The organism is Pontixanthobacter aestiaquae (assembly GCF_009827455.1).
Classification (GTDB): domain Bacteria; phylum Pseudomonadota; class Alphaproteobacteria; order Sphingomonadales; family Sphingomonadaceae; genus Pontixanthobacter; species Pontixanthobacter aestiaquae.
The window spans coordinates 798,610-912,076 of the sequence record NZ_WTYZ01000001.1 but is presented as its reverse complement, the minus strand read 5'-3'; the positions used below and the strand labels follow the sequence as shown (position 1 = coordinate 912,076).

The following is a 113,467-nucleotide window of genomic DNA, read 5'->3' as shown; positions in this document are numbered from 1 at the left end:
CACCACCGAGTCCCCGACCTACGCCCTCCACCGCTGGGAAAATGGCGAGTTGGTCACCCACTACGAACGCGTATGGGACTGGCAAGTACTCGCTAAGTATGATGCGAACCTGCAAGGTATGATCAAAGAGATGTTTGCCGAGCGGGAGTAGATACCTCTTAGTAACCAATAGCAGTCATGCTCCGTCTGAAATCGACGAGGTGCATATGATTGTTGTTCGTATTGTTTTTTCTTCCGCGCTCCTGATCGCTGCTCCACTTGCCGCCACTGAGCAAGTAACTCAAGGGCTTGCAAATGCAGTCGATGGTGACAGCTTGGACTTCTCTGGCACAAAGATCCACCTTTTCGGAATTGATGCGCCCGAAAATTCGCAAACATGCTCAGATGCAGGAGCCGATTGGAAATGCGGTGAGGAAGCCAAAAAACTTCTGGATGAATTGACCCAAGGGCATCGAGTTAAATGTCGCGCACTACAGTTCGGCAGTAATGGTGAAGCAATCGCGACATGTAGCCGTGATGGTCTGGATCTAGGCCTGGCTATGATTGAGGCCGGGCTTGCGGTTACCGTTAAGGACAGTCCCGCGACATATGTCGAAGCGGAAGCACTGAGGAAAAAGCATAAGATGGGTCTGTGGGCATCAGAATTCCAGTCGCCGGCAGATTGGCGAACAGCCAATATTCAAACTACCGAGCCGACTGCCACAGCACCCTCGCCCGCCACTCGGCCGCAAAACCCGCCTGTCGAGCAGATCTACCGGAACAAGTTCGGCTGTGCGATCAAAGGCAACAGAAATCGAAGGGGACAATGGATTTACCACCTTCCTGGCCGCCCCTATTATGATCAGACGAGACCCGAAGAATTGTTCTGCACCGAGTCTGAAGCCCAAAGAGCGGGCTATCGCAGATCAAAGGCTTGATCCGGGAGGAGAGCAAACCTTCGCATCAAGCCTTCACAAAATGACGCAGCGTTACTGCCCCATCACCGGCGCATTCGGACTCAACCGCCCACCAACCCAAGCGCTCATATCGGGCTCGTCCCGCACCTTCCACGGCACGCCGCCGCCGGTCAGGAACAGGCGTTCCATTTCTTCGCGGGTGAAGGGGCGTGAGCCTAAGCGGCCGAACACCGCCATCTGTCCGCCGGTCTCATCGACTGCGCGGTCGCGGTCCAGCCCTTTGGAAAGCGATATCGCAGGCGACTTGGTCTTTGCCCATGCGACCAGTTCCGGCATCGGTGCTGGGCTGAACCCGTAGAAATTGGGCTGGCTGTCGGGCGATGTCAGTTGCAGCACTTTCATCCCGTTCACGCCATCCGCGACATAGGCAAACAGAGACGCATTGGTTGATCCGACGATCACATCCTCGGCATCATTCAGCGTACCGCCCAGCGTTTCCTTCTTATAGATTTTCGGTGCCATCGGCCTCGTAATATCGACGATCACCAGACCGTCCTGCTTCGCCGCGACATAGGCATAGGTCCGCGCGAGATAGACCCGCTGCGCATTGGCGAGCAGCACCGTGCCTTCTGGTCGCAGTACAGGATTACGCAGATTAGTCACATCGAACAGCTTCACGCCCTCTGCATCGGTGACCCACAGATAACGGAACTGGATCGCGGAGGCGCGTGCATCGTTCATCTCGCGAACTGCCGCAATTTGCGGGTTCTTGGGATCGGCCAGATCCACCGCAACCAAGCCGCGATCAGAGGTGATATAGGCAATCTCGCCCGCGAGATGCACATGCCGCGCTCCGGTCAGCACGCCGCCCTCGTTCCATGCTTTCGAACCATCGGCGAATGTCAGACGGCTCAGCTTGTTATTGCGAAACTCGCCATCGGCCATAGTGTTGACGTTAACGAGGATCAGACCCTCGACCGCGTCGGTCACAACCGCATATTCGTAGATCGGCAGGAACGGCTGCTCCTCATTCATCTCACGCATTTGCGGTGTGTTGCGCAGCGGATTGATCGGCTGATTGGTGGCGAGCGCCATGCAAGTCGCGTTCTTGGAACTCACATGCGTGTCATGGCCAAGACTGCTGAACGGCGCAGTGATGATCCGCTCCGATATGCCTTTGTTGCCGATGGAGGCGATATCGTAGACGCGGAAACCGCCCTTGCCCTCTGCCACGAACATATATTCGCCGCGCATTTGCAAGCAACCGACACGGTCGCTCGTGCCCTCATGCACATTGGCGAACTCTTCGAACGGTTTGGTCTCGCCGGAAAGGTCCGCATCGAAAGCTTCCCCGCGCACCCAATCTTTGAGCTCGCGCCCATTATCGTCGACGAATTGCTTGTAATAATCGGGGTAGGCATATTTGTGCAGATAGGATCCGAGCACAGCTTGCGGCTCGTCCCACTCGGTGACGCGCACGGCCTCGAACCCGCCTTCCAGGCCAGTCCACGCATTCATCCCGACGAAGTTCACATAATTCGTGCCGAGCAGCAGCAGCTGCGACATGATCGCATTGTTATCGTCCGCCTCGGACAAATGACAATCGGAGCACTGCTTGGTTTCTGTCATCCGCACCGTATGCGGGAAATGCGGCGCGAAGGCCTGGCTGCTGAAGCCAATCGCAGAGATCGGCGGTTGCTGCACATAGATGCGTTCGCGGTTGATATTGGTCGATGACAGAACCAGCGCCGAAGTAGAGCGAACCGGTGCGATCTGGTTGCCCTTTGTGGTCTGGTGCTTGCCGAGTTGGAACATCTGGTCGCGCGCAACCTGCGGATTATACGTCGCGAAATTGCGTGTTTCGCCGTTCTCGTAATGGTGATCTTCGGTCTTCCAGTTCGCTTCAATCGGCAAGTGACAGCCGCCGCAGCTTGTCGTCCAACTCAGGTGGCAGGTAAAGCAGGCCATCTCTTCATCGTCATGCGCGCGGTCGCCCGCTGCAATGCCTGTGCCAAATTCAAACTTGCCCGTTTCCGCGCCAGCTTTCGACATCAGCTTTGCGCGGGCCGATTTGGCGTTGAAATGAGGAGACGTGTTGTCGACGCTGTCCTTAGTCAGGCTGACCGTCCATTCAAGCGATGGGTCGACAATCGAGCGCTGCGTCAATGTGCGCTGGCCCAGATTGTCATAGGTCCATTCAAAGCGGCGCTTGCCATCGGGGTTGCGGAGCAGCGACAGATCACTGCCCTTGGGCGGCGCAGCGGGGCCGCTGGTGCGCAAGGTTGGATAAGCATCTGCCGTGCCGTGGCAATCCTTACAACCGATCTCGATCGCATTGGCGACTTCGCCATAGATCATGCCATTGCCGTGGCTGTCCTGCGCATAATGGCAATCGGCGCATTGCATCCCGACTTCGGCGTGGATGCTCATCAAATGCACCGCTTTGCCCGGGTTGACGCCGGGTTCGACGAACTTGCCCTCACCTTCCTTGCGCCATTTCTCCGGATCGTCATTGGCGACGATATTATTGTCTTTATCGAGCAGATTGCCTTCTCGGTCGCGCTTGAAAATACCGCGGAAATTCCACCCGTGGCCATGATAATCGGCGAATTGCGTGTCCTTCAAATCCTTGTTCAGATCATACAGATTGCGCGTGAAATCGAGATCGGCCCATTTGCCCTTGGGTGAGGCGCCCTCCGGGTTGCGCTCCAGAACTTTGTGGACTTCTTCAGCGGTCGGATATTTCTGCTTCTCCGGCCACATGGCGGGCGCATCGGATTCGTAATCCCACATCGTGTAACCGAGATAGCTGTTCAGGAAAATATTGGGCTGGTGCATGTGGCAATTCATGCATTGCGCGGTCGGGATGGAGCGCGTGAAGACGTGCTGGAGCGGATGCCCCTTCTCCTTCATTGGCGCTTTCTGGCCGTGGCCATCTTCGGAATGATCCTCGCCGGGCTGTTTGACGCCCGCATGACCTTTGCTTTCGCCATATTTGTCGTGCTCCGGTTCCATCTTTTTCGCGATGGTCGGATCGACGGTAATTGTCTGCCCGTCGCGCCCGTATTTAGCGTAGATTGAGCTGTGACGCGGTTCGCGGTCATTGGCATAGACAACATGGCACGATGCGCAGCCCGAATGGCGGTAGTCACCAGGCTGATCATTGGTCCCCATAAACCACATAAACGGATCGTTGAGCCGTGTTTTGTGAATGTTGAGCACCGGAATCGCAACGCGCAAACCAGTGCCCATCCCGCGATTGCTTTGCTTCAGATCAGGCCGTCCGGGCTCTTCGAGGCGCTGGATCGACCCAGTCGGGTTAGGCAAGCCAATCTCTGGGAATTGCGAGTTGATCGTCCGCCCGCCGCGTTCGAACACGCGGAACACATCACCCGGGGGGATCACTTGCCATGTTGGCAATGGATAGAGTTCTGCCAGTGCGCCGCGCTTCTTCTGGTTTTCAGTCAAAGTGCCAGGAGGCGCGCCGGGTGAGACCAGTTTCGCTGGCTTTCCGTCGCGGGTAAATGCCTCGCCGAAGATATAATTCTTATAAGGCGCGATGCCGTTATTATACGATGCTCCGCCCCACAGCATTGCACCTGTTGCCATGATAGACCGCTCGCCTGCCTCGATCACGTCGAGGTGACACGCTCCGCAGGCCTCGCGCGCCACACGGTAATCGCTGGGGTTTACGAATTTGACGAACTCGGGCGATTCCTTGTTGAGCAGCGTGTAAGTGCGCTTCGGATTGGCCGATGACGGATAGTGCCAGCTGCTGGGGTATTTCGGCAGAACATGCGCTTTTTCGCGCGCCGCAACGTAAGCCGGATCGTCATGCTCCAGCTCGCTATTGCCCTGCACTTTCGGGTTGCCGCCATGGCAATCGACACAGCCAAGCCGCACCGCAGGAGTGGTGTGCATGGTCGGCGCGTCGGTCTGCGTATGGCAGGAATAGCAGCCGTCCGATTTCGCCATCATCTCGTCGAGCGTCTGTCGCGCGGGTGCGGGCGCGGCGATCACCGCGCTATAGTCACGCTTGACCGGCTTTTCGCCCGATGCTGCCTGCGTTTGATTGCCGCCGAACAGCATTGCAATCCCGGCTAGCAGGAATGCGGACATCAGGGTCAAAAGGCGGATCATACGCATCAGTAGGTCAAGATCACATTAGCGAGCACGGAATAGTAGGTTCCGGTATTGCCCAGATTGTCGAACAGATCATCGAAGCCTTTGCCGGATATCAGCGCCGCGCCGGAGAGGCGGAACACAACGTTCTGTATCGCGCTCGGCCGCCAGATTGCAGCAGCAGAAAGATCGAAGCCAATCTCCTTGGGAATGCTGCCCTCATTCCGCAAAGCTTCCAGCGAGGAAGTGTTCTCGAACCACAGATGATTGGCATTGGCCGAGAGACGAAACTCGGGCGTCAGATCGAAATCCGCGCCAGCGCCGACAAGCACGAGGCCGGGATTGTTAAAGTTCGACTGGCCCTGCTCTTTGGAGGGACGCAGCGAGTTCAATAGTCCGTTGCGATTATTGACCGAAACTGCACGCCCGCCACCGGCAAAGGGTATCGTCTGGCGTATCCAGTAGGAGGTATCGGCACCCGCAAAGATCGGATTCTCGAATACTGCATCATAGCCGCCCTCGACATCGTCATAGGGATCGTCATCGCCGCTGGCATAGGCACCCGATAGGCGGAAGCGGGCCCAATCGCGGTCGTAACTTAGTTCTGCCGCTGCAAAGAAGGCGCGGATATCAGCGGGGCGGTCGGTGAAAAAGCTGTTCCGGTCCTCGCCAAACACACCATAGGCGCTGGCGGTGATATTGATCCGGCCCACGCGGCCATCAGCATTATAGCCGACATAGAACGCATCATATTCGCGCCCGCGCAGCGTGCCGAGCAAAGCCGGACGAACAGGGAAGCCATTGTCGTCGATCTGGATGTCGTCGGCTTCGCGATTGCGATTGTAGGCGACAGTAATCTGGCTGGTCAGCGCCGGGATCAGGAAATCCTGCCGATACGCATTGGCGATAAACAGGAAGTCATCGCGCGGCGTCTGGGTGACCGCATTCAGCCCGCTATTGGTGTCTTTCTCCAGCCGCCAGAACGCCGCGACATTATACTGGAACCGGTTGTTATCACGCGTCCCGAAGAAGCGCAGGCCAAGCTGCTGATCCTGAAACAGGAAGCCGCGAAAATCCGCCTGAAACGGCTGGATACCGATACGGAAGCTGTCGAAATCATACCGGTCAGACGTATTGCGGATGTGATAGTCGAAAAACAACTCCTGCACGCCAACGAAATAGTCCGTCCGGCTGCTGCCATTGCTCGGCTCGACAAACAGCACGCGTTTCTCGGGCACATCGACATGGTTGATGTTGAACGCCAGAGTCGCGCGGTATTCAACATCCGGCGGCTTATACGCAGTATTACCTTTGAGCAGCGCAAAGCCGGTCAGGAAAGTTTGCGACAGAACCAGACTGCCTTCATTGCCGAACACGTCTAGGCGATCTGGATCTTCTGTCGTCTGAACGCCCACCGGAATCGGGAAGGTGCGCGGCTCAACCACGGTGTCGCTGATCGCATTGGCGACGAAGAACCAATCATCGCCGTTGATCGGCAACCATGGAACCTTGTCCCGATTGATCGGGCGATCACCTTTATAGGTGTTCTGGTTATAGGGATCCCACCATTTTTCTTTCACCAGCCCGAGCGATTCAATCAACCGCCAGCGGTCGGGGATCGGTAGCTGATCTGCCGGAAAAGCTTCAGGAGGAGGCGCGCGGAAAGCGCCTTCATTGGTCTGGTCGATCTTCTCGGGCAGTTCGCCCGTCACACCGGGGCGACGGCGGCCATCAATGGACTCGTTGTCCACTGGAGGCGGCTCCGGTGGTTCGACTTCGACCTGCTCCGTCGTGATTTCATCCGGTTCGGCCTTATGCGGTACCTGCCGCGTTTCTGCGGGCTGTGTAGCCTGCAAAATCAAGGGAAGGGCGAAAGCGACGCTCACTTACAACCCCTCGCACACATTCTGCGCGGGATCGTCAAGGAAGGGCGCGAAGGGGCAATTGACGTAACGCAGGCGGACCGATCCACCATTGATGTTCACCACGATCCGGTCTGCGCGGATTGCGGCAGGCGCATTGCTGATCCCGCCGATGCGCTGGCCTGCATTGTGCAGCCCTAGGAAGCTGACCATGTCATCCTGATCAATCCCATCACCCGAAACGCCGATCCCGCCGACCAGTTGATTACCGCGATACACGGGGACCGAGCCGGGAAATATCTGGATCCCATTGGCGATCCGCTTCCGTCCGCCTGGCCCATTCGGCACAAAGGTACACTCGTTTGCTGTGTCGGGATTTGCACCCTGCACAAAGCCGAGATGCTGCACGATGTTCACCGCGATCAGATCGCTCTGCAGTCCCACAGCAAAGGGGCTGAATGTGTTTGGGTTTTCTACCGAGAGCGGCCCCGGTGTCGGGCCAACTTCACCATCGGGGAAGTAAGGCCGCGACAGATTCCCGCCCGAGCGATCGGCAAAGGCGAATGTTCCCGTCAAAGCGTTTGCGTCATTCAGGAAATTGCGCACGCGCGGCACGTAGGCCGACACATCGAAGCCTGCCAAAACTGGCGTACCCAGCAATTGCTGAGCGGCAACGGCATTGGAGAAGAACGCAGCCGTGCGCGCTTTTTGCAAGCTGACGTCGGTGCCGAAAATCGGGCCATCGGGCGAACGGACAATACCGAGCACTTGCCCATGCGTATCGACCAGACTGACCGTCGCCTGCATCCGGCTGTCGAGGGGTCGGCGAATTTGCGCGCGGGAGCGGGAAAGGACGGCGAACGCCTCTTCCAAGATCGCGCGCGATTCAGCGGCGCTGAGCGGCTGGGCCACACTTGCCGCATCCGTACCGGCACGGATCGGGAAGCGCCCTGCCCCCGCGCCATTGGTCAGGACATAGGCATCCTGATTGGTGAATTCAGCAGCTGTGCTTGGACGAATGCCTGAGGCTTCGGTGCCGTAGGCTACCCCCTGCTGGATGACGCCATTGCTATAACCTGTGACTGCGACGATGCCGCCAGCCGGGCCATTCACCGCCCCAAAGCTGGTTTGCAGGGGCGACAGATCGCTGACAGTCATGTCGGTGAAGCGCAGACTGGTGCCGTCGACAGTAATCCGGTCCGCCGCGATCTCTACTGGCGGGGCAAAGCCTTGAATGCCTGCTAAAGCAATCGCTTCCTCATCATCAACATCACGGTCGAGAATATTGGTGTCGAAGCCGTAATCGCCGTCACCCGCAATCCCGATACCGCCAACAACAACACCATTCTTATAAATCGGGAATCCGCCCGGATCAGCCGCAAGACCCAGCGGGGATCGTTTGGGTCCGATAAATGCGCCCGCACCGCCGCCGGTGAAGCGCGCATTGAGATCAGAGCACGGCAATTGGCTGAACTGCACGCCGAACAAAGGCCCGCTTTCCAGCCCAACCGTAGTCGGTGCTGGCGGAAAATGTTCCTGTACAATCTGGCTGGCTGTTCGAGTGGAGAAGGCATTGCCGCCACTCGAGAGATAGGCACCCGTAATCGCTTTTGCGATGGCTGCAGTCGTCGACGGGACATCCGCGCCCTGCAGGCCGATGGGCATGGTCGTTGTGCCGCCAATGGTCTCGCTGCTCAGTGTCGTCACCGCGGGCGCGCCGGTCATGGCGAACACGCCCAGCACATTGCCCACCCGGTCGGTTACCGCGATAGTCGACGGAAGCCCACGCGCCTGCGCTTCACCAATGGCCTGCGCCATGATCTGCTGGACTTCACCGACGCTAAGAAACTCTGCTGCGGGATCAGCGAACAATCGGCCCTGCGCTGGTGGTGTGGGTGATGGCGCTGGTGTACCGCCCGTTGGCGGTGCGTTCTGGCCGCTATCGCCGCCACCACATGCCGCCAGTGCGAGTGCGCCAGCCAAACACCAATAGGTGCCGATCTTACGCGCCATTATCGCAATGCTCCTATCGCGCGCGTCGCTTGACCGAAGGCCTCGCGGAATTGGGTTGGGCTGTATGTGCCGGGGCTGCGCACGGCGCTATAAGCGCGGTTGATATTGGCGCGAATGCCCGCTGCTGCGCCGGTCGTGATCCGCCCGTCGCGAACCATGGCGTTAAGCAGTGTATCGACCGCCATCACCGCCTGCGCCGATCCGGCATAGTCAGTGAAACGCGGGCTTGTTGTGCGGTCCGAAATTGCCTGTACGACCGTAAAGGCGTCATTGCCTGAATAGCCGCGCCCAGCGAGACTATTCGACAAAGCCGCCGCTTCTCCGCGAAGCGTTTGCGCAGCCTGCACTGCGGCTCCGCGCCCTTGTCCCATTGCGCGGTGGAAGTCCTTGCTCGCTTTATCGAACGCAGCGGCGCGGCCCGGTGCTAGCGCCCGCGATACAGCTGACAGCATGATGATATTCTCATCATTATAGGGTGCCATACCGAAGGGGATCGGGCGGCCCGGATTGGTCTCGAATGTCAGCTTGCGCTGCGGGCCATCGGTGATCGCGCGGTGACAGGAATGGCAATCGTAAAAATAATATTCGGGGAACACGCCCTGCGTGCCGTACTCTTCACGCGCAAACAGATCGGTAGAACGGCGAACAGCTTCGGCTTGACCGACAGCCCATAGGCGGACGCTATCGGCCTTGCCCTTGCGGTTCACATAATCGGCGTCCTCGTCATGGTGCTGTTGCAGCGCCGAAAACAGATCAAGTTCGAACACAACGCGCGGGTGACCCGCGGCCATCATTGTATGTGTGACAAACTGGTTTCCATCCGCGCTGCCGAAGTGGCAATCGAGGCAAACCCGGGCGCGTGTTTGCGGTCGCTCCAGCGGAGTGAGGCCGGCAGCGACATTCGATTGATGTGTCGCGGGTGCGGCATAGTGAACCGCAAGCCAACTGGACGATGCGCCGTGGCACGTTTCGCAGCCAACACCATCGGAAACCTGAAAACGCGCGCCCTGCTTCGATTTTGGGACATAAGTCGCATGACAGCCGAGGCATTGCGGCGCAGAAGTCGCGGGGCCGATACCCATGCTTGCGGCGATTTGGCGACCACGCGGAGACGCGAGCGCAGCATAGGCACGGCTATGCGCTCCGGTAGAAGAAGAGGGTTCTTGCCAGCTCGCGATTTCATCCTGGCGAACAACTTCGCCATTGCCTTCGGCGCGGCCATGGCAAGTCGAGCCTGCGCAAGTTGCCACGCCTTCATATTGGCCATTGCCGGGGGTTTGTGCGTCGGTAGGGGAACTGCCCACGGAGAGGAATGCCGTAGCGGCCAATAATGGCACGCCGGCTATCGCAATCAATTTTCCCCGGATTCGTATCACGAACCACCTCCCCTAAGACGGCACCCTACGACTTGGTCCCTTTGCTGCAAGCGGGAATTTCTCATCCCGCTTGCCCGCACACCCTGATCACATCAAAGCAGTCGCCAGAAGATCAACTTGAGTGGTGCAGCCCTTACCCAACAAGGCCACCGTAAGATCGTCCAAATCCTCAGGCACTTCATCCATTTGGGTAAATGTAATCGTCGAAGGGGATCCGCCCGGACCGGTGATCGAATAGGTCGCACCCTGTGTCAGCGGCAGCCTCTTGCTATCCCATGCGGTGACCATTTCTTCTTCAAGAAATGTCACATGAACATGTTCGGCCGACTCAGCGCTCGCAATGACATAGGTTGATGCCTGATCTCGCCCAGGACGCCACATTTGCACGGCGGACATATCCGCCACGCACATGGTGCCGGACTTGGAGACATCGACCCACCAAAGGTTCGGACTGGTCAGCGATGCCGGGGGTGGATCACCACGCGTTGCCCCGGTGCGCACTTGTCCAGCCGCACGGCGGCGCGTCAAAGCTGCGATGGCCGTACGGTTGCTCTTGCCGCGCTCGGCAACACGGTGCGTGCCTGCGCCGCTGATCACGCGCGTGCCGCCATTTGCGAGAATGGTGACGGAGTCGCCGGTTTTGAGCGTGATCCGCCCGCTATCGCTCAGCTTCATCCCGACCGGATATTTGCCGGCAGATGGGCCACTGGATTTGATGACGACGCCCGCTTGCACGGCAATCGGCGCTACCAGAGCAGCGCATCCCAGCGCGGCGGCAATCATTAGCGGTCTAACCGAGAACATAGGCTCCCTCCTCGTTCAAATTCTTCATCCGGTGTAGCAGGTTTTCCAGCGCAGTGTCATCTGGATGGCTCCGGATGAGGCCTTTTACCACGCTGACCGCCTTGGTCTTGTGAGTTTCCGACAGTGTGACGGCTTCGTACATTTTTGCCCGATCTGCTGCAGGAAAGTCCGGTGCAGGCTCCAATATATCGACCGGTTGCGCCCGCCCTCGCAGCACCACACGGCCCATTGGCCGCCACCAATCGAGGCCCGAACGTTCCGCAAATTCGCGGCTTGCCATAACGCTGGAACCGAGCGCTTTGTTTGCCGCCTCAAGCCGCGCGGCAGTGTTCATACTGTCACCCAACGCAGTATATTGGATTCGCGTATCGCCGCCGAAATTGCCGACAACCGCCTCTCCATAGTGCAGGCCAACGCGGGTCTTGCCGATTTTGGGCAGAGCTGGGTCCATGGCTGCGACTTCGTGACGAAACGCCTCACCTGCCTGCCAGATCGCATAACCCGCCTTCGCCGCGCGCTCTGCATCGTCGGGCTTGGCAATTGGCGCACCCCAGAAGGCCACCACCGCATCGCCAACAAATTTATCGATTACCCCGCCATGGTCGAGCACCACCTGGCTCAGCATTTCGAGATAGCGATTGAGCAGTTTCGCGACCATTTCGGGCGAGACGGCGTGGCTCATCTTGGTGAAACCCTCCAGATCGCTGAAAAGGACATAAATTTCCTTCTTCTCGCCATGCAGCGCTAGAAGCTCGGGGTTTTCGATGATCTCCGCGGCCATTTCTCGCGGAAGATATTTGCCTAGCGCCCCTTGCGCGAAATTACGCTGCACCGCGCCTGCGGCCCGAGCGGCCGTGGTCACTGCCATGAACGCTATTGCCCAACCGGCGAGCCAGCCAACCGCAGGAAGGCCGTAAGTGTCAGCGCCCTGGAAATGCATCACAAAAGGCGCGCCCAACATCACAACGAATTGCAAGCCGAGCAACACATAGATTTGCCAGCTGCCCCATTCGAGTAAGCCGGTCAGCACCGCCATCGCAATGACCAGAATGGCCAGCATCCACAGGGTAACGGACAACGGCTTGGACAGACTGGCGCCATCAAGCATCTGCGCCAACATTTCGGCATGCACCTGAAGGCCGGGAGGATCGAAGCCTGTCCCGTCTGACAGGCTGGTTGGCACGCGGTCAAAATCCACCAGATCGCCGCCAATCAGAATATATTTACCTTCGAACAGAGGCCGATATTCTTCGATCACTGCGGGAATGGCAAAAACCTCTTCATCCGCAAGCGAATCGATCGGAATTATCGGGAAAAGCGTTTCGGCAACAGCCTCCTGACCGCTTTCGATGGTGTCGTTCTGACCATCGCGCGACGAGAGGCGGTAACGGATCGCTCCGGCATATGCCGGTAGTGATTTGTCCGCCTCGCCTGCTCCAACCAGCATCGATCGGGTCAGCGTTGGCGGCAAACGCTCATCGGGCTGTGGCCACCGGCGGGTAACATCGAATGCATTATCAAGCTGTATGCTTGCGGGAACCGCATTGCTGCCCTCCAACTGGGCGAGAAACTCTTCGAGATAGAGCTGCTGCTCATATTTGATGTCGCCTTCATTCGCTTCTTGCAGCACATAAGCGACCGAGACCGGCGTCTGCATATTACGCAGCGTTTCGACCAACTCGTCATCTTCATCTTGCGGTTGATCGAACAGAATATCGATACCGATGGATTTGACGCCAAGCTTGTCGAGATTGCGCAATGCTGCGGCCAGCATCCCCCGATCGAGCGGTGAGCGTTTGCGCGCTTTGATCAGCGTCTGCTCGTCATAAACGACCATGATGATACGCGGATCCTGCTCGACCGCTTGCATGCTGGCGGTTTGGTAGGCGCGGAAATCATAAAGGCCGGTCTCGGCCTGGTTGACGATCGGTACTGACCAGCCAAACCTAGCGACGATCAGCGCAAGCACCACCAGCAGCATGGTCAGGCCCAGCCGCCTTGTGCCGGCCTCGCGCACATTGCGCCAGCCGCGCTGGATGAAACTTACTGAACGCGCAGACGCCATCACGCCCTCCCCTCCATTCAGGAGAGACGCTCAGGCACGGGCGGTCAAGTGGTTCGTCTAATCAGGATCGATAAAGCTGAGCAGTGGTTTGCGCGCTGCCATCGTCTCATCGAGCCTGCTGCGCGGTGCATAATGCGGCGCGGTCGCTAGCGTTTGGTCGCCAGCCTTTGCCCGCTCGACCACACTGCGGAAAGCAGTGATAAACTGATCTATTGTCGCCTTGCTCTCGGTCTCGGTCGGTTCGACCAGCATCGCGCCGTGCACCACCAGCGGGAAGTACATCGTCATCGGGTGATAGCCTTCGTCGATCAGACCCTTTGCAAGATCCATGGTCGACAGCCCGTCGGCGAAGTCCTTATCGCCAAACAGAGCCTCATGCATGCACGGTCCACTGTCTGCATAGGGTGCGTAGAGTACATCCTCCATGGAGCGCAGGATGTAGTTGGCATTGAGCACCGCATCTTCGGCGACTTGCTTGAGCCCGTCCGCCCCGTGGCTAAGCATGTAAGTCAGCGCACGGGTGAACATGCCCATCTGGCCATGGAATGCCGTCATCCGGCCAAACGCCTGCGTATGCCCGTAATCGGCAGCCCCCTCTTCCTCGACCAGATGGATATAGCCATCGTCGGTGCGCGCGGTGAACGGCAGCGGGCCATAAGGGCTAAGCGCTTCGGACAGCACGACCGGACCGCTGCCCGGACCTCCGCCGCCATGCGGGGTGGAGAACGTCTTATGCAAATTGATATGCATCGCATCAACGCCAAGATCGCCCGGACGAACCCGCCCGACAATCGCATTGAAGTTTGCACCATCGCAATAGACGAAACCGCCAGCCTCATGCACCGCATCCGAAATCGCGCGCATATCCGGCTCGAACAATCCGCAGGTGTTGGGATTGGTGATCATCACTGCGGCAACGTCGGGGCCGAGGCGCGCTTTCAGCGCATCCAGATCAACCCGGCCCGCTTCGTTCGCAGGGATGTTCTCGACCTTATAGCCCGCAAACGCTGCAGTCGCAGGATTGGTGCCATGCGCGCTTTCGGGCACGAGCACGACTTCGCGGGCATCGCCGCGTGCTTCCAAAGCGGCACGAATACATAGAATACCGCATAGCTCGCCATGCGCGCCAGCTTTGGGGCTCATCGCGACACCGTGCATGCCGGTCAGCTTGATAAGCCATTCCGCAAGCTCGTTAATCACTCCCAGCGCGCCCTGAACCGTATCGGTCGGGGCCAGCGGATGGACATCAGCAAAGCCCGGCATCCGCGCGACTTTCTCGTTCAGCCGCGGATTGTGCTTCATGGTGCAGGAACCAAGCGGGAAGAACCCCAGATCAATCCCGTAATTCTGGCGGCTGAGGCGGGTATAATGCCGCACCGCTTCGGGCTCTGCGAGGCCGGGCAGACCGATATCCGCATCGCGCGCCATGCCGCCTAGGCGGCTAGCGGCTGACGGATCAACTTGGGGTAGATCGACGCCGGTTGTCTGGTTGTCCGCGATTTCGAAGATCAGCGGTTCTTCCAGCATCAGCGCTTTGTTGCCGGTGGTCGTGGCCGGTCCGCCGAATGCGCCATCTGTGCCAGCAGGTGTGGTCGGCTTCCAGCCGCTCTTGTTAGGCGCGTTCATTGGCCACACTCCGCTTGGGCTGAGCTTGTCGAAGCCCTGCACTTTTCTTGTAGATATACGTTCAAAGAAGAAGGACAGCCCTTCGACAGGCTCAGGCCGAACGGATTAAGAGAATTTCTCACGAGAGTTTCTCCTTTAGAGCGGAGCAGAGGGTTTCGATATCTTCCTCGGTCGTCGTCTCAGTCACGGCAACCAGCAACCCACCGGAAAATGCGTCGACATCGGGATAGAGCCGGCCAAGCGATACGCCCGCCAGAATCTTATCTTCAGCCAAGTCGCGCACAACCTGCCGTGCGTCCGCATCAAACATTATCGTAAACTCGTTGAAGAAACTGTCATTAAGCACCGTCACACCGGGAACCGCCGCGAGCTTGTCCGCTGCGATGCAGGCAAGGCGGTGGTTCTCTGCCGCCAATTGGCGCAACCCTTTCTCGCCCAGCAGCGTCATGTGAACACTGAATGCCAGCGCGCAGAGCCCGCTATTGGTGCAGATGTTGGAAGTCGCTTTTTCGCGGCGGATATGTTGCTCGCGCGTCGAGAGTGTCAGCACAAAGCCGCGCTTGCCATCGGCATCCACGGTCTCACCGCATAACCGACCCGGCATCTGGCGAACGTGCTTTTTATCGCGCACCGCAAACAGACCAAGATAGGGCCCGCCAAATTGTAGGCCGACGCCAATCGACTGGCCCTCGCCAACGACAATATCTGCGCCCAGCTCGCCAGGCGATTTGATCGCGCCCAAAGCCACCGGCTCTGTGTTGACCGCAATCAGCAAGGCACCCTTGGCATGGGCAGCCTCCGCGATTTCTTCGAGGTCCGGCAGGCGGCCCAGAATATCGGGATATTGCACGACCACGCAGGAGGTATTGTCATCAATCCGCGCGATCAGGCCTTCATTATCGGGTTGAGCGCCGATCGCTGGCTGAGCGCCCGCAATCTCGTCATCAGTAAATTTGGCCATCGTGCGAACGACTTCGGCGTAATGCGGATGCAATGCGCCGGAGAGAACCACGCGTTTCCGTTTGGTCACGCGGTGCGCCATCGCAACCGCTTCCCAGCACGCGGTCGAGCCATCATACATCGATGCATTGGCTACCGCGCAGCCATAGAGGCGTGCCACCTGGCTCTGGAACTCGAACAGCATTTGCAGCGTGCCCTGCGCGATTTCGGGCTGATACGGCGTATAAGCCGTCAAAAATTCGCCGCGCTGGATGATGTGATCGACCGAAGCCGGAACATGATGGCGATATGCGCCCGCACCGAGGAAAAATGCCGCATCCGCTGCGGCCAAATTCTGCTTCGACAGGCCGCGCATATGCTTTTCGACCGCCATCTCGCCTGCATGCATCGGCAGATCGCGGATCGGCCCATCCAGCCGCGCCACTTCGGGTACATCGACAAACAGATCATCGACCGAGGCAGCGCCGATAGTGTCGAGCATCGCCGAACGATCTGTATCAGTTAGAGGTAGGTAACGCATATCAACTCCTAGACCCCCTCTTCTTTAGAGGAGGGGCAGTGAGACTTGGCGTTGCGCAGCAAAGCCTAGTCGCAGCGGGGTGGTCCGTGGCACGCGCGACCTGTCGGTCGCCACCACCCCCCAATCCCCCTCCTCTAAAGAAGAGAGGGAGCATTTAAAATCAAAGCCCCGCGACAAACGCCTCGTAAGCCTTCGCATCCATCAGGCCCTCAAGTTCGTCCTTGTCGCCGATGGTCATTTTGAAGAACCAGCCGTCTTCCTCGGGTGAGGTATTGACGAGCGCAGGGTCTTCTTCGAGCGCCGCATTGCCTTCGACCACTTCGCCGCTGATCGGCGCATAAACATCACTTGCTGCTTTGACCGATTCCACCACAGCCGCATCGCCGCCCTTATCGACCATCGATCCCACTTCGGGGGTTTCGACGAAGACGATGTCGCCCAATTGCTCTTGCGCGTAATCGGTGATGCCGACTGTCGCGGTATCGCCTTCCACGTCGATCCATTCATGTTCATCGGTGAAGTAACGGGCCATCGGTTCAGTCTCCTCGGTAGTAATTATTGGGCACGAAGGGCATTGGGGTAACGGTTGCATCAAGCCGCTTGTTCCGCACTTCGATCTGCAAAGCCGCATCTTTTTTGGCGTAGTCCGACGCGACGTAAGCCATTGCAATCGGATAGCCGAGCGTCGGCGAGAAACCGCCACTGGTCACACGACCAATTTCCTTATCTCCGGCGAACACTAGAGCGCCTTCGCGCGCAGGCATCCGGCCCTCGACTTTCAGGCCAACGCGCTTGGTCGGTGATCCTTCGGCCAGCATTTTCGCGCAGGTTACATGGCCCATCCATCCGCCGGTTTCGCGGCGGCTTTTGGCGAGGCCGAACAATAGGCGCGCAGACACAGGATCGGTCTCCGTGTCCAGATCATGCCCGTAAAGCGGCAGCCCCGCTTCCAAACGCAGCGAATCCCGCGCGCCCAGGCCGATGGGTTCGACCTCGGGTTCATTGCAAAGCAGCGTAGCGATTTTCTCCGCATCTTTAGCGGGCAGCGAAATTTCAAACCCGTCCTCACCTGTATAGCCCGAGCGGCTCACGCTCATCTCGACACCATCAATTTCGAAATGGCCGAAGGTCATGAACACAAGCGAGGACAGCGGATATTCGCCCGTCACATGCCGGTCCAGCGCCGCGAAAGCCTTTGGTCCCTGCAATGCCAGCAAAGCGCGGTCTTCGAGATGGTTGAGCGTTACATCGTCGGGCAAATGCTCGCGCAGATGGGCGATATCTTCCCATTTGGTTGCGCCATTCACCACCAGATAGAGAGCGTTCGGCCAGCGGGAGACCATCAGATCATCAAGTACGCCGCCTTCTTCATTAAGCAGCAGCGAGTAACGCTGCATCCCCACTTCCAGCGTGGAAAGATCAATCGGCAGCAATGCTTCCAGTGCAGCGTCAGCACCTTCGCCCGAAATCAGCAGCTGGCCCATATGGCTGACATCGAACAGACCCGCATGGGTGCGCGTCCAAGTGTGTTCGCCGACAATGCCGCCGCCATGCTTCAGATGATCGCCCGTATATTGGATCGGCATTTGATAGCCGGCAAATTCGACCATCCGGCCGCCCATTTTGCGGTGCCAATCGTCGAGCGGAAGCACTTGCTCCTCCGGCATGTCGTCTGGATGGATATCAGTTTCGTCGCTCATTACAGTCCCCGGCAAAGTGCAGACGCGCCCGAAGGCCCGTCAATTCTGCACCCCCTCTGTCGGGACTACCTGAGAGTTTTAACGCGCCGCCCATTACTGGGTCTTGCGCGCTTACCCCTTCGGTGGCTCCATTCGCATGAAGCGCTTTCCAGAGTGTCTGCCAACGCGCGGTCCGTTATACCTGAGAGTTTCCGGGGCGGTTGCTCCTTCGGTGCCGCAACTCCTGCAAGCTGCGATCTCTCCCGCGCATCGGCCAAAGAATCACTTCCTTGGCGACGGATATTTCACTGCGCGAATACCGCGCTTCGGTCAATCAAGATTGGGCCTCAGCCAGCGTTCGGCGGTGGATAGATCGACCCCGCGGCGCTGTGCGTAGTCTTCCAACTGGTCGCGGCCAATGCGTGCAACGCCAAAATACTGGCTTTCCGGATGCCCGAAATAGAAGCCGCTGACCGCTGCGGTGGGGAACATCGCGAAGCTCTCGGTCAGTTCCAGTCCGACATTCTTCTCCGCTTCAAGCAGCTCGAACAGAATCGGCTTGAGGCTGTGATCGGGACAGGCAGGATAGCCCGGCGCCGGTCGAATACCGCGATATTGTTCCTTGATCAGAGCCGGGTTGGTCAGTTGCTCGCCGGGCGCATAGCCCCACAGATCGGTCCGGGTATGCTGGTGCAGACGCTCGGCAAAAGCCTCCGCGAAGCGGTCCGCCAGCGCTTTCAGCAAGATATCCGAGTAGTCATCCTTATCCGCCTGGAACCGCGCGCTGTGCGGCTCAATGCCGTGAATGCCGACCGCGAATCCGCCGATCCAGTCGCCGGCCGGATCGATAAAGTCGGCGAGGCACATATTGGCGCGGTCGCGGCTTTTCTTCACTTGCTGGCGAAGAAACGGAAGCACGACATGCTCTTCGCGATTCACCCGGTGGATGGTCACATCGTCGCCATCACGCGCACAGGGCCAGAAACCGCACACGCCACGCGCAGTCAGCCATTTCTCGCTGACAATGCGATCGAGCATCGCTTGGGCATCTTCAAACAGAGGCCGCGCGGCTTCGCCCACGACATCATCCTGCAGAATCGCCGGATAATTGCCATGTAATTCCCATGCGCGGAAAAATGGCGTCCAGTCGATATACTCGCGCAGATCGGCCAAATCCCAATCCTCGAACACATGAACGCCAGGCTTGTCAGGCGGGGCGGCTTTGTCGCTGAGGTAAGCATCGTAATAATTGGCGCGCGCTTCATCCAATGTCAGCAGCGCGCTTTGCGCCCGGCCCGCACGGACATCGCGGACATGGATATAATCATCAGCCGTCTCGGTTACGAACTCGTCGCGCAAAGTGTCGGATAGTAGCTTACTCGCCACACCCACCGCACGGCTTGCATCGAGCACATGGATCACCGGCCCGTCATAGGCTTCATCGATCTTCAGCGCAGTGTGAACCTTGCTGGTCGTCGCGCCGCCAATCAGCAGCGGCATCGTCATACCTGCACGCTGCATCTCCTCGGCAACCGTAACCATTTCATCGAGCGACGGCGTGATCAGACCCGATAGGCCGATCATATCGGCTTTCTCTTCCTTGGCCACCTCAAGGATTTTGGTCCACGGCACCATCACACCCAAATCGACCACATCATAGCCGTTACACTGCAGAACCACGCCGACGATATTCTTGCCGATATCGTGCACATCGCCTTTCACGGTGGCCATGATAATCTTGCCCTTGGACTTGCGGTCTTCCGGCGCGAGCAGGTCTTTCTCTGCTTCGATATAGGGAATCAGATGCGCGACAGCCTTCTTCATCACGCGCGCAGATTTCACCACTTGGGGCAGGAACATTTTGCCGCTGCCGAACAGATCGCCGACGACGTTCATGCCGTCCATCAGCGGGCCTTCGATGACTTCGATCGGCCGCCCGCCGCGCGCTTCGGTGGCGGCGCGCATTTCTTCGGTATCGGACACGATATCCGCGTCGATGCCTTTGACCAGCGCATGCTCGAGCCGTTTCTCGACCGCCCAGCCGCGCCATTCCTCGGCTTCTTTTTCGGCTTTGGCGTCTGTGCCTTTGTAGCTTTCAGCCAGGTTGATCAGCCGCTCGGTCGCGCTTTCATCGCCCTCAACCGGACGCATCAGAATTACATCTTCGCAGGCATCGCGCAAAGTGGGATCAATCTGGTCATAGACGTCGAGCTGCCCCGCATTGACGATCGCCATATCGAGGCCCGCCGGGATCGCATGATAGAGAAACACCGAATGCATCGCACGGCGCACAGTCTCGTTACCGCGGAAGCTGAAGCTCAGATTGGATAGTCCGCCCGATGTCTTGGCATGCGGGCAGTTGGCCTTAATCTCGCGAACCGCCTCGATGAAATCGAGACCGTAACGATCATGCTCCTCAATACCCGTCGCCACCGCAAAAATATTGGGATCGAAGATGATATCTTCCGGCGGGAAGCCAATCCCCACAAGCAATTCATAGGCGCGCGAACAAATTTCAATTTTGCGCTCTTTGGTATCCGCTTGGCCTGTTTCGTCAAACGCCATCACGACCACAGCAGCACCGTAATCCATGCATTTGCGCGCTTGCTCGAGGAACTGTTCCTCGCCCTCTTTCATCGAGATCGAATTGACGATGGGCTTGCCCGAAACGCATTTCAGACCCGCTTCGATCACGTCCCATTTGGAAGAGTCGATCATCAGCGGAACGCGCGCAATATCGGGTTCGGCAGCGATCAGTTTCAAGAAGGTCGTCATGGCGTGGACCGCGTCGAGCAGTCCCTCATCCATATTGACGTCAATCACTTGCGCGCCGTTCTCCACCTGCTGACGAGCAACCTCGACAGCGGTGTCGTAATCATCCGCCATGATGAGCTTTTTAAACCGGGCAGAGCCGGTCACATTGGTACGCTCGCCGATGTTGACGAAATTGGCTGTTTGGGGTTGATTGGTCATCGAGCCAAGTCACTACCTGCTTCTGAGTCCCGTAAAATCGCACCAGAGCCAGAACTGAGATCGCTGCCAACCTCATCTCGACTATCTTCCAATGCGCCGCTCTGAGGCAAACCCGCGTTCTTCGGATCCATCCAGTCAAACTCCTGTCGGTAAACAAACTTGCCGCCGTAAATGTCCTTGTACTCCAAACTGAACAGCATCTCAGAAATGTCTTTCAAAGCCTTTTCTGAGAACTCTTTGTACTTTCTGGCGTACTCTGAGTCGCCCTCACGCTTTTCCTCAAACAACGACAGGAGAGTGATCGATTTTAGAGGTGGAATCGTACGACCGCGCAGGCGTTGAGCATATCGATCCCAAAGAACTGGTTCTTGTTGCTGATCTAGTAACGAAACTAGATCAGGGCCGGTTTTGTCCTGCTTCGCCCACCTTATCGAAACCTTGTCAATTATCAGTGGTCCAACACCTTCATTAGCTATTTCGATCTTGAAACCGCCAGAGAAATTTCCCAACCGGAGGTATGCAATGGGCTGGAAGCTTTTGCGATTATGCTCTCGCTGCTGAGACAATAGCTTGCGAGATGTACGAAAAGACCAAACCGCCACGAACAGCGCACCGACAGCTGTCAAAACTTGTACAAGTTCGATGAAATTGTCTGAAGTCATATCACGCGGCAATCGTAAAAGGTTCAAGCCCGGCCAAGCGCATCTGCGTGTCGCGGACTGGCACTTTGCGCGGGGTCAGATCTTCGACGGCATCAGCAATCGCAGCGATATGATCGGGGCTGGAACCGCAGCATCCGCCAAGAATGTTGACTTGGCCATTCTCTGCCCATTCGCGGACCAGAGAGGCGGTTGTTGCAGGCAGCTCGTCATATTCGCCGAGTTCGTTGGGCAGACCAGCATTCGGGTAAGCCATCAGCAAACAATCCGCGATTTTGCTGAGCATCTGGACATGCGGGCGCAATTGCTCAGCGCCGAAGCTGCAGTTCAACCCGATGGTGACGGGATTGGCGTGGCGCACGGTATACCAGAACGCCTCAACCGTATGGCCCGACAGGTTCCGGCCCGACAAATCGGTCAACGTCATCGACAACATGATCGGCACATCATGGCCAAGCTCACGCTCGAGCTGCTTGACCGCCATGATGCCCGCTTTGGCATTGAGCGTATCGAAGATGGTTTCGATCAGAATGAAGTCGCAGCCGCCCTCGATCAGCGCCGCTGCCTGTTCGTGATACACAGATGTCAAGTAATCGAAGTCGATCTCACGAAAGCCTGGGTCTTCGACATCGGGAGACAGCGACAACGTCTTGTTAGTCGGCCCGATAGCGCCAGCGACAAAGCGCGGGCGGCCGTCCATTTCTTCAAACTCGTCGGCCAGGTTGCGCGCGATTATGCCGCTCTCGACATTGATCTCGCGAACCAGCGCTTCTGCGGCATAATCGGCCTGACTGATAACATTGCCCGAGAACGTGTTGGTCGCGATCACATCCGAACCGGCATCCAAATAAGCGCGCGTTATGTCCTCAATCACATCAGGGCGCGTCAGCGCAAGGATGTCATTATTACCCTTCTGGTCTGCTTTCAGACCCAGGTCGCCCGCATAATCTTCTTCGGATAATTTGCGGTTCTGGATTTGCGTGCCGAACGCGCCATCGGAGATCAGGACGCGCTTGGCCGCTTCGGCCTGAAGCTTCTCTCTCGGTGTCATTGGCCATTATCCTTCGGCCGCATGCCAAGCATATGGCAAATCGCATAGCTTAGCTCGGCTCGGTTGAGCGTGTAGAAATGAAACTGGCGCACACCGCCCGCATAGAGACGGCGGCACAGTTCGGCGGTGATCGTGGCGCTTACCAACTGGCGCGCGGCGGGGCGCTCGTCGAGACCGTCAAACAAGCCTTCCATCCAGGTCGGGATTGCTGTGCCGCATAGGCCCGACATGCGCTGAACCGCGGCAAAACTGACCACCGGCATAATTCCCGGTACGATCTCGCCCTTGATCCCCGCCGCTGCCGCCTGGTCGCGGAATTCAAAGAAGCATTGCGGATCGAAGAAAAACTGGGTGATCGCGCGCGTCGCCCCAGCGTCGAATTTGGCTTTGAGATTGTCGATATCGGCCTGCGCATCCGGGCTGTCGGGGTGCACTTCAGGATAGGCCGCAACCGAAATTTCGAAATCGGCGATTTCTTTGAGACCCGCGATGAGCTCGACCGCATTGGCATAGCCGCCCGGATGCGGCGCGTATGTGCCGCTTCCGTCAGGGGCATCGCCGCGCAAAGCAACGATATGACGAATGCCTTCTTCCCAATAATGCCGAGCAACCTCGTTCACTTCGTCGCGCGTGGCAGCAACGCATGTGAGGTGCGCGGCGGCGGGAATACCCGCTTCATTCTGGATCCGCGCAACCTGCTCATGCGTGCGGGCACGCGTGGAACCACCCGCACCATAGGTAACAGAGGCAAAGCGCGGACCGAGAGGTTTGAGCGTTTCGACACTCTGCCATAATGTTTCGCCCATTTTGTCCGTCTTGGGCGGAAAGAATTCGAACGACACGTCGATATCGCCCGCCAGTCCCTCAAACAGCGGACTATCCAACGCAGTGCGCGCCTCATGCATTTGATTCAATGTGGGGTTCATCGGACTGCCTTTCGTGCATCGCTGGAAGCCGGCATACCCAAACGGGTTCCAAGCCAGATTTTCACAGTCAATTCGCCTTCATCGAGCGCAATCGGTCTGGCGGGCTGATAACCAGCCTCGCGCAGCAAATCGTGGATCGCCTTGTCGGTAAAACCAAGGCGGACATGCGCATGGCGGTCGCGTAATTCTTCGTGATCATGCGCTGCGAAATCGACGATTGCGATCCTGCCGGCGGGGCGTGTAACGCGCGCAGCCTCAGCCAATGCCGCCGCCGGATCTTGCGCGAAATGGAGCACTTGGTGCAGCAGCACAGTATCGAACCGATGCGCCTGGAATGGCAGCGCGATAAAGTCGCCCTGCACCAGTTCAATGCCATCGCTCGGCAGATTTTGTAGCTTGGCCCGCGCGACGCGAAGCATGTCGAGGCTCTTATCAAGCGCAACGATATGATCAGCCTTCGGTGCGAACAATTCGGCCATGCGCCCGCTGCCTGTGCCGATATCGAGCACTTGGCCCAATGGTTCTTCGCCCAACGCTGTCAGCAGGCGCTCCTCAACCAGTTGGTCAGGGCTGTGGAGTTGCCGCAGTTCGTCCCACTGGTCGGCATGACGCGCAAAATAGGATGCAGCATTCTCTTCGCGCGCGCCGCGAATATTCTGAAGCTGCCGCCGGTCATCGGCGCACATCGCGGCAAAGGCTTCATCCTCACGTTCTGCCGTTGCCAGCAAACGTGACACTGCTTCGCCCACCGGATCGCCGCGTTCATTGCCGACGGAGGCGCGCAGGAATACCCAGCTTCCCTCGCGGTGACGCTCGGCAAGACCGGCATCGCACAATATCGCCACATGGCGCGAAACACGCGGCTGACTTTGGCCGAGTACCTGCGCCAGTTCACCGACCGCAAGCTCCATCGCCGACAGCAGCCGCATAATGCGGAGACGCGTCGGATCGGCAAGCGCGCGCATAGTGGTTTCAATCCTCATGCAGGAGGGCATATAAAGATATCGTTATATCTGCAAGTGGATACGAAACTTTCCTACTCTGCAAACCGCCGATAGGATGTGTTTCATCAACCAATCCCCGTGAAAGTGCGTCATGAAATATACCAAATTCGGTAATAGCGGTCTCACCGTCTCACGCTTATGCCTCGGCTGCATGAGCTTCGGCGATGCCGCCGCAGACGGCCATGATTGGGCGATGGATGAAGACGCCTCGCGCCCGATGATCCGGCAAGCGTTGGAAGCAGGCATCAATTTCTTCGATATCGCCAATTCTTACTCAGGCGGAACCTCGGAAGAAATAACGGGGAGGTTGCTGAAGGAAATGTCGCGGCGCGACGAAGTTGTGATCGCGACCAAAGCATTCTTTCCCTGGCGCCGCGCACCCAACACCGGCGGCTTGTCAGCCAAAGCCCTGATGCACGCGGTCGATGACAGTTTGCGGCGGCTCGGCACCGACTATATCGATCTCTATCAGATTCACCGGCTCGATCTGGACACGCCGATGGAGGAAATTCTTGAAACGCTTGATGCGATCGTCCGCTCTGGCAAAGTCCGCTATATCGGTGCGTCTTCGATGTATGCGTGGCAACTGATGAAAATGCTGCATATTTCCGAGCTGAAGGGCCTGAAACGCTTCATCTCGATGCAGAATTACGTCAATTTGCTGTACCGCGAGGAAGAGCGTGAGATGCTGCCGCTGTGTGCCGATCAGGGTGTGGCCGTAATGCCGTGGAGTCCAATGGCGCGCGGTAAGTTGACCCGTCCATGGGATGTTGAGACCAATCGTTCGCAAACAGATTTGGTCGGCAAAGCGCTGTATTCACAGGCAGATGAGAATGACCGTGCGGTAGTGGATGCAGTGGCGGAACTGGCGGAAAAGCGCGGACTACCCATGGCGCAAATCGCGCTCGCATGGGTATTACACAAATCCGAAGTAACGTCACCGATCATCGGCGCGACCAAAGCGAAGCATATCGAAGACGCGGTGGCGGCGCTGGATGTCGATTTATCAAAGGATGAAATAAAAGCGCTCGAGGCTTCTTACGTGCCGCATCCTGTCACCGGCATATTCGGTATGCCGAAGCATGATTTGGAAGTCAGCGTTTGTGGGGAGAATTAACGCCGCTTCACACTGCGCCGGTTCAGCAAGCAAACAGGAACGCGCCGCTCGGTGGCTTCTTCACCGCCCAAGGCAGCGCGCACGAGTAATGCGCCCGCGACATCAATATCCGGCTCGACTGTGGTCAAAGGCGGGTTCGAATATTGCCCCGCCCGAAGCCCGTCGAAACCGATAATCGAGCAATCATCTGGAACCGAAATACCTTCAGCGTTGAATACTTCCAGCACACCCAGCGCAATCGTATCCGTGCTGATAAACACACCGTCGAAAGGCTGTCCCGAAGCGATCAATTGCCGAGCGGCTTTGCGGCCTTGCTCTTCACGATCAAGACTCTCATCGACCGCGAACAATACCGGCTCCAGACCGCGGTCAGTCATCGTTTTGGCATAGCCATCATTGCGTTCGCCAAACTGCTTCTGCGGCGAATCTGCCGAACCGATATGAACTACATTCTGGCACCCGGCATCAAGCAATTCAGTCGTGGCCAAAATGCCGCCTTCATAATTGTCGGAGCGTACCCATTCCAGCTCGTCAAACGGAGAACTCCAATAGGCTACCGACCGTCCGTTACCGCTCAATTCGCGGAAATAGTCCCATGCAGCATGGTTTACACCGGTACCGATGACAATCATCGCGTCGGCTTGACCGCGCTCTTCATATTTGCCGAAAAACCGGCCTTCTTCAGATTGAAACGAAACCAGTGTTTCATAACCCTGCTTCGCCCCAGCGGCGCAAACGCTGCCGAGCAAAGAGAAGTGGAACGGGTTCAAGCCACTGGCCGATTCATCGGGTCGGCCTATTACGACCACGGCCAATGTACCCGTTTTACCGCGCCGCAAACGCGCGGCACGCTCGTCGACCACATAACCAAGCTCTTCGGCCGCCATCATTACCTTGGCACGCGTCGGTTCAGTAATCGCTGTGGAGCCAGCAAGCGCACGCGACACAGTCGATTGGCTCACGCCGGCAAGCTCGGCGACGTCGAACGACGTAATCCGGTAGCGCGCTTTGCGCTCTGTCATAGGTTCCCTCTCTATTTTTGCGCATACCTATCCCAAGAATGCAGGCGTTGGGCAAGCAGCCCGTGGCAGGATTGAGGGGCCAACTGCAACTAAGGTCGGATTTGGCCGGAACCGTGCACCAGATATTTGAAGCTGGTAAGCTGTTCCAATCCGACAGGGCCACGCGCATGCATCTTGCCGGTGGCGATGCCGATCTCCGCACCCATCCCAAACTCTCCGCCATCGGCAAATTGGGTGGAGGCGTTGTGCATCACAATCGCGCTGTCGATTGCGGTCATGAACCGGCGGGCGGCATTGTCATTCTCGGTGATGATCGCATCGGTGTGACCCGACGAGTGTTCGGCCACGCAAGCAATCGCATCGTCCAAGCCATCAGCCAGTGTAACCGAAGCGATGGCGTCGAGAAATTCGGTGCCGAAATCTTCGTCAGTTGCGCGCTTCAGCCGGTCATCAATTACTACTGCCTCTGCATCACCGCGCAATTCGCAATCGGGCATTGCATCGGCCAGCATCGGCACGAAACGCACGGCGATGCTGCGATCAATCACAATGCTCTCCGTCGCCCCGCACACACCAGTTCGGCGCAGTTTGGCATTACGGATGATCGAGACGGCCTTCTCCAGATCAGCATCCTCATGGACATAGCTGTGACAGTTTCCATCGAGATGCAGCAGTGTGGGAACTTTCGCTTGATCACGCACCAGCTCAACAAGTCCTCGCCCGCCGCGTGGAATTACGAGATCGATAAAATCCACCGCCCGGAGCAATTCGGTGACGGCTTTACGGTGGGTTGTGCCAACTGTCTGGACAGCATCCTCCGGCAAACCCCCAGTCCGCAAGCCAGCTTGCATGCAAGCAACGATCTCACGCGTAGAATGTTGGCTCTCAGATCCGCCGCGCAAGATGATTGCATTGCCCGATTTCAGGCACAAAGCGCTGGCATCCGCACCTACATTGGGGCGGGACTCATAAATCATCCCGATTACGCCAATGGGCACCGCGACACGTTCAATCCTCAACCCGTTGGGTCGGTCGAACTCAGCCAGTTTGGGCCCAACAGGATCAGGCAATTCGGCAATCTGCTCCAGCGCCGCAGCCATGCCCTCAATGCGATCCTTGGTAAGCAACAACCGGTCAATGAAAGATTCCGGCTTTGCGTTTCGAACGCTATCGACATCCTGCCGGTTTGCTTCGAGCAGTATCGGCGTTCCCATCCGCAGGGCATCGGCGGCAGCGGTCAGCGCGTTGTTCTTTGCGTCTGTGCTCGCCGCAGCAAGGTCGCGCGCTGCCGTTTTGGCGCGTTTGCCCAGCGTAGTTATATCGAACCCGGAATCGTCCATGTCTGCTCATTAGCATAGGCCATCGAACAGCGAAGTTCAGAAATGCTTGGCTACACTAAAGCGCGTCCCACCTTAGCCCAAGCCAGCAATCCGCAAATGATCGGTGACCGATGCTTCAACCGAGTATTGTTGTGCAATCGCCCGCATTGCGGAGCGCGTGGCGCTGTTCCGCATCGCACTGGCAATAGCATCTGCCAGTGCTGCATCGTTCTCTACCGGAACCGCAGGGCGCCCGAGTGCTGCGAACATTTCGGTCAATCCGTCCGAGCAATCGGTTGTTACAACATCGCAGCCTGCTGCCATTGCCTCCAGTGGAGCCGCTGGCAAACCCTCCCATCGGGACGAGAGCACCATAATATCGCTCGCGGCATATGCGGATGTCGGATCATCGACGAAGCCAGCAAACTCCAACCGGTCCGCCACACCCAACTGACTAGCGAGAGCTTTCAACTCGGCCTCCAACGAACCATCACCAAGGATGTGCATCTGCCAAGGCAAGTTCTTGATCCGCGCTAGCGCTTTGATCAGATTGGCATGATCCTTCTGATATTCGAGCCTTCCAACACAGAGCAATTTGCACGGCGCGCTTGACCGACGCGTCCGAGCTTCCTTCCCCAGATCGAGCATCGCATTAGTCACATAGGCATTCTTGACCGGACGGAACTTGTTTCCAACTTCCGGCATCAACTGCGCGTAGGCTTTCGCATCGGCCTCGCTCAAAGTCAGACAGATATCACCCCTCGCCACAGTCCGTTTGAAGCGCGCCGTGCGGATTGCAGTGACGAGACCACTCATGCCAGGCCGGGAAATCGGATTGGTGATTTTCTGGATGATTTTGGTATCTCTCGTTCCAGCCATTTTCCGCGCGAGTGCAATTGTCAGATTGCTCTGATTGCCTGCAGAGAAAATGGCAGCAGGTCGATGCTGTTTGATCATCCGCGAGAGCGCCGGAATTTGCTGGAAAAGCTTCACGCCGCGTCCGCCAAACGAAACCGACGGGACCATACGAACGGTCACTACGTCCGAGATCAATGACGCGAGTGGCCCTTCGCTCTCTGTCAACCAGAGCTCGCTGTTAAGACCACGCGCAGCCATGCCATTGGCCAGCAAAATCGCCACCCGGTCCAAGCCACCATTACCCGGCTCGAATAGAAAGTGGACTATAGGTCTCGCGCTCGTCGAAGTGGTCTCACCGTCCATTGGTCAAAATTCCTTCAACCAGCGCCAAATCCTCCGGCTTGTCGACGTCAATCACTGCCTCAGGCTGCGACAGAACCACCGGCTTTGCCACTATCCCCAGTCGCTTACCAGCGTGGTGCAAGGCTTCTGGAAATGCAATTGTTCGCGTCAAAGCCCGCAGCAATAGCAGGGGTCCAAAGCGCGACATAATCGAAAGGCTTTTCTTGCGATCCTGTTCGACGCCGGACCACAGCTCTAAAGCATCAGCCACTTGTGCGTTGCGCAACGCAAACAGGTTTGCGCCCGAATAATGCCCGTCAGAAAACTTCAACCACGTCCGTTTGGTATCGGGATATGCGGATTCAACAATGCGCCGCTCACCAACCCCGATAGCAAGATCAGCTTCGCCGACACCTCCAAGAAACTCTTCGACCATCGCGCTTGTCAGCAATGCATGATCGGCAGTCGTTACCAGCACAGGCCAAGGCGCGGCGTGTGTACCAGCTATCTTGGCGATGCTTGATGCAATTCCCATGCCGCTCGGGGCAAGACTAACTCTCGGATTGTCAGCCAATTGAGCCGTGTCACCGATCAGCAGCTGGTTCGGTTCTTGCGCCAGAATGATGACGCGCGCGACGCCAGCGCTCCCCAGAAGTGTAGAGCAAACACGAGCTAACATTGACTGACCGCATACCGGGATCAGCGCCTTGTACGTCTGGCCGGTCGCCTCAGCCATCGGGTCGACGCCCGGGCGCTGGCCCGCCAGCACAATCGCTGTACAACCGTCAGGCTGCGCTTCACTCACGACCCAGAAACTTCGCTATCGCCATTGCTGCCCGATCAGCGGAACTGCGATCCGGGTCAAGATCAAAGGTCTGGCGCAGTGCCTTTTCCTGCGCCTCACGGTAATTATCCAGCAGCGGAACTGCTTGCTGCAATGCGTCGTCTAGACCGCCGGCATGATCGACCACCGGACCGAACTTCCAGAAGGCATAATTTGGGTTGTCCTTCCAATGGGCCCCGTGAGAATTGAGAAAAATCGCCGGGCGCGGCTGTGCGATAAACTCATACACCTGGCTGCTGACATCGCCGATATAGACATCAGCCATTCGGGTATACGTCATGTCGACGCTATTCAGACTGCCCTGGTCAATATGGATATTATCGAGCCGCTTGAAACGCGCCGGTATCTCCTTTCGCCACCGTAAAACGCGATGTTCGACCGAGGCGAGCAGCTTGCGGCGGAACAGCATCACATGCGGCGCGACCACCAGATTGTACCGCGACTGCTCCGCAAAATGCTCCAGCAGCGGCAATCCGAAATCATACCACGACGACAGCTTCGGATCGAAATGCGGATTGTAGAAAACAATCGGCCGGTCATTACCGAATATCGGCGCGTCTCCAGCTGCGACGCGCGAGTCAAACTTCGGATAGCCCACGACTGCCGAGTCTTCCTCGCGGATCAAGCCGGCTTCGAGCATCCGCTCGCGCGTCTTATTCCCAGGCAGCATGACAAAGTCGAAATGCGCAAACTCGGGCGAGAACCCTACAGAACGATCGCCCGCTCCATGCGGAAACATAATGAGTTTAGTACCAGTCAGGCCAAATTTGGTTTTCAGCATGGTCGATGTCGTTTCTGGCACGACAAGCGCGTCATAGCTGCGAAACAGATCGAGATTTGCCGCGAGAAATCCGATACGTCCGAGCGGAGCAGCACCGCCAATCACTCGCTCAGCCAAGCTATATGCTTTGCTCGGCTTAAGAGCACGTATAGGCGGATTTTCGAGATCAGGATCGAGATGCCGCTTCACGACTGCGGTCTGGGCATCGCTTGAGGATAAAACTTCCACCGCCATATACGGGCATTGCTTGCGCAGCGCAGAGATAATCGGCGCAGTATGCGCTACCTGATGCAGCTCGTCATGGTTGTAGAGGAAGCCCACTTTCAGGTGGTTTGGCATGGGATTTCGCTTGCTGAAGGTAAAGGCTTTTTGGGTTAACTTCTCATATAGCTAGCCTAATGCGTAAAGTCACATGCGGGCAGATATTTGAAAAACCGTGCAAACCACTATAGTCGGGCTATCGAGTGCCCACCATAACCCCCGCGAAAGACCCTCACCATGAGCGCTGACTCCCACCCGATAGCGGGTGAAAAGCGGGACCTGCGCAAGGGGGCATTGCAAATCCTGAGCGGGTTTGGCGTCCGTATGGCAGCGCGCATCCTGCTGATCGTATTCGTCGCGCGAATGTACGGAATCGAGGATTTCGGACGTCTGGGCGAGATTGTCGCGGTCGTCGAGCTGCTCGCAACATTCGCGACATTCGGACTGGCGAAGGTCCTGCTCGGCAGGCTCAGCGAAGAAGGACAAGAGCAGCACGCGGCCACGCGGATCGCCGAGGCCGCTGGGTTGGTAGCCATCCTGTCATTCTCGATGACAGCAATTCTCTGGGTCGCGTGGCCGCTGCTGGCCTCACAATCGATGGCCGGCTCCGAATTTGTATTGTTCGGCATCCCGCTGATCGCACTGTCTGAAATCGCCACCACCGCAACACGCCATTTCCGCACCGCTTTGTGGGACACCTTGGTTAAGGCACTAGTGAAACCATGGAGTTTCCTCATTCTCGCAGTGGCTGCTTACTATTGGCTTGCCGGAACCACATTACCATCGGGCAAAGTGATATCGTCCGAACAGGCTTTGCTTGGCGCTTATATCGGATCTTTGGCTTTGACCGCCTGCGCGGCATTGTTGGCAACCAGCGCCTCCTTCGGTCGCGGTTTCTTCGCAGGGCGGTCACGACCAACGTTTCGCGGGATATTTAACCTCGCCAAACTCAGCTTTCCGATCGCGCTTAACGATACCAGCGTCTACGCCTTTCGCCGGATTGACATCATTATCCTGGCGGTCGTAGCTGGACCAAAAGCGACAGGAATTTATTACCTCGCGCAGCAAATCGCGACCGTTGTCGAAAAAGTCCGCTATCTGTTCGAACCCGTACTCGCACCCATAATCGCCCAGAGCAAATCGCTCGATACCATCGGCGAGCATCTGAGGCGTCTGGGCTGGTTCATTTTCGCTGCACAGACAGCGATCATTGTCTTGTTTGCGATCTTCGGAGAGCCGCTGCTATCATGGTTTGGCACCGGCTTCGCCTTCGGGTTGTTTGTCGTGCTTGCCATATTAGTCGGCGAGTTGCTCGATGGTAGCTTTGGCCTGTGCGAACTGCCGATGGTCTATCGTCACCCGGCGTGGCCGCCGCGAATGGCGCTTGCAGCATTAGCCATCGAGGTTGTGCTCGTGTGGATCTTGGCAACTCAATATGGCGCGCTTGGAGCGGCAATCGGCTTCGCCACGGCAATGTTGGTTCTGGCGGCGATGCGGATAGTCGCAGTGAGATCACTGTACGGTTTCAAAGTGCTTGGCCTACGCCAGCCAGCGCTGGCGATCGCAGCCATCGGCATTGTCCTGCTTGCCAACAGCGCTTTGATGCCAGCAGTTTTCAGATGAAGGAAATGGGGCCGCTTGCGTGAGCCGAACCTCTGGTCGCGTTGTTACGAAGTCTGTAGAACGTGATGGCAGATCTTGTTCCAGCTACGTTACGCGCAGACCGATCATCCTTCTTGCGTGTACATCACCTCAGTCACAGTGCCATCGGGCATTGTCTTGCATAGCCATGGCGCATCGCCCCCTTTGATAGTGAGGAAATGCGTCGGCCCGGTTTCGTCCACTTCCACGCGCTGGATCGAGATCATGGAAGCCGGCTGATTGGCTGTACTGGCCAATTGCTTGATGCAGTTTTCACCCGCAACATCCGGCGCGTTGGGATCACCTACCGGACTAGTCTCTAAGGCGGCAGGGCCACCGCGCACTTCATTTGTCGCTGAACCGGTGACAGCATCGCCGGTCTGAGGATTTTGTTTGGCTTCGCTGTCTGGCGCTACGGTTTCGCCTGAACCGCAAGCGGTCAGGAGTGTTCCGATGAGGGCGGATGCAGCGCTTGCTGCGACGAGCTTTGTGTTCATAATCGCTACAACTTTTCACCATGGTTCGGGTTCCCGTAGCTAATTCCCCTAGAAGTCATCAAAGCCTGCAGGTCTCGATGGTTAAACGGGCGATGGACAACCCTTCGCCGAGCATCGGTTCCTGTAGTCGAGAAACAAAGCGTCGCGTTAAGACGTTAAAAAAGGGGAAATAATTCCCTGCTCCGACGTTATGTCCCCTCATATCGCTGGCCGTAAACGGCGCAAAACCAGCCAGAATGAGGATTTGGACACCATGAAATATTTCGCAGCCCCGATTTTTACCCTCGCCACACTTGCGGCCTGTGCCGAGGCACCGGCTGAAAAGGAAGACACAAGCATGACCGATGTTGCGGCGAGCGACACGGCGGCGAACGACGGGGCGATAAGCGGCGCGGCAACCGATGACATCGGCACGAACGAGGACAAGGAAGCTACGCCTGCCCTGACCCGCACCGACACGAAAACAGATTCTACGACCACCGGCCATCGAAAGGCGACCAAGGCAACGATCTCGGCAGACCTGTCCCCATTCGGCGACGGCTATCCTGACGCTGGTGATCCCTGTCGCAGGCTCGGGGAGAACGACCTGACGCGTGAATGGCTCGACGATGCGGCCGATCTCGTTGGTTGTCCTGACGAAGCTTCGGCCAAGGCGTTGAAAGGCCAGCGCGTACACTCGGTCGGTGGCGTCGTGGTGCTCTCGGTACCCACGCGCTAACTTAAAACCCGGCGATGCCGCTGCGTGGGGATACCGGCTTCGACCTCATCCGATGGTGGTCGTGGCCCAGAATGACCGACTGCACTCTCGTCAGCTTGTGGCAAATTTAGCGCAGGTGGCCGCGCTTGCAATCGTTTAGATCCTCCCACAAGCAGCGCGATTTAAGCAGTTCACCTAGACCGCACAACACTTCACCATACTGTTTTTCTTGACGAAAATGGTGCCGCTTAGAGGACTCGAACCTCTGACCCCATCATTACGAATGATGTGCTCTACCACCTGAGCTAAAGCGGCGTTTTGCAGATCGGATGGTGTTGCAGTGGTGATGCAATCCGCGATCGGCAAATATGTGCCCAAGACTATGGAGGCCCGAGCCGGAATCGAACCGGCGTGCACGGTTTTGCAAACCGCTGCGTCACCACTCCGCCATCGGGCCTCACCCCTTGCGGAGCAGCGCAACTAGCTGCAAATTTTCGCTAGCGCAATCCTGCGTTTTGCCTGTCATGCGCATTGGGCTGGCAAGCAGCAATAGTTTCGCTATGAAACTTCCAATGAGTGTGAGCGATTTGATTGAACCCATCGGTGCCGCAGACGGCGCTGTGACATTGCCAACCGCCGATACCTGGATGCAAGGCCGCACCCTGTATGGCGGTGCATCCGCGCTGATCGCCTATACACACGCGATCAGAAAATTTACCGATTTGCCGCCTTTTCGAGCCGGGCAAGTCGGCTTCGTCGCGCCCGTTGGTGACGAGTTCGAGCTAAGGAGCGAGATCGTTCGGCAGGGCCGCAACGTTGCGCAGCTGCGCAGCGAGATTGTTTCAGATGGAAAGGTTGCTTTGACGGCATTCTGGCTCTTCGGAACCAGCCGCGATGCCAATGCTGTACATCCTGCCGCATCAGTAGAGCCCAGTCCGGGAAAACCCGAAGACTCGACTGCTGTAGAACCTGGAGGAGGACCAGCGTTTTTGAGAAACAATTATGACGTCAACTACCCGCACGAACGCACAGCAAAGGACGAGCCTATTATCCGCCGATGGGTAAGGCTGAAGGAGCCTTCGGGCATTGATCCGGTGTCCGAACTCATCCTAATGGGCGACACGCTGCCTCCATCAGCGGCAAGGATTATGCAGCGTCCGGGGCCGATCAGTTCGATCAACTGGTCGTTCAACTTGCTCGATCCTGCACCGGTGACACGCGATGGCTGGTGGCTGGCGGAAACTGCCAGCGACCATGCCGATCAGGGGTATTCAAGCGAGCGCCTCAAGCTGTGGAATGCCGACGGCAAGCAAATGCTGTCGGGTATTCAGGCAGTAGCGATCTTCGGCTGACTGCCGCCTACACGTCCTCAAACTTCGGAGCACGCTTGGCCATCCCAGCCATAACCGCCTCGATCTGGTTTTTAGTCCGCATAATGGCGTGCTGTTCTATGCTTTCTTCCATCAGGATCGCATCGCCGTCCAGTTCGGTCATACCATTGGCCAGTCGCTTTGCGCCGCGAATAGCATGCGGATTGCGATTAGCGATCTCGGTGGCAATGGCTGTTGCTTTAGTCAGCGGGTCAGCGTCGACGAATGTAGCAAGACCGTATTCCCTAGCTTCTTCACCGCTGAACTGACGGTTAGTGTAGATCAGTTCACGCAAGACATCGTCGCGTACAAGCCCGCGCCATAGAGCATAACCGCCCATATCGGGCACCAGTCCCCATTTAAGCTCCATTATCGCCATCCGCGCATCAGGCGCGACAACACGGACGTCTGCTCCGCTCGCAATTTGCATTCCGCCGCCGAAACATACGCCGTGCACTGCAGCGATGACCGGGACGGGTAATTTGCGCCATTGCGTCGCAACCTGCTGAAACTTGTTGGAATTGCCGTAAGTACGCTCGGTCAGCGCTGGCTCGTCGTCAGCGGGCTCACGTCCAAAGCTTGATGTATCAAGGCCGGCGCAGAAGCTTTTGCCTTCGCCAGAAAGAACGACTGCACGCAAGCCCTTCATGTCATGCAGGGCCTGTCCCGCCTGAATGATCCGTTCGAACATTTCAGGGTCAAGCGCATTCATCTTGTCGGGGCGGGTAAGCCTGACCTGTGCGACACCGTCGCGACCAAGTTGTATTGCGACCCGATCATTTTCCTGAAATTGCATAAGCCTCACCAAATTTCGCTGTATGACAGTTGCGATGTCTACTCTTCACGTAGCGATACCGCTAGCAGCTGTCATCTGCGCATTATGGTGCGGGTCAAATGTCGACGGATAACGGTTCCGTCGTCAGAAAATAGCCGCCCGCATCGCTCGTGCGGACCATCCAAGATAGCCTAAACGGGTGCAGTTTAGATCGGATACGCGAGATATTTACTTCGACCCGATTGGTCTCAGGGTCGTGGTTCAGGCGCCAAACATCTTTCAGCAAACGCGTACGCGAAACGACAACGTCCGGAGTTTCCGCGAGCCGCCAGAGAACCTCGAACTCACGCGGGTGTAAACCGATCCAGCTCCCACCGACCGAAGCATCCCGGTGGAACAGGTCCAAGCGAATATCTCCGGCCTTCAAAAAGCGTGGCAGCATTCCGTCAGCAGTGAGAGCGGAAGCCTGCAGTTTAGGAGTTGCAGGCGAGATCACTGCGATGAGCGCGCGATTTTCATACCAACCCGCCCATGCAGCACGACATAGTGTGCCCGACGCTCAAAACTTACCGCCAGCACGCATGCTATAAGCTTTGTCGCGCGTGACAATAAGATGATCGACAACTTCAACACCGAGCACATGCCCGACCTCCGCAAGCTTCCGCGTCGCGACGATATCGTCTTCGCTTGGTTGGCAGTTTCCAGAAGGGTGGTTGTGCGCCAAAACGAGCGACGCTGCGTCGAGCGCCAGCGCACGGCGGAACAGATGCGCCATATCCAGACGGATATTATGCGCGCTGCCCCAACCCATCTTCTCGTCGATAAGATATTTGCCCTCATTATCGCAGAAGACAACCAGCAAGCTTTCACCCGAACTTCGACAAAGGCAGGTTCTCAGATAGGTCAAGAATTCAGGGTCGCGCGAATTAATAACTGTGCTTTGCAGCTGTTCGTGCCGGGCAGCATCAACTAAGTCGCGCGCTGCAAAAATCAGGTCGCAAACCTGGCCATAACCTTCTTCGATTGGACGCCATTGCGAGCGCGGTGCGGACAAGGCCCGAGCGAGTGAGCCGAATTGGCTGCGCAGCTGTGACGCTAGCTGAGGGGCCGCTGGTCCCGCGAAGGGGGCGAGGAGGTCCGCCATGACCTGTAACTGCCGTGGCGTTTTACGCGCTTGTGATGGAACCATATCCCGAACGCCAGAATGATGATCTGAAAATAGGACGGTGCGATGTACATTATCGCATACGCAATTGGCGAAATCGCATCGGTCAAGCCTCTCGCGAGGTGGGCGAATGTTGCTATGATCTGAAAACCTGCAAGCCATAATGTATACATTCGGTTGGCCCGCAAAGCGATCACAATCATGATCGCCGCGACGGACACATCGATAAGAAAAAATCCGATATCGAGAGACTGTAAAGATGCCTGTTGGTCAGACAGCCAACGGTAGACGCTCGAAGAAACCAACAGCCAAACAAAAGCACCAGCTGACAATTTCTCTGGTTCACGGCCGAAGCGAATAGCCAATAGAAACAGCAAGATTATCATACCGCCCTGCGCGAAAGCGCGATACTCGTTCCATAAATCCAGAACAGCCAGAGCCAATACCTCCTAAGTGGTTTCAACAATCTCTTCGGTTGCCGATTCCAAAGTCGCAACGGTCGGAATATCCGTAGGAATATCACCATCAAGTCCAGCATGCACCCTAGCCACTTTGCTCAACTCGTCGTGCACGCGCAACAGGCTCGTAGACATCGACATCGCTTGTTGCTCGGCTTGCGTGAGACGCAAGATAGCTCGCTGCCCAGTATCCACTGGCACTTCGGGATTCTGGCGAGCCTTTAGCATTGCCTGTTTCAGTTTAGAGCAGGCCAGCATTGCCTCATCCGAAAGAGCTTCTGCCTCACGGATCAGTTTTTTCAGCTTCAGCGCGTCAGTGTAGATCATATCGCTCATAGTTTATCTCCAGCGGGCCAAGGCCCGTGAAGCGGTCTGCTAGGAGCCTTGATTATCGGTTCGTATCTCGGCTTTGCCGTCGAGTACTTCGCTGACCGTAAGCGCGGCTGAAACTGTAAGAATGACTGCGGCAGTTATGCCAACAGCAATGCCCAGCATCGCCATGGAGCGGTACAAGACGGCCTGATCGCCATCGAGTTTGGTTGGGACGACCACTGGTTCCCGGGATCCTGTCCAAGGCGCATCGATGAGGACGTGATGCGAATCAGAGAGGACGATCTCACCAGGGTCGACCCGGCTCTGCTGATCGGGGAAAATCGGACCTTTGGCAGCCTGAGAAAAACTGTATTGAGCTTTCCTTAAGGGGTCTTCAGGTCCGTCCGTATAGTCAGCTGAGAGGCGATATTGCTCCACCAGAGCATTCAGATTCTCGACCCCAAAACGATCCTTAAGTGAACGTATATGCTGGTTAATTCGGGTTTCGGAAACACCCATTTCGTCCGCGATTATTGCAATCGGGACGCGGCGATCTACGCGCTCCATAACGGCGCGCTGTTTTTCCGTCAGCGGCTTTCTGGCTGCCCGCGCCATCGCATTCTCCTGAGCCTCATCAGGCTGAACGGTAAGTTATTGCGCGCCCTGAATCAACGAAAGTGGCGGCAAATAGGTCCTAAATGAACCAAATTATGGCGATTCGCTTCAACTGCCATTGATCCCGAGCGACGTCAGATAGCGCTTCACATTACGAGCAGCCTGGCGGATACGCTGCTCGTTTTCGACCATAGCGATGCGCACATAGCCTTCGCCCAATTCACCATATCCGACGCCTGGTGCCACGGCGACCTCGGCGTGAGTCAGGAGCTGCTTGGAGAATTCGAGGCTGCCCATGTCCTTCAGCGCGGGCGGCAATGGCGCCCATGCGAACATCGATGCTGGCGGCGGAGGAATGTCCCAGCCGGTACGCGAAAAGGCGTCGACCATAACATCACGGCGCTTTTGATAGAGCTGGCGATTGGTTTCGACGATGTCTTGCGGGCCATTGAGCGCAGCACAGGCTGCTGCTTGGATCGGGGTAAACGCGCCGTAATCGAGATAGGACTTCACGCGCGTCATCGCCGCGATCAGCTGTTTGTTGCCAACCGCAAAGCCCATACGCCAACCCGCCATCGAATATGTTTTCGACATGGACGTGAACTCGACCGCGACATCTTTTGCCCCGGGCACCTGCATGATGGAAGGAGTGGGCTTGCCGTCATAATACAGCTCGGAATAAGCGAGGTCGGACAAAATCCAGACTTCGTTCTCCTTGGCCCAGGCGACCAGCCGCTCATAGAACGCCAGATCGACAACTTCAGCAGTCGGGTTGGATGGGTAATTGACCACCAATACACTCGGACGCGGTACCGTGAAAGCCATCGCGTTCTCAAGCGCACGCCAATATTCTTCATCCGGCGTTGTCGGCACCGCGCGGATCGTCGCTCCGGCAATGATGAAGCCGAATGTATGGATCGGATAGGACGGGTTTGGCGCGAGGATCACGTCGCCCGGCGCAGTGATCGCGTTTGCGAGGCTGGCTAGCCCTTCCTTCGATCCCATTGTCACGACAATCTCGGTCTCGGGATCCAGGTCAACGCCAAACCGCCGCTCGTAATAATTGGCCTTGGCTTTGCGCAATCCGGGAATGCCTTTTGATTGCGAATAGCCATGCGCAGTCGGCTTTTGCGCCACTTCGCAGAGCTTATCGATTACATGCTGCGGAGGCGGTTGGTCGGGATTGCCCATGCCCAGATCGATAATGTCGCGGCCTTCTTGCCGCGCGGCCGCGCGCATCGCATTCACTTCTGCTATCACATAAGGAGGCAAGCGTTTCATGCGGTAGAAGTCGGTGTTCATTGTCTATCCTGAGAATTTCGAATTCAATTGGACCCATTCACGGTTGTGACGCATTCCAGAGTCAGGTGCAATCGTGCATCCGCTTCATTATAGTGAAGTTGCAGTATCGACTCATCTTCGACCTACAGGACCATCATGGCTGACAAAAGCGACCCAAATGATCTCTTCCAAGATGCAATCGGCAAGCAGACAGAGATGATGCAGAAATTGTTCGGCACGTTCATGTCCAGCGGCCGGATGCAAACGCCGCCGATGTTCGATCCTTCGTCATTAGCCGGAATGGACGCGCCGCAAGATATGCGCCAAAACATAAAAGGTTGGGCAGAAGTCAGCGCGAAGTTACAAAAGATGTGGCTCGACTTCCAAAACGATCAAAGACTTTCGGTAGAAGCGCCCATCGCGGTGGTCGACCCGATGCAATGGGCGGGTGCAATGCAGGACTGGTTCGGCCAGATGCCACTCACCGAACCTGAAAAGCAGAAGGAGCTTTGGGAAGAAAGCCTGCAATTGTGGCAAACCGTGCTGGGTCGCTATGGAATTGGCCCCGAGGCGATGAACGAGACTGAAACCGAGCTACCGCGCACTGACCGCCGGTTCAAGGATCGTCGTTGGAGCGACCAGCCTGCCTTCGCGCTGATCCACCAGACCTATCTGCTGATCGCCGAGCGCCTCGATGCGATGATCGACGAGATGGAGGGGCTTGATGACGCAAAGCGCGAGCAGCTCCGCTTTGCAACACGGGCAGTGATCGAAGCGAGCAGCCCGGCAAACTTCGCTGCGACCAACCCTATCGTGCTCGAACGCACCATGGAGACCAAGGGCGAAAACCTGGTCAGAGGGATGGAGCATCTGATCACTGACTTGAAGAAAGGTCAGCTCACCCACACGGATCCCGATGCTTTCACGCTCGGGGAGAATATCGCCGCAACGCCCGGCAAGGTCGTCTACGAGACACCTCTTTATCAGCTGATCCAATACAGCCCCACGACTGAAGAAGTTCTCGAAACGCCGTTAGTGATCTTCCCGCCGTGGATTAATCGCTTTTACATTCTCGACCTCAATCCAAAAAACAGCTTCATCCGCTGGGCGGTCGAACAAGGCGTGACCACCTTTGTGGTCAGCTGGAAATCGGCTGATGAAAGCATGGCTGATGTGGTGTGGGACGATTACATCCTCGCTCAGATCGATGCGATCAATCACATTCGCGAGCGGCTGAAAGTGCCGTCGGTTCATGCTATCGGATATTGCGTCGCCGGAACTACTCTCGCCGCCACACTGGCCATTCTGCATCGCCGTAAAGAAGAGAAGAAAGTCAAAAGCGCTACCTTCTTCACTGCGCAAGTGGATTTCTCCAAGGCGGGCGAATTGCTCCACTTCATTGATGACCAGCAATTGGCTGGTCTCGAGACGCTGACACCGAAGGGCTATCTTGATGGCCGCTACATGGCCGCCGCCTTCAACCTGCTGCGCGGTGAGGGGCTGATCTGGAATTACTGGGTGAACAATTATCTGCTCGGCGAAGACTATCCCGCCTTTGATCTGTTGCACTGGAATGGCGATGTCACCAATCTGCCAGCCAAATGGCATCGGGATTATCTCACGGACCTCTACCGCGACAACAAGTTGGTCCAGCCCGATGCAATGGCAGCGGACAACACACCGATAGATTTGACCAAGGTTAAAACTCCAGCATATGTTCAAGCGGGCAAAGAAGACCATATCGCACCCGCCGAAAGCGTGTGGCACATTACTGATCACTTTGAGGGTCCGCTGCGCTTTGTGCTCGCCGGGTCCGGCCATATTGCTGGCGTGGTCAATCCGCCTTCCTCCGGAAAATATCAATATTGGACCAACGAGAACAAGGTTTCATCGCTCGAAGAATTTAAAGCAGGCGCGACCGAGACTGCTGGCAGCTGGTGGCCGGACTGGATCGAGTGGCTACAGAGCCAAGACAACACCAAAGTGCCCGCAAAAGGCAAAAGGAAGCCCGGCGGACGCGGCGATAAAGTGATCGAGGATGCACCCGGAAGGTACGTAAAAAAACGATAAATCAACAGTTTGCAATATTATTGTGCACTGCACAAAAAACTCTTGACTTCGCAGCTGCAATGCCTATTTTGTGCACTGCAACATAACGAGCTATTGGCTCCCACGAAGCAAAGAGGTTTATTATCATGGCAACCAACGCCAGCAAAATCGATGCCGCCGCAGAAAAGGCCTATGCTGAAGCTGCTGCAAAGAAGGCTGACAAGACATCGGACGACGCCAAAAAAGATGTCAGCGTCGCTGCAATCGCGAAGGCAGTTGAGCAGGATGAAACTGCACCTGTGAAGGTTGAAGCTGTCAAAAAAGCAGTGAAAGCTCCGGCTAAGAAAAAGTCTGCTGCGAAGAAGACTTCGGCCAAGAAAAAGGTCGCAGCCAAGAAAGCTGCTCCTGCGAAAAAAGCTACTGCCAAGAAGACTGCGGCGAAGAAGGCTCCTGCCAAGCGCAAGCCTGCTGCAATCAAAACAACCAAGAAATTGAATGCAAAGGACACTGTAATGACCAAAGCACAAACTAAAGCCGCCGATTATACCGCACAAGTCAAGGAAGGCTTCGCCGACCTGCAAGAGCGTGCGAAAACTGCTTATGACAAGGGCACTGAAATCGCTTCTGAAATGGGCGAATTCACCAAGGGCAACGTCGAAGCTGTGGTTGAATCGGGCAAGATCCTCGCCGCTGGCGTGCAGGACATGGGCAAAGTCTATGTCGAAGACGTGAAAGGCGCTGTGGAAACCATGACTGCCGATGTTAAGGAAGTCGCTGCCGTTAAGTCGCCAACTGACTTCGTTCAGCTGCAAGGCAAAATCGCTCGTCGTAACGTTGACGCAACTGTTGCTGCGGTTTCGAAAAACACCGAAGCATGGGTTAAGCTTGCTAACGACGCTTTCGCACCGCTTTCGAGCCGCGCAAGTGTTGCAATGGACAAAGTCCGCAAAGCTGCCTGAGTTAAAGGCTTACTGGACCGAAGCGTTCATTGAGCTGAAGAGTTCACCGGAAATCTCCCTCCCTTTCCCGGTGAAACGCACAAACGGGTCGGACGGTATCCCCGTCCGGCCCGTTTTTTGTTACCCCTTCGTTGGTGATTGCTGCCTATTTCTGACGCTGCACGGGAAATCCGCCCTTGCGAATGTCGCGCCCCTTCCGATATTAGAGCCTCAATGTTTTCGACTCTCCCTTCCGCTCACGATACCTCAATCACGATCCGCGCTGCCGAGAATGGCAAACCGGATGATGGCGACGATGGACGTGACAGCGATGTGGGCGTCGTCACGAAGACGCAGGCCAAGACCAAAAAGCCTAGCCAGTACAAAGTGCTGCTGCTGAATGATGATTATACTCCGATGGAATTCGTGGTGATCATCCTCAAGCGCTTCTTCCGGATGGATATGGAACAAGCAACCCGCGTGATGCTGCATGTCCACCAAAAAGGCGTCGGGGTATGCGGAATTTATTCCTACGAAGTGGCTGAAACCAAGGTTAACCAAGTGATGGATTTCGCCAAAGAAAACCAACACCCGCTGCAATGTACGCTTGAGAAAGCCTGAGCTCTCCCGCGCCACCCAGCACCGTATTGATTGCAATGCAAAACGGGGCATGACCGCAGCCACTTTTCGCGCTAGAGCAGTCAGAACATCCATTGAAGCGAGCCAGGCCGCGTAAGCGTGTTCAATTTCATTCCAGCCATAGACCGCTATATTTTCCGGCTCGTGATCGTACCGATGCTCGGCGTGTTTGCCCTCGCCGCATCGCTGCTGCTGCTGGAGAAAATGCTGCGGCTGTTCGACTTTGTCGCGACCGAAGGTGGTCCGGTTGGTATCGTCTTCAAAATGCTGCTGAGCATCTTTCCCGAATATGCCAGCCTCGCGATCCCGCTCGGACTGCTGCTCGGAATATTGCTTGCATTCCGTAAGCTTGCAACATCCAGCGAACTCGACGTATTTCGCGCAGTCGGGCTTGGTTATGGCCGTTTGTTGCGGGTCCCATTCATTCTGGCTGGTATCCTGATGGCGGTGAATGTCGCGCTGGTGTTCTACGTCCAGCCGGTCGCGCGCTACACCTATGCGCAGCTTGAATATCAATTGCGGTCCGGCGCATTGGGTGCATCGATAAAAGTTGGTGAGTTTACTACGCTGAAAGACCGGATGGCTTTGCGGATTGAGGAAAGCGAAGATCAGGGCAGGCAATTGAAGGGCATTTTCGCACGCGTCGCGAACACCAAGGGGCAGGTTCTGTCGATCTCTGCCCGCGAGGGCAGTTTCCTCGCTACAAGCGATAGCCCTGATACGATTATCCTTCGCCTGACGGATGGGACGATTGTCCAAGACACAGGCGCAGGGGACGAAACGCCGCGGGTTCTGAGTTTCACCCGTCATGACTTACCGATCGACCTGCCTCAGATCGAAGAGTTCCGTGAACGCGGCGACGCCGAGCGCGAATATATCCTACCGGAACTGCTGAGCATCGGCTGGTCGGAGGACGAAACCGATGCCAAACGTGACGCCAGCCAAGCGAGCTTTAACTACAGGCTTGTCGAGGTGGTCATGATGGCGCTGATGCCTCTCCTCGCCGTAGCACTCGCGATACCGCCCAAGCGATCAACCTCCGCGCTCGGGGTATTCGTCGCCATTATTATGGTGGTGTCCTATCACAAGGTGAACCAATATGGAGAGGATGTGGCTGCATTGGGCCGCGTCGATCCGACCGTGGCATTATGGACCCCGTTCGCGATCTTTGCCGCGTTGATATTATGGATGTTCTACCGCGTCGCGTATGTCCCCGGCGGCCAAGCCATCGGCGCGCTTGAAACCGCTATGTCGAAAATCGGCAAAGGCATTGGCAAGCTGTTCGGCAAGAAGAAGCGCGCGCCTGAACTGGCACCTGCGGAATAGGGCCCGGCACAGATATGCAGCTTGATTTCTTTCCCTCGCGGTCACTGACGCTTTATCTCGCGAAAATGTTCTTCGTGCGCATCTTGGCGATGCTCACTGTGCTGGTGATCGTGTTGATGGCGCTCGATCTGCTGAGTCGCACTGGTGATATTCTGGCAGCACCCGGTAACGGGCAGGGAGAACTTTTGACCTATATCGGGTTACGAGCGCCGCAATTGATTGCGCGTTTCCTTCCCTATTCGGTGCTGCTCGCGACACTAATCACATTGGTCACGCTTAATCAGAACAGTGAAGTCGTCGCGATGAAAGCAGCCGGCCTATCCGCCCACCAAGTGCTGGCACCACTGCTGCTTACCGCCGCGCTGGTTTCCGCCGCAAATTTCGCTTTCAACGAGCGGGTCGTAACGCGCGCAACCGCGACGCTGAAAGCCTGGGAGAACAACGATTACGGTCCTGTGCCCGAGGATTCCGGCATTCGCACCAATGTCTATCTCACCGACGGCGCGGATATATTAACGGCCACCACGCTGACTGGCACCGGCGATGACACGCTGATGGAAGATGTCACGTGGTATAGCCGCGATCCGCAAGGGATGCTGTCCGAACAGTTGCGTGCAGAGCGGGCAACATACGCCGCGCCAGGATGGAAGTTGGAGAATGTCGAGCGTTTTGACATCTCTGCAGCCAACACCAGCACTAGCGATACGGTCGTGGTTGGCAAAGGACTGACAACTGCACAGATCGAACTGGAGAGTGTCGATCCCGAAGGCCAAAACTTCTTCGAGCTGTGGCGATCGATTGAAGCCTACGAAGCGGTTGGCCGCCGTACGACCGAACTGCGAGCAAAATGGTGGCACAAAATCAGCGGTCCGCTTTCCGCGTTCCTGATGCCGCTGCTGGGCGCGGTTGCCGCATTCGGCCTTGCCCGATCCGGGCAATTGTTTGTGCGCGCGATTATCGGCATGGCGCTCGGCTTCGCCTATTTTGTGGTCGATAATGCCGCGCTCGCAATGGGAAGCTTTGGCGGATATCCGCCCTTTTTGGCCGCGTGGGCGCCGTTCTTCCTGTTCCTGCTTATCGGTGAGACCGTCCTGATCCGGACTGAGGAATGAACGGTTGGTCACTGCGGCTTGCCAGGCCTGATGATGCCGATGCCCTGCCTGCGATTGAATTATCTGCCGGTACGCTCTTCACCTCTGATCCGGACTTGGGCGATGCCGCTGGTCAGCACGCTATCTGTCCGGAGCAGCACAGGCGACTGATCGGCAAAGGACACTGCCTTGTCGCATTATCCGGCGACGAAATCATCGGCTTTCTGGCGAGCGAACCGCACCGCCGCCAGCTCCACATTGTTGAAGTCTCGGTCCACGCCGACTATCAGGGGCGCGGTATCGGAGCGGGCCTGATGCGCGCCGCCAAAATCGATGCTCACAATAGCGGGTTCACCGCACTAACTCTTACCACATTTCGCGATGTCGCATGGAACGCCCCGTTCTACAGTCGGCTCGGCTTTGTGGAAATCGAGGATCTGGAGGCGCACCCACGCTTGGCGGCTGAATTGGAGAAAGAAGCAGCGCACAGTTTACCGCGCGAGCGGCGCTGCGCAATGATCCAGTTTTTCGATTAGAATGATCAGCGGGCGCGCATCGTACTCTTGGCGATCCGGCCCACCAAATGCCACATTCCAGGATGATCAGCACCATCGATCGTCGACCCCTCACCCAAAGCCCCACGCAAACGCCGGTGCGCCTCTGGCAGCGAGTGATAGGGAACCGAAGGCAGCAAATGATGCAGCGCGTGATAGCGCAGCCCAACAGGTGCCCATATCTCAGCGAGCAGGCCAGGTGGCGGAACATTGACCGAATCCAGATATTGCGCAGTCACTGTCATCGCTTCACCACCATTTTCCCACAAATGCGCAACCAAAGTGCGCAATTGGTTGATTGTGGCGGTTAGCGAAAAAACTGCCAGCGCGACGAGAATAGGCTTCCAGCCAAACACGAAGATACTGCCGATCAGGCACCATGCCCAAATCATGCCGAGCGCTTCCTGCCAGCGGACACGGTTCACCAGTTCATTCTTAGGAGCCGGACGGCGGAAATCTGGATTGATCGACAGCGCGGAAACACGTTCCCACACAAATTTACGTATTGGAGGGATAATCACGCCTAGCGGCACCAACACAGCAAAGCGCAACAGCAGCGCAGGCGGTGCCAGCAAAGCGATCAATACAAACAGCGGCAATGACCACGGCTTCATTAAAGCCAATGGCAGATATTCAGGATCCTCAACCGTGCCGTACTGCGTTCGTTTGTGATGCAGCGTGTGGACACCTTCATACATGAAGGACGGCGTCAGCATCGGAATACCGACAATCAAATTCCACGCCGTGCGGAATCCCGGCAGGGCATTTTTATGGATGTGCGATAGCTCGTGGATAAACAGCAGCGCACGGTAGAGCAGCAATGCTGCCGCTAGTCCGAGCGCTACGGCCAGCGGAACACTTTCCACCAAGATCGCACCCGCCAGTGCCGAATAGCCCAGGCCTGCGCAGAGCAGCATGTCTGTCCAAAAAATACGCGGATTTGCCTCGGCAATATCCTTCGTAAGATCGCGCGCAGCGCGCAGCATATCCATGTCATCGCGGATCGACTGTAGCCTGCCCCTTGTGGGGCTGGCGGCCTGCGGTGCAGCGGGATCAATTGTGCGTTGCATATTCATAATCTTAATTCCGATAGTACCTTTACCGCAGAAATACCGCAGGTAACAGTCCTGTACACAATGCGTTGCAGTTACGCGGGGTTCCTTGACAAATATGCATCAGCGCACACAGGGCTAACCCAGCCTGAATGGCCATATCAAAGCGGGGCCGAATTGTGACCGACAGTCAAATAGTGATCACTCCAGTAACCAGCAAGGCTGACCGGAAGGCTTTCGTCGATCTGGGGCAGCATTTCGCCGCGCAAACGCCGTACAGCGTGCCGCAATTGCGCGGCGAAATGCTGGAACTGATTGATCCGGACAAAAACCCGTTCTTCGAACATGCACAGGTACGTTTGATGATCGCTTATCGCGAAGGGCGTGCGGTTGGGCGTATATCTGGCCACATAGACGAACTCGCACTCGAGCTACCGCCGGAACAGGGGATGGGGCCGGGAACCGGCATGTTCGGCTATTTCGATGCAGAAGATGAAGAGACCGGCCATGCGCTGCTTGCGGCGGCGGAGCAATGGCTGCGCGAGCAAGGCATGACCCGCGTCATCGGCCCGATCTCACTATCTATCTGGGAAGAGCCAGGTCTCCTCACTTTCGGCCATGATCATGCACCGACCATTATGATGGGACATCATCCGGCCCAGTATCAAGGCTGGATTGAGAACTATGACTACACCGCGGCAAAGAGGCTGCTGACCTATGATCTAGACACCACCAAAGAATTTTCTCCTCTGATCCAGCGGATTGTGAAATCTTGCGAGCGCAATCCGAAAATCGTGATGCGCGGCGCGGATAAAAGCCGGTTCGCTGATGAGGTTCGGATCATCCTGACAATTCTCAACGACGCTTGGTCGGATAATTGGGGATTCATCCCCTTCACAGATTCCGAAATCGCCTATGCAGCCAAGAAACTCAAACCGCTAATCCACCCGGAAATTGTACGGATAGTGGAGTTGGATGGGCGGCCGGTAGCCTTTATGATCACTCTGCCCGACGTGAATAAGGTGCTAAAAGAAATCGACGGCAAGATGCTACCATTCGGATGGTTCAAGCTGTGGCGCTGGTCGAAGAAACCGCTCGATAGCGACATGCGCGTCCCGTTGATGGGAGTACTGAAAGAATTCCACAATTCGCGGCTGGCGAGCCAGCTTGCCTTTATGCTGATTGACGGGATCCGGCTTGCCGCAACTGAAAAATTCAACACGCAGCGTGCGGAAATTGGTTGGATATTGGATGACAATCAGGGAATGGTCGCCATAGCCGATGCGATTGGCAGCACAATCAACCGCGAATATCTGATCTATCAGAAATCCCTGTGATTTTCGGCCGACCTCCACCAAAGTCGGCATCCACCTAAATTGCACCCACGTCGGAACTGCTTGGGCATCACTCCGTTCGATGAGCAGAAACTCAACAAAAAGAAAGAGCTACTCCGATGGGCAAGGTGTCCGCCACTCGCAAGCCATTGGCTGTCCCACAACGCGTTTTGGTAGTGGAAGATGACGCTATTCTTTCATTGTCAATCGAGCAAATATTGGTGGATGCAGGAGTGCCGGAAATACGCGTGTGCCAGACCACCACCGAAGCAGTTCAATTGCTGAAAACCATGCGCCCCGATGCGCTCGTCCTCGATGTGCACTTGGCGGATCGCGATGACGGATATTCAATTGCCGAGCTGGTGGCGGCACTTAAACCGAACGCTCCAAAGATCGTGTTCTCGACAGGTACCCCGGACGACATTCCGCCGCAGGTCGCCAGACTCGGAACCGTGCTGGAGAAGCCCTATGGCCCGGACGATCTGGTAAAGGCGGTTTCTCGTAAGCAGACCGGATTGAAAGCATTTTTCTCCGCCAAAGCCTAAGCTCGAACCAGCAAGCTCATATCTCGCCGAAATTAGAAAGGCCTCCGCTCTGGTAGAGCGGAGGCCTCTCGGGATCATATCACCTGCCGCTTGGACGGGAGGGGGGGGTCTGCGGCGGTGATACTAGCAAAATGCTCAACTTGAAAAGCAGTTCCCGCGCCTCGAACAGAAAAGGGGTGCTTTTTCATATTCCACTGTTTTATAAGGATTTTAATTTCAAAATTTGCTGCACTGAAACGTTGAACTCATTCTTCGACGCGCATATAGGTTCGTCTCTTATGGTATAATGCGAGGTTGGAACATTCCGGCACACACTGCGTTATACGGGCTTGCTAATCAGGAGCTGTATTGATGTCTCTCGGACAAAAAGTCGCTGAAAATTTACCGTTCCTGCGCCGCTACGCACGTGCTCTGACTGGCTCTCAATCGACAGGGGATGCGTTTGTACGGGCAACGCTTGAAGCCGCTCTCGCAGATGACGCGACCAAGCAATCGCTCGAAGATGGTCGCGTCCCGCTCTACCAAGCGTTCAATAAAGTCTGGAGCAGTGCTTATCTGGAAGTCGACGATTCCAAAAACGGAGACACCCAGCATGAAGCGGCAGCACAGAACAAGCTGCGCCGCGTAACGCCGTTCAACCGTCAGGCTCTACTTCTGACCACGCTTGAGGGTTTTGGCGTTGCTGACGCCGGCGCGATTATGGATATCCCGCCAGCAGATGTTGAACAGCTTGTTCAAGAGGCGATCACTGAGATCGACAAGGAATCCTCCACCAGCGTGCTCATCATTGAAGACGAACCGCTAATCTCAATGCAGCTGGAAGATCTTGTGTCGTCATTGGGCCATGAAATTTGCGGGACTGCCGCCACCCGAACACAAGCTCAGGAAGTCATCGCCGAGAACACGCCTGGACTGGTCTTGGCGGATATTCAACTCGCTGACGGCTCATCGGGTCTTGATGCCGTCGATGATATTCTGGAAGCCATGGGCAGCGTGCCGGTAATCTTTATTACCGCTTATCCGGAGCGGCTATTGACCGGTGATCGCCCAGAGCCGACCTATCTTGTGACAAAGCCCTTCCAAGAAAGCACTGTACGCACCGCCATTAGTCAGGCGCTGTTCTTCGACTCCAGCGAACCTCTAGCTTAGCAGACAGGCTTACCGCCCTGCGCGAATAGCAAAGTCGCTTGGTTTTCTGAGCGGCACAACCATTGTGCAGGTCACACCCTCCGGGTGAAAATTGAGTTCGACTGGATTGCGCAGTTCATGCGCCACGATCTTTTCGATCAAATTCGTCCCGAAGCCCGCGGAGCGCTCTTGCGGCACGGTTGGCCCGCCCTCTTCGCACCAGCGGATCTCGGCAAGGTCATCGCTGAGCAGCGACCAGCGGACGCTGACCGTTCCGCCTGCCTCACTGAGTGCGCCATATTTTGCGGCATTTGTCGCAAGTTCGTGAATCGCAAGTCCCAAAGACAGCGCATCATTTGGCGCCAGTTCCACATCTGGTCCATCCAGGACCAAAATACCTTCGGCATTCTTGGCATAGGGTGCGAGTTCCGCCTCTACCAAAGACCGGATCGGTGTGGCGCCCCATTCTGACTGAGTAAGAAGATCGTGGGTCGCCGAAAGTGCGCGGATACGGCCATCGAGTCCGTCAGCAAATTCGTCCAACGTTTCCGCACGCCGCCGCGTCAGCGAAATGATCGATAAAACATTGGCCAGCGTATTCTTGACCCGGTGATTGAGTTCACGCGTTAACACATTCCGGATTGAGCTTTGCTCCTGAAACCACTCCAACGACGCTCGGTCTTCGACCGCTTGGCGCGTGAGGAGCCGCGCAACCACGATCAACAGCGCAGCCACCAATATCCCGAACAGCAATGTAAGCATGGACAGCTTGGACAGCGAATTGCCGCGGGCAGACTCAACGACCAATAAAAATTCGTGGTTGGCAACTGTCACAGTTTCCTCAACGGTCATACCAGTGACTGTCGCAGGCTTAATCTCTGCCAAGAGACGCCCCGGGGCGATGTCGCGGTCATAGAGTCTCAGACCCTTTTTACCGCGGGTCTCCAGCTCAAGTGCTGAAGAGAGAAATTCTGCCGCATTGAACGGACTGTAGATGAAGCCCTTCAAGCGGCGCGGTGACCGGCCATCCTGAAATACCGGCATATACATAATAAACCCGGGGGCCGATCCGACGCCTTCTTGCCGCAGCACCAACATGCCCGACGCAATTGGCCCTGATGCGCGCACGGACTGGTCCATTGCAGCGCGGCGCACCGGATCAGAATACATATCGAAGCCTATAGCGCGCCGGTTCCTCTCGTTATCAGGGCGAAAGAAGGTGACAGGCACGATCTGGGATTGGTCTTCCGGAACAGCCGGAAACACCTCTATTGTTCCGCCGCTTGCCTGAGCGAAATCGGTCTGGAACTGCGCAACTTCGCTTGGTCGCAACCGCGCGGCCCAACCAATGCCTTCAGACCCTTTGTAATCGGAATCTACCCGCAAATTGCTGACGAAGCGATCAAATTCAGGCCGCGTTACGTCGGGAACCGAGCTGAAGAACGCTGCTCCCGCGCGCAAGTACGACGCTGTAGTCCCGCCGCGCCGTTCCAAAGCCGACGCAACCGCTTGGGCCCGCTCGCGTAGCTCGGCGCGCTCGCGCTGTTGTTCGCCATTTTCGATTGCAAACACACTCAGACCGGTAATCGCCGCGATCAACAGGAAGATTGCTACGGGAACTGCCCGAGGATAATCCATCAACAGTCGGCGTGCACGGCGTTCGCGAGGCGCTTCCTGTACCAAGATGTTTTCCTTGCCGGTCAAAGTTCCATGCCACCAATCCCGCAGATTGCGGGGACGAACAGTCAGTGCGCTTGTCCAGCGTAAACGGCCAGGACAGTTACACCGTGTGAGTCAGGGAACCAAAGAGCTTACTCTTCGTTCCCATTTTCAAGCCCTGCGAATGCAGCTACAGGGCAATCAATCACCGTTTTTCCAAAGGCTAGATCAATTTCATGACATCTGGTAAAACTTCCCGACCACAGGATGCCGAGGGCACCAGCGCTTCAGCAGAAAAGCGGAAAGCCAAGCCGGAATGGGCTGACGGTTTGCGCCAAATTTATGATTCAGTGCTCGATGAACCGCTGCCGGACAGCTTCAACGATCTTCTCGCGAAGCTGGACGACCCTTCCTAATGGCGATGCAAGAGCGAACAGCTGCCGAAAAAGCCGACTTCAAACGTGAACTGACCGAAGTTGTCCCGCACCTGCGTGCTTTTGCCCGCGGTTTATGCGGTCGTCCGGATATGGCCGATGATCTCGTGCAGGAAACCATGCTCAAAGCTTGGGCCGCGCAGAAACGTTTCGAGCCCGGGACGTCAATGCGCGCTTGGACCTTTGTCATTCTGCGCAACGCTTATCTGACAGATATGCGCCGCAACAGGTTTCGCGGAGAGTATGACGAAGGTGTGGCCGAGCGCATCCTGACTGCGCCAGCGGGACAAGAAGAGCCGCTTCACCTGTCCGATATGCACCGCGCATTGCTGACACTGCCGCCAGAACGGCGAGAAGCCCTGTTGCTGGTAGGTGCCGGTGGGTTTTCCTATGAAGAAGCGGCCAGCATTTGCGGCTGCGCTGTCGGAACTATCAAAAGCCGCGTCGGGCGCGCACGCGCTACACTCAATTCGATGCTCGAAGATGGAGACATTCCGCAGCGCTCTGTCAATGATCAGCGTGCTCATCGCGCGATTCTCGAGGAATTGGACAACGTAGCCGCTGGCAATGGAATTGCCGCAAAAGCATAGGGTTAAGCCAGCGCACCCCTGAAGTTGCTTGCCCAATTGGGTAAACCGCATCACATAGGGATCCGATGAGCGGGGAAACACCAAATCAGGCAACCAGTGCCGGCGGCACCCGATCACGGTCGAGCCGCCGTATGGCGTTCGCAGAGCAAGAATTGCGGCTGATATCAGCCCTGGTTTTGCTGCTCGGCCTCGGCCTCTTCTTGGCCCTGCCCTTCGTCCTGTCGATCGGCTCTGTTGTATTCCTGCCGCTCACCACGGCTATCATTCTCACGATAATACTATCGCCGCTGGCGGATAAGCTTGCTGGATGGGGTGTGCCCAATATCCTTGCCTCGCTCGTCGCCTTGCTGACATTTTTCGCAGTTCTGTTGCTCGCTCTGGCGCTTATATTGCAACCGGCGGTTGCTCTGTTCGACAGTGTGCCAGCGATGGCCAAAACCGTCGCCGAGCGCTTCTCCCAATTGCAGGACGAGTTTGCGTGGCTGGCAATGGCCAACGAGCAGCTCTCCGCGCTTATGGGGCAATCGGGCGCGCGAGAAGTCGTTCTCGCGAGCCCTTCGGTAATCCAGCAGCTGGCTTTCGCGACGCCGAGCCTACTGCTTGAAACGCTGCTCACATTGCTAATGACATTCTTTATGATCGAGGCGCGCGTCCGCCTCCGCAGACACCTGCTATTCGACCGCGCTTCTTACGGTACCAGCATAAAGGCAGCGCGGGTGATGCGCGAGATACAAGACCGCGTGGCGGCCTATATTCTGACAGTCGCATGGATTAATGGTTGCGTAGGAATTGTCGTTGCATTCGGGGCTTGGATGCTGGGGGTAGAGGCACCGGTGATGTGGGGCGGTCTTGCCGCACTGCTCAACTTCCTGCCCTATATCGGCCCACTATTGATGACAGCGCTGCTAACTCTTTTCGGCATTGGGACGGCTGAAACTTTAGTACTCGGTTTCATTCCGGCAGCTGCCTATCTCGCGTTGCATACTATCGAATCCAATGTATTGACCCCTTCCATTCTGGGTGCGCGGTTTACGATGAACCCGGTAATGATCTTGATCGCGCTGAGCTATTTCTCCTGGATTTGGGGTGTATTCGGAGCGCTGCTTTCGGTGCCAATCCTGCTGATGCTGACGGCATTCTTCGATCATGTCGGGAAACCGAACCTCGTCGGTTTCATATTTGGCGAGCCCTTATTTGCGACCAATCTAATGGCGCTGGGTCTGGACGAGAACGCTACCGACCACGCCGCATAAAGCGCACAAAAAAGCCCGCCCTACACTGTCGCAGGGCGGGCTCTTTTAAATATCACCAAGATTTATGCGTCAGCAAATTTCCATGTTGTGCCGCGGGCCAGATTTTCCGACGCAAAAGCAAGGTTCAGTTTACCGTTGATCACCGCATCAAGATAAGCCGGACGCTTGTTCTGGTGGTCCAGATAATAGGCGTGTTCCCATACATCGATGGTCAGCAGAGGATTGAATTCGCTATCGGCAAGCGTGTCACCGTCATGCGTCTCTTCAATTGATAGCTTGCCGTCTTTTTCAGCAAGCCAAACCCAACCGCTAGCGAAATGACCCGCGCCGCGCTCAGCAAGCTTTTCCTTCAGACCATCAAGAGAGCCAAAGGCATCGCCGATCATCGTTTGCAACTCATCCGACGCGGCCGTGCTTTCCGGTGCCATCGAATGCCAATAAAATGCGTGGTTCCAGGTTTGGGCTGCATTGTTAAACAGCCCTTGGTTCGAACCACGTGCAGCTGCAACCACATCCTCCAAAGCCGCATTGTCGTGATCGGTGCCTTCAATCGCGGCGTTCATTTTGTCGACATATGCCTGATGGTGCTTGCCGTGGTGGTAAGACAGCGTCTCAGCCGAAACGGCCGGGGCCAATGCGGTATCTGCAAAAGGCAGTGCGGGTAGTGAAAAAGCCATGATGTTTCCCTCTATTCAGTATCAGGTGTTATTGGTTGATGATGTAACGCACAGAAAGCGAAAGAGTTGCAGACAATTCCCTAGAGCTTGCCGTGCCGGTCATTTTCGCCTCGATCGACAGTAGCCGTTACCGCGACATTCATCGTCACATTGGCCAGTGTACGCATAATGTCGGGCAGCATTTCGACCGCGACAAGCAAAGCCAGTGGCTCGACCGGGACTCCCATAGCATAAGCAATGGGGCCAATAGAAACGACAAAGCTGATGGATCCCGGCAGACTGACTGAGCCAACGCTGATAATGAAAGCCACCGCGATACCGGCAATCAACAAAGCTGGTGAAAGCGGCACACCCGCCAGTGTCGCAACATAGATTACCACTGCGATGTTCATCGCGGGGCTGGTCGCACGGAAAATGGCCACGGCTAATGGCAGCACGAAGTCTGCCGTCGCATCACCAATGCCAAGTCGCTTAGCGCTGGCAAGCATCGCCGGCAGGCTTGCGAGCGAGCTTTGCGTTGAGATAGCGACGGCCTGCGACGGGATCATCTCGCGCGCGAACTTGACCGGCGACATACGCCCGCCAAGTACTGCCAGCAAGTAAGCGCCGACCAGCACAAATGCACCCATTGCCGAAACTGCCAATATGTAATGCGCCAATGTCGCAAACGCCCCTCCGCCGCTGCGCGCAGCGACGCCTACCGCAAGCGCAAAAACACCAATAGGCGCGAGCCACAACACCCACCCAATGATAGTCAACATTGCGTTGGCAAGCGCGTGAAAAAAACCGATCAAATTGGCCTTCTGCGCCCCCGGCAAACGGGCAATCGCTATCGCAAACAGTGCAAAAAATAGAGTCAACGGCAACATTGCCGTTTCGGCAGCTGCCGCAATGAGATTTGGCGCAATGAGCGATTCTAGGAATTGCCATATCTCCGGCACTTGCTGCTTCTCGATTTGGTCGGCGACCAACATTGCGGAGGCCGCTTCAGGTATCGGGAATGCCGCTAGCAGCATCGGCATAAAGATCGCTGCCACGATTCCGCTCAGGAGCAATACGCTGCAGATCAGCAGCAGCATACGCCGCGCAGTCGCACCGGCTCGCGCTGCCTGTGCCATCTGCGAAATACCCAGTACCAGCAGCGCAGCCACCAGCGGAATGATTGTCATTTGCAAGCCGCGCAGCCACAGTGTGCCGACCAGATTGACCGGCTTTGCAACCGATTCCAGGAACTCGGTGCCAGCGAGCAGCAGACCCACGGTCAAACCGGCAATCAACCCCCCAAAGGTCCACCATACTGGCAGCTTGATGGAGACCAGCTCCAGCGGTTCGCGTGTCGTGTCGGTCAATGATTGCCCCTCTCGGCTCGTTTTCGTCTCAAGCCCTTCACATTCCGGCGTAATAGCGCCAGAAGCTTGTGGCAAATCTATGGGGCTAGAATCACGATATGGCACGCAAATTTTTCGGTACTGATGGCATTCGCGGGCGCACCAACAAAGGTGTGATGACGGCGGAAATCGCAATGCGCGTGGGGCAGGCTGCGGGCCGCCACTTTATGCGCGGCGATCACCGGCACCGGGTGGTGATCGGCAAAGATACGCGGCTATCAGGCTATATGATGGAAAGCGCGCTTGTCGCCGGGTTCACCAGCGTCGGCATGGATGTTATCATGACCGGGCCGCTGCCGACCCCCGCAATTGCGCTGCTCACTCGGGAAATGCGCGCGGATATGGGCGTGATGATTTCTGCCAGCCATAATCTCTACGAAGATAACGGTATCAAGCTGTTCGGCCCGGACGGTTTCAAACTGTCTGACGAAGACGAGCTGGCCATCGAGGCGGCAATCATGGGTGAACAAGAACTCGCGCCCGCGCCGCAGGTCGGCCGGGCACGGCGCATCGATGATGCGCAGGGCCGCTATATTCACGCTGTCAAACAATCGGTCTCCGACGAAACTCGCTTCGATAGTTTGAAAGTCGTTGTCGATTGCGCAAACGGCGCGGCCTATCAGGTGGCACCCTCGGCAATCTGGGAGCTGGGCGCGGAAGTGATCGCGATCGGGGTCAATCCGAACGGCACCAATATCAATGATGGCGTTGGCTCGACATCGCTTGATGCGCTTAAGGCCAAAGTGGTCGAAGAAGGCGCCGATATCGGAATTGCGCTGGATGGCGATGCGGACCGACTGATTGTAGTCGATGAGAAAGGCCAGACGGTCGATGGCGACCAGCTCATGGCGCTCATCGCGACACGCATGGCGGAAAAGGGCGAGCTGACCGGCGGAGGCTTGGTTGCGACGGTCATGTCCAACCTTGGGCTCGAACGCTACATGGAATCGCAAGGCCTCAAGCTGGAACGCGCCAAAGTGGGCGATCGCTATGTACTGGAAAAAATGCGCGCAGGTGGCTTTAACGTTGGCGGTGAACAGTCAGGTCACGTGATCTTGCTCGACTACGCCACGACGGGTGACGGCACGACCGCTGCTCTACGTATTCTCGCCAGCCTTGTACGCTCGGGCAAAAAGGCGAGCGAGCTGATGCATCTGTTCGATCCGGTGCCACAACTGCTGAAGAATGTCCGCTATGAAGGCGGCGCACCGCTCGAGAATGACAACGTCAAAGCGGTGATTGCAGAGGCTGAAGCGGAGCTTGAAGGCAGAGGCCGGCTGGTGATCCGCCCATCGGGAACGGAGCCGGTCATTCGTGTGATGGCCGAAGGCGACGATGAGGCTCAGGTCGAACGCGTGGTTGACCGTATTTGTGACGCCGTCCGGGATGCGGCCTGATGTTGGAAATGCGCCCCGATTGCGAGCGATGCGGTGCAGATACATTTGCTCATGCTCCGGGCGCATTTATTTGCAGTTTCGAGTGCACTTTCTGCACCGAATGCGCCGATGACGTCGATGATATCTGCCCCAATTGCGGCGGTGAATTGATGGACCGTCCGACCCGCTCTAAGAAACTGCAAGAGAGATATCCGGCAAGTACCGAACGGAAGTTCAAAGGGTGAAGAAGCCACCGCGGATACTTGCCATCGCCGGGTCGGATAGTTCAGGCGGCGCGGGTATTCAGGCCGATATCAAAACCATCACTATGCTTGGCGGTTATGCAATGACCGCGATCACAGCAGTGACCGCACAGAACACGCTGGGCGTGCATGCAGTTGAGACCCATTCGGCAGATTTCGTTGGCGCGCAGATCGACGCCTGTCTCTCAGATATCGGGGTGGATGCCGTAAAGATCGGAATGCTTGGGTCGCCAGAGATCGCGAACGTCGTAGCCAGCCAGCTCGAGAAGCTCGACATCCCAATCGTCTTCGATCCAGTAATGGTCGCGACGAGCGGCTCGGTGCTCGCCGACAAAGACACGATCGTGGCATTCGAACGCTTGATGAAAATCGCGACGCTGACCACTCCCAACATCGCGGAACTGGCTGCATTAAGCGGCGACGTGACAATGGCGCGACGCGGAGTCGCGTATCTCGCAAAAGGCGGAGATACCGACAGCGACCAAGCCATTGACCGATTGGTTCGACCAAGGCGCTCTGAGGTAATTTGGTCGGCTTCCAAAATCGAAACGCGCCATACGCATGGCACCGGCTGCACCTTGTCGAGCGCCATCGCAACGTTCTTGGGGTTCGGACTGGAGCTTGAAGATGCTGTGGCTCGCGCCCGCGAATTCGTGCGTCTAGCCCTACATGATGCGCCAGGCTTTGGGGCACAGTCTGGCCCGCTCGGTCACCAAGCCGTCCGCATGGACCTGACCGGCGAACCGCGCCTCAACCAAATCACGCTCGCAGTCGGCAATTACGAGGAAGCTGTGCTGTTCTATCGCGCCATCGGCCTCGCCCAAATGGTCGACAGCCCATCCAACGGATATGCACGCTTCGAAAGCCCCGGCGGTACAACGCTATCAGTCTCGACCGGCCACGGCGAAGTCGGCGGTGCATCGGTCTATTTTGAATGCCTCGATGTCGATGCCTTTACCGACACATTGCGCGAACGGGGCATCGCCTGCCTCGCGCCCGAAGACCAAAGCTGGAACTGGCGCGAAAGCTGGGCCACGGACCCGAGTGGCAATCGGATTTGTTTCTATCAAGCTGGCGAGGACCGGCGGTATCCGCCGTGGCGGATAGGCTAGCTACCTACCGGTCCAACTCGTAAAATTCAGCTATATGCGCCCACGCATCTTCCGCGGTTTCCGCCCAGTGGATCAGTTCCAAGTCCTTATGGCTGATCGTGCCTTCGTCTGCGATGGCTTCGAAATTGACGACGCGCGTCCAGAAATCCTTGCCGAACAGGACAATCGGAATGCGCTTCATTTTGCCCGTCTGGATCAGGGTGAGCAGCTCGAAGAATTCATCAAACGTACCAAACCCGCCCGGGAACACCGCCACTGCCCTCGCGCGCAGTAGAAAGTGCATTTTGCGTAGCGCAAAATAGTGGAAGTTGAGCGAGAGATAGGGCGTCACATAGCTGTTGGGTGCCTGCTCATGCGGCAGGATAATATTGAGGCCGATCGATTCCGCCCCCGCTTCTGACGCACCGCGATTGGCCGCTTCCATGATCGACGGCCCGCCACCTGACGTCACGACGAACTGGCGTTTGCCGTTTTCGATAATCGCCTTCTCGCTGACCAGTTTCGCCAGCGTATAGGCTTCCTGGTAGTATTTAGCCTTGGCCGCGAGGTTCTTGGCGACTTGCTTGCCGTCCTCTGGCGCATTGGCGACCAGCTCCTCGGCCGCATCAGGCGAAGGAATTCGCGCAGAGCCATACATAACCAATGTCGAGCCAACGCCCGCTTCATCAAGCAGCATTTCGGGTTTCAGCAATTCCAACTGGAACCGCACCGGGCGCAATTCTTCGCGCAGCAGGAATTCACGGTCCTGAAACGCTAATTTGTAAGCGGGGTGCTCTGTCTGCGGGGTGCTTCTGGGTCCGGCTTCATAGAACTTCTGTTCCTGTTCAGCGGGATAGAACTTGCGGTCACTGAGATCGTGATCATCTTTTTTATCTGTCATGTGAGCCAGATAGGCCGCCCATGCGCGGCGGGCAAGCAGGAGATACACCGGAAAACTGGATGCCCCGTGAGGATTCGAACCTCAATTGACGGAGTCAGAGTCCGCAGTCTTACCATTAGACGACGGGGCATTATCTGAGGCGTGTTCGGCACGGCGTACGACGCTCAGCGAGGGCGGGCAAATAGGTATGTGCCGCGCTTTGGTCAAGGTCAGTCATTCGGTTCGGCTTGCCCAAACGCCACTTGATCGTTAGCATTGCCCGCAGGTCCTCGTGATATGTTCGCGAGAGGAACAAGAAAGTACTGACTATGGCGGATTTTTCTCCGCCGGACGATAATAAAAGGACTGGCCAAAGAGGGGCCGAGAAGTCCGGCCGGGTAGCAGATTTTCGCTACCGTCCCCCCTCGCAGTCCAAGCCGCAAAAATGCGGCACAGGCTCTTCCGCGAAGAAGCGCGGGGGCGGTAAGACGTCAATTCCCTCACCCAAGCCGCAGGGGTCTGCGCCCTCGCATCATCACCGCAAGCAAGCCTATGCTGCGCTTGATCTTGGCACCAATAATTGCCGCCTGCTGATCGCGCGACCATCGGGTGAAAACTTCACCGTCATTGATGCTTTCAGCCGTGTCGTAAAGCTCGGCGAAGGGCTGGCGATGTCCGGAAAGCTGAGCGACGATGCGATGGACCGGACCTTGGGCGCGCTCAAGGTCTGCGCAGAGAAGCTGCGCCGCCGCAATGTTCACCTTGCCCGTTCTGTTGCGACAGAGGCATGTCGGCGCGCCGCGAATGGTCCTGCTTTCATCGAGCATGTCCGCGAAGAAACCGGCATCGTGCTGGACATTATCTCTGCCGAGGAAGAGGCGCGGCTTGCTGTGTTGGGCTGCCACATACTGCTTGAAGGTGGCGAGGGGCCCGCAGTCATCTTCGATATTGGCGGCGGTTCAACCGAACTGATCCTGGTTGAACCCGGCGGCAAAGTTCCTCGCATTCTCGACTGGCAAAGCGTGCCATGGGGTGTCGTGTCGCTCACTGACACCGTTGGTCGCTGCACTGGCAGTCGCGATGAACGCCTGGCCCGTTATGCGGACATGCGCCGTGTGGTATCTGAAAGCTTTGCCCCCTTTGCCGAACGCATCGCGCCGCGCGCGGAGTGCGAAGAAGAGATCCGTCTTCTCGGTACGAGCGGCACTGTAACCACTCTCGCCAGCTTACATTTGGAGCTTCCGCATTACGACCGGAGGGAAGTCGACGGCTTGATCGTCAGATCCCAAGCGATGCGCGATATCAGCGAGCGCTTGTCAGGCATGTCCCTGGAAGAACGCAGCCAGCTGCCCTGCATCGGTAACGACCGGGCCGATCTGGTAGTTGCCGGCTGCGCCATTCTCGATTCTATTCTCGATATCTGGCCGTCGGAACGGCTCGGTGTGGCTGATCGCGGAATTCGCGAGGGCATCTTGCGCAGCCTCATGGCCGCCGATGCAGAGGGCGAACGTCATCGCCGCGAAATCAGGGGTGCATAGTGAGCCGATCAGGTAAAAACCCCGACCGCAAAGTGCGGACAGCGAAGAAGCGTAGCCAGTCATCGACATTGTGGCTGCAGCGGCAGCTTAACGATCCCTATGTGAAGCAAGCCAAAGCAGATGGTTATCGTAGCCGTGCGGCCTATAAGCTGATCGAACTAGACGAAAAATTCGGACTGCTCAAAGGTGTCCAGCGCGTGGTCGACCTGGGTATTACCCCTGGAGGGTGGAGCCAAGTGGTTCGCAAAATCGCCCCGAAAGCGGCAATTGTCGGAATCGATTTGTTGGAAACTGACCCGATAGAAGGCGTCACCATTTTCCAGATGGATTTCATGGATGACAAGGCACCAGCCGTTCTGGAGAATGCGCTCGATGGCCCGCCCGATCTGGTGATGTCTGACATGGCAGCCAATACGGTTGGCCACAAACAGACCGACCATTTGCGCACTATGGGATTGGTCGAAGCCGCCGCATGGTTCGCGACCGAGAATCTGTCAGAAGGCGGTACTTTCATTGCCAAAGTGCTGGCAGGCGGGACCGATACCGAATTGTTGAATCTGCTGAAAAAGCACTTCAAACTTGTCAAACACGCCAAACCACCGGCCAGCCGCAAGGGTTCATCCGAATGGTACGTGATTGCGCAGGGGTTTAAAGGGCGGGACTAGGCCCAGACGAAATTCCCTTATTCGGTAACTTCTTCCACTTCAGCAGCCGCATCTTGCTCAGTCACTTCTTCAGCCGCACCTTCTGCTTCTGCATCTGCAGCAGCTTCTTCTGCTGCAGGCTCCTCAGCCGCTTTCGGCTCTGGAAGTGGCAGATTCGAACCAAGGCTGTTCAGATACACCAAAATATTGGCGCGATCTTCGTTGTTCTTCAAACCCGCAAAGCCCATCGAAGTGCCTGGAGCGAACCGCTTGGGATTAAGCAGCCAGTCGTTCATTGCGTCCCAAGTCCAGGTTCCGCCTTTTTCAGTCAGCGCCGAGCTGTAGCCAAAACCGGCGTGACCAGCGAGCGGTGCGCCCATCGTGTTCCAAAGATTTGGACCTTGGCCGTTCGCGCCGCCCGATTCGAAACTGTGGCATGTGCCGCAGCGCGCAGCCGCAGCAGTCGCGCCAGCTGCAACGTCAGCAGCTGCCAATAGCGTACCGAGATCAGGGCCGGTCTCTTCGGCGCCACCGGCATCGGCGACTTCGATCGGGTAGCCCAGCGTTTCAGGCCGCTCCGTGTGAAACACTTTGCCGCTGATGATCGACAGTCCAAGTGCGATAACTCCCGCGAAAAGGACCCATCCGGCAGCAGTGTTAAAACGATCATCCATGCTAGTGATTCCACGATTTTTTAGCAGTTGAGTGGTTCGGCGCCGCTTTAGGCATAGGCTGACCAGACTGCAATAGCCCCGTGCGCACTAAATGTTGTCCAAATTTCACCATTGGACATTTTCTGCCATTGAATGCGGCCAGCGGCACGGTTAGGCGTTTGCGCGATGCACAGCTTTCCCGAACCCGCTCTCGCAATGGTTGAAACGATGCGCAAGGCCGCAGATGCGGATCCTGAACGTGCGGTCTCATTCCAAGGATGCCCCGGAGCAAATTCACACCGCGCCGCTACCGAAGCCGCCAGCGATTATCTGCCGCTGCCGTGCTTCAGTTTCGCCGATGCGATTGATGCAGTAAAGGAAGGTGTTGCAGCCTGCGCGATGATCCCGATTGATAATTCGCAAGCGGGCCGAGTCGCGGACATCCACTTCTTGCTGCCCGAAAGCGGACTGTACATCGTTGGCGAGCATTTTATGGATATTCATCACGCATTGATGGCGACAAATACGAAAGGCCCCTTCACTGCGGCCTACAGTCATCCGCATGCGCTCAGCCAAAGCCGCCATTATTTGCGCGAAAGAGGAATGACCCCACTGAGCTTTGCCGACACGGCCGGTGCCGCTGCACATGTGGCCGATATGGGCGATCCATCATTTGCGGCAATCGCGCCCGCTCTCGCGGCCGATCTCTACGGCTTGAAAATCGTCGAAAATAATGTCGAGGATGCTGCGGACAACACCACTCGCTTCGTAGTGCTCGCTCGTGAGCCGCTCGATCCTGCGAGCCTGAACGGCCAAATCGCGATGACAACCTTCGTGTTTGAAGTGAAAAATATTCCCGCGGCGTTGTATAAGGCGATGGGCGGTTTCGCGACCAACGGCGTCAACATGACCAAGCTGGAAAGCTATCAAAAGGGCGCGAGTTTCTCGGCAACCACGTTCTACGCGGATATTGTCGGTACGCCGGGTGATCCTGCGGTGGACCGCGCGCTGGACGAACTGGCGTTCCATTGCAAAGAACTGCGCATATTGGGCAGTTACCTCCAAGCTAGGCCACGCGGATAGCCTATCCCTTCGCTCCGGGCGAATGATATCAGGCATTTGTCTGGCGTGAACGCTTGCACGCGTTGTTCGCCTCTGCCACCACGATAAAGTGACTACGCCGCCTGTTCAGATTGAAACGGATGAAGGAGAAGCGTCTGGCGGCGGCTGGGAAGCAGTGCGCGCCGATGAGTCGATCCAATTTGCCCCGATTGAAGTCGAACAGCCCGAACAGCCGGACCTGAGCTGGCTGGATGAGCTGTTTAGGTGGTTTGGCAGCCTGTTCGAACCGGTGGGCCAACTCTTTGGCGTATCATGGCCGGTTATGAAATGGGTGCTTATCGCTGCGGCCGCGGGGCTGGCGCTGCTGCTTTTATGGAAGCTCCTCGCCCCGATACTCGATCTTACGCCAAAGACGTCCAAAGTTGGCGACGATGAGTGGGTGCCCGATGAAGGTGAGGCGGTCGCGTTACTCGACGAGGCTGACAAGCTGGCGCAGGAAGGTCGCTATGATGAGGCAACGCATTTGCTGCTTCAACGCAGCGTTAGCCAGATCGCCGCCGCCAAGCCTGCCTGGGTGGAACCGTCCAGCACCGCGCGCGAATTGGCTATGCTGCCTGCTCTGCCCGAAGCGGCGAGGACCGCGTTCGGGACAATTGCCGAACGGGTCGAACGCAGTCTGTTTGCGCTCAAACAGCTGGGCGCAGAAGATTGGGAAGTCGCGCGGAAAGCCTATGCCGAGTTCGCCCTGCAACAGCTTGCAGGTGGGCGCTCATGAGCAAAGCCAGAACCGCATCGGCAAACCCGTTCAATCCCAAAGTGGTGCTTGCGCTGGTACTCTTCGGCGCGCTGGCGTTTCTCGCTACGCTCTATTTCATCGGGACAGGCAATACCGGCGGCGATACCAATGACGGTTCCGCGCACGGCGCAGGAAAGGGCCTGACCGGCTACGCAGCGCTGGCGGGAATGCTGGAAGCACAAGGCCATGATGTCACCCTTTCGCGCAGTCAGGGCAGCCTCGACACCGACGGCCTGCTCGTTCTCACTCCTCCGGTAACCGCCGACCCGGAAGAAGTCACCAAAGCCATCCAAGATCGCCGCTATATTGGGCCAACTTTGGTGATCCTGCCCAAATGGCTGGCGTTTCAAGCGCAAGGCGGTGGTTTCGGCTCCGATGTCAAAGACGGTTGGGTCAGGCTGTATGAAAGTATCACTCCCGATTGGGCGGAAGAACTCGATTTCCCCCTGAAACCCGAACTGGGCCCCGAGAATTCGGGTTGGGTCGGGCTTGGCCAAACCGGCACGCTGCCCGACCCCGAACAAGTCATGGGCGCGCCCGCTGGCGAGATGACAGCAATCGTGCCGCTCGTCAGAACCCGCGATGGGCTGACTTTGGCGGGATATGCAGTTGACGATGGCTATTATCCGGTCCTCGCCGATGCTGCGGGTGTCAATGCTGGCGACAGCGACTATCTCGAAACCGACAAATGGGGCGTGATCTTCGTGATCGAGCCCGATCTGATGAACAATTACGGCTTTGCCGATCGCGCACGCGGAGACCTCGCCTATTCGCTCGTTACTCTGGCGATGGAGGGAGAAGACCTTCCCGTAACGTTCGATTTGACATTTAACGGGTTTGGCAGCTCGAAAAACCTGCTCACACTCGCTTTCACCGCGCCGTTTCTAGCTGCAACACTGTGCCTGATCTTGGCGCTATTCGTGGTCGGTTGGCGCGCGTTTCGCCGGTTTGGTCCGCCAATGGCCGAAGGGCGTTCGATTGCATTCGGCAAAGCCCGCCTCATCAAGAATAGCGCCGGATTTATCCAGCGCAGCAAGCGCCTGCACCTGCTCTCCGGCCCGTATGCCGATATGACCCGTGATCGGGTTACGAAACTGCTCGCGTTAAGAAAGCCCGATGATGAAACGCTGGACGCAGCTGTGTCGAAACGCGCGCCGGATGCACCACAATTTTCGAGCAGCGTAGAGGCATTGCGCGCCGCCAAATCACCCAACGAAATTTTGCGCACCGCTGCTGCGCTAAAAGCGATTGAAAGGATGCTTTCCAAATGACCGATAAAACAGAGGCTGCTGCTGGCGCCATGACGCTCAATGATGTGCGCGAGTTGGCGCGCAATATTCGCGAGCAAGTGAGCAAAGCCGTCGTCGGCCAGACCGAGACGGTCGATCATCTGTTAATCGCGCTGATGAGCCAGGGGCATGTACTTCTCGAAGGCCCTCCGGGAACGGCAAAGACGTTCCTCGCGCAATGCTTCAGCGCAGCCTTGGGCCTGGAATTCGGACGCATCCAGTTCACGCCTGATCTCTTGCCCGGCGATATTCTGGGCTCGAACCTGTTCAACTTCCAGACCAGCGAGTTCACGCTGACACGCGGTCCGATTTTCTGTGAAATGCTGCTGGCTGACGAAATCAACCGGACCCCGCCGAAAACGCAGGCGGCTTTGCTGGAAGCAATGCAGGAGCGCCGCGTCACGCTGGATGGCGAAACACACGCGCTCGCCGACCGGTTTATGGTCGTGGCTACACAGAACCCCATCGAGAACCAAGGGGTCTATCCGCTTCCAGAGGCGCAACTGGACCGGTTTCTGTTCAAGCTACTCGTCGACTACCCCAGCGCTGAAGAGGAAATCGCGATCGTCTCGCGCTTCGGCGACAGACAGGGGCCACAACGCGCCGCCGATTTCGGTATCAAGGCAGTCACTGACGCGAGCAAACTTGCCGCAGCCAGCGCCGCGCTGAGCAACGTGACAGTCGCTGCCGAGATCACGGAATATATCGTCCGTCTGATCCGCGCGACGCGCGAAAATGCCGACCTGTCCAGCGGAGCTAGCCCGCGCGCTGCTGTTCTGCTTGCCAATGCTGCCCGTGCCCGTGCCGCTTTGGAAGGCCGCGACTATGTGATCCCTGATGACGTTAAGGCGCTGTCGGTCGCGGTTCTACGGCACCGGTTGATGCTTAGCCCTGCAGCAGAGATTGAGGGGCGCGAGATTGAAACCCTGGTCAGCGATCTGGTCGAGAATACCGAGGCTCCGCGCTGAGGGCGCCGGATCAGGGATAGCATTTGAAACTTTCCATCCTTCCAACAGCCCGCGCGGCATGGCTGACGGCTCTGGCCGCACCAGTGGCGATTGTTATCGCAACGACCGCGCCGGATGCGTGGCTGATCGTGCCTGCAGCGGCGGTGGCTTTGCTGCTGTTGGTATTGCTGGATGGAGCCGTAGCAGGGCGCCTGGTCGATTGGCGGGTCCATGCGCCAGCCGACAGCGAAGTCGGCGAACCACTCTCCATCTTCATAACAGCGGATATGGCCGGAAGAGCATCCGGATCGAAACCGGAAGCCGCACTCCAAGTCGATCCGCGGCTCTGTGATGACGGACGGGCCGAAGCCGTGCTGGATTTCGATGCCGAAACCGATAGCTGGCAGGGGGTTGCCGAATTGGTTCCATCGCGCCGCGGCACTGCGCCAATCAGCCAGATCTGGCTGCGCTGGACTGGCCCTCTGGGTCTTGGTGCGCGCCAGGTTACGCATGAGCTTAAAGAAGAAGTGCGGATTTGGCCCGACCTGTCGCCTATCCGCTCGCCCGAATTGCAGAATTATCTGCGCGACGCTCAGTTCGGCCTGATCGCGCGGCGTATTCGCGGCGAAGGCACACAGTTTGAAGCGCTCAGCGAATATGAGGCGGGCATGGATCGCCGGCGGATCGATTGGAAGGCCAGCGCGCGCCACACCAAACTTTACGCGCGCGAGAATGAGAGCGAGCGCAACAACCAGATCATCTTTGCTTTCGATTGCGGGCAGGCGATGTGCGAACCGGTCGAGGGACTGCCACGCATCGACCGCGCTGTTACAGCCGCGCTCACTGCATCCTATGTGGCGCTGAAAGGCGGTGACCGGGTGTCGCTTTTCGGATTTGCCCAGCGCCCCGAGGTGATGACACCGTTCGTCGGCGACACACGCGCATTCTACCAATTGCAGTCTGCCGCTGCAGGTCTCGATTACCATGCGGAGGAACCCAATTTTACCTTGGCGCTGGCATCGCTGACTGCGCGCTTGCAACGCCGGTCATTGATTGTTCTGTTCACTGATTTTACCGATCCGACCGGCGCGGAAATGATGATCGAGAGCGTTGGCCGTCTGGTCGAAAAACATCTGGTGTTGTTCGTAACCATCGAAGACGCCGAGCTGCAGGCACTGACACAGGCGGATCCCAACACGCTGGACGATCTGGCTGCGGCAGTGACCGCAGATACACTATCCCGCCAGCGCGCCGTCGTGCTGCAACGCCTGCGCCAGATGGGTGTCGATATTATCGAGGCACCATGGGACCAGATTGGATACCGGTTGATCGATTCCTATCTCGACATCAAACGCAGCGGAGCCATCGGATGAAAGCTCCTACGCTCAGTATGTTCACTCGCAAGGCCGAGATTGAGGCAACGCCTGATATCGAGGCAGCGGCTTTGCGATCCGATCGTTTCCGTTTGCAACGTGAAGGCGAATGGCGAAGACTGGAAGACATCCTACACCGCCTTGAAAAGGGCAAGCTGCGCAAGCTGTCGGATAAAGACGTTCTGGAACTCCCAGCACTCTACCGAATGGCAGCATCCAGCCTGGCCGTGGCGCGCGAGACATCGCTTGATTCCGCCACGCTCACTTATCTGGAATCGCTGGTGCAGCGCGCGTGGTTCCAAGTCTATGGTCCGCGTTATGGCCTTACCACATGGCTGCGCCAGTTCCTTGGCGGTAATCTCAGCCGCGCAATTCGGGAAATCTGGCTCGACATCTGCGTCGCGCTGTTCGTGATGGTGATGGGCACAATTGCCGGATGGCTACTCGTCGCACGTGACGTGGAATGGTATTATTCGCTGGTCCCGACGCAGTTCACTGACAGCCGTGTTCCCGGCGCCAGCCGCGAAGTCTTGATGGAAAGCCTGAAGGTCGAAGAAAGCGCAAGCGGCATGTCCGCTTTTGCCGCACAGCTCTTCACGAACAATGCCGGGGTATCGATCCTAGCTTTTGCATTGGGGTTTGCCTTTGGCATCCCGTCCCTGCTGCTGCTGATCTATAATATGGCGGTCCTCGGCGCAATGTTGTGGCTATTCTCCAGTCAAGATCTGACGTGGGAATTTGCAGCATGGCTCAGCGTCCATGGCACGACCGAATTGTTCGCGATTTTGCTCGCGGGCGCAGCGGGCATGCATATCGGCCGCAAAATGGCGTTCCCCGGACACAAATCGATTTTGGCGGCAGCTGCAGAAGGCGGTCGCCGCGGTGCGCAAGTGATGGTCGGCGTGGTGCTGATGCTGGTCTTCGCAGCATTGCTGGAGGCGTTCCCGCGCCAATTGGCCGGACAGGAAGCACGCGCGATCATCGGCATCTTTATGCTGCTGTTCTGGCTTGCGTATTTCTTCGTCTATGGGCGGGACAAGACGGCGGAGGATACGGCATGAGTTCGCCCTCGCTCCCCTCCCAAATCCGCGACCGACGCGCGCGCAGGCAGCGGATTATGGTGACGCCTGAGGGCGTAGCCTTGCCACTTTCCATCGGCTCACGTGGGGCACGCGCGGGCGCGCTGATCCTCGACCTGCTGATCCTGAGCATCGCCACGCTTTCACTGAGCTTGATAATATTCGGCACCGCGCTGGGCACGCGCATTGAAGAAGGACTCGCAGGGCTGCCGGGCTCGCTCGAGTTCCTGTTTGTAGTCTGGTCGCTGATGTGGTTTTTCGCGTGGAACGGCTATTTCATGTTCTTTGAAATGGGTCCCCGCGGTGCCACCCCGGGCAAACGGATTGTTGGCTTGCGAGTGGCTTCGCGCGATGGCGGGCGGCTAACACCCGAAGCGATTGTTGCGCGCAATTTGCTACGCGATGTCGAACTGTTCCTGCCCTTGGTCATGCTGTTGGTGACACCATCTGGCGATGGCGGCGCTGCGGGTTGGGCGGCGCTGCTGTGGTTTCTGGTGTTTCTGCTCTTCCCGTTCTTTAACAAAGACTCGATGCGCGCGGGCGATTTGATTGCAGGCACGTGGGTGCTCGATGCGCCTAAACAGAAACTCGCCGCGACACTATCCACCGAAGGCGCTGCGGCTGACGGATCAAGTGCCGTCACTGGCGCGGCGTACAAATTCGGTGACGATGAACTTTCGATCTATGGCGAACATGAACTGCAAACGCTGGAACGCGTGCTGCGCGATGGACGTCAAGACGCCATCGATGCGGTGGCCGAAACGATTTGCCGCAAGATTGGCTGGGAAGCGGGATCAGGCGACGAGCGCGCATTTCTGGAAGCATTCTATGCGCAGTTACGGGCCAAGCTGGAATCCGATATGCGCTTCGGCAAGCGCAAGGCGGACAAGTTTTCATGACCGGCACATTGCACATCATCGAGGATGACCTGTCGGGAGAAGCGATCAATGCGCTGCTGACCCTGCATCTTGAGGAAATGCACAAATGGTCACCGGCCTGCAAAGTTCATGCGATGCCGGTCGAGCGTCTGCGGGAAGAGGATGTGACTTTCTATGCCGCGTGGTCGGGCGGTGATCTGGCGGCCTGCGGTGCGCTCAAAGAACTTGGCGATGGGCGCGGGGAACTCAAATCGATGCGGGCCTCGCCAGCGTTTCGCGGCCAAGGTGCGGGTGAAGCAATCCTTCTTCATCTGCTCGCCGAGGCCGAGCGCAGGGGTTATCACTGGCTGGGACTGGAAACCGGACGCCCGACCGAGTTCTTCCCTGCGCAGAAACTCTATGAGAAACACGGATTTGCCGAATGCGAACCCTTTGGCAACTACGTCTCTGACGAGTTCAGCCTTTGTATGAGCCGGACGCTCTGAGGCTCATCGCTCTTTCGGGTGAATTACAGTGTCGTGATCCGCGAAGATGGCTACCTCATTGAGACCATCGCTATTGGCACGACCGCGATACATACCCTGCGTGTTGAAACTGAAGATTGACTGTCCGTGCGGTGTGACAAGGATAACACCGCCGGAACCGCCCAGCTCTTTGACTTCCTCCATGACATCATCTGCGATCTGCTGCGCTTCTTCCGACCAGGACCGCCAAATATCCGCTGTCGCCTTATTTCGAAAAGCCTCAAGAGCTTCTGGTGACATTCCGGTTGCATTCGGATTTACTGGTAACTGCACTACCAGTCCTTCAAAAAGCAAATCATGGGTCAAACGCAACCGCGTACAGATTTCCTGCGCCACACCCACGCGGATAAAGTACTCGCCAGAACCCGTTGCCGATACCGCGCAGCTGCGATTGTCGGCATAATTGCCAGCACCGATAATAGGTGAATCGCCTATCCGTCCCCACCGCTTGCCGGTCATGCCGCCGGTAGACGTGCCCGCCGCCAGATTGCCATGGGTATCGAGCACCACTGCGCCGACGGTGCCGAATTTATGATCGACATCCATCGCGCTCAATTCGCGTGTCTTCATCCGCTCCAGCGCTTTTTTTCGACGTTCGGTCGCGAACCATTCGGGGCCTGCGCGTTCCAGCCCGACATCGCCGGCAAACTCCTCGGCACCCAAACCGCTCAGAAATACATGGCGGCCATCTTTCATAACTGCATCGGCGAGCAGGATTGGATTGCGAATGGTGCGCACGCCAGTGATCGCACCTGCCTCGCGCGTCTTCCCGTCCATGATCGACGCATCCATTTCATTGGCGCCTTCCCACGTGAATACCGAGCCACGACCGGCATTGAATTTTGGATCGTCTTCCATAGGCGTAATCGCTGCCTTGACTGCGTCCACGGCAGTGCCGCCATTTTTGAGCACTTCGGCTCCGGCATCCAGCGCGTTTTGTAGTGCCGCCTTGTACTCAGCCTGCTGCTCGGGCGTCATCTTGTCGCGGTCCATAGTGCCGGCTCCGCCATGGATGGCGATCGACCATTGCGGTTCATCGTCACCATCATTGGCGGTGGCAGGAGTGGCCACGATAGCAACAAACAGGGCGAGCAAAGATGTGATAATGCGCATGGACATAAGACTAGCAGGCACATCTCATCGCGCCAGTGCAAATTTGATGCTGAGTTTTACAAGAGTGTACGCACGGGAATTTCGGTTTGCGCGACATCCATGCTATGCTGCATAGCTACATTTATAGGGGAAATTTCAATGCAATTAGGGAATTATAGGTTCGATCAGGCTCTGGCAGTCGAGATCGTCAAGGATGTGGCGATGGCCGCATTGATCCTTGTGGTCACGTGGGTGCTGGCGAAAGCGGCCAAATGGGCCTTCGCGAAGCTGGTCGACATGATCCCCCTGCTCCAGCGCGGCACATCAACGGGCGAGTCCGTCGGAATGTCGCTTGGCAAAATCGTGTCGCTGCTGGTGTGGCTGTTCGGCCTGCTCGGCGTTTTGCAGGTCTTCGAACTGGAAGGCGTAGCGGGACCGATCAATAATCTGCTCAACAACATCATGGACGTTGTGCCGAACCTGATTGGCGCTGGCATCTTGTTGTTTGTCGGCCTCATGATCGCGGGCATTATCCGCGATATAGCAGTAACCGCCATGCAGACCGTCGATCTCGACAAATGGGCCAATAGGGGCGGCGTTGATAACGTCACTGGCAACAACGCGATCAGCAAAACGATCGGCACGGTGATCTATGTCCTGATCGCCATTCCGGTAGCTATCGGCGCGCTTGGTGTGCTGAACATCGCTTCGATTTCGGGTCCGGCGACAGACATGCTGGGCATGATTTTGGGCGCTGTTCCTAACATCATCGCAGCGGGCATTCTGCTTGGCATCGGTTATCTGATCAGCAAGTTTGCGGTTGGCATCCTGACTGATCTGCTGTCGGGTCTCGGTATTGACCGTTCGGTCGATGCAATGGGTCTGCTACCATCGGGAACAACCGCATCGAACCTGATCGCGCGCATCGCACAAATCGCAATCATCCTGTTCTTTGCGATTGCCGCAACCAAACTGCTCGGCTTTCCCGAACTGACGAACATCCTCAATGAGGTCCTTCGCCAAGGCGGTGATGTGGCCTTCGGTGCAGTGGTTATCGGCCTCGGCTTCCTGATTGCCAATCTGCTGGCCAACATTGTTGGCGGTGCCAGCGAAGGGACAATGGCAAGCTCGGTCGTGCGCTATGCTACCATCGTGCTGTTCACTTTCATGGGTCTGCGTCAGATGGGTGTGGGCGAGGAAATCGTCGGCATGGCGTTCGGTGCACTTGTTATCGGCGGCGCTGTAGCAGGCGCTCTCGCCTTCGGTCTTGGTGGCCGTGACTGGGCTGCGAAGAAGCTGGAAGCGATGGATGCAACCGATGTCGGCAACCCTGTCAAGAAAGCCGCACCGCGCAAGAAAGCGGCTCCTAAGAGCGATAAACCGCTCCCACCAGGCGCATAATTAATCAGGCAAACTGAACGTAAGGAGTGGGGCGCGGAACGAGAGTTCCGCGCCCTTTCTCTTTGGTCTTCGCCGGGGGCTCGCTGGCTCTTGTCGCGCTCAGCCGTTGTCGAGGAAATCTTTCACCAATCGCACAGTGTCTTTGGATTCGCGGGTGAAAGTCAACGCCATATAGACATGCGGACCGCCCTCATATTCGTAGAGCTTCGTCGGCACGCCCGCTTCCTGAGCTTTCGCGGCGAAAGTCCGCGCATCGGGCAGGAAGACATCGTGCCGCCCTTGGAAGATTGCAATCGGCGGCAATCCCTTCAGATCGGCATAGAGCGGGCTGGCAATCGGATTATCGACCCCGCGATCCCCCGCCCACCATTCGCCGAGCACACGGATAGCCTCGATATTGAGCATAATATCCTTTTCCTGGATATCCTGTGCAGCAGGGTCCTTCATCGCCATGTCAAACCATGGGGAGAACGGGATGAGCCGCGCAGGCAGGGACTTACCCGCATCGCGCCGCTGCAAAGCGAGTGCGAGCGTCATGTTCCCGCCCGCACTGTCCCCGCATAGAGCCAACTTGTCATCGCCCCACTCGGCCGCGATTTTCTCATAGACCGCATCCGCCTGATCATTGGCGCGGTGATATGTGCTCTCGGGAATGACATCATAGAGCGGCACCGTGATGCTGGCGCCGGTGGCATAGACCATCGCCTCAACCAGCGGCCAATGCTCCTTGAATATCGGCATGAAATAGCCGCCACCATGAAAATAGATGATGTGCCATTCGCCCTTCCCCGTCTTAGGGTGGACAGTGACGACTTTCTGGCCCTCGGCTTCCCAATTCTCGACCGTAAACTTGCGGTGAAATTTATCCGGCATCGGCGCGTCTTTGGGCAGCACACGCTTGGGCACCCCCGTCCTGATCGCCTCCGCATCACCGAACCCGCTGGGCTGCTTGCTGACAATCCACTCCCCCAGCCGCATGCGCAGGCTTGGCTTGGCGAAACGTAGTTCGGCGTAAGTGTCGGACAATGCGGTTCTCCCTTTGCGGGAGATGAAGCGGGTTAGGGCGAGGGCGTCAAGTCGGTTCTATTTCGAAACCGAAGCAATCAGCCCATTATGCAGCCACCGGCCTAGCATCGCGCCCGCCTGTGCGACCGCTTCCTCCTCGCCCAGCATTTCGACTAGCGCTTCGCACATTTCGCCGTAGCTTGCGCCGCCGCGCATCATTTCTAGTGCGCGGCCTTCATGCTGTTCGACTTGCATAAAGACGGGCTTGAACCCTTCGCGCCAGACGACGCAGTGGTGCGCATGTTCCAGAGCGAAGTCGGGTGTTTCGGCGTCTTCTTCGCCCAATGCACGCCATAGCTTGCCGATGTCATGTGCGATCCGCAATTGCACCGTTCCGGGCAGAAAAGTCAGGCGCATATGGGCCCAATCCTCCTCTGCAAAGCTGGCTGCGACTTCGCCGAATTTGGCGGCGTCTATCGGTTCGGCATCGGCGGCCACAAAAGCCTGATGCATCGCCCATTCGAGCCAGCCGAGCTCAGCGACTTCGGGATTGTTGGTGAAGAGTTCGCGCAGCGTATCGGGAAAACCGTCCGCCGCATGATCGAGCGTCCAGCTTTTCGGCGGGTGGGTAATCACATGATGCGCCGCGGCTTGGCGGTAGGCATCCTCGCCCACCCACTTCGCAGTCCGCTCATAGGTGTCGCGCAGCGCATCGACCAGCCGCGCGCGATAGGCGTTGCGATAGATATCCATTCCGGCGGCATGGCGCGGCGTCCAGCCATCGGGCAGCACGCGTTCGTCATCGAGCACTTGCGCCATAAATTCCTGCTGTCTTTCAGCGAGTGTCAGGGTTTGCGAAGGCATCATTAGGCCGCCTCCAGCTCACGGCTGCGTTCGGCAATCTTGGCCGCCATATCCAGCTCGTCGAGCAATTCCGGCAGCGGCGGAATTGCGTCATCGCGCTCGATCATCGTCGCGACCGGACCAAGTTTCTCCATCGCCTTGGCATAGAGATCCCACACACCGTTACAGATAGGTTGATCATGCGTATCGATCTTGATGTCGCCATCGGTATGCCCGGCAAGATGGACTTGCCGCACGCGGTCGAGCGGCATACCGTCCAGAAACGCCTCCGCCGAAAAACCGTGATTATGCGCGCTGACATAGATGTTGTTCACATCGAGCAGCAGATAGCAGCCAGTGCGCATCGACATCGCCGCGATAAATTCCCACTCGGTCATCTCGTCTTCAGGGAATGTCATATAGCTGGATGGGTTCTCGAACAGCATCGGGCGGCCCAGCGCGGTCTGCGCATGATCGATATTGTCGCACACCAGATCGAGCGCCTCATGCGTATAGGGCAGCGGCAGCAAATCGTGGCTGTTATGCGCGCTGGTGCGAGTCCAGCACAGGTGATCGGAAACCCAAAGCGGATCGATCCGGTCAGCCAGCTGCTTCAATTTTTTGAGATAGTTACGGTCGAGGCCATCGGCAGAGCCTATCGACATCGAAACGCCGTGCATTATGACGGGCATGTTTGTGCGCACCTGTTCCAGAATGCGCAACGGGTTGCCGCCTTCAACCATATAGTTTTCGGAAATCACCTCGACGAAATCAACCGGAACATCGCCCTCAAGGAAATCCTGATAATGCGTTCGGCGCAGGCCCAAGCCGAAGCCGGAAAACGGTTCACCGGTAAGTGGGTCGGGCGTGGTCATAATGTCGTCTCGAAGTTAGAAAATAGACGACCCAACGGACCTGGGGGAGGGGGGTAGGAATCCGTTGGGCCGCCAAAGGTGATCGAGCGATTGCTCAATCACTCAGTCTATTTGACAGACTTTGATGAGGTGCTCGGGATCAACCGAGATCACCGATAGTGCCGCCAGCGCTCAGGCATTCACCAGCTTTCATCGCTTTGAAGCCGTGACCTTTACAGGCATTCTGGCCTTTACAAGCGTTCTCGGTCGTCGCGCAGTCGGCGTTACCTTTACATTCGTGCACACCGTAACAGTGGACGGTGTCGTTTGCGTTGAGCGCGCGGCCGCTGCTGCCGGCGGGTGCGTCAGCTGCGAAGGCGGCTGCTGAAGAAAGTGCGAGTGCAGCTGCGCTAGCGGCGAAAAGTGCGTTCTTGGTCATGGTGATTAATCCTCTCTCGGGTAGTCGCGGAATTAAAAAGCGTCCGCATTGGACATGAGGCAATTCGCGCCCATCCCATCAAAGGTTACAACACAAAAAACTTTTTCCGTTTGTAACCTCCTGTCTCTCTGCGCCGAACTCCCTTCCAGACCTCGCAAGCAGCGGGGCCTGACAAATAGTCCCCATAGGACGTGATGAGCATTTTAAGGAGAATAGACATGAACAAGAACTCAGTAGCCCGCATCGCAGGTATTGCATTGGCCGCAGGCGTTACTGCTGGCCTCACTATGACCCCGGCTGCTGCCCAAAGCGGTGGCAAAGAAAAATGCTACGGCGTCGCCAAGGCAGGCAAGAATGATTGCGCTGCTGGCCCCGGCACAAGCTGCTCGGGCACATCGACCCGCGACTACCAAGGCAATGCCTGGAAGCTTGTCGACAAGGGAACTTGCACCTCCATCAAAACGCCAAAAGGCAACGGCTCGCTGAAGCCGATCAAGCGCTAAGCTAAACTCGGCATTCAGCCCTGACGGCCTGCAAATAGCGGACTTCCATGCTTCCGGTACTCACCTATTCACCAAGTAGGCTGCGCACCGGAAGCACGAAACTTCACCATTTTCGCCACGTCATCACCTGAATGCCAAGCACAGCGAACGCCACAATGATCGAAAAAGGGGAGTGAGCAATGCGACGCATCACTACGATATATGACCGGGCAACCGGCTTCCTTTCAGGGCGATTTTTTGAAAGTCTTGCCTTGCTGCTCACTCGCCTTGCTCTGGCGGGCGTGTTCTGGCGGTCTTACAAGACAAAGGTCGTCGAAGGCACGTGGTTCCAGATCGGCGAGACGCAGTACTACCTGTTTGAGGAGTTCGGCCTACCACTCTCGCCAGACATAATGGTGCCGGTGACAACTTATGCCGAATTCGCCATTCCCATCCTGGTCGGTCTTGGCATCTTCACGCGCTTCTCTGCCGCAGCTTTGATGGGCATGGCACTGGTCATTCAATTGCTGGTATTCCCGACCTCTGCGCACTTCTTTGGATGGGCGATTACGATCATTGCTCTCGCGATGATCCTGATCTCTCGCGGAGCCGGGATATTTTCTTTCGATGCGCTTGTAACCAAAGTACGCAGCGCAGCGAAAGACTGAACATGACCGGTATGGGAGAGGGTCAATGATTGCAGACGAAAAGACATTGGCCCGCTTGATGGTCTCCTCCCAAAAGGGAGACCAGCAGGCCTATACCGTTCTGTTGACCGAGGTGCAGCTTTGGCTGGAACGCTATTTCCGTCGCCGCTGCCCTCCGGCCCAGCTGGATGATCTGGTCCAGGAAGTTATGATGGCCGTGCACAATAAGCGCGCAACATACGACACGGACCGGCCCTTCCTGCCATGGCTCGCGGCGATTGCGCGCTACCGGTGGGTCGACCATCTCCGGAAGGTTTACCGCAATGCTGAAGAAGGTCTGGAAGATTATGATGCGCCCGAAGACAGCGACGAAGAAGCAGTTTTGGCGCGGCTCAGTCTCGAACGGATGTTCGTCCATATCCCGGACAAACAATCCGACGTGATCGAGATGGTGAAAATAGAAGGGCTTTCCATCCGGGAAGCCGCGACACGAAGCGGGCAAACCGAGTCTGCAGTAAAAGTAAATATACATCGCGGTTTGAAGAAACTCTCCGCGCTAATCGAGAAGGCAGAATAGAGATGAATAAGTCTCCCAATCCTTTGATTGAGCAATTGGCAGCGGATCTGCAGCCGGTGCGGTCGATCAAATTCCGCGACGGGATTATTCTTGTCGCTCTGGCCGTTGTGGTCACGGTGCTGGCGGTCGAACTCATCGACGGCCTATGGCGCGGTGCTTTCGCGGGACAGGCTTCTGCCTTCTTCGTGATTGGCAATGGTTTGCTGCTGATCCTCGGCTGCGCAAGTGCCAACAGCGTGCTCAAAATGGCGGCACCGCGCGTCGGCAATTCTCATGAGGGCCCAAAATGGGCCATGGCAATGGCTGCCGTTCTGCCTTTGGCGGCCTTCATCACATTGCTGGGTCATGACCACGGCATGTCCGCGCTGGACGATCCCTATGGTCTGACCTGCTTCGGCGCAGGCCTGCTGGCATCGGTCGGCACTGCGGGCGCACTGATCTACTGGCTGCGCAAAGGCGCTCCGGTCTCGCCCAATCTTGCCGGATTGCATGTTGGTGTGGCTTCGACCGCGCTCGGTTCAGTCGCTTACGGCTTAGCCTGCCCGATCGACGGTGTTGTCCACCTCGGCCTGTGGCACGCTGCGCCGGTTGTCGTCGGTGCGGTCATCGGTCGCTATGCATTGCCACCGCTTTTGCGCTGGTAAATTAAAATATTACGAGCTTGCACTTAAGCCGGATTAACCAGATCACCACCATGTTCGCTTCACAGGCTGTTAGGAAACTACAGCTAGTGAAGCGGGATGACTCCTGACGATAATTCTGTTTCCAACGCTCTGCTACCCAACCCAAACCCCGACACCGGCCCGGATGACCGTGTAGACCGTATTCTGGATGCGGTGCGTGAGCATCTGGGTGTCGAGATCGCCTTCGTCTCGCGCTATATCGATGAGGACCGCGAGTTGATGAATGTCCGGTCCGATCTCGACCTGCCGATGGGTCCAGGATATCGGGAGCCGAAAGAGAACGGCTATTGCTGGCATGTGCTGCAGGGCAATTTGCCCGAGCTGATTCAAGATCCCGCCGATTTTCCTTTCACCGAGGAATTCGCGATTACCAAGATGCTGCCGGTCGGCTGCCACCTGAATGTGCCTCTGCGGCTTGCCGATGGCTCTGTTTACGGCAGCTTTTGCGCGCTGAGCCGCAAGCCGGACAGGTCGATGACCGAACGTGATCTTGGCGTCGTGCGGGCTTTTGCACAACTCGCGGCAGAGCAGATTGAGACAACGCTGGAAGAGGACACCAGACGGTCAACGCTGCACAAAACCATCAGCCAGCTGATTTCCGGCGACCGGCTGACGATTGTTCATCAGCCTATCCATTCGCTCGACAGCAACGAACCTGTCGGCGTCGAATGCCTTGCACGCTTCCCTGACGCGGGCAGCCGCGGACCCGACCAGTGGTTCGATGAGGCAGAAGAAGTTGGCTTGGGCACCGAGCTTGAAATGCTCGCCGTCCGTAGCGCGCTAGCAACTTTGCCCTACGTTCCGGAAGGCCATTACATGTCGGTCAATGCCTCACCAGCGACCATCATCTCGGGCGCTCTCGAACAGGCGCTGGGCGATAGCGATGGCGACCGACTGGTCATCGAAGTGACCGAGCACCAGCAGGTTGAAGATTTCCAGGCGCTGGCCGATGCACTCCGCTGGATCGGCCCAAAGGCGAAGATCGCGATCGACGACGTTGGCGCTGGCTATGCCGGATTGCGCCATATTGTCGATCTGGAGCCTGACATCCTCAAACTCGATATGAGCCTTACGCGCGACATCCACCGCAACCCGGCACGCCGCGCGCTTGCCGCCGCGATGGTCGCATTTTCAAACGAGATCGGCTGCAAACTGATCGCTGAAGGGATAGAAAACGAACAGGAGCGTAATACGCTACAAGAACTCGGCGTTACGATGGGTCAGGGTTATTTCTTCAGCAAACCACTGCCCGTGATCGCGTCCCAGCAGTGGCTGATGCAGAACCGAGGCATTATGGTGGATGAGGACACAGTATTTGCCGCAAAGCCGATAGACCCGTCGCAGGGCGAAGACATCGCAGAGCTGAGACTGCGCGCCTGACACTTTCCTAAAGCCTTGATCGTGTCAGCAATGGATACAAAAAAGGGCCGCGTCACATATTGTGTCGCGGCCCTTCTCCAGTCACTCTTGTACGGAGGAGGGAATTGTCCAAGAGCTATGTGGATCTAGAAACGGAAACCAAGTCCGGCGCTTACAACCCACGGATCAAGCTGGTGTTCGGTTTGCAGCAGGATGCCTGTGTTGTCGGTGAATGTTGCCGTTGTATCGATGAAATATTTCTTGGCATCGACGCTGAACATCAGGCCGCTATCATTCAGATCGATGTCTGCTCCGGCCTGTAATGCTACGCCGAATTCGTCCGACAGATCGGCTCCGGTAATGCCCAGACCAGCGGCACCTGCTCCAACGTCTTCACTGAAAATGAAGAAGTAAGCCGGACCAGCACCGATATACGGTTTGATACCGCCAAGATCGAAATGGTACTTCGCTGTCACAGTGGCAGGCAAGACGATTGCATCATCGATGATATCGGCACCAGCCAAAGCGCCCGCGCCGTTAACATCATGCGGCGTGATGCAGCAAATTGTCTCGATCGAGAAATTGTCGGCGACAAAATACTCTGCGGCGATTGTCGGGACTACGCTGTCCGACACCGTTGTCTGCGATCCGGCAGGGACGCCGATATTGTCGACCCGGACGTCAGTGATCTCTCCATCGCTGGGCAATACGCCGGTCACGAAGGCCCGGATCTGGATGTCGCCAGCTTCTTGAGCGGAGGCGGCTGCTGGAACCATTGCGACAGCACCGAGCGCAAGGGCGGTCGAGAGGGCAGTAATACGCGTTTTCATTATTCTTCCATCCTGGTTATTTGCCAAAGAGGCGTTGATGAAGAAACCAGCAGGAGACGCTGCGGTTTCATTGGAAGTTCAGCCAATTCTCAATCGATAAAACCTATGGGTTTTGTTTCGTTACAAGTTCCACACTATGGTATGGGCTCTCAATACGGTGCCTGCGGTTTGAACCTGGCCTTTCCTACTGGCCATAAGCCGATTACATCCCTTCCCATCTTTGCTGTCGCAAAATTGCAGAAATGCAGCCATATAGGTGGAACTGGGACCTCGCATGGCGCGGCATGAATTAATGGCATAGAACCCTGTTCCATGTGTTCCATCGTTTAGGATTTGATTGGTGAGTATGAACGCAATCCGCCCTTGGCGCACAATCGAGCGCCGCAAATGCCGCCAGATCATGGTGGGTGATGTGCCGGTCGGCGGTGATGCGCCGATCACGGTGCAGACGATGACCAATACGCCGACCGAAGATGCTGTGGCCACGCTAGACCAGATCCGGCGCTGCGAAGATGCCGGTGCCGATATTATCCGCGTCTCCTGCCCGACCAAAGAAGCTACTGCCGCGTTCGGCAAGATCACTAAAGCATCGCGCATTCCCATCGTTGCCGATATTCACTTCCACTATAAACGCGCGCTTGAAGCCGCCGATGCAGGCGCGGCGTGTTTGCGGATCAACCCGGGTAATATCGGATCAAGCGAGCGGGTGGCCGAAGTCGTCCGCGCGGCGAAGGCCAACGGCTGCTCGATCCGCATCGGCGTGAATGCGGGTAGCCTCGAGAAAGATCTGCTCGAGAAATACGGCGAGCCCTGCCCCGAGGCACTGGTAGAAAGCGCGCTCGATCATATCAAGCTGCTGCAGGATCACGACTTCCACGAATTCAAAGTCGCGGTGAAAGCCAGCGACGTATTCCTAGCCGTAGCGGCCTATCACGCGCTGGCCGAAACGGTCGATTGCCCGCTGCATCTTGGCATTACCGAGGCTGGCGGCCTTATAGGCGGAACGGTCAAGAGCTCGATCGGGATGGGCAGCCTGCTATGGGCCGGGATCGGCGACACGATCCGCGTGTCGCTCTCGGCAGAACCCGAGCAGGAAGTCAAAGTCGGCTTCGAAATGCTCAAAGCGCTCGGCCTGCGCACGCGCGGTGTACGCGTTGTGTCTTGCCCAAGTTGCTCGCGCCAGGGCTTCGATGTGATCCGCACAGTCGAGGCGCTCGAAGCGCGGCTCGAACATATCAAAACGCCGCTCTCGCTCTCGGTGCTGGGCTGCGTGGTGAATGGCCCTGGCGAAGCGCGTGAAACCGATATCGGTCTGACCGGTGGAGGAAACGGCAAGCATATGGTGTATCTGTCGGGCGTGACCGACCACACCGTACAATCGGACGATATGCTTGATCACATAGTCGAACTGGTCGAAAAGAAAGCAGCACAAATCGAAGCCGGTGAAGCCACGGCCTTTGATCCGCATGCAGAAGACGCCGTACCCGCCGAATAACTTGCTCCACGTCGTCCATCACGTCGATTACATGGCCCCGCCGCCCGCGCGGGGCACATTCAAATTCGACAAATACCAGCTGGTCATGACGGCGCTGCGCGATAGCGGCGCAGCGATAACAGAACATGCACCCGATCCGTGCCCGCGCGAATGGCTGGAGGCGGTGCATGACCCGTCCTATGTGGAGGAAGTGTTCAGCCAGACTGTGCCGCGCGAGAAAGAACGGCGGATCGGATTTCCAGTCACGCAGCATATTGCGTCTCGGGTTCGCCACACCAATGGCGGGACATGGCTGGCCGCGCAGCTTGCCATGGAGCACGGCTATGCGGCCAATAGCGCAGCCGGCAGCCACCACGCCCTGCACGATACCGGGGCGGGATATTGTGTGTTCAATGATCTGGCTGTCGCGGCAAACCGCTTGATTTCAGAGGGTCACGCAGAGCGAGTGCTCATCGTCGATCTTGATGTCCACCAAGGCGATGGTACGGCGAGCCTGACCGCAGGCCGACAAGACATTTTCACTCTTTCACTCCATGCGGAAAAGAATTTCCCTGTCAGAAAAGCGCGGTCATCGCTGGACATCGCGCTGGCCGATGGCACCGATGATGATGGCTATATGGCCGAGTTGGCGCGGCATCTGCCTGATGTGATTTCACACTTTGGGCCCGATATTATGCTCTACCAAGCCGGCGTTGATCCGCATGTGGACGACAAGCTCGGCAGGTTAAACTTGAGCGATGGCGGGCTCACTGCAAGGGATCGCTTTGTAGTGCAGCAAGCGAGGCAACGCGGGATTCCCATCGCCAGCGCATTGGGCGGCGGATATGGCGATGATCAACGGATCGTTGCGGACCGTCATGCCCGCTCGATGCTCGCTATGGCCGACGAGAATTCCCGCTGGACCGATCCCGACAATAACGCCCTGCCCAAAGCTGCTACCCGGTGATACAGCGGGCGCAACACATTCAGATTGGACACCCCATTCATGGCTGACTTTGAAACCGATTATCTCGTCATTGGCGCGGGCGCTGTTGGCCTCGCCTTTGTCGATACGATGCTCGATGAAGATCCCGATTGCCACATCACTATCGTCGATATGCATGACAAGCCCGGCGGGCATTGGAACGATGCCTATTCGTTCGTTGCGCTACACCAGCCAAGCGCTTTTTACGGCGTCAATTCAATGGGCTTCGGCGATGATGTGGTCGACGGTTACGGACCGAACAAAGGCTTGTTCCCGCTGGCCAACGGTGCGGAAATTTCGGCCTATTTTTCGCATCTGGTAAACCGCCGGTTCCTCCCCAGCGGACGGGTTAGCTATCACCCGCTGTCCGAATATCTCGGCAAGGGGAAGTTCAAATCGATCCTTTCCGGTCAAGAAACGACTGTCAAAATCCGGCGCAAGACCGTCGATGCGACATTCTACAAGACCTCCGTTCCGGCCACGCATAAGCGCCAATATGGAGTGGCCGAGGGCACACCGATTGCGATCCCCGGCGAGCTTCCCGATCTGTGGATGCGCGGTGATGATCTGCCTGGCCACTATGTCATTGTCGGCGCGGGTAAAACTGCAATGGATACAGGCGTCTGGTTGCTGGAAGCTGGGGTCGATCCCGATGCAATCACATGGATTTGCCCGCGCGATTCATGGCTGATCAATCGCCGATACACACAGCCCGGCCCCGACTTTTTCGAAGATGTAATCGCTAACCAGATTGCGCAGCTCAAGGCGGCTGGGGCGTCCGCGACTGGCGATGAAATGTTCGAGAAGCTGGGACAAGACGGCTATATGCTCCGTATCGATGAGAGCGTGAAACCGGAAATGTTCCATTACGCGACGATTTCCGAAGGCGAGGTCGAGCTGCTCCGCAAAATCAAGAACGTGGTTCGCCATGGCCGCGTAACCTCGCTCGAACCCGGCAAAATGGTCTTCCAGAACGACACGGAAGAAGCTGTCGCTAAGGACGCGCTGTTTATCGATTGCACCGCCACGGCTGTCCCCTTCACAGAACAACGCGTGCACGGTCCGCAGTTCCGGGGCGATACGATTGTGCTGCAGCCACTGCACGTGCCGCTGGTCACTTTCAGCTCCGCCCTGACCGCCTTTCTCGAAGCCAATTTCGAGGATGACGAGACCAAAAATAAACTCGGCATTCCGGCACCGCTGACCGACACGCCCAACACCTATCCGCTGGGAATGCTCACCAATTTCATGAACCGCGGGGCTTGGTCGCAAAATCCGAAGATTTCGGCATGGCTCTCCAAAGCGAGGCTTGATCCGACCGGCACTACTGTCGCCAAAATGATGGCTGAAGGCGACACGCGGCTTGCGGCCATGGGCGGTTTTCAAGAGGCAATTGCTGTCGGTATTCCCGGTTTGCAACGCTTGGCCGTCGCCGCGCGTGAGGAGCATGAAGACCGATGAAAGCTGCCTTGCTAGTGTGGATATCAGGCGTTTTAGCTTTGTCCGCCTGCTCTCATGTCGGACAGGCACCGGAGGTCACAGCTGCCACTGAAGCAGGCAAAGCAGACCACCCCGAAGCCCGGCTATACGATGCGTCGATCAATACCAAAGTCGCGGTAGATGCCGCTCTGCTCAAAGCCGAGGCCGAGGATCGCCTGGTCATGATCGTAATGGGAGCCAACTGGTGCCACGATAGCCGCGCTTTTGCCGGATGGATGGAAACACCCCGTTTTCAGAAATTGATCGCCGACCATTATGAGCTGGTCTATGTGAATATCGGAATGCCGCAGACAGGCGACGGTCATAATCTGGAGGTCGGTGAACGCTTCGGCGTGACCGATATAGAGGGCACACCCAGCGTGTTGATTATCTCACCACTGGGCCAGTTGCTCAACGCCGACACTGCGAAGGCATGGCGCAACGCTGCAAGCCGCAGTGAAGACGCAATTTATGAAGAGCTAAACGGCTTTACCGCCGCTTAAGCACCTGCCCCTATATTTCCGCCAATGTATCGGACTTTGTTCTTCAGCGGCGGTTTAGTAATCGCGGTCGCGACCATGTTTCCCAAGGGAGACGAAGACGCGGCTGGGCAGATAAAAAACGGTGAAATTCGCGGCGTCGACACTTCGGATTGGGCGGATAGCGGCAACCGGATCGCGCGTAATACGCAGTCGCAGGCCCGCAATACCTCCGGTGGCAGCTCCGAATGGTATAGCAGCGGGCATTCGCTTAAGCGCCAATCCGATGGTCATTTCTATGCCAATGGCACCGTTCAGGGAGCCTCGACGGAATTCCTGGTCGATACCGGTGCCAGCGTCATCGCACTGACCGGCAATGACGCGCGCGCAGCCGGACTGACCTGGAACGATGCCGATATCCGGCCAATCGGCACCGGAGCCAGCGGCGCAGTCTATGGTGTTGCAACGATAATCGACCAAGTTGAGGTGGGCGGCCTAGCCCAGCGCAATGTGCGCGCGGTGATTATCCCCGAAGGCCTGGAAATCTCGCTACTTGGCCAATCCTTCTTGGCGCAGATCGACTCGGTCGAAATCGTGAAAGACAAAATGGTCTGGAAAGGCAGTTAGACGATTAAACGCGGAAGCGGTTGCGTAGGCCTAGGCCCAGCAGAAACAAGAGCACAATAGAAAGCAGGCTTTGACCTGTCGCAATAGCTATCGCCCATTCGGGTATACCACCCGTGCCGAACAAATTTTCGGCCACTTCTTTTCTTGCTGTGACATTGATCGGAACAAAGCTGAACGTTTGACTAGATGAGAAAGCCAAGGCGGTTGGCAATTTCTCCCACCAAGCCAAAACAGAAGACGTCGCCCAAGCTGCGAAGCTCATCGCCATACTGACCGTCAGCAGGCCAAGCCAAATCAAAGGCCAAGCCACAGAGCGGCCATAGTCTCCAAAGAGCATATAAAAATACTCAAGCGTAGCGTTACTCCAATTCGCTGCCTTGCCTTTATAGTACCAGCGGCGCGCCTGCATCTCGCCCACGTGAAACTCGACCGCTTGGGCATAGTTTTTGTTCTGCAACGCGATCTCCTTAAGGCGGCGGAAGCGTTGAGCATCTTTTCTGTCAGCTGCTTTTCGTTCGAAGAAATGTGCGCCCTCGCGCGAGAGCGAGCATTCAACGTTCTCCAACGTAACTTGATTTGATAGCTTGGTCTGGGTCAGATCAAGCACGCATCCAAACGCTTCCTCTGCGGAAATGTGCAGCGACTTCTCAAAAATGGCACCTTGTAGAGACAAGCGTTCAATATTGCCGACGTGCTCAAGGTCAGGAAACTCCACCCGCCCTTTGAAATGTGTGTTGTCGAGCCGGAGCGTCGTGCGCTTGGTGAATTGGGCGCTCCCAAAGGAGACATTGCCGGGTTCGAATTCGGCATGCATGAAACCGATAGTGCCTTCGTTAAACTCGGTCACGTCGAAGCTGACATCACCTTGGCCGAATTTCACATGATCGAAGGATACGTCACCTCTGCCAAACCGTGCGTAATCAAAGCTTACATCGCCCTCCTCGAAAACGCATTCAAAGAAGTTTACATCGCCAATGCCAAATTTCGCATAGTCAAAATAGCGATGCCCTAGTCCGAAATATGCGTTGTGAAATGTAATGTCGCCTTTGTTGAACTTGGCCTCGATGAAACGCACTTCACCTTTAAAGCGAGCGCCATCGAAACTCACATCGCCTCGTCCAAAATGGGCTTTGTCGAAATTCACGCCTCGGTCACCAAAACGAGTATCTGAAAAGCTCACTGGACCATTTCCGAAGCGGGCATTCTCAAAAGACGGTCTTGCGCTACGGTTGTTGTCGAAATTGCATCCGGAGAAACTTACACCTCCGTTCGGGAACTGCACATCGGAAAAATCGACAATGCCTTGGTCTTGGCTTTGAAAGTGATGATCGCTGAAATCGACACTGGCATTGGGGTGGTCAGCGACCCATTCATTCCATGCCTCTTTCCCGTGCCGCCAAAGCGTAATGGCATCTTCACCCGCAAGGACCGTCTTTGCACTCATTCGGCTCAATCCTACTCACAAATAGATGTCGATGTAGTCTGTCAGACCATCACACCATTCAAATTCGCGCAGGCGGTAATATTTCCGGTTCTGCGTGATCGCGAAGCGCCAGCGTTTGGTATCTTGGCAAATCCGCCCATCGTCAGGCGTGTTGGCGATGCGGATCAGCCCTTCGAAAATGAAATGCTCATCGCCAGAGGAAACCACTTCTCCATCCAGCCACAGTGTACCGCCGCCACTCTGGTCGATCTGGCCACCCGAAAGATGGACGGTGTCGCCTTGCTCGCGCAGCATCATTTGCCCGCGGTAATCCCAACCGATCCATTGGAGCGTGATGCCAGAGTTGGCCCGCAAACGCTGCAATGTCCTTTCGGATTGCCCGGTAGCAGAGCCGTCTTCCGAGGCGATAGGTTCATCGGCAATGGCATGCGGCGCGCTGGCGATACCCAAAACCGCAGCGACCAATGCTAATTTTAAGTCAATCCCTGTGTGCATATCCATTATCCCTCCGTGCTTGGAATGGCCAGACTTTCGTGGCATTCAGCAAGCATCCAACAATGCTATGATATCGAAGTCCAAATGAACAGACGTGACCTCCTTCGCAGCTCGATCGCCACCGGAGCGGCTTTGGCCATACCGGCACGCCTTGCTGCGCAACCACGCGCGGGCTTGCCGCGCGATGCCAAGCTGGCTGAGATTGCCAAGATGGCGCAGGCGAAAGCGCGGGCGCGTGAGATGCTCTGGCATGACGACTTTGTCGGAATCGCAGATTACGGTTTGCGTTCATCGGAACCGCGCTTTCACTTCGTAAATCTGCGTGCCGGGACCGTACAATCCTACCTAGTCAGCCACGGCGACGGCTCCGATCCGGATCATGACGGGTGGCTCAATCACTATTCCAATGTCGAAGGGTCGCATTGCAGTAGCAAAGGCACTTATGCGACATTCGGCTGGTATACCGGCCGTTTTGGCACATCGATCAGGCTGGAAGGGCTAGACCCAACCAACGATAATGCGTTGGACCGGGCCATTGTGATGCACCGCGCCAAATATGCAGAGCCCGAATTTCTCAAGAAATGGGGCGTGCTAGGCAGGTCGAACGGGTGCTTTGCGATGAGTGATGCAGACTTCAAGCTGGCACTTTTGCAACTAGGCGGCGGGCGTGTGTTGCACGCCGACAGCTTCGGATGGGCTGAAGATGGGTCGATTGTAACGCCGCCGCAGCCTGAGGTGAAAATGCCGAAGAATGTTGAAGTGCTTCAGCCCGAGAATCCCACCGGAGCAGAGCAGCTCAATCCCGGCGTTTTCTAAGCTTAACCGGACCGAACTCAAACAATATCGCGTGGATCGTTCTCGATGGGAATAACCTGCTCACCGGTAACGCGGCTGCGGTTCGGGACGCGTGGTTGCTCGAAGCTGTCGAGCACCGCTTTGTCGCGGCCGTAGATGTCCTGAAACGTCCGCAGCTCGCCGTTGATATCCTGCGCCATGGTGAAATAGGTAATGTAGGCTGGCATCGTCTTTCCGAAGGGGATTTTGGTATATTTACCGGTCTTCAACACCGCCGCCGCTTCATCACCGGTCAGTCCGCCTTGCAGGATAGCCAATGTAATTGCGAGCTCAGTCGCGCGTTCTGTGCGGATACATCCGTGGCTTAGCGCGCGACGCGCATTTTTGAACAGGTGGCGCGACGGTGTGTCATGGAAGAAAATCGCGTGGCGATTGGGCATATCGAGCTTCATCAGGCCAAGTGAGTTCGTAGGCCCCGGCTGCTGAACAACATTGACCCAGCCATTGGCATGTTTCGTTGCCTTATAACCTTTGGCCCGCGCCCATGCCGGATTGCCGAGCACGCGCGCGCCGAGGCCCTCGCCTTTCACAATCGATTGCGGCACAGTCCAGGTCGGGTTGAAAATTACACCCTCAACGCTTTCGGCAATCTGCGGCGTGGCAGTCCGGCCGGGCTTTCCGACCACTGTGCGGTAGGTCCGGATAATCTTGTCGTTGACCGTGAGGCGCAGTTGGTACTCCGGCACATTGGTCATCAAATATTGGCTGCCCAGATCACGCGCCAGCCAGCGCCAGCGATCCATATTGGCAATGATCAGCTTACGCCGCTTGGCGTCAGTTTCCGGCGTATTGGCCAGCTCGTCCTTCAAGCGAAAATAGTCGGGATGCTCGGGCATGATACGTGCTAGAACGCCCGCGATATCGCCGGTTGCGACGGCATCAGCCATCAACTTGTCAGTCGGATAGCGATCAACATCGGGATCAAGCACAAACCACTGCTTGCGGCCCTGCATCGGTGTGCGCCCGTCGCGCAGATCTTCAACCAGGAACTGGAAGCTCTTGCGCGCAACATCGTTCAGCGCGCCATCGGGTCCAATCGCAATCGCTTGGCGCAGGCCGGAAAGATTGTAATCTTCCGGATAGAGGCCTTCTTCACCGATACCTTCGATAATCGCGGCGAGAGCGCGGGCGTTTTCGATGCTCCAGACCTGCACTTCTGGAAGATCGGGCTCGGCCATTGCATCAATGGCCTGCTCGACGGGAGTTGCGGCAACTGCATCAGTTCCAACTTCAACCGGCTGGCCGACGATTTCTGTCGGCTCCGGAATCAGGTTTTCGGGACCGGCGGACTGTGCCGAAAGGCCTGCAGGCACCAAATATGCACCAGCACCCAAGGCACTCAACAAGGAAATCCGGATAGTCTTCTGTGTCGTCACGTCGCGTCCCATCATTGTCGACTGTGCATACAGTCATAATTCTATCCAGGGGCGATTGTTCCGAATTTCGGACCGGATCGCACCCTTCGCGCGATTCGATTTTGCCCCACTATCGACGCTTCATCAACCATGGTGGCTTACTGGATGCTGAATCGCAGCAAAGTGGTGACGCCGCGCCACACAGCGCCTATGCGCGGCATCATGCCCAAGCAGCACGCGATCCTGCCCTTCATTGCAGCCTTATTGGGTGTCGGGTTTTTGTCGCTGATGGATGCGTTCATGAAAAGCGCCGCATTGGCAGCCGGTGCTTACAGCGCTGCACTGCTGCGCTCGACCATAGCGGCTGGATTGATCGCGCCGGTGTGGCTGGGCACGCGCCCCACTTGGCCAGAGAGGCATGTGCTCAAATTGCACGTCCTGCGCGGGACTGTGTCAGGCTTCATGGCGCTGAGCTTTTTCTATGCAATCACCAAGCTGCCCATTGCAGAAGCTATCGCGATATCTTTCATAGCGCCGCTGATTGCGTTGTACCTGGCCGCAATCCTGCTGGGAGAGAGCATCCAGCGAAAAGCTATCATCGCATCTTTTCTGGGCCTGATCGGAACTATGATCATCATCAGCGGAAGGCTGGGTGCCGCCGATTACGACACAGAAACGCTGAAAGGCCTGGCAGCGATCCTGTTTTCAGCGCTGCTTTACGCTTACAATTTCATCGTAATCCGCCGACAAGCGCAGGTCTCGACTCCGTTGGAAGCCACAACCTTCCATAGCGGTGTCGCTGGGCTGGTCCTTGCAGTGTTTGCGCCATGGTTCTTTGCGACGCCTGAACTCCATGTGATGGGTGATCTTGCGGCAGCTGCAATCCTGACTCTGCTCGGTTCGTTCGCGATAACATGGGCTTATGCCCGTGCAGAAACGCAGGCATTGGTCCCGATGGAATATTCCGGCTTCCTGTGGGCCGCACTCTTCGGCTGGCTGTTCTTCAAAGAGACCATCACCATCACGGCGATTGCAGGGACGATCCTGATCGTCATCGGCTGCTGGATAGCGGCAAAGCAACGCCCCAAACTACCACAAACGGAACAAAGCGCGCTCTAGCGGCTTGATTGAGTAAGGAATTCAGCCTTTCCGGCGCGATTTGGCCGATTTTGCAAGTGCGAAGTCTTGACCAAAGCGGCCTGAAAGAGCAGGTGCCGCGACAGATATTCGTTCGCCGCCACCCACGTTCACCGCGGGGTTGCTGAGCGAACCTCACACTCGAAAGGAAACACCCGGATGACGCAGGTCGGTAAGGACACACTCGGCACACGCAGCACTCTCACTGTAGGCGGCAAGGAATACGCCTATTACTCTCTCGCCAAAGCGGCGGAGAAAATCGGTGATGTCAGCAAGCTGCCGTTCTCGATGAAAGTCCTGCTGGAGAACCTGCTGCGTTTCGAAGATGGCGGGTTCACCGTTTCGACCGACGATATTCAGGGTCTCGCCGACTGGCAAAAAGACCCCAAGACTGGAAGCGAGATCCAGTACCGCCCCGCGCGCGTGCTGCTGCAAGACTTCACCGGCGTTCCTTGCGTGGTTGACCTTGCCGCGATGCGCGATGCGATCGGCAAGCTGGGCGGTGATACGCAGAAGATTAACCCGCAGGTCCCTGTGCACCTGGTGATTGACCACTCGGTAATGGTCGATGAATTCGGCCATCCCAAAGCGTTCGAGCACAATGTGGAAATGGAATATCAGCGCAATGCAGAGCGCTACGACTTCCTGAAATGGGGCGCGAAAAGCCTCGACAATTTCAAAGCTGTTCCTCCGGGCACGGGCATTTGCCATCAGGTGAACCTTGAACATATCGGCCAAGGCGTGTGGTCCTCCGCTGGTCCAGACGGCATGATGGTTGCGTATCCAGACACTTGCGTCGGCACAGACAGCCACACCACCATGATCAACGGCCTAGGCGTACTTGGCTGGGGCGTTGGCGGGATTGAAGCCGAAGCAGCGATGCTTGGCCAGCCCGTTTCGATGCTGGTCCCGCAAGTCTGCGGCTTCAAGCTCGAGGGCGCACTGGCCGAAGGCGTTACCGCGACTGACCTCGTGCTGACCTGCGTGCAAATGCTGCGCGAAGTTGGCGTTGTCGGCAGTTTCGTAGAGTTTTACGGCCCCGGCGTTGCTAATTTGAGCCTCGCCGACCGTGCGACCATCGCCAATATGGCACCCGAATACGGCGCGACATGCGGGTTCTTCGGCATCGATGACAAAACCATCGAATATATGCGCCTAACAGGCCGCGATGAAGAGCAAATTGCGCTGATCGAAGCCTATGCCAAAGAGCAAGGCATGTGGTTCGATCCGGCGAATGAGCCTGTCTTCACCAAAACGCTCAGCCTCGATATGGCAGGCGTTGTCCCATCGCTCGCAGGCCCCAAGCGTCCACAAGACAAGGTCACGTTGCCCAATGTCGACGAGCTGTTCAATGGCGACCTCAAGAAGATCTTCAAGAAAGACGCTGCAGAACGCGTTGACGTTGACGGCAAAGACCACGACATCGGCGATGGCGACGTTGTTATCGCTGCGATTACCAGCTGCACCAACACATCGAATCCCGATGTTCTGATCGCTGCCGGTCTGGTTGCGCGTAAGGCGCGCGCAAAAGGCCTCGCGCCAAAGCCATGGGTCAAGACCAGCCTCGCACCGGGATCACAGGTGGTCACCGACTATCTCGAGAAAGCCGGTCTGCAGGATGATCTTGATGCGCTGGGTTTTGATCTGGTCGGCTATGGTTGCACAACCTGCATCGGAAACTCCGGCCCGCTGGCACCTCCGATCAGCAAGGCCATCAATGGCAACAACATTGTTGCGGCTTCGGTGCTGTCGGGCAACCGCAACTTCGAAGGCCGCGTCTCGCCGGACGTTCAAGCAAACTTCCTCGCTTCGCCGCCGCTGGTTGTTGCCTATGCTTTGCGCGGCACTGTCACCACCGATATGGTCGATACCCCGCTAGGTCAGGATCAGGACGGCAACGACGTATTCTTGAAAGATATTTGGCCCAGCAATCTCGAAATCGCTGAACTGCGTGCAAGTTCGATCGACCGCGAAATGTTCGAAACCCGCTATGCCGACGTGTATAAGGGTGACGAGCATTGGCAGGCGATCAATGTCGATGGTTCGGACACCTATCAATGGCGTCCAGGCAGCACGTATGTTGCCAACCCGCCCTATTTCGAAGGCATGGATATGACTCCTGCCCCGATCACCGATATCAATGGCGCCAAGCCGCTGGCTGTTCTGGGCGACTCGGTCACCACCGACCACATCTCACCTGCCGGTGCGATCAAGGAAGACAGCCCTGCTGGCGAATATTTGATGAGCAATCAGGTCGCCAAGGCAGACTTCAATTCCTACGGATCGCGCCGCGGTAACCACGAAGTTATGATGCGCGGCACGTTCGCCAATATCCGCATCAAGAACGAAATGGTCCCCGGCGTCGAGGGTGGCTACACCACGTATAATGGCGAGCAGATGGCGATTTACGATGCCGCGATGAAGCACAAGGCAGACGGCACACCGCTGATCGTTGTCGGCGGTAAGGAATATGGTACCGGATCAAGCCGCGACTGGGCTGCGAAAGGTACCATTCTTCTTGGCGTTCGCGCCGTGATCGTTGAGAGCTTCGAGCGTATTCACCGCTCGAACCTGGTCGGCATGGGCGTGCTGCCGCTGCAATTCAAAGACGGCGATACGCGCGAGACTTTGGGTTTGACTGGCGATGACAGCTTCAGCATCCTCGGCCTTGCGGATCTGACTCCTGGTCAGGATGTCGAAGTCGCTGTGACTCGCGCCGATGGCAGCGAGTTCACTTTTACCGCACAATGCCGGATCGATACTGCGAACGAGATGGAATATTACCGCAATGGCGGCATTCTCCATTACGTGCTCCGCAAACTGGCTGCTTAGCATGCAAATACGGGCATCGATCATCGCTGCTACGCTTGTTCTGTCGGGTTGCGGCTACGCCAGTGATGCGCTGGTGCCGAAAACCGTTGCAGGCGAGGTGGGCGAGGCCGAGGTCGCTTTCATCAGCCCGGCAGAGCTCGCTAATTTGATTGAGCAGAACAAGGTTGTGCTTATCGATGTTCGCACGCCCGCCGAGTTCGGTGAGGCCAGATTGCACGGCGCGCTCAACGCGCCGCTGCAAACCTTTGACCCGGCGACGATCCCGATGGAGGCTGAACGCGAGACGATCTTATATTGCCGTTCAAGTGGCAGATCTGGTCGTGCTGCGACAATTCTCGCCGACCACCACCAAGTTAAGATCCGCCACTTGGAAGGTGGTATCCTTGCTTGGCAGGAAGCTGGATTGCTGACGATACCTGAACCGGCTGAAGCCGAATAATTGACGTTCAGTGCGGATACAGTGAGGCCGGAGCAGCTTCTCCTTTTGATGGGAGAACACGATGCGCACTCTAACTTTGGCAATTGTTGCAACCATTATCTCCGCAACACCGGTGGTCGCGCAACTGGCTGACCCGCAAATCGATTATAATGCGTTCGTCAAACTGACGATCGAGCTGGCCGAGGTGCGTGAGGCACACAGGCTACCGCTCAAAGAGTTTACCGAACGATCGCAGGCCGAACGAGCTATCTTGCTTGACACACGATCCGCTGCAGCTTTCGCTGAAGGTCACATCGCAGGCGCCATCAACCTGCCATTCTCCGACTTCACGGATGAGAAGCTGGCCAACGTTCTGGGCGCAGATCAAACCCGCCCAATTTTCATTTATTGCAACAACAACTTCAGCGACAACATCCGACCAATCGTCAGCAAGCGCGCACCGCTGGCACTAAACATCCCGACATTCATCAATCTGCACGGATATGGCTACACCAATGTGTGGGAGCTGGCCGATGTGATCCCAACATCAGAACTCGATTGGGTCAGTGCCGAAAAACCAGAACAAACATCCGGTACATAGAAAAAGGGCAGCTCCGTCGCTCTTTCAAGCTGGGAGCCGCCCCTTAGTCTGGAGTTCCGAAGCGGCGGTTAGGCCGCTTTCGTGAGTTTGAACTTCTTGCGTCCGAGGACTGCTGCAGTAGCCAACCCGAATAGGATCATCATCGGAGGTGCTGGAACCGGAGTTCCGCCCGTAGTCGAAGAGCTGGACGAAGACGAACTGCTTGACGACGATGAGCTAGAGCTGCTGCTTGATGACGAGCTACCCGAAGAGCTGCTGGTCGAGCTGGTCATGTTGCCCGAGCTGGTTGCACCGCCCGAAGAGGAAGAGCTGGAGCTCGACGACGAGGAAGAACTGCTCGACGAAGAACCGCTCGATGTTGCGCCGCCGGTGGTTCCGCCCGAGCTTGAGGAGCTGGAACTGCTTGACGATGAAGAGCTGCTAGAGCTCGAACCGGTTGATCCGCCATTGGTGCCGCCGGTAGTGGTCCCGGGATGGCCGCCCGAAGTGTTGCCCCCGTTGGTGCCGCCGTTGCTACCGCCCGACGAAGACGAGCTAGAGCTAGAGGACGACGAGGAACTGGAGCTGGACGAACTGCTGCTCGACGATGAGGCGTTGTTGCCGCTTGAGCTGGAAACGTTGCCTGAAGAACTCGACACGTTACCGCTAGAACTCGACACATTACCCGACGAACTGGAGACGTTACCCGAAGAGCTGGAGACGTTACCCGAGGAGCTGGATACACCGCCAGTCGATGAGGACACATTGCCCGAAGAGCTGGATACACCGCCGGTCGAGGACGAGACATTGCCGGAGGAGCTAGTGCTGCTGATTCCGCCGGTTGATGTCGAAACGCCGCCAGTCGAGGTGCTGACACCGCCAGTGGTCGTGCTGCTGCCGCCCGAGCTTGATGTCGAAGAGACATTGCCCGAAGTGCTGCTGATGCCGCCAGTCGTACTGCCGCCCGTGGTGCTGGTGACACCGCCGGTCGAGGTCGAGGTGCCGCCGCTAGTGTTGTCGATATCGATATCGATCACGATACCGCTGGAGCTGCCCGATGTGCCATTACCGCCCGAAGTCGATGTCGAGCCACCCGAAGTAGAGGTCGATGTGCCGCCGCTACCACCGCTGCTGATACCGCCCGATGTGGTTGTGGTCGAGCTGACGACAACGCTGCCGCCCGAGCTACCGCCGCCACCGAAGAAGCCGCCAAAGAAGCCGCCGCCGAAGCCGCCGCCAAAACCGCCGCTTCCGCCGATTACGGTTACGCCGCCGCTGCTACCGCCTTGGAAAGGAGGCTGCGGCGGGGGTGCATAAGGAGCCGGAATTGCTGCCAGAGCCATTTGATAGGCAGGCGCACAGCCGTCGACTTGTCCGTCTACGTAGGCAGTGCCGCCCGCATAGGCACCTCCTGTATAGGCACCGTCGACGATGCCGCCATGAGCAATGCCGCCAACCGGCTGGCACTCGACTTCGCGGCGCACGATCCGGCGCTTGCGAGGTTCGGTGCGCACGATGCGCTTGCGCGTTGTCGGACGCTCTTTAATATAGCGTACGGGCTTCGCTTTGACCGAGCGCGGCTGCGACTTAACCGATTTGTAAGTCGGGTTATCCGTAACCGGGGTTTCGGCGACGTGCACCGCACCACCTGCTAACAGCGCGCCGCCTGCTGCTGTCGCAGACAATTTCGCTAGGGCCATTTTTACCGACATGGGCAAACTCTCTTGTTACTCTCGGGATGTTTGGAGAGCAGCGGGTCTGCCTCCATTCAATTCCCTCGCACAACAACAAGCGCCTGGACCCCTTAACCGGCAATCAAATTAACCATGAAAAACCGCCGATTCGGAAAATTTCCGAGCGATGAACGGCGCGATTCCGCGACTTGTCCCACAATGGAACCGAAATCGTGCCAAACCCTACCGCACTGTTAACTTTCTCCATCGAACAAGCCCGTTTGCGACGTCTCCGGCCCCGAATCACTTTTGCCGTGATTCGCAGGGTTACCGGAGTTGGGGGGCGCCTCCATATCGAGATGCTTCCAGGCCAAATCATTGAGGCAGCGGCCGCGTGCCGTACGTGCAACCAAACCTAGCTGAATGAGGAAAGGCTCGACCACTTCCTCTATCGTATCGCGCGGTTCGGCGAGGCCGGCAGCAAGCGTTTCAACGCCGACCGGACCGCCTTTGTAGATGTCTGCAATCATCATTAGATAGCGCCGATCCATCGCATCCAGACCCAACCGATCGACTTCCAAACGGGTGAGCGCTTCATCGGCAATCTTCGCCGAAACCACACCATCACCAGCGACATGCGCAAAGTCGCGGACTCTACGCATCAGACGCCCGGCAACGCGCGGAGTGCCCCTCGCGCGGCGCGCAATCTCGCGCGCGCCCGCAGGCTCAATGGCCATGTCGAGCAGCTTGGCGCCGCGTTTGACGACGCGCTCAAGCTCCTCCTCGGTATAGAAATTGAGCCGCACCGGAATACCGAACCGGTCGCGCAGTGGCGTGGTTAGTAAGCCCTGCCGCGTGGTCGCACCAACCAGCGTAAACGGCGGCAAATCAATCCGCACGCTGCGCGCAGACGGGCCTTCGCCGATAATCAGATCGAGCGCGCGGTCCTCCATCGCCGGATAGAGCACTTCCTCGACCACCGGATTAAGCCGGTGAATCTCGTCGATAAACAGGACATCGCCTTCTTCGAGATTGGTCAGCAGCGCCGCCAGATCACCCGCTTTGCCAATGACCGGGCCCGATGTGGCGCGAAAGCCGACGCCCAATTCCTTGGCCACGATCTGCGCCAGCGTGGTTTTGCCGAGGCCAGGAGGGCCAAAAAACAGCACATGATCCATCGCCTCACCGCGCGATTTCGCGGCCTCGACGAACACCCGCAAATTATCCCGCGCCGCCTCCTGCCCGATAAATTCGGTCAGCGATTTTGGACGCAGGGCTGCGTCTTGATCCTCGGGCTGGCGCTCAGGGGAGAGGTCGGAATTATCGGTCACAAGCGCCCTATACTGTCATGCTGAACTTGTTTCAGCACCCATTTTTCGCCAATCTCCGCTGTATGCAATTTGACAAACAGCCCTGCGTCTACATTCTGGCGAGCCAGCCGCACGGCACCCTCTATATTGGGGTCACTTCCGATCTGATTACCCGCCTTGGCCAGCATCGAGACGGGGCAGCATCCGGCTTCGTCAGTCGCTACGGAGTGAAGCAACTTATGAGGTTTGAAATGTTTGATGACATGCAAATGGCTATCTCTCGCGAAAAGCAGTTGAAGCGTTGGCATCGGCAATGGAAGATCAATTTGATTCAAAGCGAAAACCCCGATTGGCACGATCTGGGACCGGGGTTAGGCTTTGAACCGATTACCCCGCGCGACCCGCCAAATGGGTCCTGAAACGAGTTCAGGATGACGATTTGCAAAGATCGTGCACGGTTATTCAAAACGGGTTCACCGTATAGCCGCGCTGTTGCAGCAGCGCATGCGCGGTCATAGCTGATAGCGCGGTTTCCACGCCGGGGATCAGATCAGCTTGCTCGATCCCGTAAGCCGCGCCGCTCTGGCCGCAGAGGATAAAGCGCACACCGTGATCGAGCATTGCGCGGATCATGGACGAGGACGGGTTAGTATCCCCCTTGCCCTTTTCTGCCCATGCTGCATCGCTCAGCAAGTCCATCGACGCCTTGCCATGGACCACCACCGCAATGCGGATATTGTCCGGATCGACGCCCGCGGCGACATGCATATTGATGAACCGCGCCGCGCTTTCAAACCCGCGATTGCGGCCTTTAGTTTGGGCGCCTTCTTCCGCCGGGTTCGCCACATCGAATGCGACCGAAAATTCGGTATCGGCAGGGACATTCTCAATCCCCTCAATCGGCGCATGCGGCCCGAAATCTTCAAACACCGGGCCGGTCTTGAAATTGCTCAAATCCTGCGCCGCAGCCGGAACCGCAACCAGCATTGCCAAGACCAATATAACGTATCGCATTACGCGCGCCTCCTTCACGAACTCTTTTTTATCAAATGAGCAAGCAGGACAACACCTGCGGCAGCAACGCACTGATAAATGGGCAAGATCACATAGGCTAAGCCTGACAACGCATCGACGTCTGGTCCATAGAACGCGCGCCAATACATATAAAAGCCAACTGCTCCCAACAATACTGCGCCAATCGCCGTTAGTGCGCCACCCTCTCGCTTCAAAGCGAGCATGGCAATCGGAGCAATCATCCAAACACAAACCACGAGACCGAAGAACACGCCGAAAACCTCGTCGATACTACCCGTAGCGATGAGGAGAAGAGCACAGCCTAGCGAATAAACCGTGATAATTGACCAGCGCAATGGACCGAGCGCTGCCATCATCCCGCCGCCTTTTTCAGCGCCACCCGGATCAGATCGCTTTCGCTTGCGCCGTCGCCCAATTCGTCTTGTGCAGCGGCCACGGCGCGCGACGCAACCAGAGGTTTGAAGCCGAGATTCTCCAGCGCGCTCAGCGCATCGGCACTTGCTTTACTCACCCGGGTGTTGACACTTGTGACACTGTCTCCGCTCATTTCGACAGGAAGCGCACCGGCCTTGTCTTTCAGCTCGTTGACGATCCGCCCGGCCAGCTTCGGCCCCACGCCATTGGCGCGCGCGACCATGGCAGCGTCGCCATTGGCGCAGGCGGTTTGGACCTCTGCGGTCGAAAGCGCCGACAGGATCGCCAGCGCAACTTTGCTGCCCACGCCCTGCACCTGTGTCAGCAAGCGGAACCAGTCCCGCTCCGATGCCTCGGCAAAGCCAAGCAAGCGCATATCGTTCTCGCTGACTTGCAGATCGGTGTAGATCGTACGCGCCTCGCCCACTTCGCCCATGGCAGCCAGCGTCTTGGCCGAGCAGTGGACCAGATAGCCGACGCCGTGAACGTCGAGCACTGCCCAGTCGGTGCCGGTTTCGTCGAGCAGGCCTTTTAGCTTAGCAATCATACGTTACTTTCTGCGCTACCGTTTCGCTATTTGAGCGCGTTCTGTTCCTGCCCTGCCGCGAATCATTTGGCCAGCGGTAACCGCATCGTTCAGCCTTCCATCCCCAAGCCTGAATGCTTGGAACATGTGGAACAGGGTCTGGATTGGAAATATTCGTCACAGCGTGTGGGCTAGTGCTGGTTGTTGAAGTGCTTGATCTGCCGCAAAAAGTCATGCGGTGCTTTTCGCAATTTTGGTGGGTGTAGGAAAGTGCCGGGCGGTTACGGTTCGCGCAAAGGCGCTAAGGCGCGAGGAGATCGCGAACGCGGCGTAGCCGCACACAAGACGCAAACTGACCCGCCACTCTCAAGGTTGGAAATGGGAAACGGCTTGGCCGCGGGGAAATCAATCTTCGCGCCTTGGCGCCTTTGCGCGAACCAATAATTCCTACACTCTCAACGATTGGACATGCCCGCAAAGATTCGCCAAAGCTTCAGCATGAGCTGGAACACTTTTGGACGCGTTTTGCGCTTCACGACTTGGGGCGAAAGCCACGGACCCGCGCTGGGCGCGGTGCTCGACGGTTGCCCGCCGGGATTGGCGCTGAGCGAAAGCGATATCCAGCCATTTATGGATGCGCGCAAACCCGGCCAGTCGAAATTTACCACGCAGCGCAAAGAGCCTGACCAGGTCAAAATCCTTTCGGGCGTGTTCGAGGGACAGACCACCGGCACCCCGATCAGCCTGATGATCGAGAATGTCGATCAGCGCAGCAAAGACTATTCCGAAGTCGCGAAAGCCTATCGCCCGGGCCATGCAGACTACGCCTATGATGCGAAATACGGTTTCCGCGATTATCGCGGCGGCGGGCGTAGCTCGGCCCGCGAAACGGCGGCGCGCGTTGCAGCGGGTGCGGTGGCGCGACTGATCCTGCCCGACGTGAAAATCACCGCCTATGTCAGCCAGATCGGCGACGATGAAATCGACCGCTCGGCGATGGATTTTGCCGAGATTGGCAACAATCCGTTCTTTTGTCCCGATGCCGCGGCGGCGAAGCGCTGGGAAAAACTCGTCGACGATGCGCGCAAGGCCGGATCATCGCTCGGCGCGGTGGTCGAATGCGTGGCTGAGAGTGTCCCCGCGGGCTGGGGCGCACCCGTCTATGCCAAGCTGGATGCGGACCTCGCAGGCGGGATGATGAGTATCAATGCAGTCAAAGGCGTGGAAATTGGTGACGGTTTCGGCGTGGCCAAACTATCGGGCGAGCAAAACGCCGATCCCATGCGCGCCGGCGACAATGGTCCCGAATTCGAAGCCAATCATGCGGGCGGTATCTCGGGCGGCATCTCGACCGGGCAACCCGTTGTGTGCCGCGTCGCCTTCAAGCCGACCAGTTCAATCCTGACTCCCGTCGACACAATCGACCGCGATGGCAATAACACCGAAATCCGCACAAAGGGCCGCCACGACCCTTGCGTCGGCATTCGCGGAACGCCGGTGGTCGAAGCGATGATGGCACTGGTGCTGGCCGATCACAAAATGCTCCACCGCGCGCAATGCGGTTGACCGCCCGCTAGCTACCGGTTCCGCCGCAGCACAATATAGAGCGCGCCCTCTCCGCCGTGTTTGCGGTGGGCTTTGCGGACAGCAGCGATGGAATCTGCGTGATCCCCTGCCGCGAGCCAATCGAGGATTTTGGCGCGGATCACACCGCGTTTGTTGGCCCGGTCTGCGGCCTCGACCGGACGCGGCCTGCCAGTGATGACGAGCACCAGCCTTGCCTCCATCGCTCTCGCCTGCCGCATCCCGCGATCAAGCCGCTCATAGGCGGCGTCGACGAAGTGATCGTGCAGATCGAGCGTGTAGTCCGGGGCGATACTGCCCGCTTTCAGCTTCTTGTCCCAATGGGAGTCTAGGCTGCGATGCGCGAAACTCCGCTTTCCTCCCGCTCGAGGGGGAGGGGGACCAGCCGCAGGCTGGTGGAGGGGCTGGTGGAGAGGCACCCGCCGACTTTGAGACTCTGACGGATTCGATTCATGCCGCGGGGAAACGTGCGGAGTTTCGTTGGCTTTTCTCGGGAGGCCTGACCTTGCCCCTCCACCATGCTTCGCATGGTCCCCCTCCCCGAAACGGGGAGGATTAAGCGGGGTAACCGAGGATGCCAGATGCGCCCAAGCCGCTTCTTCCTCGGCAGTCAGGCCGCGCGGCAATCTCACTTGCTATTGAGACGTTTGACGGTGCCTTTGGGCAGCAGAATATAGGCTGTTCCGCGCCCGCTCATCCCGCCGGCAATAATGCGCGCATCTTCGCCAGCCCCCCAGAAGGTATCGAAACGGTTCGCCCCTTTGATTGCACCGCCGGTATCCTGCGCAATCCACAATCCGTCAGCAACATCGCGGTCCAGATCCAGCCATACGGGCGCTCCGTAAGGTACGAAGCGCGGATCGACCGCGACCGAACTCTCGCGCCGCACAGGCACGCCGATCGAGCCGAGCGGACCATCCCCGGTCAGCTCGCGGAAGAAAATCCAACTCTTGTTGAGCCGCATCAGTTCTTTGCCGTCTTCAGGATTCTCGCGGATATATTGCATAATGCCCTGCATTGAACCGGCATATTGCCCCGGCCCCTCGCCGAGCAGGCCTCGCTCGCGCATTACGCCTCCGATACCGGTATAACCGCGCCCGTTCTGACCGGCATAGCCTATCCGCATGACAGACCCATCGTCCAGTTGTAGCCGCCCGGAGCCCTGTATCTGCAAGAAGAACATTTCCACCGGATCAGCAGCATAGGCAATCTCCAACCCGCGCCCTTCCAGTGCGCCTTCTTCAATTGCGGTGCGGTCGTAATATTGGACAAAGTCACCATTATCATCGATCCGGCCGAGTGGTGGACGTCCGGTGCGGTCGGCCTCTGGCGTGCTGTCCGGCCATTTGCGGATCAGATCGTCGGGCAACGCATAAACTGGCACCTCACAGCCCGGCTTGCGCGTACGGCACCCGCGGATTTCGGGCTCGAAATAGCCCGTTGCGAAAGCCTCGCCCGAACCAATCCGCGCTGTTTCGAAATAGGTCTGGAAGAAATTCGTCGCACTGCCAGTCGCGGCCGGCGCAGCATCACATGCCGGCTGCCAATCGCTCGGCCGGGTCAATCCAGTCCTGTCCTCGCGCCGAAGCAAAGCCGGGCAAGATTCTATGAAAGACCGTAGGCCAGCCTCGGCATCGTTCATGCCCAAACCAAAGCTACTCACTGCCGGACCAGACTTTACACCAGCGAGCCGTGCGCTGGTAATATCAATCGGATCCGGCGTACTTTCCGGAACAAGTCTTCCGCATGCTGCCAGTAGAGCCAAAGAGCCGAACGCTATAATGGCCCGTGGCAGTGACTGCATGGCGTGATCAGCCTTCGTCGGTTTCGTCGAGCAGCCAGTTCGGATCGGAGGAATTCACATCGCGCATGAAGGTCCAGATGTCGCGGCTTTCAACCGCATCATCGAGCGAACCGGCGATCATAGTGCCATCTTTGTCATACGTGACCGCTGCGATATCGGCAACAAAACGCACAGCGACGCGGGCCATTGTTCCGTCGAGCGAAGCGCGGTCGATTACCGCTTCCTCGATCCGGATCAAACGGTTGTCGAGCCGTTCACCAGCTTCTTCGCGCGCAGTGATCGCACTGTCGAAACTTTCATAGACATCATCGTCGCACAGCTCTTTCAGAGTCTCACGGTCGCCTTTCCAGAACGCTTCAAGAACCATTCCGTAAGCGCCCTTTGCGCCTTCAAGAAAGCCGGTGATGTCGAACCGGCTATCCGCCGCCGCAATATCGCGAACGCCGCGCTCTACCGCGGGGATCACATCGGGCATACCGTCAAACTGCGATTCTGCATTGGGTGCAGAATTGCGCTGCGGCACCGCTGCTGGCGGCGGTGGCTGCGCCGGATCGAAGCGGTTGGGAATTGATTCCTCTTCATGCTCGGCACGGCGGCCCAGCACAGAATAAAGACGCAGACCCAAGAAGGCTGCGATCATAGCGAGGATAATGATTTCAAAAATCACGATAAATACCTGTTTTGCGACATTCGGGGCGGAGCCTAAGCGCTCTTATCCCTAATCTATTACCATTCCTGCCTTAAATAGGGACTGAATACAAATGAACAACGCCAATTTGCGGTTTTTACGGGCTGTTTGCGAGGGCATAGCCTGACCAGGTGCGTGACACGTTGCGGGGGCAGCGCTTGAATGCTAGGCGCGCGGCCAAGCTCGCAACATGCGAGCAGCAACCTAACCAGAATGAAAGACTAAACGATATGGCCGACGAAGGCGACGTACTAACCGACCTGAATATGGACCCTGCACCCAATGGCGAAGATACCAGCCCGGTTGCCGGGATTATCTCGCAATATGTGAAGGATCTTTCGGTTGAAAATCCACACGCACCGGAAAGTTTCCAGTGGACAGACCAGCCGCATATCGATCTCCAATTCAACATCGGCGCAAAGCCGATCAATGAAGAAATCCACGAGATCGAACTGAAAGTGAATGTCACTGCCAAATGCGAAAAAGGCAGCGCTTATCTGATCGAGCTGTCCTATTGCGGCCTCGCCGGAATGCGCAATCTACCGGACGAGCAAATGCATGCGTTCATGTATGCCGAAGCTCCGCGCCTGATGTTCCCGTTTGCACGCCGCGTTATTGCCGATGCATCGCGTGATGCCGGTTTCCCGCCGCTGACGCTCGATCCGATCGACTTTAACGGCCTGTATGTGCAGCAATTGCAGCAGAAGGCCCAGCAAGACGCCGAAGCTGGCGGCGCGCCAGCAGGCAACGCGTAAGCGACTGGATGGTAGCGGGCGCTAGACGATGAGCCTGCTCAAAAACGTCGGAACTATCGGCGGTCTGACTGCGGTCAGCCGCCTGTTCGGCTTCGTGCGTGACATTCTTGTTGCGCGCGTGCTGGGTGCGACTGCCATGGGCGATGCGTGGCAGCTCGCCTTCATGCTGCCCAATATCTTCCGGCGTTTATTTGCCGAAGGCGCCTTTGCCAGCGCTTTTGTTCCGCTGTTCAACCGGCGGATGAAAGAAGACGGCGATGTCAGCGAGGCACGCGCTTTTGCCGAAAACGTGCTGGCGGTATTGTTACCAATCCTGATTGTCTTCGGCGCAATTGCGCTGATGGTGATGCCATGGGTGGTCGAATATTTCGCCCCTGACGGCTTGGCTGAAGACGGCGATAGCCTGGCTATCGCAACAATGATGGCGCGGATCACTTTCCCCTATCTGCTGTTTATGAGCCTCGCGACCGTGTTCGCCGCTGTGCTCAACAGCTTGTCGCGCTTTGCGGCCGCCGCCGCTGCGCCGATCCTGCTCAATATCTGCCTGATTGCGGCGCTATCATATGGAGCAACGCTCGACGGCAGTATTGCCGCGCGCCGCGAAACCGCGACATTCATGGCCTATGCGCTGTCGCTATCGGGCTTTCTGCAATTGGTGTGGCTCATTCTATGGATGCGCAAAGCGGGCTTCCGGATCGGTCTGGTCGCGCCCAAGGTAACCAGCGGTGTGAAGGAATTGGGCATTCTGGTGGTCCCGGCAATCTTCGGCGCGGGCGTTTACCAGATCAGCCGCTTTATCGACCTGTTCTTCCTCTCAACTTTGCCCGTGGGAAGCTACACCTATCTCGCCATGGCGGACCGTTGGAACCAGTTACCGCTCGGCATTATCGGAATTGCCCTCGGCACAGCAATCTTGCCCGCTCTGTCGCGCTATTTGTCGCGCGAGGAAAGTGAAGAGGCACAGCGCCTGCAATCCAACGCGGTCGAATTGGCGATGCTGTTGACTGTGCCTGCCGCAGTGGCGTTGTTCATAACGGGGAGCGCGTTTACCCGCGTATTTTTCGGTGGCGGCGCCTTCACCAATGAGGATGCACTCATCACCGGCACGGTAGTTTCGGGGCTGGTCATTGGTTTGCCCGCCTATGTCTTAATCAAAGTGCTCACCCCGAATTTCTTCGCTCGGAAAGATACGCGCACGCCGGTTTACACCGCAGCGGCGTCGCTCGTGGTGACAGTCGGGCTGAATATCGTACTGGTTCCAACTTACGGCGTTCTCGCATTGGCAATTGCTGGAGCAGTCGGCGCATGGTGCAATGTGACGTTGCTCTACATCATTCTGGTCAAACGAGACTACTTCCATCTGACTGGGCGAATTGTCGGAAGGCTCGCCCGGATCGCGGCGGCGGCGGCAATCATGGGCGCGGCATTATGGTTCACTATGCCAGTGCTCGATCCCTACTTCTCGGGCAGCTCTGTCGAGAAAGCCGGTAGCATCGCAGCGGTGGTGCTGACCGGCATCGTCTCCTTTGGAATTGCCGCGATTGCATTGGGAGTGCTTGACCGCGCGACGATTGCTCGGCTTATGCGGCGCCAGGGCTGAGCACACCGCTTCGCCCACCAACATTTAGGACAGATAATGCGAGTCGTTTCTGGCATCCAACCCACAGGCAACCTCCATCTCGGCAATTACCTCGGTGCGATTCGCAATTGGGTGAAAATGCAGGATGATATTGCTGCCAGCGGAGAAGAGGGCAGCGAATGCCTGTTCTTCCTCGCAGATCTCCACGCGATCTCGATGCCGCATGATCCGGCCGAGCTGAAAGCTGGTACTTTGGAAATGGTCGCGGCGTTGGTTGCGTGCGGGATCGATCCGGACAAATCGGTCTTGTTCAATCAGGCGCAGGTTCCGGCCCACGCCGAATTGCAATGGCTGCTGACGGGTACCGCACGGATGGGCTGGCTCAACCGGATGACGCAGTTCAAGGACAAGTCCGGCAAGAACCGCGAAGGTGCGAGCCTTGCTCTGTTCAGCTATCCCGTGCTGCAAGCTGCCGATGTCCTGCTCTATCAAGCGACACATGTGCCTGTGGGCGACGATCAGAAACAGCATCTCGAGCTGGCCCGCGACATTGCACAGAAATTCAACAATGATTTCTGTGAAGATGACGCGCCAGTCTTCACTCTACCCGAGCCCTATATCCCGCCGCAGGCTGCGCGGATCATGAGCCTGCGCGATGGCAGCGCGAAAATGAGCAAATCGGATCCGTCGGAAATGAGCCGGATCAATCTGTCCGACGATGCCGACACGATCATGAAGAAGGTCAAAAAGGCCAAATCCGATGCAGATGCGTTGCCATCTGAAGCGGGCGGGCTGGAAGGCCGTCCCGAAGCGCTCAATCTGGTCACTATCTATGCCGCGATCACCGGCAAAAGCGTAGAGGCGGTACTCGGTCAGTTCGGAGGCGAAGGCTTTGGAAAGTTCAAGCCCGCGCTCGGTGAAGTGCTGGTGGAAACGCTCAGCCCCATCTCCGCCCGCTTCCGCGAGCTCAAGGAAGACCGCGAATCGCTCGACGCGATTCTCGCCCGCGGTGCAGCCAAAGCACGCGAGCGCGGCGCCAGGACGCTCGACAATACATACAAGGCATTGGGGCTTGTTCGCGGCTGACTGCACTGAAAAGTAAACGTTTTTTGGCCCAAACTGTTCAAAGTCAGTTCAGACGCAGCCTTTACAATATGGGCGGTAAGTGACAGCCATAGTGTGTCTGGGGACGCCGCGCTGGCACTCAGAATTCGAAAGGGCGCATCACATGTCGAATAAGACACCAACGAAGAAACGCTTCGCAAAAATGGCCATGGTACCATTGCTGTTGGTCAGCCTTGGCGCATGTGCGACAAGTGGCTTCAACGCCGATGTATCGCGTTTCCAGAGCCAACTCCCGGCACCGCAAGGCCAGACCTTTGCCGTTGTCGCCGATGATCCGGCGCTCGCTGGCGGGCTCGAGTTTTCGCTCTACGCCGATCTGGTTGAAGCACAGATGGCACGGCTTGGTTATGTGCAAGGCACGCCCGAGACCGCCAATCTGCTGGTTCGTTTCGATTACGGGGTCGATAACGGCCGCGAGCGGGTTCGCTCGACCGGGTTCGCAGATCCGTTCTATAGCGCGTGGGGGCCATACCGGCCGTTCTACCGGTCGCGTCTCGGTTACCACAACCGCTTCTATCGCCGCAGCCGCCTCGGTTTTGGAGGCGCATGGGGCTACGGCTTCTATGATCCCTGGTTCGGCGGGCCGGAAGTACGTAGCTACACGGTGTACACCAGCGGCGTGGATATGAAGATCGACAACGCAGCAGACGGCACCCGCCTGTTTGAAGGTAAGGCCGAAGCGGTCTCGACCTCCAACCGCCTGCAGTACCTGGTCCCCAATCTGGTCGAGGCGATGTTCACCGACTTCCCAGGAAATTCGGGCGAGACACTGCGTATCTCGATCAAACCGGAAGAAACCAAAGTTCGCCGCGTGAATTGAGACGGCGCCTTTAGATTAAGATTTGGAAGGCGGGCTGGAGACGGCCCGCCTTTTCTTTTGTTTGCGCCGGTGGCAAACGCTCCATAATCATGTCCTCGAGAAATTGGCACACTCTAGTACTATATGCGGCTCTTTTTGCTGTCGCAGCCTTCGCGCTTAACTGGTTCGAATACGGCCATCTCACCGGCAAGTTCGGGACAGACGCTTATATCGCGTTTCTTGCGCTCGCGTTCATATCGCTCGGCGTATGGGTGGGCAATCGGCTGACACGAAAAGCCGCTCCACAAGGTTTCGAGCGCAATCACGCTGCACTCCGCTCGCTTAAAATTTCCGACCGAGAGCTGGAAGTGTTGGAAGCAATTGCGAGCGGAAAAACCAATAAAGAGATAGCGCGCGCACTCGATATCTCGCCCAATACCATCAAAACTCACGTTGCCAGCCTGTTCTCTAAACTGGAAGTCGACCGGCGTATGCGAGCAATCGAAAAAGCCAAATCGTTGCAGCTAATCGCCTGAATTCGCCGATTTCGAGGCAAATCACCCATGAGGGTGATTGTTGATCTGTCACGGCTCATCCATCGGTAGAGACGACGAATCGAGGAAAGCCTGATGTTGAGAGCAATGGTAATTTACGGCGTCATGTCTGGCGTGTTGGTCATATTGGCGATGCTGGCTGGCATCACCACAGGCGGTAATGCCAGCTTTTTCGCCAGCGAATATTTTGGCTATTTGATAATGATTGTCGGCATGTCGATGATCTTTGTCGGTATTAAACGCCATCGCGATTTAGAGTTCGGAGGAGTGATCAGCTTCCTCCCAGCTTTCGGAATGGGTTTGGGCATCTCTGCCATAGCAGCGGTGATGTATGTCGCGGTTTGGGAAGCCTATCTCGCAAGCACCGATTTCAGATTCATACATGATTACACTGCAGGATTGATCGAAGCGAAACAGGCAAACGGCGCTGACGCGCGAACCATGGCCTCATTCATCGCAGAAATGGAGGAGCTGAAAACCTCGTACGCAAAGCCGCACCACCGCTTGCCGATGACATTCATGGAAATCTTCCCGGTCGGTTTCATAATTTCATTGATCTCAGCCGCCCTTCTTCAAAATCCAAAGATTCTGCCCGCACGCTAAAACCAGGAGTACGTTATGAAACTAGGTGCCTTTTCTATCAGCTTAGCCGTCAAGGATATCGCCGCTTCCAAAGCGTTTTACGAGCAGCTCGGCTTCGAGAAATTTCACGGCGACGAGAGTCAAAATTGGGTCATGCTGAGAAACGGGGAGACGGTGATTGGCCTTTTCCAAGACATGTTTCCGTCCAACGTCCTAACCTTCAACCCCGGTTGGGATCAAAAGGCCGAAATTCTCGATTCATTCGATGACATTCGCGTCATTCAGGCGTCGCTCAAGGAAGCGGGCGTCAATCTCGACAGGGAAGCCGATCCTTGCGAAACCGGTCCGGCGCATATCGCTTTGACTGATCCCGATGGAAATTCGATCCTGATCGATCAGCACGTCTAACCGTGATGGTGCCAACCTGCTATTTCTTCTGCCGCTGCCAATGGCGCACGGCAGCAATGCCTACACCGATCGCGACCGAACCGATCAAGAAGGCGCTCGGGAATGTGAGAGAGGCCGTATTCGCGCCGTCGCTCATGCTCTGCTCGATGAGATCCAGACCATAATTTCCCAGATGAATAGCCCCGGTCAACAGCAGGAACGCGCCGATCATATTGCGCGGATCGAGCGGTCCCCACGCTGTCCGCAGGCCGATAAAGCGCAAGATACGTTCAGACAGCCATACAAGCAGAACAATCCAGATGAGTAAGCCCAGCAGAAGCAAAAGCAAGCCGCCCGCGCTCATCGCTCCAAGATCGAACATTAGCGCCCCGTCGACCCGAAGCCGCCAGCGCCGCGTTCGGTGTCATCCAGTTCGGCGACCTCATGCCACTGCGCCTGCGTCACCGGTGCCAGCACCAATTGCGCCACGCGATCGCCGCGTTTGATCGGGAATGCGTCCGTGCCGTGATTGATCATCAGCACTTTGAGCTCACCGCGATAATCGGAATCGATTGTGCCGGGCGTGTTGGGTACCGTGACGCCAAATTTGAACGCGAGGCCGGAGCGAGGACGGACCTGGATCTCGTACCCATCGGGGATCGCCACTGACAGGCCCGTCGCAACAGCATGCCGCATACCCGGTTCAAGCGTCACGTCCTCGGCAGACAGAACATCCATTCCCGCTGCGCCCGAGGTCGCATAGGCGGGCAGTTCGAGTCCCTCGCCATGCGGGAGCCGTTTTACCTGTACCCCAACCGGATTAGTCATCGTCATCCTCTTTTTCCAAAGCCTCGGCCACGCGCTCTATCAGCGCGCGCGCCACATCGGCTTTTGGCATTTCTTCGAGGCTTTCGACACGGTTAGCGGTGACGATATGCACACGATTATCCGCGCCGCCCATCACACTCTTGCCATCACTCCACGAAACATCATTGGCGACAATCCAGTCTACGCCCTTGCGTTTGCGCTTGGCTTTGGCGTTCTCGATAACGTCCTCGGTTTCGGCTGCAAAACCGATCAGTAGCCCGGGGCGCTTTCCGCCTGCCGCGGTGTTCGCGAGAATGTCAGGGTTCTCGGTCAACATCAGTGCCGGCGGCGCAGAGCCTCGCTTCTTGATCTTTTCTTCGGACGTATCCTTGCTGCGCCAATCGGACACAGCCGCCACCATAATCGCTGCATCAGCGGGCAGAGCTTTCTTCACCGCATCGGCCATATCGCGCGCAGATTCGACATCGATGCGGTCAACCCCGGGCGGTGTATCGAGCCACACGGGCCCAGCCACCAAAGTGACCCGCGCCCCTGCCGCAGCAGCAGCCCCGGCGATCGCAAAGCCCTGTTTGCCTGAAGAGCGATTGGCAATGTAGCGGACGGGATCAATCGGCTCGCGCGTTGGCCCAGCGGTGATCAACACATGCTTGCCGTACAGCGGACGGTGCTCGGGATTTTCATCGAAATCGGGCTGCCCTGCAAGTGGATCATCGCCCACAGCAACCGGCTGCTCGTCCCCTTCGAGTGGCTCAGGCGCAGCCTCGCCCGCTCCGGTCTTCACCGTATGATTGGTCGCTTCCGGATCGGTTGGCGGAGCAGATGATGCGCGGCCCTTCGTTGCAAGAACCGGTCCAGCGCTGTCATCGACTTCGCCCGGTTCTTCCTGAATCTGCTCTTCGGACCATTGCGCTTCAATTTCATCTTCAGTCCGCTTCGGCGTACTGCGCGGGATCAGCGACGATAGCAGGCCGCCCAAACCGCCTCTCGGCTCTGGCTCTGGCTCTGGTTCCGCTTGTTCGACAAATTTGCCGATTTCCTGTGCCCCGACATCGCCTGGATCAACACCGAGCAAATCCGCGATTTCAAGCCAGATCATCTCCGGATCAGGCAAACGGCCCGGGCCAAACTCGCCGCACGCCATCGCGCCGACATCGGGATCGACCACGTGGACACCGGCCTGCTTCAGCCACGCAACATTGCGCTGGGTAGCATCATGCTCCCACATCCGCACATTCATAGCGGGGACCGCCATGACGGGCTTATCGGTTGCAAGGATCAATGTCGTAGCGAGATCATCGGCAATGCCCGTTGCCATCTTAGCCATGAGATCCGCGGTGGCGGGGCAGACGACAACCAGATCGGCCTCGCGGCTCAACTGGATATGGCCCATCTCGGCTTCGTTCTTGAGGTCCCACAACGTCGTATAGACCGGGTTTTCGCTCAGCGCCGCGAGCGACATCGGCGTTACAAATTGCTGGCCGCCTTTAGTGATAACGCAGGTTACTTCCACGCCGCCCTTGCGGATCAGGCGTACCAGCTCGCAGCTCTTATAGGCCGCGATCCCCCCACCCACGACGAGCAGTACCTTGCGGACAGTCCCCGCGCTCATTGCAAAACCCTCATTATCATTAACGCCAGACTAGCGGCGGACGCGCGAAGCCGCCAGCCCTGCCGTTCGGTGGTTAAGTTTTCAGTGGCTGAATATCCTTATCCGCCTATAAACCATGGCCACAAGGGGGACTTCATCATGCGATTATTTCTGACGGCGATCATCTTTTTGGGCGGACTGCTTTTCTGCTTTATCGGCTTGGGATTCCTGATCTCACCCGAATCGCAGGGTGCAGATTTTGGCATCAGCGCGACCAGCAACACCGGGATTGGTGCCATACGCGGCGACATGACTGCATTTTTCATGATTTCCGGTCTGTCGATGCTTTACGGCGCGTGGAAGCGCAATGGCGACATCTTGCTGATCCCGGCATTTATGATGGGATGCGCACTGCTTGGGCGGCTCATAACGATGTTCACCCACGGGACTGATGATCAATTTTTTCAGCCGATGATGGTGGAAGCCGTGATTGTAGTTGTTACACTATTGGGCAGCAGAATCCTCCCGCATTCCGTTGCCGATGGCATCGCCGATGGTGACTAACCGATCCACCCTGCCGACATAGCGCCAAAAATCGTCCCAGCTCCTGCGAGCGCTGCAAGTCCGTACCCAAGCCAGCTGCGCCCTTCGCTGCGGCGTTTTTCCCACATCAGCGGGACATCGGGCAAAGGCGCTTGTTCCGGCGCGCCGCCTTTCGGCGGGAATTGATCCTCGATCCGGCGGATCAGTGCGGGAATGCGCATCAGCGTATCGGTATCTTCCTTGATCCGGTCGGCAATCGCGGCCTCCGGTCCAAGCTCGTCGCGGATCCATGACCGGACATAGGGCGCAGAGGTATCCCACATATTGATCTCGGGATTAAGCTGCGTCGCGATCCCTTCAACCATCACCATGGTCTTTTG

The 113,467-nt window shown here is 57.1% G+C and carries 112 protein-coding genes, 3 tRNA genes and 1 riboswitch (2 of these 116 running past the window's edge); of the genes, 58 read left to right on the top strand and 57 right to left on the bottom strand.

Annotated features, from left to right (window positions below):
- Both GRI35_RS04290 and GRI35_RS04285 read left to right on the top strand, forming a co-directional pair.
- Positions 1-151, top strand: partial view of a phosphodiesterase gene (locus GRI35_RS04290; RefSeq protein WP_160613027.1) — the final stretch only. Its footprint begins 701 nt before the window's first position; the window shows 151 of its 852 coding nt (coding positions 702-852); its start codon lies beyond the left edge, outside the window; it ends in the stop codon at positions 149-151.
- A gap of 55 nt (positions 152-206) precedes the next feature.
- The gene (locus tag GRI35_RS04285; RefSeq protein ID WP_160613026.1) at positions 207-917 is read left to right on the top strand and encodes a thermonuclease family protein; all 711 of its coding nucleotides are present in this window, start codon (positions 207-209) and stop codon (positions 915-917) included.
- Between the two features lie 51 nt (positions 918-968).
- On the opposite strand, the gene GRI35_RS04280 is transcribed toward GRI35_RS04285, so the two are convergent.
- The 15 genes from GRI35_RS04280 to GRI35_RS04210 form a co-directional block, all read right to left on the bottom strand.
- Positions 969-5,036, bottom strand: coding sequence for a hypothetical protein (locus tag GRI35_RS04280; RefSeq protein ID WP_160614749.1), 4,068 nt, complete (start codon positions 5,034-5,036; stop codon positions 969-971).
- Positions 5,037-5,041: 5 nt separating this feature from the next.
- Complete coding sequence (locus GRI35_RS04275) at positions 5,042-6,814, bottom strand: hypothetical protein (RefSeq protein ID WP_290259010.1); 1,773 nt, start codon at positions 6,812-6,814, stop codon at positions 5,042-5,044.
- A gap of 90 nt (positions 6,815-6,904) precedes the next feature.
- Complete coding sequence (locus tag GRI35_RS04270; RefSeq protein WP_160613025.1) at positions 6,905-8,893, bottom strand: heme-binding protein; 1,989 nt, start codon at positions 8,891-8,893, stop codon at positions 6,905-6,907.
- Entirely contained in the window at positions 8,893-10,197 is a 1,305-nt protein-coding gene (locus GRI35_RS04265; RefSeq protein WP_290258943.1) for a multiheme c-type cytochrome, read from the bottom strand. The genes GRI35_RS04270 and GRI35_RS04265 overlap by 1 nt, the downstream gene beginning before the upstream one ends.
- 159 nt (positions 10,198-10,356) lie before the next feature.
- Positions 10,357-11,073, bottom strand: coding sequence for a hypothetical protein (locus GRI35_RS04260; protein ID WP_160613023.1), 717 nt, complete (start codon positions 11,071-11,073; stop codon positions 10,357-10,359).
- Positions 11,060-13,138: an adenylate/guanylate cyclase domain-containing protein gene (locus GRI35_RS04255; protein ID WP_160613022.1), complete on the bottom strand. Its 2,079-nt coding sequence runs from the start codon at positions 13,136-13,138 to the stop codon at positions 11,060-11,062. The genes GRI35_RS04260 and GRI35_RS04255 overlap by 14 nt, the downstream gene beginning before the upstream one ends.
- Before the next feature lie 57 nt (positions 13,139-13,195).
- On the bottom strand, positions 13,196-14,764 hold the full coding sequence (gene gcvPB, locus GRI35_RS04250; protein WP_160613021.1) for an aminomethyl-transferring glycine dehydrogenase subunit GcvPB: 1,569 nt from the start codon (positions 14,762-14,764) through the stop codon (positions 13,196-13,198).
- A 118-nt stretch (positions 14,765-14,882) separates the two neighbouring features.
- A complete protein-coding gene (gcvPA, locus tag GRI35_RS04245) occupies positions 14,883-16,244 on the bottom strand; it encodes an aminomethyl-transferring glycine dehydrogenase subunit GcvPA (protein WP_160613020.1) in 1,362 nt (453 codons plus the stop codon).
- A gap of 160 nt (positions 16,245-16,404) precedes the next feature.
- Positions 16,405-16,776: a glycine cleavage system protein GcvH gene (gene gcvH, locus GRI35_RS04240; protein ID WP_160613019.1), complete on the bottom strand. Its 372-nt coding sequence runs from the start codon at positions 16,774-16,776 to the stop codon at positions 16,405-16,407.
- 4 nt (positions 16,777-16,780) lie between these two features.
- Positions 16,781-17,944: a glycine cleavage system aminomethyltransferase GcvT gene (gcvT, locus tag GRI35_RS04235; protein WP_160613018.1), complete on the bottom strand. Its 1,164-nt coding sequence runs from the start codon at positions 17,942-17,944 to the stop codon at positions 16,781-16,783.
- A 158-nt stretch (positions 17,945-18,102) separates the two neighbouring features.
- A riboswitch (glycine riboswitch) is annotated at positions 18,103-18,199 on the bottom strand.
- A 54-nt stretch (positions 18,200-18,253) separates the two neighbouring features.
- Positions 18,254-20,896, bottom strand: coding sequence for a methionine synthase (metH, locus tag GRI35_RS04230; protein WP_160613017.1), 2,643 nt, complete (start codon positions 20,894-20,896; stop codon positions 18,254-18,256).
- Positions 20,893-21,558: a hypothetical protein gene (locus GRI35_RS04225; RefSeq protein ID WP_160613016.1), complete on the bottom strand. Its 666-nt coding sequence runs from the start codon at positions 21,556-21,558 to the stop codon at positions 20,893-20,895. Before GRI35_RS04225 ends, metH begins: the two co-directional genes overlap by 4 nt.
- 1 nt (position 21,559) lies before the next feature.
- The gene (locus GRI35_RS04220) at positions 21,560-22,606 is read right to left on the bottom strand and encodes a homocysteine S-methyltransferase family protein (RefSeq protein ID WP_160613015.1); all 1,047 of its coding nucleotides are present in this window, start codon (positions 22,604-22,606) and stop codon (positions 21,560-21,562) included.
- Entirely contained in the window at positions 22,603-23,532 is a 930-nt protein-coding gene (metF, locus tag GRI35_RS04215) for a methylenetetrahydrofolate reductase [NAD(P)H] (protein WP_160613014.1), read from the bottom strand. The genes GRI35_RS04220 and metF overlap by 4 nt, the downstream gene beginning before the upstream one ends.
- Positions 23,529-24,515: an ArsR/SmtB family transcription factor gene (locus GRI35_RS04210; protein ID WP_160613013.1), complete on the bottom strand. Its 987-nt coding sequence runs from the start codon at positions 24,513-24,515 to the stop codon at positions 23,529-23,531. Before GRI35_RS04210 ends, metF begins: the two co-directional genes overlap by 4 nt.
- A gap of 112 nt (positions 24,516-24,627) precedes the next feature.
- Here GRI35_RS04210 and GRI35_RS04205 point away from each other — a divergent pair, with 112 nt between their 5' ends.
- Positions 24,628-25,653 carry an aldo/keto reductase gene (locus GRI35_RS04205; RefSeq protein WP_160613012.1) on the top strand — a complete coding sequence of 342 codons (1,026 nt, stop codon included), beginning with the start codon at positions 24,628-24,630 and terminating at the stop codon, positions 25,651-25,653.
- Here GRI35_RS04205 and GRI35_RS04200 read toward each other — a convergent pair.
- The 5 genes from GRI35_RS04200 to GRI35_RS04180 all read right to left on the bottom strand — a co-directional run bounded on the left by GRI35_RS04200 (position 25,650) and on the right by GRI35_RS04180 (position 31,158).
- Complete coding sequence (locus tag GRI35_RS04200; RefSeq protein WP_160613011.1) at positions 25,650-26,675, bottom strand: LacI family DNA-binding transcriptional regulator; 1,026 nt, start codon at positions 26,673-26,675, stop codon at positions 25,650-25,652. The two genes, GRI35_RS04205 and GRI35_RS04200, sit on opposite strands and share 4 nt — an antisense overlap.
- 89 nt (positions 26,676-26,764) lie before the next feature.
- Positions 26,765-28,015: a glutamate-5-semialdehyde dehydrogenase gene (locus GRI35_RS04195; protein ID WP_160613010.1), complete on the bottom strand. Its 1,251-nt coding sequence runs from the start codon at positions 28,013-28,015 to the stop codon at positions 26,765-26,767.
- A gap of 72 nt (positions 28,016-28,087) precedes the next feature.
- The gene (locus tag GRI35_RS04190) at positions 28,088-29,215 is read right to left on the bottom strand and encodes a glycosyltransferase (protein WP_160613009.1); all 1,128 of its coding nucleotides are present in this window, start codon (positions 29,213-29,215) and stop codon (positions 28,088-28,090) included.
- On the bottom strand, positions 29,205-29,999 hold the full coding sequence (locus GRI35_RS04185; protein WP_290258944.1) for a nucleotidyltransferase family protein: 795 nt from the start codon (positions 29,997-29,999) through the stop codon (positions 29,205-29,207). The genes GRI35_RS04190 and GRI35_RS04185 overlap by 11 nt, the downstream gene beginning before the upstream one ends.
- On the bottom strand, positions 29,992-31,158 hold the full coding sequence (locus GRI35_RS04180) for a hypothetical protein (RefSeq protein ID WP_160613008.1): 1,167 nt from the start codon (positions 31,156-31,158) through the stop codon (positions 29,992-29,994). Before GRI35_RS04180 ends, GRI35_RS04185 begins: the two co-directional genes overlap by 8 nt.
- Before the next feature lie 159 nt (positions 31,159-31,317).
- On the opposite strand from GRI35_RS04180, the gene GRI35_RS04175 reads away from it, so the two are divergent.
- A complete protein-coding gene (locus GRI35_RS04175; protein WP_160613007.1) occupies positions 31,318-32,703 on the top strand; it encodes a lipopolysaccharide biosynthesis protein in 1,386 nt (461 codons plus the stop codon).
- Positions 32,704-32,807: 104 nt separating this feature from the next.
- Here the strand turns inward: GRI35_RS04175 and GRI35_RS04170 are convergent, their stop codons facing one another.
- Positions 32,808-33,218, bottom strand: a complete 411-nt coding sequence (locus GRI35_RS04170) for a hypothetical protein (RefSeq protein WP_160613006.1) — start codon at positions 33,216-33,218, stop codon at positions 32,808-32,810.
- 190 nt (positions 33,219-33,408) lie between these two features.
- Between GRI35_RS04170 and GRI35_RS04165 the strand changes: the two genes are divergently transcribed.
- Positions 33,409-33,936 carry a hypothetical protein gene (locus tag GRI35_RS04165; RefSeq protein ID WP_160613005.1) on the top strand — a complete coding sequence of 176 codons (528 nt, stop codon included), beginning with the start codon at positions 33,409-33,411 and terminating at the stop codon, positions 33,934-33,936.
- A 218-nt stretch (positions 33,937-34,154) separates the two neighbouring features.
- Here the strand turns inward: GRI35_RS04165 and GRI35_RS04160 are convergent.
- Positions 34,155-34,230: transfer RNA gene (locus GRI35_RS04160), tRNA-Thr, on the bottom strand.
- Between the two features lie 68 nt (positions 34,231-34,298).
- Positions 34,299-34,372: transfer RNA gene (locus GRI35_RS04155), tRNA-Cys, on the bottom strand.
- Positions 34,373-34,475: 103 nt separating this feature from the next.
- Between GRI35_RS04155 and GRI35_RS04150 the strand changes: the two genes are divergently transcribed.
- Entirely contained in the window at positions 34,476-35,267 is a 792-nt protein-coding gene (locus GRI35_RS04150; RefSeq protein WP_235900131.1) for an acyl-CoA thioesterase, read from the top strand.
- Between the two features lie 7 nt (positions 35,268-35,274).
- Here the strand turns inward: GRI35_RS04150 and GRI35_RS04145 are convergent, their stop codons facing one another.
- From GRI35_RS04145 to GRI35_RS04115, 7 genes are all read right to left on the bottom strand, one after another.
- Entirely contained in the window at positions 35,275-36,081 is an 807-nt protein-coding gene (locus tag GRI35_RS04145) for a crotonase/enoyl-CoA hydratase family protein (protein WP_160613004.1), read from the bottom strand.
- A 94-nt stretch (positions 36,082-36,175) separates the two neighbouring features.
- Positions 36,176-36,556 (bottom strand): winged helix-turn-helix domain-containing protein, encoded by a 381-nt coding sequence (locus tag GRI35_RS04140; protein WP_160613003.1) that lies wholly within the window; start codon positions 36,554-36,556, stop codon positions 36,176-36,178.
- A 63-nt stretch (positions 36,557-36,619) separates the two neighbouring features.
- Positions 36,620-37,204: a JAB domain-containing protein gene (locus tag GRI35_RS13920; RefSeq protein ID WP_268894020.1), complete on the bottom strand. Its 585-nt coding sequence runs from the start codon at positions 37,202-37,204 to the stop codon at positions 36,620-36,622.
- Positions 37,156-37,590 (bottom strand): hypothetical protein, encoded by a 435-nt coding sequence (locus tag GRI35_RS04130; protein ID WP_160613001.1) that lies wholly within the window; start codon positions 37,588-37,590, stop codon positions 37,156-37,158. Before GRI35_RS04130 ends, GRI35_RS13920 begins: the two co-directional genes overlap by 49 nt.
- Before the next feature lie 84 nt (positions 37,591-37,674).
- Complete coding sequence (locus tag GRI35_RS04125) at positions 37,675-38,019, bottom strand: hypothetical protein (protein WP_235900129.1); 345 nt, start codon at positions 38,017-38,019, stop codon at positions 37,675-37,677.
- 39 nt (positions 38,020-38,058) lie between these two features.
- Positions 38,059-38,610, bottom strand: coding sequence for a LuxR C-terminal-related transcriptional regulator (locus tag GRI35_RS04120; RefSeq protein WP_160613000.1), 552 nt, complete (start codon positions 38,608-38,610; stop codon positions 38,059-38,061).
- Between the two features lie 108 nt (positions 38,611-38,718).
- A complete protein-coding gene (locus tag GRI35_RS04115; RefSeq protein WP_160612999.1) occupies positions 38,719-39,912 on the bottom strand; it encodes an LL-diaminopimelate aminotransferase in 1,194 nt (397 codons plus the stop codon).
- Positions 39,913-40,047: 135 nt separating this feature from the next.
- On the opposite strand from GRI35_RS04115, the gene GRI35_RS04110 reads away from it, so the two are divergent.
- The 6 genes from GRI35_RS04110 to GRI35_RS04085 all read left to right on the top strand — a co-directional run bounded on the left by GRI35_RS04110 (position 40,048) and on the right by GRI35_RS04085 (position 46,470).
- Positions 40,048-41,961: a PHA/PHB synthase family protein gene (locus tag GRI35_RS04110; RefSeq protein WP_160612998.1), complete on the top strand. Its 1,914-nt coding sequence runs from the start codon at positions 40,048-40,050 to the stop codon at positions 41,959-41,961.
- A 125-nt stretch (positions 41,962-42,086) separates the two neighbouring features.
- Positions 42,087-42,899 (top strand): phasin family protein, encoded by an 813-nt coding sequence (locus GRI35_RS04105; protein WP_160612997.1) that lies wholly within the window; start codon positions 42,087-42,089, stop codon positions 42,897-42,899.
- A gap of 213 nt (positions 42,900-43,112) precedes the next feature.
- Positions 43,113-43,499 carry an ATP-dependent Clp protease adapter ClpS gene (clpS, locus tag GRI35_RS04100; protein WP_160612996.1) on the top strand — a complete coding sequence of 129 codons (387 nt, stop codon included), beginning with the start codon at positions 43,113-43,115 and terminating at the stop codon, positions 43,497-43,499.
- Positions 43,500-43,616: 117 nt separating this feature from the next.
- Positions 43,617-44,843 carry an LPS export ABC transporter permease LptF gene (lptF, locus tag GRI35_RS04095; protein WP_160612995.1) on the top strand — a complete coding sequence of 409 codons (1,227 nt, stop codon included), beginning with the start codon at positions 43,617-43,619 and terminating at the stop codon, positions 44,841-44,843.
- 14 nt (positions 44,844-44,857) lie between these two features.
- Positions 44,858-45,955 (top strand): LPS export ABC transporter permease LptG, encoded by a 1,098-nt coding sequence (gene lptG, locus GRI35_RS04090; protein ID WP_160612994.1) that lies wholly within the window; start codon positions 44,858-44,860, stop codon positions 45,953-45,955.
- Positions 45,952-46,470 (top strand): GNAT family N-acetyltransferase, encoded by a 519-nt coding sequence (locus tag GRI35_RS04085; RefSeq protein ID WP_160612993.1) that lies wholly within the window; start codon positions 45,952-45,954, stop codon positions 46,468-46,470. Before lptG ends, GRI35_RS04085 begins: the two co-directional genes overlap by 4 nt.
- 5 nt (positions 46,471-46,475) lie before the next feature.
- Here GRI35_RS04085 and GRI35_RS04080 read toward each other — a convergent pair whose 3' ends face one another.
- On the bottom strand, positions 46,476-47,564 hold the full coding sequence (locus GRI35_RS04080; RefSeq protein WP_160612992.1) for a fatty acid desaturase family protein: 1,089 nt from the start codon (positions 47,562-47,564) through the stop codon (positions 46,476-46,478).
- A 155-nt stretch (positions 47,565-47,719) separates the two neighbouring features.
- Here GRI35_RS04080 and GRI35_RS04075 point away from each other — a divergent pair, with 155 nt between their 5' ends.
- From GRI35_RS04075 to GRI35_RS04065, 3 genes are all read left to right on the top strand, one after another.
- Positions 47,720-48,877: an N-acetyltransferase gene (locus GRI35_RS04075; RefSeq protein WP_160612991.1), complete on the top strand. Its 1,158-nt coding sequence runs from the start codon at positions 47,720-47,722 to the stop codon at positions 48,875-48,877.
- Positions 48,878-48,993: 116 nt separating this feature from the next.
- Positions 48,994-49,419 carry a response regulator gene (locus GRI35_RS04070; RefSeq protein WP_160612990.1) on the top strand — a complete coding sequence of 142 codons (426 nt, stop codon included), beginning with the start codon at positions 48,994-48,996 and terminating at the stop codon, positions 49,417-49,419.
- Between the two features lie 351 nt (positions 49,420-49,770).
- On the top strand, positions 49,771-50,568 hold the full coding sequence (locus tag GRI35_RS04065; protein WP_160612989.1) for a response regulator: 798 nt from the start codon (positions 49,771-49,773) through the stop codon (positions 50,566-50,568).
- 9 nt (positions 50,569-50,577) lie between these two features.
- Here the strand turns inward: GRI35_RS04065 and GRI35_RS04060 are convergent, their stop codons facing one another.
- Entirely contained in the window at positions 50,578-52,185 is a 1,608-nt protein-coding gene (locus tag GRI35_RS04060; protein WP_160612988.1) for a CHASE domain-containing protein, read from the bottom strand.
- 257 nt (positions 52,186-52,442) lie between these two features.
- On the opposite strand from GRI35_RS04060, the gene GRI35_RS04055 reads away from it, so the two are divergent.
- The 3 genes from GRI35_RS04055 (at position 52,443) to GRI35_RS04045 (ending at position 54,483) form a co-directional block, all read left to right on the top strand.
- Positions 52,443-52,622 (top strand): NepR family anti-sigma factor, encoded by a 180-nt coding sequence (locus tag GRI35_RS04055; RefSeq protein ID WP_160612987.1) that lies wholly within the window; start codon positions 52,443-52,445, stop codon positions 52,620-52,622.
- Positions 52,622-53,230, top strand: coding sequence for a sigma-70 family RNA polymerase sigma factor (locus GRI35_RS04050; RefSeq protein ID WP_160612986.1), 609 nt, complete (start codon positions 52,622-52,624; stop codon positions 53,228-53,230). Before GRI35_RS04055 ends, GRI35_RS04050 begins: the two co-directional genes overlap by 1 nt.
- Positions 53,231-53,295: 65 nt before the next feature.
- Positions 53,296-54,483, top strand: coding sequence for an AI-2E family transporter (locus tag GRI35_RS04045; RefSeq protein ID WP_160612985.1), 1,188 nt, complete (start codon positions 53,296-53,298; stop codon positions 54,481-54,483).
- Positions 54,484-54,545: 62 nt separating this feature from the next.
- On the opposite strand, the gene GRI35_RS04040 is transcribed toward GRI35_RS04045, so the two are convergent.
- Both GRI35_RS04040 and GRI35_RS04035 read right to left on the bottom strand, forming a co-directional pair.
- Positions 54,546-55,160, bottom strand: a complete 615-nt coding sequence (locus tag GRI35_RS04040) for a superoxide dismutase (protein ID WP_160612984.1) — start codon at positions 55,158-55,160, stop codon at positions 54,546-54,548.
- Positions 55,161-55,240: 80 nt separating this feature from the next.
- Complete coding sequence (locus GRI35_RS04035) at positions 55,241-56,509, bottom strand: dicarboxylate/amino acid:cation symporter (protein ID WP_235900128.1); 1,269 nt, start codon at positions 56,507-56,509, stop codon at positions 55,241-55,243.
- A 98-nt stretch (positions 56,510-56,607) separates the two neighbouring features.
- Between GRI35_RS04035 and glmM the strand changes: the two genes are divergently transcribed.
- From glmM to thiD, 3 genes are read left to right on the top strand one after another with little or no spacing between them, the layout of a single operon-like run.
- Positions 56,608-57,945 (top strand): phosphoglucosamine mutase, encoded by a 1,338-nt coding sequence (glmM, locus tag GRI35_RS04030; RefSeq protein WP_160612983.1) that lies wholly within the window; start codon positions 56,608-56,610, stop codon positions 57,943-57,945.
- Positions 57,945-58,169 (top strand): DUF1272 domain-containing protein, encoded by a 225-nt coding sequence (locus GRI35_RS04025; RefSeq protein ID WP_160612982.1) that lies wholly within the window; start codon positions 57,945-57,947, stop codon positions 58,167-58,169. The genes glmM and GRI35_RS04025 overlap by 1 nt, the downstream gene beginning before the upstream one ends.
- Positions 58,166-59,299: a bifunctional hydroxymethylpyrimidine kinase/phosphomethylpyrimidine kinase gene (gene thiD / locus GRI35_RS04020; RefSeq protein WP_160612981.1), complete on the top strand. Its 1,134-nt coding sequence runs from the start codon at positions 58,166-58,168 to the stop codon at positions 59,297-59,299. Before GRI35_RS04025 ends, thiD begins: the two co-directional genes overlap by 4 nt.
- 4 nt (positions 59,300-59,303) lie before the next feature.
- Here the strand turns inward: thiD and GRI35_RS04015 are convergent, their stop codons facing one another.
- Positions 59,304-60,179 (bottom strand): LOG family protein, encoded by an 876-nt coding sequence (locus tag GRI35_RS04015; protein ID WP_160612980.1) that lies wholly within the window; start codon positions 60,177-60,179, stop codon positions 59,304-59,306.
- Positions 60,180-60,235: 56 nt separating this feature from the next.
- Positions 60,236-60,309: transfer RNA gene (locus GRI35_RS04010), tRNA-Gln, on the bottom strand.
- A gap of 178 nt (positions 60,310-60,487) precedes the next feature.
- On the opposite strand from GRI35_RS04010, the gene GRI35_RS04005 reads away from it, so the two are divergent.
- Positions 60,488-61,696, top strand: a complete 1,209-nt coding sequence (locus GRI35_RS04005) for a Ppx/GppA phosphatase family protein (protein WP_160612979.1) — start codon at positions 60,488-60,490, stop codon at positions 61,694-61,696.
- Entirely contained in the window at positions 61,696-62,361 is a 666-nt protein-coding gene (locus GRI35_RS04000; protein WP_160612978.1) for an RlmE family RNA methyltransferase, read from the top strand. The genes GRI35_RS04005 and GRI35_RS04000 overlap by 1 nt, the downstream gene beginning before the upstream one ends.
- A 17-nt stretch (positions 62,362-62,378) precedes the next feature.
- Here the strand turns inward: GRI35_RS04000 and GRI35_RS03995 are convergent, their stop codons facing one another.
- On the bottom strand, positions 62,379-63,014 hold the full coding sequence (locus GRI35_RS03995) for a c-type cytochrome (RefSeq protein WP_160612977.1): 636 nt from the start codon (positions 63,012-63,014) through the stop codon (positions 62,379-62,381).
- Positions 63,015-63,179: 165 nt separating this feature from the next.
- On the opposite strand from GRI35_RS03995, the gene GRI35_RS03990 reads away from it, so the two are divergent.
- The 8 genes from GRI35_RS03990 (at position 63,180) to GRI35_RS03955 (ending at position 70,902) form a co-directional block, all read left to right on the top strand.
- A complete protein-coding gene (locus GRI35_RS03990) occupies positions 63,180-64,076 on the top strand; it encodes a prephenate dehydratase (RefSeq protein ID WP_160612976.1) in 897 nt (298 codons plus the stop codon).
- An 88-nt stretch (positions 64,077-64,164) separates the two neighbouring features.
- Positions 64,165-64,830 carry a hypothetical protein gene (locus tag GRI35_RS03985; protein ID WP_160612975.1) on the top strand — a complete coding sequence of 222 codons (666 nt, stop codon included), beginning with the start codon at positions 64,165-64,167 and terminating at the stop codon, positions 64,828-64,830.
- Entirely contained in the window at positions 64,827-66,122 is a 1,296-nt protein-coding gene (locus tag GRI35_RS03980) for a DUF4350 domain-containing protein (RefSeq protein WP_160612974.1), read from the top strand. The genes GRI35_RS03985 and GRI35_RS03980 overlap by 4 nt, the downstream gene beginning before the upstream one ends.
- A gap of 29 nt (positions 66,123-66,151) precedes the next feature.
- Positions 66,152-67,108: an AAA family ATPase gene (locus GRI35_RS03975; protein WP_160614745.1), complete on the top strand. Its 957-nt coding sequence runs from the start codon at positions 66,152-66,154 to the stop codon at positions 67,106-67,108.
- A gap of 23 nt (positions 67,109-67,131) precedes the next feature.
- The gene (locus GRI35_RS03970; RefSeq protein ID WP_160612973.1) at positions 67,132-68,460 is read left to right on the top strand and encodes a DUF58 domain-containing protein; all 1,329 of its coding nucleotides are present in this window, start codon (positions 67,132-67,134) and stop codon (positions 68,458-68,460) included.
- On the top strand, positions 68,457-69,521 hold the full coding sequence (locus GRI35_RS03965; protein ID WP_160612972.1) for a stage II sporulation protein M: 1,065 nt from the start codon (positions 68,457-68,459) through the stop codon (positions 69,519-69,521). The genes GRI35_RS03970 and GRI35_RS03965 overlap by 4 nt, the downstream gene beginning before the upstream one ends.
- A complete protein-coding gene (locus GRI35_RS03960) occupies positions 69,518-70,438 on the top strand; it encodes an RDD family protein (protein ID WP_160612971.1) in 921 nt (306 codons plus the stop codon). The genes GRI35_RS03965 and GRI35_RS03960 overlap by 4 nt, the downstream gene beginning before the upstream one ends.
- Complete coding sequence (locus GRI35_RS03955) at positions 70,435-70,902, top strand: GNAT family N-acetyltransferase (protein ID WP_160612970.1); 468 nt, start codon at positions 70,435-70,437, stop codon at positions 70,900-70,902. Before GRI35_RS03960 ends, GRI35_RS03955 begins: the two co-directional genes overlap by 4 nt.
- A gap of 3 nt (positions 70,903-70,905) precedes the next feature.
- Here GRI35_RS03955 and GRI35_RS03950 read toward each other — a convergent pair whose 3' ends face one another.
- Entirely contained in the window at positions 70,906-72,054 is a 1,149-nt protein-coding gene (locus tag GRI35_RS03950; protein WP_160612969.1) for an isoaspartyl peptidase/L-asparaginase family protein, read from the bottom strand.
- A 138-nt stretch (positions 72,055-72,192) separates the two neighbouring features.
- On the opposite strand from GRI35_RS03950, the gene GRI35_RS03945 reads away from it, so the two are divergent.
- A complete protein-coding gene (locus tag GRI35_RS03945) occupies positions 72,193-73,434 on the top strand; it encodes a mechanosensitive ion channel (protein ID WP_160612968.1) in 1,242 nt (413 codons plus the stop codon).
- 99 nt (positions 73,435-73,533) lie between these two features.
- On the opposite strand, the gene GRI35_RS03940 is transcribed toward GRI35_RS03945, so the two are convergent.
- From GRI35_RS03940 to bufA2, 4 genes are all read right to left on the bottom strand, one after another.
- Positions 73,534-74,460, bottom strand: a complete 927-nt coding sequence (locus tag GRI35_RS03940) for an alpha/beta hydrolase (RefSeq protein WP_160612967.1) — start codon at positions 74,458-74,460, stop codon at positions 73,534-73,536.
- A gap of 57 nt (positions 74,461-74,517) precedes the next feature.
- Complete coding sequence (locus GRI35_RS03935; protein ID WP_160612966.1) at positions 74,518-75,306, bottom strand: HvfC/BufC N-terminal domain-containing protein; 789 nt, start codon at positions 75,304-75,306, stop codon at positions 74,518-74,520.
- Entirely contained in the window at positions 75,306-76,157 is an 852-nt protein-coding gene (gene bufB / locus GRI35_RS03930) for an MNIO family bufferin maturase (RefSeq protein WP_160612965.1), read from the bottom strand. The genes GRI35_RS03935 and bufB overlap by 1 nt, the downstream gene beginning before the upstream one ends.
- Before the next feature lie 139 nt (positions 76,158-76,296).
- Positions 76,297-76,575, bottom strand: a complete 279-nt coding sequence (gene bufA2, locus GRI35_RS03925) for a BufA2 family periplasmic bufferin-type metallophore (RefSeq protein ID WP_160612964.1) — start codon at positions 76,573-76,575, stop codon at positions 76,297-76,299.
- 218 nt (positions 76,576-76,793) lie between these two features.
- Here bufA2 and GRI35_RS03920 point away from each other — a divergent pair, with 218 nt between their 5' ends.
- From GRI35_RS03920 to GRI35_RS03900, 5 genes are all read left to right on the top strand, one after another.
- On the top strand, positions 76,794-77,078 hold the full coding sequence (locus tag GRI35_RS03920; protein WP_202390502.1) for a BufA1 family periplasmic bufferin-type metallophore: 285 nt from the start codon (positions 76,794-76,796) through the stop codon (positions 77,076-77,078).
- 179 nt (positions 77,079-77,257) lie between these two features.
- The gene (locus tag GRI35_RS03915) at positions 77,258-77,725 is read left to right on the top strand and encodes a DoxX family protein (protein ID WP_160612963.1); all 468 of its coding nucleotides are present in this window, start codon (positions 77,258-77,260) and stop codon (positions 77,723-77,725) included.
- 25 nt (positions 77,726-77,750) lie between these two features.
- Positions 77,751-78,281, top strand: a complete 531-nt coding sequence (locus GRI35_RS03910) for a sigma-70 family RNA polymerase sigma factor (RefSeq protein WP_160612962.1) — start codon at positions 77,751-77,753, stop codon at positions 78,279-78,281.
- A gap of 2 nt (positions 78,282-78,283) precedes the next feature.
- Positions 78,284-78,925, top strand: coding sequence for an NrsF family protein (locus tag GRI35_RS03905; protein WP_160612961.1), 642 nt, complete (start codon positions 78,284-78,286; stop codon positions 78,923-78,925).
- Positions 78,926-79,021: 96 nt separating this feature from the next.
- Entirely contained in the window at positions 79,022-80,344 is a 1,323-nt protein-coding gene (locus GRI35_RS03900; RefSeq protein WP_160612960.1) for a sensor domain-containing phosphodiesterase, read from the top strand.
- Between the two features lie 125 nt (positions 80,345-80,469).
- Here GRI35_RS03900 and GRI35_RS03895 read toward each other — a convergent pair whose 3' ends face one another.
- Positions 80,470-81,153, bottom strand: coding sequence for an OmpW/AlkL family protein (locus GRI35_RS03895; protein ID WP_160612959.1), 684 nt, complete (start codon positions 81,151-81,153; stop codon positions 80,470-80,472).
- 346 nt (positions 81,154-81,499) lie between these two features.
- Between GRI35_RS03895 and ispG the strand changes: the two genes are divergently transcribed.
- The 5 genes from ispG to GRI35_RS03870 are packed head-to-tail and all read left to right on the top strand — an operon-like array spanning position 81,500 to position 86,197.
- Positions 81,500-82,648 carry a flavodoxin-dependent (E)-4-hydroxy-3-methylbut-2-enyl-diphosphate synthase gene (gene ispG, locus GRI35_RS03890; RefSeq protein WP_160614743.1) on the top strand — a complete coding sequence of 383 codons (1,149 nt, stop codon included), beginning with the start codon at positions 81,500-81,502 and terminating at the stop codon, positions 82,646-82,648.
- Positions 82,649-82,679: 31 nt separating this feature from the next.
- Complete coding sequence (locus tag GRI35_RS03885) at positions 82,680-83,594, top strand: histone deacetylase family protein (RefSeq protein ID WP_202390501.1); 915 nt, start codon at positions 82,680-82,682, stop codon at positions 83,592-83,594.
- A gap of 39 nt (positions 83,595-83,633) precedes the next feature.
- Positions 83,634-85,073 (top strand): hypothetical protein, encoded by a 1,440-nt coding sequence (locus GRI35_RS03880; RefSeq protein WP_160612958.1) that lies wholly within the window; start codon positions 83,634-83,636, stop codon positions 85,071-85,073.
- Positions 85,070-85,594, top strand: a complete 525-nt coding sequence (locus GRI35_RS03875) for a thioredoxin family protein (RefSeq protein ID WP_160612957.1) — start codon at positions 85,070-85,072, stop codon at positions 85,592-85,594. The genes GRI35_RS03880 and GRI35_RS03875 overlap by 4 nt, the downstream gene beginning before the upstream one ends.
- A gap of 24 nt (positions 85,595-85,618) precedes the next feature.
- On the top strand, positions 85,619-86,197 hold the full coding sequence (locus tag GRI35_RS03870; RefSeq protein ID WP_160612956.1) for a retropepsin-like aspartic protease family protein: 579 nt from the start codon (positions 85,619-85,621) through the stop codon (positions 86,195-86,197).
- 4 nt (positions 86,198-86,201) lie between these two features.
- On the opposite strand, the gene GRI35_RS03865 is transcribed toward GRI35_RS03870, so the two are convergent.
- Together GRI35_RS03865 and GRI35_RS03860 are read right to left on the bottom strand one after the other, a co-directional pair.
- Positions 86,202-87,641, bottom strand: a complete 1,440-nt coding sequence (locus tag GRI35_RS03865; protein WP_160612955.1) for a pentapeptide repeat-containing protein — start codon at positions 87,639-87,641, stop codon at positions 86,202-86,204.
- A gap of 15 nt (positions 87,642-87,656) precedes the next feature.
- A complete protein-coding gene (locus GRI35_RS03860; protein WP_160612954.1) occupies positions 87,657-88,142 on the bottom strand; it encodes a hypothetical protein in 486 nt (161 codons plus the stop codon).
- 78 nt (positions 88,143-88,220) lie between these two features.
- Here GRI35_RS03860 and GRI35_RS03855 point away from each other — a divergent pair, with 78 nt between their 5' ends.
- Positions 88,221-88,952, top strand: a complete 732-nt coding sequence (locus GRI35_RS03855; protein ID WP_160612953.1) for a murein L,D-transpeptidase catalytic domain-containing protein — start codon at positions 88,221-88,223, stop codon at positions 88,950-88,952.
- A gap of 17 nt (positions 88,953-88,969) precedes the next feature.
- Here GRI35_RS03855 and GRI35_RS03850 read toward each other — a convergent pair whose 3' ends face one another.
- Positions 88,970-90,382 carry a L,D-transpeptidase family protein gene (locus tag GRI35_RS03850; RefSeq protein ID WP_235900127.1) on the bottom strand — a complete coding sequence of 471 codons (1,413 nt, stop codon included), beginning with the start codon at positions 90,380-90,382 and terminating at the stop codon, positions 88,970-88,972.
- Positions 90,383-90,496: 114 nt separating this feature from the next.
- On the opposite strand from GRI35_RS03850, the gene GRI35_RS03845 reads away from it, so the two are divergent.
- The 5 genes from GRI35_RS03845 (at position 90,497) to GRI35_RS13680 (ending at position 96,630) form a co-directional block, all read left to right on the top strand.
- Positions 90,497-91,465, top strand: a complete 969-nt coding sequence (locus tag GRI35_RS03845; protein WP_235900126.1) for a DMT family transporter — start codon at positions 90,497-90,499, stop codon at positions 91,463-91,465.
- A 177-nt stretch (positions 91,466-91,642) separates the two neighbouring features.
- Positions 91,643-94,315, top strand: a complete 2,673-nt coding sequence (acnA, locus tag GRI35_RS03840) for an aconitate hydratase AcnA (protein ID WP_160612952.1) — start codon at positions 91,643-91,645, stop codon at positions 94,313-94,315.
- 1 nt (position 94,316) lies between these two features.
- Positions 94,317-94,754, top strand: a complete 438-nt coding sequence (locus tag GRI35_RS03835) for a rhodanese-like domain-containing protein (RefSeq protein ID WP_160612951.1) — start codon at positions 94,317-94,319, stop codon at positions 94,752-94,754.
- 61 nt (positions 94,755-94,815) lie between these two features.
- The gene (locus tag GRI35_RS03830; RefSeq protein ID WP_160612950.1) at positions 94,816-95,334 is read left to right on the top strand and encodes a rhodanese-like domain-containing protein; all 519 of its coding nucleotides are present in this window, start codon (positions 94,816-94,818) and stop codon (positions 95,332-95,334) included.
- An 81-nt stretch (positions 95,335-95,415) separates the two neighbouring features.
- Complete coding sequence (locus tag GRI35_RS13680; protein WP_202390500.1) at positions 95,416-96,630, top strand: hypothetical protein; 1,215 nt, start codon at positions 95,416-95,418, stop codon at positions 96,628-96,630.
- A 610-nt stretch (positions 96,631-97,240) separates the two neighbouring features.
- On the opposite strand, the gene ruvB is transcribed toward GRI35_RS13680, so the two are convergent.
- A complete protein-coding gene (gene ruvB / locus GRI35_RS03815; RefSeq protein ID WP_160612949.1) occupies positions 97,241-98,317 on the bottom strand; it encodes a Holliday junction branch migration DNA helicase RuvB in 1,077 nt (358 codons plus the stop codon).
- Positions 98,318-98,379: 62 nt separating this feature from the next.
- Here ruvB and GRI35_RS03810 point away from each other — a divergent pair, with 62 nt between their 5' ends.
- The gene (locus GRI35_RS03810; protein ID WP_160612948.1) at positions 98,380-98,715 is read left to right on the top strand and encodes a GIY-YIG nuclease family protein; all 336 of its coding nucleotides are present in this window, start codon (positions 98,380-98,382) and stop codon (positions 98,713-98,715) included.
- A gap of 43 nt (positions 98,716-98,758) precedes the next feature.
- Here GRI35_RS03810 and GRI35_RS03805 read toward each other — a convergent pair whose 3' ends face one another.
- Genes GRI35_RS03805 through ruvA form a run of 3 tightly spaced genes read right to left on the bottom strand, consistent with a single transcriptional unit; the run spans position 98,759 to position 100,292 of the window.
- Positions 98,759-99,310, bottom strand: a complete 552-nt coding sequence (locus GRI35_RS03805; RefSeq protein ID WP_160612947.1) for a DsrE family protein — start codon at positions 99,308-99,310, stop codon at positions 98,759-98,761.
- A gap of 14 nt (positions 99,311-99,324) precedes the next feature.
- The gene (locus tag GRI35_RS03800) at positions 99,325-99,687 is read right to left on the bottom strand and encodes a hypothetical protein (RefSeq protein ID WP_160612946.1); all 363 of its coding nucleotides are present in this window, start codon (positions 99,685-99,687) and stop codon (positions 99,325-99,327) included.
- Positions 99,684-100,292 carry a Holliday junction branch migration protein RuvA gene (ruvA, locus tag GRI35_RS03795; protein ID WP_160612945.1) on the bottom strand — a complete coding sequence of 203 codons (609 nt, stop codon included), beginning with the start codon at positions 100,290-100,292 and terminating at the stop codon, positions 99,684-99,686. Before ruvA ends, GRI35_RS03800 begins: the two co-directional genes overlap by 4 nt.
- Positions 100,293-100,769: 477 nt before the next feature.
- Here ruvA and aroC point away from each other — a divergent pair, with 477 nt between their 5' ends.
- Positions 100,770-101,837, top strand: coding sequence for a chorismate synthase (gene aroC / locus GRI35_RS03790; protein ID WP_160612944.1), 1,068 nt, complete (start codon positions 100,770-100,772; stop codon positions 101,835-101,837).
- A gap of 11 nt (positions 101,838-101,848) precedes the next feature.
- On the opposite strand, the gene GRI35_RS13800 is transcribed toward aroC, so the two are convergent.
- The 3 genes from GRI35_RS13800 to GRI35_RS03775 form a co-directional block, all read right to left on the bottom strand.
- Positions 101,849-102,274 carry a Smr/MutS family protein gene (locus GRI35_RS13800; RefSeq protein WP_290258946.1) on the bottom strand — a complete coding sequence of 142 codons (426 nt, stop codon included), beginning with the start codon at positions 102,272-102,274 and terminating at the stop codon, positions 101,849-101,851.
- A 209-nt stretch (positions 102,275-102,483) separates the two neighbouring features.
- Positions 102,484-103,659, bottom strand: coding sequence for a murein transglycosylase A (gene mltA, locus GRI35_RS03780; RefSeq protein ID WP_160612942.1), 1,176 nt, complete (start codon positions 103,657-103,659; stop codon positions 102,484-102,486).
- A 7-nt stretch (positions 103,660-103,666) separates the two neighbouring features.
- Positions 103,667-104,326 (bottom strand): Tim44/TimA family putative adaptor protein, encoded by a 660-nt coding sequence (locus tag GRI35_RS03775; protein ID WP_160612941.1) that lies wholly within the window; start codon positions 104,324-104,326, stop codon positions 103,667-103,669.
- Positions 104,327-104,577: 251 nt separating this feature from the next.
- Between GRI35_RS03775 and secB the strand changes: the two genes are divergently transcribed.
- From secB to GRI35_RS03740, 7 genes are all read left to right on the top strand, one after another.
- Positions 104,578-105,102: a protein-export chaperone SecB gene (gene secB, locus GRI35_RS03770; RefSeq protein ID WP_160612940.1), complete on the top strand. Its 525-nt coding sequence runs from the start codon at positions 104,578-104,580 to the stop codon at positions 105,100-105,102.
- A gap of 28 nt (positions 105,103-105,130) precedes the next feature.
- The gene (gene murJ, locus GRI35_RS03765; protein WP_160612939.1) at positions 105,131-106,702 is read left to right on the top strand and encodes a murein biosynthesis integral membrane protein MurJ; all 1,572 of its coding nucleotides are present in this window, start codon (positions 105,131-105,133) and stop codon (positions 106,700-106,702) included.
- 36 nt (positions 106,703-106,738) lie between these two features.
- Positions 106,739-107,767, top strand: a complete 1,029-nt coding sequence (trpS, locus tag GRI35_RS03760; RefSeq protein WP_160612938.1) for a tryptophan--tRNA ligase — start codon at positions 106,739-106,741, stop codon at positions 107,765-107,767.
- Between the two features lie 142 nt (positions 107,768-107,909).
- Positions 107,910-108,626, top strand: coding sequence for a DUF4136 domain-containing protein (locus GRI35_RS03755; RefSeq protein WP_160612937.1), 717 nt, complete (start codon positions 107,910-107,912; stop codon positions 108,624-108,626).
- An 89-nt stretch (positions 108,627-108,715) separates the two neighbouring features.
- Entirely contained in the window at positions 108,716-109,141 is a 426-nt protein-coding gene (locus GRI35_RS03750; RefSeq protein WP_160612936.1) for a response regulator transcription factor, read from the top strand.
- A gap of 93 nt (positions 109,142-109,234) precedes the next feature.
- Positions 109,235-109,762: a DUF4199 domain-containing protein gene (locus tag GRI35_RS03745; RefSeq protein WP_160612935.1), complete on the top strand. Its 528-nt coding sequence runs from the start codon at positions 109,235-109,237 to the stop codon at positions 109,760-109,762.
- 15 nt (positions 109,763-109,777) lie between these two features.
- Entirely contained in the window at positions 109,778-110,149 is a 372-nt protein-coding gene (locus GRI35_RS03740) for a VOC family protein (protein ID WP_160612934.1), read from the top strand.
- A gap of 19 nt (positions 110,150-110,168) precedes the next feature.
- Here the strand turns inward: GRI35_RS03740 and GRI35_RS03735 are convergent, their stop codons facing one another.
- The 3 genes from GRI35_RS03735 to GRI35_RS03725 are packed head-to-tail and all read right to left on the bottom strand — an operon-like array spanning position 110,169 to position 112,565.
- On the bottom strand, positions 110,169-110,510 hold the full coding sequence (locus GRI35_RS03735) for a hypothetical protein (protein ID WP_160612933.1): 342 nt from the start codon (positions 110,508-110,510) through the stop codon (positions 110,169-110,171).
- A complete protein-coding gene (gene dut, locus GRI35_RS03730) occupies positions 110,510-110,956 on the bottom strand; it encodes a dUTP diphosphatase (RefSeq protein ID WP_160612932.1) in 447 nt (148 codons plus the stop codon). Before dut ends, GRI35_RS03735 begins: the two co-directional genes overlap by 1 nt.
- Complete coding sequence (locus GRI35_RS03725) at positions 110,949-112,565, bottom strand: bifunctional phosphopantothenoylcysteine decarboxylase/phosphopantothenate synthase (RefSeq protein WP_160612931.1); 1,617 nt, start codon at positions 112,563-112,565, stop codon at positions 110,949-110,951. The genes dut and GRI35_RS03725 overlap by 8 nt, the downstream gene beginning before the upstream one ends.
- 138 nt (positions 112,566-112,703) lie before the next feature.
- On the opposite strand from GRI35_RS03725, the gene GRI35_RS03720 reads away from it, so the two are divergent.
- Positions 112,704-113,108 (top strand): DUF4345 family protein, encoded by a 405-nt coding sequence (locus GRI35_RS03720; protein ID WP_160612930.1) that lies wholly within the window; start codon positions 112,704-112,706, stop codon positions 113,106-113,108.
- On the opposite strand, the gene ubiB is transcribed toward GRI35_RS03720, so the two are convergent.
- Positions 113,105-113,467, bottom strand: the 3' end of a protein-coding gene (gene ubiB, locus GRI35_RS03715; protein ID WP_160612929.1) for a 2-polyprenylphenol 6-hydroxylase. 1,194 nt of this gene lie beyond the right edge of the window; 363 of the gene's 1,557 nt are visible here — the last part of the coding sequence; its start codon lies off the right edge, out of view — the gene reads right to left on this strand; its stop codon occupies positions 113,105-113,107. The genes GRI35_RS03720 and ubiB overlap by 4 nt on opposite strands.

What these genes read in the sequence shown, in the direction of transcription:
- GRI35_RS03945 (WP_160612968.1), top strand. Translation starts at nt 72,193, where the DNA reads ATGCAATTAGGGAATTATAGGTTCGATCAGGCTCTGGCAGTCGAGATC.
- GRI35_RS03875 (WP_160612957.1), top strand. Translation starts at nt 85,070, where the DNA reads ATGAAAGCTGCCTTGCTAGTGTGGATATCAGGCGTTTTAGCTTTGTCC.
- GRI35_RS04080 (WP_160612992.1), bottom strand. Translation starts at nt 47,564, where the DNA reads ATGAATATGCAACGCACAATTGATCCCGCTGCACCGCAGGCCGCCAGC.
- GRI35_RS03745 (WP_160612935.1), top strand. Translation starts at nt 109,235, where the DNA reads ATGTTGAGAGCAATGGTAATTTACGGCGTCATGTCTGGCGTGTTGGTC.
- GRI35_RS04025 (WP_160612982.1), top strand. Translation starts at nt 57,945, where the DNA reads ATGTTGGAAATGCGCCCCGATTGCGAGCGATGCGGTGCAGATACATTT.
- GRI35_RS03865 (WP_160612955.1), bottom strand. Translation starts at nt 87,641, where the DNA reads ATGAGTGCAAAGACGGTCCTTGCGGGTGAAGATGCCATTACGCTTTGG.
- ispG (WP_160614743.1), top strand. Translation starts at nt 81,500, where the DNA reads ATGAACGCAATCCGCCCTTGGCGCACAATCGAGCGCCGCAAATGCCGC.
- GRI35_RS03910 (WP_160612962.1), top strand. Translation starts at nt 77,751, where the DNA reads ATGATTGCAGACGAAAAGACATTGGCCCGCTTGATGGTCTCCTCCCAA.
- GRI35_RS03955 (WP_160612970.1), top strand. Translation starts at nt 70,435, where the DNA reads ATGACCGGCACATTGCACATCATCGAGGATGACCTGTCGGGAGAAGCG.
- ruvA (WP_160612945.1), bottom strand. Translation starts at nt 100,292, where the DNA reads ATGATTGCTAAGCTAAAAGGCCTGCTCGACGAAACCGGCACCGACTGG.
- GRI35_RS04055 (WP_160612987.1), top strand. Translation starts at nt 52,443, where the DNA reads ATGACATCTGGTAAAACTTCCCGACCACAGGATGCCGAGGGCACCAGC.
- GRI35_RS03720 (WP_160612930.1), top strand. Translation starts at nt 112,704, where the DNA reads ATGCGATTATTTCTGACGGCGATCATCTTTTTGGGCGGACTGCTTTTC.
- GRI35_RS04050 (WP_160612986.1), top strand. Translation starts at nt 52,622, where the DNA reads ATGGCGATGCAAGAGCGAACAGCTGCCGAAAAAGCCGACTTCAAACGT.
- GRI35_RS03965 (WP_160612972.1), top strand. Translation starts at nt 68,457, where the DNA reads ATGAAAGCTCCTACGCTCAGTATGTTCACTCGCAAGGCCGAGATTGAG.
- GRI35_RS04210 (WP_160613013.1), bottom strand. Translation starts at nt 24,515, where the DNA reads ATGAGGATTGAAACCACTATGCGCGCGCTTGCCGATCCGACGCGTCTC.
- mltA (WP_160612942.1), bottom strand. Translation starts at nt 103,659, where the DNA reads ATGCAGTCACTGCCACGGGCCATTATAGCGTTCGGCTCTTTGGCTCTA.
- GRI35_RS04165 (WP_160613005.1), top strand. Translation starts at nt 33,409, where the DNA reads ATGTCCCCTCATATCGCTGGCCGTAAACGGCGCAAAACCAGCCAGAAT.
- GRI35_RS04270 (WP_160613025.1), bottom strand. Translation starts at nt 8,893, where the DNA reads ATGGCGCGTAAGATCGGCACCTATTGGTGTTTGGCTGGCGCACTCGCA.
- GRI35_RS04225 (WP_160613016.1), bottom strand. Translation starts at nt 21,558, where the DNA reads ATGACTTCAGACAATTTCATCGAACTTGTACAAGTTTTGACAGCTGTC.
- lptG (WP_160612994.1), top strand. Translation starts at nt 44,858, where the DNA reads ATGCAGCTTGATTTCTTTCCCTCGCGGTCACTGACGCTTTATCTCGCG.
- GRI35_RS03850 (WP_235900127.1), bottom strand. Translation starts at nt 90,382, where the DNA reads ATGATGGGACGCGACGTGACGACACAGAAGACTATCCGGATTTCCTTG.
- gcvPA (WP_160613020.1), bottom strand. Translation starts at nt 16,244, where the DNA reads ATGCGTTACCTACCTCTAACTGATACAGATCGTTCGGCGATGCTCGAC.
- GRI35_RS04200 (WP_160613011.1), bottom strand. Translation starts at nt 26,675, where the DNA reads ATGACAGAGCGCAAAGCGCGCTACCGGATTACGTCGTTCGACGTCGCC.
- GRI35_RS03735 (WP_160612933.1), bottom strand. Translation starts at nt 110,510, where the DNA reads ATGTTCGATCTTGGAGCGATGAGCGCGGGCGGCTTGCTTTTGCTTCTG.
- GRI35_RS04070 (WP_160612990.1), top strand. Translation starts at nt 48,994, where the DNA reads ATGGGCAAGGTGTCCGCCACTCGCAAGCCATTGGCTGTCCCACAACGC.
- aroC (WP_160612944.1), top strand. Translation starts at nt 100,770, where the DNA reads ATGAGCTGGAACACTTTTGGACGCGTTTTGCGCTTCACGACTTGGGGC.
- GRI35_RS04015 (WP_160612980.1), bottom strand. Translation starts at nt 60,179, where the DNA reads ATGACAGATAAAAAAGATGATCACGATCTCAGTGACCGCAAGTTCTAT.
- GRI35_RS03995 (WP_160612977.1), bottom strand. Translation starts at nt 63,014, where the DNA reads ATGGATGATCGTTTTAACACTGCTGCCGGATGGGTCCTTTTCGCGGGA.
- GRI35_RS04175 (WP_160613007.1), top strand. Translation starts at nt 31,318, where the DNA reads ATGAGCGCTGACTCCCACCCGATAGCGGGTGAAAAGCGGGACCTGCGC.
- GRI35_RS04260 (WP_160613023.1), bottom strand. Translation starts at nt 11,073, where the DNA reads ATGTTCTCGGTTAGACCGCTAATGATTGCCGCCGCGCTGGGATGCGCT.
- GRI35_RS04060 (WP_160612988.1), bottom strand. Translation starts at nt 52,185, where the DNA reads ATGGATTATCCTCGGGCAGTTCCCGTAGCAATCTTCCTGTTGATCGCG.
- GRI35_RS03845 (WP_235900126.1), top strand. Translation starts at nt 90,497, where the DNA reads ATGGTGGCTTACTGGATGCTGAATCGCAGCAAAGTGGTGACGCCGCGC.
- GRI35_RS04280 (WP_160614749.1), bottom strand. Translation starts at nt 5,036, where the DNA reads ATGATCCGCCTTTTGACCCTGATGTCCGCATTCCTGCTAGCCGGGATT.
- GRI35_RS03975 (WP_160614745.1), top strand. Translation starts at nt 66,152, where the DNA reads ATGACGCTCAATGATGTGCGCGAGTTGGCGCGCAATATTCGCGAGCAA.
- trpS (WP_160612938.1), top strand. Translation starts at nt 106,739, where the DNA reads ATGCGAGTCGTTTCTGGCATCCAACCCACAGGCAACCTCCATCTCGGC.
- GRI35_RS04085 (WP_160612993.1), top strand. Translation starts at nt 45,952, where the DNA reads ATGAACGGTTGGTCACTGCGGCTTGCCAGGCCTGATGATGCCGATGCC.
- GRI35_RS04120 (WP_160613000.1), bottom strand. Translation starts at nt 38,610, where the DNA reads ATGGCGCGGGCAGCCAGAAAGCCGCTGACGGAAAAACAGCGCGCCGTT.
- GRI35_RS04125 (WP_235900129.1), bottom strand. Translation starts at nt 38,019, where the DNA reads ATGAGCGATATGATCTACACTGACGCGCTGAAGCTGAAAAAACTGATC.
- bufB (WP_160612965.1), bottom strand. Translation starts at nt 76,157, where the DNA reads ATGACCACGCCCGACCCACTTACCGGTGAACCGTTTTCCGGCTTCGGC.
- GRI35_RS03905 (WP_160612961.1), top strand. Translation starts at nt 78,284, where the DNA reads ATGAATAAGTCTCCCAATCCTTTGATTGAGCAATTGGCAGCGGATCTG.
- GRI35_RS03740 (WP_160612934.1), top strand. Translation starts at nt 109,778, where the DNA reads ATGAAACTAGGTGCCTTTTCTATCAGCTTAGCCGTCAAGGATATCGCC.
- GRI35_RS03880 (WP_160612958.1), top strand. Translation starts at nt 83,634, where the DNA reads ATGGCTGACTTTGAAACCGATTATCTCGTCATTGGCGCGGGCGCTGTT.
- GRI35_RS04150 (WP_235900131.1), top strand. Translation starts at nt 34,476, where the DNA reads ATGAAACTTCCAATGAGTGTGAGCGATTTGATTGAACCCATCGGTGCC.
- GRI35_RS04195 (WP_160613010.1), bottom strand. Translation starts at nt 28,015, where the DNA reads ATGGACGATTCCGGGTTCGATATAACTACGCTGGGCAAACGCGCCAAA.
- metF (WP_160613014.1), bottom strand. Translation starts at nt 23,532, where the DNA reads ATGAACCCCACATTGAATCAAATGCATGAGGCGCGCACTGCGTTGGAT.
- GRI35_RS04180 (WP_160613008.1), bottom strand. Translation starts at nt 31,158, where the DNA reads ATGCCAAACCACCTGAAAGTGGGCTTCCTCTACAACCATGACGAGCTG.
- murJ (WP_160612939.1), top strand. Translation starts at nt 105,131, where the DNA reads ATGAGCCTGCTCAAAAACGTCGGAACTATCGGCGGTCTGACTGCGGTC.
- GRI35_RS04170 (WP_160613006.1), bottom strand. Translation starts at nt 33,218, where the DNA reads ATGAACACAAAGCTCGTCGCAGCAAGCGCTGCATCCGCCCTCATCGGA.
- gcvT (WP_160613018.1), bottom strand. Translation starts at nt 17,944, where the DNA reads ATGAGCGACGAAACTGATATCCATCCAGACGACATGCCGGAGGAGCAA.
- acnA (WP_160612952.1), top strand. Translation starts at nt 91,643, where the DNA reads ATGACGCAGGTCGGTAAGGACACACTCGGCACACGCAGCACTCTCACT.
- GRI35_RS03895 (WP_160612959.1), bottom strand. Translation starts at nt 81,153, where the DNA reads ATGAAAACGCGTATTACTGCCCTCTCGACCGCCCTTGCGCTCGGTGCT.
- gcvH (WP_160613019.1), bottom strand. Translation starts at nt 16,776, where the DNA reads ATGGCCCGTTACTTCACCGATGAACATGAATGGATCGACGTGGAAGGC.
- GRI35_RS03960 (WP_160612971.1), top strand. Translation starts at nt 69,518, where the DNA reads ATGAGTTCGCCCTCGCTCCCCTCCCAAATCCGCGACCGACGCGCGCGC.
- GRI35_RS04115 (WP_160612999.1), bottom strand. Translation starts at nt 39,912, where the DNA reads ATGAACACCGACTTCTACCGCATGAAACGCTTGCCTCCTTATGTGATA.
- metH (WP_160613017.1), bottom strand. Translation starts at nt 20,896, where the DNA reads ATGACCAATCAACCCCAAACAGCCAATTTCGTCAACATCGGCGAGCGT.
- GRI35_RS04190 (WP_160613009.1), bottom strand. Translation starts at nt 29,215, where the DNA reads ATGGACGGTGAGACCACTTCGACGAGCGCGAGACCTATAGTCCACTTT.
- GRI35_RS03935 (WP_160612966.1), bottom strand. Translation starts at nt 75,306, where the DNA reads ATGATGCCTTCGCAAACCCTGACACTCGCTGAAAGACAGCAGGAATTT.
- GRI35_RS03750 (WP_160612936.1), top strand. Translation starts at nt 108,716, where the DNA reads ATGTCCTCGAGAAATTGGCACACTCTAGTACTATATGCGGCTCTTTTT.
- secB (WP_160612940.1), top strand. Translation starts at nt 104,578, where the DNA reads ATGGCCGACGAAGGCGACGTACTAACCGACCTGAATATGGACCCTGCA.
- GRI35_RS03755 (WP_160612937.1), top strand. Translation starts at nt 107,910, where the DNA reads ATGTCGAATAAGACACCAACGAAGAAACGCTTCGCAAAAATGGCCATG.
- GRI35_RS04005 (WP_160612979.1), top strand. Translation starts at nt 60,488, where the DNA reads ATGGCGGATTTTTCTCCGCCGGACGATAATAAAAGGACTGGCCAAAGA.
- GRI35_RS04255 (WP_160613022.1), bottom strand. Translation starts at nt 13,138, where the DNA reads ATGGCGTCTGCGCGTTCAGTAAGTTTCATCCAGCGCGGCTGGCGCAAT.
- GRI35_RS04065 (WP_160612989.1), top strand. Translation starts at nt 49,771, where the DNA reads ATGTCTCTCGGACAAAAAGTCGCTGAAAATTTACCGTTCCTGCGCCGC.
- GRI35_RS03920 (WP_202390502.1), top strand. Translation starts at nt 76,794, where the DNA reads ATGAACAAGAACTCAGTAGCCCGCATCGCAGGTATTGCATTGGCCGCA.
- GRI35_RS03990 (WP_160612976.1), top strand. Translation starts at nt 63,180, where the DNA reads ATGCACAGCTTTCCCGAACCCGCTCTCGCAATGGTTGAAACGATGCGC.
- GRI35_RS03980 (WP_160612974.1), top strand. Translation starts at nt 64,827, where the DNA reads ATGAGCAAAGCCAGAACCGCATCGGCAAACCCGTTCAATCCCAAAGTG.
- GRI35_RS03835 (WP_160612951.1), top strand. Translation starts at nt 94,317, where the DNA reads ATGCAAATACGGGCATCGATCATCGCTGCTACGCTTGTTCTGTCGGGT.
- GRI35_RS04105 (WP_160612997.1), top strand. Translation starts at nt 42,087, where the DNA reads ATGGCAACCAACGCCAGCAAAATCGATGCCGCCGCAGAAAAGGCCTAT.
- GRI35_RS03800 (WP_160612946.1), bottom strand. Translation starts at nt 99,687, where the DNA reads ATGATGGCAGCGCTCGGTCCATTGCGCTGGTCAATTATCACGGTTTAT.
- GRI35_RS03805 (WP_160612947.1), bottom strand. Translation starts at nt 99,310, where the DNA reads ATGCGATACGTTATATTGGTCTTGGCAATGCTGGTTGCGGTTCCGGCT.
- GRI35_RS13920 (WP_268894020.1), bottom strand. Translation starts at nt 37,204, where the DNA reads ATGGCGGACCTCCTCGCCCCCTTCGCGGGACCAGCGGCCCCTCAGCTA.
- GRI35_RS04220 (WP_160613015.1), bottom strand. Translation starts at nt 22,606, where the DNA reads ATGACACCGAGAGAGAAGCTTCAGGCCGAAGCGGCCAAGCGCGTCCTG.
- GRI35_RS04045 (WP_160612985.1), top strand. Translation starts at nt 53,296, where the DNA reads ATGAGCGGGGAAACACCAAATCAGGCAACCAGTGCCGGCGGCACCCGA.
- GRI35_RS03860 (WP_160612954.1), bottom strand. Translation starts at nt 88,142, where the DNA reads ATGGATATGCACACAGGGATTGACTTAAAATTAGCATTGGTCGCTGCG.
- GRI35_RS03885 (WP_202390501.1), top strand. Translation starts at nt 82,680, where the DNA reads ATGGCCCCGCCGCCCGCGCGGGGCACATTCAAATTCGACAAATACCAG.
- GRI35_RS03870 (WP_160612956.1), top strand. Translation starts at nt 85,619, where the DNA reads ATGTATCGGACTTTGTTCTTCAGCGGCGGTTTAGTAATCGCGGTCGCG.
- GRI35_RS03725 (WP_160612931.1), bottom strand. Translation starts at nt 112,565, where the DNA reads ATGAGCGCGGGGACTGTCCGCAAGGTACTGCTCGTCGTGGGTGGGGGG.
- GRI35_RS03830 (WP_160612950.1), top strand. Translation starts at nt 94,816, where the DNA reads ATGCGCACTCTAACTTTGGCAATTGTTGCAACCATTATCTCCGCAACA.
- GRI35_RS03915 (WP_160612963.1), top strand. Translation starts at nt 77,258, where the DNA reads ATGCGACGCATCACTACGATATATGACCGGGCAACCGGCTTCCTTTCA.
- GRI35_RS03810 (WP_160612948.1), top strand. Translation starts at nt 98,380, where the DNA reads ATGCAATTTGACAAACAGCCCTGCGTCTACATTCTGGCGAGCCAGCCG.
- GRI35_RS04110 (WP_160612998.1), top strand. Translation starts at nt 40,048, where the DNA reads ATGGCTGACAAAAGCGACCCAAATGATCTCTTCCAAGATGCAATCGGC.
- GRI35_RS04285 (WP_160613026.1), top strand. Translation starts at nt 207, where the DNA reads ATGATTGTTGTTCGTATTGTTTTTTCTTCCGCGCTCCTGATCGCTGCT.
- GRI35_RS04040 (WP_160612984.1), bottom strand. Translation starts at nt 55,160, where the DNA reads ATGGCTTTTTCACTACCCGCACTGCCTTTTGCAGATACCGCATTGGCC.
- GRI35_RS03950 (WP_160612969.1), bottom strand. Translation starts at nt 72,054, where the DNA reads ATGCGCATTATCACATCTTTGCTCGCCCTGTTTGTTGCTATCGTGGCC.
- GRI35_RS03855 (WP_160612953.1), top strand. Translation starts at nt 88,221, where the DNA reads ATGAACAGACGTGACCTCCTTCGCAGCTCGATCGCCACCGGAGCGGCT.
- glmM (WP_160612983.1), top strand. Translation starts at nt 56,608, where the DNA reads ATGGCACGCAAATTTTTCGGTACTGATGGCATTCGCGGGCGCACCAAC.
- dut (WP_160612932.1), bottom strand. Translation starts at nt 110,956, where the DNA reads ATGACTAATCCGGTTGGGGTACAGGTAAAACGGCTCCCGCATGGCGAG.
- GRI35_RS04205 (WP_160613012.1), top strand. Translation starts at nt 24,628, where the DNA reads ATGAAATATACCAAATTCGGTAATAGCGGTCTCACCGTCTCACGCTTA.
- bufA2 (WP_160612964.1), bottom strand. Translation starts at nt 76,575, where the DNA reads ATGACCAAGAACGCACTTTTCGCCGCTAGCGCAGCTGCACTCGCACTT.
- GRI35_RS03900 (WP_160612960.1), top strand. Translation starts at nt 79,022, where the DNA reads ATGACTCCTGACGATAATTCTGTTTCCAACGCTCTGCTACCCAACCCA.
- clpS (WP_160612996.1), top strand. Translation starts at nt 43,113, where the DNA reads ATGTTTTCGACTCTCCCTTCCGCTCACGATACCTCAATCACGATCCGC.
- GRI35_RS04145 (WP_160613004.1), bottom strand. Translation starts at nt 36,081, where the DNA reads ATGCAATTTCAGGAAAATGATCGGGTCGCAATACAACTTGGTCGCGAC.
- gcvPB (WP_160613021.1), bottom strand. Translation starts at nt 14,764, where the DNA reads ATGAACGCGCCTAACAAGAGCGGCTGGAAGCCGACCACACCTGCTGGC.